At 35.6% G+C, this 115,343-nt stretch carries 115 protein-coding genes, 3 pseudogenes, 1 CRISPR repeat array and 2 other annotated features (2 of these 121 cut by a window edge); of the genes and pseudogenes, 20 read left to right on the top strand and 98 right to left on the bottom strand.

Translation table 11 applies throughout. The features are described 5' to 3' along the window. A protein-coding gene (locus tag WMO42_RS05365) for a GGDEF domain-containing protein (protein ID WP_318295645.1) crosses the window boundary here: on the top strand, nt 1–714 show its 3' portion. Its footprint begins 564 nt before the window's first position; the window shows 714 of its 1,278 coding nt (coding positions 565–1,278); the start codon falls outside the window, past its left edge; the stop codon is at nt 712–714. Nucleotides 715–869: 155 nt separating this feature from the next. Here WMO42_RS05365 and WMO42_RS05360 read toward each other — a convergent pair whose 3' ends face one another. The 7 genes from WMO42_RS05360 to WMO42_RS05330 form a co-directional block, all read right to left on the bottom strand. Beyond that, nucleotides 870–1,592, bottom strand: a complete 723-nt coding sequence (locus WMO42_RS05360) for a carbon monoxide dehydrogenase (protein ID WP_349191756.1) — start codon at nt 1,590–1,592, stop codon at nt 870–872. After that, nucleotides 1,589–1,768 (bottom strand): hypothetical protein, encoded by a 180-nt coding sequence (locus WMO42_RS05355; protein ID WP_349191755.1) that lies wholly within the window; start codon nt 1,766–1,768, stop codon nt 1,589–1,591. The genes WMO42_RS05360 and WMO42_RS05355 overlap by 4 nt, the downstream gene beginning before the upstream one ends. Then, the gene (locus tag WMO42_RS05350; protein ID WP_022501586.1) at nt 1,765–2,562 is read right to left on the bottom strand and encodes an acyl-CoA dehydratase activase; all 798 of its coding nucleotides are present in this window, start codon (nt 2,560–2,562) and stop codon (nt 1,765–1,767) included. Before WMO42_RS05350 ends, WMO42_RS05355 begins: the two co-directional genes overlap by 4 nt. 31 nt (nt 2,563–2,593) lie before the next feature. Next, entirely contained in the window at nt 2,594–4,132 is a 1,539-nt protein-coding gene (locus tag WMO42_RS05345) for a 2-hydroxyacyl-CoA dehydratase family protein (RefSeq protein ID WP_055174303.1), read from the bottom strand. A gap of 108 nt (nt 4,133–4,240) precedes the next feature. Beyond that, nucleotides 4,241–5,422, bottom strand: coding sequence for a 2-hydroxyacyl-CoA dehydratase family protein (locus tag WMO42_RS05340; protein WP_090140216.1), 1,182 nt, complete (start codon nt 5,420–5,422; stop codon nt 4,241–4,243). A 16-nt stretch (nt 5,423–5,438) separates the two neighbouring features. After that, a complete protein-coding gene (locus WMO42_RS05335; RefSeq protein WP_022501589.1) occupies nt 5,439–6,194 on the bottom strand; it encodes an AAA family ATPase in 756 nt (251 codons plus the stop codon). Nucleotides 6,195–6,254: 60 nt separating this feature from the next. Then, a complete protein-coding gene (locus WMO42_RS05330) occupies nt 6,255–8,234 on the bottom strand; it encodes a RecQ family ATP-dependent DNA helicase (protein WP_022501590.1) in 1,980 nt (659 codons plus the stop codon). A 340-nt stretch (nt 8,235–8,574) separates the two neighbouring features. Between WMO42_RS05330 and WMO42_RS05325 the strand changes: the two genes are divergently transcribed. Further along, on the top strand, nt 8,575–10,767 hold the full coding sequence (locus tag WMO42_RS05325) for a hypothetical protein (protein WP_022501591.1): 2,193 nt from the start codon (nt 8,575–8,577) through the stop codon (nt 10,765–10,767). 185 nt (nt 10,768–10,952) lie between these two features. Here WMO42_RS05325 and WMO42_RS05320 read toward each other — a convergent pair whose 3' ends face one another. The 8 genes from WMO42_RS05320 to WMO42_RS05285 all read right to left on the bottom strand — a co-directional run bounded on the left by WMO42_RS05320 (nt 10,953) and on the right by WMO42_RS05285 (nt 21,036). Then, nucleotides 10,953–12,431 (bottom strand): DUF1846 domain-containing protein, encoded by a 1,479-nt coding sequence (locus WMO42_RS05320; protein ID WP_022501593.1) that lies wholly within the window; start codon nt 12,429–12,431, stop codon nt 10,953–10,955. Nucleotides 12,432–12,527: 96 nt separating this feature from the next. Beyond that, the gene (locus WMO42_RS05315; protein ID WP_022501594.1) at nt 12,528–13,547 is read right to left on the bottom strand and encodes a metallophosphoesterase; all 1,020 of its coding nucleotides are present in this window, start codon (nt 13,545–13,547) and stop codon (nt 12,528–12,530) included. A 61-nt stretch (nt 13,548–13,608) separates the two neighbouring features. Beyond that, a complete protein-coding gene (locus tag WMO42_RS05310; RefSeq protein ID WP_055173957.1) occupies nt 13,609–14,769 on the bottom strand; it encodes an aromatic amino acid transport family protein in 1,161 nt (386 codons plus the stop codon). 146 nt (nt 14,770–14,915) lie between these two features. Beyond that, nucleotides 14,916–15,761: a hemerythrin family protein gene (locus WMO42_RS05305; protein WP_349191754.1), complete on the bottom strand. Its 846-nt coding sequence runs from the start codon at nt 15,759–15,761 to the stop codon at nt 14,916–14,918. A 115-nt stretch (nt 15,762–15,876) separates the two neighbouring features. Continuing rightward, entirely contained in the window at nt 15,877–17,796 is a 1,920-nt protein-coding gene (locus WMO42_RS05300; protein WP_349191752.1) for a hypothetical protein, read from the bottom strand. Between the two features lie 375 nt (nt 17,797–18,171). Beyond that, nucleotides 18,172–19,284, bottom strand: a complete 1,113-nt coding sequence (locus tag WMO42_RS05295; RefSeq protein ID WP_349191751.1) for a hypothetical protein — start codon at nt 19,282–19,284, stop codon at nt 18,172–18,174. Nucleotides 19,285–19,288: 4 nt separating this feature from the next. Next, nucleotides 19,289–19,864, bottom strand: coding sequence for a hypothetical protein (locus tag WMO42_RS05290; protein ID WP_349191750.1), 576 nt, complete (start codon nt 19,862–19,864; stop codon nt 19,289–19,291). After that, complete coding sequence (locus WMO42_RS05285; RefSeq protein WP_022501600.1) at nt 19,861–21,036, bottom strand: SPFH domain-containing protein; 1,176 nt, start codon at nt 21,034–21,036, stop codon at nt 19,861–19,863. The genes WMO42_RS05290 and WMO42_RS05285 overlap by 4 nt, the downstream gene beginning before the upstream one ends. 209 nt (nt 21,037–21,245) lie before the next feature. On the opposite strand from WMO42_RS05285, the gene WMO42_RS05280 reads away from it, so the two are divergent. Then, complete coding sequence (locus WMO42_RS05280) at nt 21,246–21,488, top strand: helix-turn-helix transcriptional regulator (protein WP_022204188.1); 243 nt, start codon at nt 21,246–21,248, stop codon at nt 21,486–21,488. Between the two features lie 121 nt (nt 21,489–21,609). On the opposite strand, the gene WMO42_RS05275 is transcribed toward WMO42_RS05280, so the two are convergent. The 7 genes from WMO42_RS05275 to WMO42_RS05245 form a co-directional block, all read right to left on the bottom strand. Continuing rightward, a complete protein-coding gene (locus WMO42_RS05275; RefSeq protein WP_349191749.1) occupies nt 21,610–22,206 on the bottom strand; it encodes a hypothetical protein in 597 nt (198 codons plus the stop codon). Further along, nucleotides 22,172–22,750, bottom strand: a complete 579-nt coding sequence (locus WMO42_RS05270; RefSeq protein WP_349191747.1) for a hypothetical protein — start codon at nt 22,748–22,750, stop codon at nt 22,172–22,174. The genes WMO42_RS05275 and WMO42_RS05270 overlap by 35 nt, the downstream gene beginning before the upstream one ends. Before the next feature lie 300 nt (nt 22,751–23,050). After that, nucleotides 23,051–24,457 (bottom strand): hypothetical protein, encoded by a 1,407-nt coding sequence (locus WMO42_RS05265; RefSeq protein ID WP_022501603.1) that lies wholly within the window; start codon nt 24,455–24,457, stop codon nt 23,051–23,053. A gap of 26 nt (nt 24,458–24,483) precedes the next feature. Next, a complete protein-coding gene (locus WMO42_RS05260) occupies nt 24,484–25,032 on the bottom strand; it encodes a histidine phosphatase family protein (protein ID WP_022501604.1) in 549 nt (182 codons plus the stop codon). A gap of 113 nt (nt 25,033–25,145) precedes the next feature. Next, the gene (locus WMO42_RS05255; RefSeq protein ID WP_055173951.1) at nt 25,146–26,204 is read right to left on the bottom strand and encodes an FUSC family protein; all 1,059 of its coding nucleotides are present in this window, start codon (nt 26,202–26,204) and stop codon (nt 25,146–25,148) included. Nucleotides 26,205–26,355: 151 nt separating this feature from the next. Further along, nucleotides 26,356–28,125 (bottom strand): ABC transporter ATP-binding protein, encoded by a 1,770-nt coding sequence (locus WMO42_RS05250; protein WP_349191746.1) that lies wholly within the window; start codon nt 28,123–28,125, stop codon nt 26,356–26,358. Beyond that, nucleotides 28,100–29,857 (bottom strand): ABC transporter ATP-binding protein, encoded by a 1,758-nt coding sequence (locus WMO42_RS05245; RefSeq protein ID WP_349191745.1) that lies wholly within the window; start codon nt 29,855–29,857, stop codon nt 28,100–28,102. The genes WMO42_RS05250 and WMO42_RS05245 overlap by 26 nt, the downstream gene beginning before the upstream one ends. Before the next feature lie 155 nt (nt 29,858–30,012). On the opposite strand from WMO42_RS05245, the gene WMO42_RS05240 reads away from it, so the two are divergent. Continuing rightward, complete coding sequence (locus WMO42_RS05240) at nt 30,013–30,864, top strand: AraC family transcriptional regulator (protein WP_349191744.1); 852 nt, start codon at nt 30,013–30,015, stop codon at nt 30,862–30,864. A 634-nt stretch (nt 30,865–31,498) separates the two neighbouring features. On the opposite strand, the gene WMO42_RS05235 is transcribed toward WMO42_RS05240, so the two are convergent. After that, nucleotides 31,499–33,235, bottom strand: coding sequence for a carbon starvation protein A (locus WMO42_RS05235; RefSeq protein WP_055173946.1), 1,737 nt, complete (start codon nt 33,233–33,235; stop codon nt 31,499–31,501). Nucleotides 33,236–33,391: 156 nt separating this feature from the next. Continuing rightward, nucleotides 33,392–33,643: a binding site (T-box leader), on the bottom strand. Nucleotides 33,644–34,175: 532 nt separating this feature from the next. Between WMO42_RS05235 and WMO42_RS05230 the strand changes: the two genes are divergently transcribed. Next, a complete protein-coding gene (locus WMO42_RS05230) occupies nt 34,176–35,957 on the top strand; it encodes a methyl-accepting chemotaxis protein (RefSeq protein ID WP_022501612.1) in 1,782 nt (593 codons plus the stop codon). Between the two features lie 246 nt (nt 35,958–36,203). Here the strand turns inward: WMO42_RS05230 and WMO42_RS05225 are convergent, their stop codons facing one another. The 13 genes and pseudogenes from WMO42_RS05225 to WMO42_RS05165 form a co-directional block, all read right to left on the bottom strand. Next, nucleotides 36,204–36,779, bottom strand: a complete 576-nt coding sequence (locus WMO42_RS05225) for a hypothetical protein (protein ID WP_349191743.1) — start codon at nt 36,777–36,779, stop codon at nt 36,204–36,206. Nucleotides 36,780–37,048: 269 nt separating this feature from the next. After that, nucleotides 37,049–39,950: a CRISPR direct-repeat array (repeat unit 30 nt; unit sequence ATTTCAATACATCTAATGTTACTATTCAAC). A gap of 185 nt (nt 39,951–40,135) precedes the next feature. Beyond that, nucleotides 40,136–40,426 carry a CRISPR-associated endonuclease Cas2 gene (gene cas2, locus WMO42_RS05220; RefSeq protein WP_349191742.1) on the bottom strand — a complete coding sequence of 97 codons (291 nt, stop codon included), beginning with the start codon at nt 40,424–40,426 and terminating at the stop codon, nt 40,136–40,138. Next, nucleotides 40,426–41,424: a type I-B CRISPR-associated endonuclease Cas1b gene (gene cas1b, locus WMO42_RS05215; RefSeq protein WP_022502225.1), complete on the bottom strand. Its 999-nt coding sequence runs from the start codon at nt 41,422–41,424 to the stop codon at nt 40,426–40,428. The genes cas2 and cas1b overlap by 1 nt, the downstream gene beginning before the upstream one ends. 20 nt (nt 41,425–41,444) lie before the next feature. Continuing rightward, nucleotides 41,445–41,939 carry a CRISPR-associated protein Cas4 gene (cas4, locus tag WMO42_RS05210; protein ID WP_349191741.1) on the bottom strand — a complete coding sequence of 165 codons (495 nt, stop codon included), beginning with the start codon at nt 41,937–41,939 and terminating at the stop codon, nt 41,445–41,447. 115 nt (nt 41,940–42,054) lie between these two features. Continuing rightward, entirely contained in the window at nt 42,055–44,721 is a 2,667-nt protein-coding gene (gene cas3 / locus WMO42_RS05205) for a CRISPR-associated helicase Cas3' (protein WP_349191740.1), read from the bottom strand. 115 nt (nt 44,722–44,836) lie between these two features. Continuing rightward, a complete protein-coding gene (gene cas5b / locus WMO42_RS05200; protein ID WP_349191739.1) occupies nt 44,837–45,598 on the bottom strand; it encodes a type I-B CRISPR-associated protein Cas5b in 762 nt (253 codons plus the stop codon). 3 nt (nt 45,599–45,601) lie between these two features. After that, nucleotides 45,602–46,573: a type I CRISPR-associated protein Cas7 gene (locus WMO42_RS05195; RefSeq protein WP_349191738.1), complete on the bottom strand. Its 972-nt coding sequence runs from the start codon at nt 46,571–46,573 to the stop codon at nt 45,602–45,604. 1 nt (nt 46,574) lies between these two features. Then, complete coding sequence (locus tag WMO42_RS05190) at nt 46,575–48,380, bottom strand: hypothetical protein (RefSeq protein WP_349191737.1); 1,806 nt, start codon at nt 48,378–48,380, stop codon at nt 46,575–46,577. 64 nt (nt 48,381–48,444) lie between these two features. Further along, on the bottom strand, nt 48,445–49,143 hold the full coding sequence (gene cas6 / locus WMO42_RS05185) for a CRISPR-associated endoribonuclease Cas6 (RefSeq protein WP_349191736.1): 699 nt from the start codon (nt 49,141–49,143) through the stop codon (nt 48,445–48,447). A gap of 364 nt (nt 49,144–49,507) precedes the next feature. Continuing rightward, nucleotides 49,508–49,765 carry a hypothetical protein gene (locus tag WMO42_RS05180; protein ID WP_349191735.1) on the bottom strand — a complete coding sequence of 86 codons (258 nt, stop codon included), beginning with the start codon at nt 49,763–49,765 and terminating at the stop codon, nt 49,508–49,510. 112 nt (nt 49,766–49,877) lie between these two features. Beyond that, entirely contained in the window at nt 49,878–50,051 is a 174-nt protein-coding gene (locus WMO42_RS05175) for a hypothetical protein (RefSeq protein WP_349191734.1), read from the bottom strand. 54 nt (nt 50,052–50,105) lie between these two features. Beyond that, nucleotides 50,106–50,507, bottom strand: a complete 402-nt coding sequence (locus WMO42_RS05170; RefSeq protein ID WP_349191732.1) for a (deoxy)nucleoside triphosphate pyrophosphohydrolase — start codon at nt 50,505–50,507, stop codon at nt 50,106–50,108. A gap of 145 nt (nt 50,508–50,652) precedes the next feature. Further along, nucleotides 50,653–51,045 (bottom strand): annotated as a pseudogene (locus WMO42_RS05165) (DUF3427 domain-containing protein); the annotation flags it as partial. A gap of 307 nt (nt 51,046–51,352) precedes the next feature. Between WMO42_RS05165 and WMO42_RS05160 the strand changes: the two are divergent. Beyond that, nucleotides 51,353–52,009: a transposase gene (locus WMO42_RS05160; RefSeq protein WP_349191731.1), complete on the top strand. Its 657-nt coding sequence runs from the start codon at nt 51,353–51,355 to the stop codon at nt 52,007–52,009. A gap of 110 nt (nt 52,010–52,119) precedes the next feature. Here the strand turns inward: WMO42_RS05160 and WMO42_RS05155 are convergent, their stop codons facing one another. Next, entirely contained in the window at nt 52,120–52,572 is a 453-nt protein-coding gene (locus WMO42_RS05155; protein WP_349191730.1) for an ATP-binding protein, read from the bottom strand. A 308-nt stretch (nt 52,573–52,880) separates the two neighbouring features. Beyond that, a complete protein-coding gene (locus tag WMO42_RS05150; RefSeq protein ID WP_349191729.1) occupies nt 52,881–53,723 on the bottom strand; it encodes a DUF2971 domain-containing protein in 843 nt (280 codons plus the stop codon). 433 nt (nt 53,724–54,156) lie between these two features. Between WMO42_RS05150 and WMO42_RS05145 the strand changes: the two genes are divergently transcribed. Together WMO42_RS05145 and WMO42_RS05140 are read left to right on the top strand one after the other, a co-directional pair. Next, nucleotides 54,157–54,537 (top strand): hypothetical protein, encoded by a 381-nt coding sequence (locus tag WMO42_RS05145; RefSeq protein WP_349191728.1) that lies wholly within the window; start codon nt 54,157–54,159, stop codon nt 54,535–54,537. Continuing rightward, nucleotides 54,527–54,778, top strand: coding sequence for a hypothetical protein (locus WMO42_RS05140; RefSeq protein ID WP_349191727.1), 252 nt, complete (start codon nt 54,527–54,529; stop codon nt 54,776–54,778). The genes WMO42_RS05145 and WMO42_RS05140 overlap by 11 nt, the downstream gene beginning before the upstream one ends. 45 nt (nt 54,779–54,823) lie before the next feature. On the opposite strand, the gene WMO42_RS05135 is transcribed toward WMO42_RS05140, so the two are convergent. From WMO42_RS05135 to WMO42_RS05085, 11 genes and pseudogenes are all read right to left on the bottom strand, one after another. Continuing rightward, nucleotides 54,824–55,648, bottom strand: a complete 825-nt coding sequence (locus WMO42_RS05135; protein WP_349191726.1) for a hypothetical protein — start codon at nt 55,646–55,648, stop codon at nt 54,824–54,826. Between the two features lie 38 nt (nt 55,649–55,686). Next, the gene (locus WMO42_RS05130; RefSeq protein ID WP_349191725.1) at nt 55,687–57,207 is read right to left on the bottom strand and encodes an ATP-binding protein; all 1,521 of its coding nucleotides are present in this window, start codon (nt 57,205–57,207) and stop codon (nt 55,687–55,689) included. A gap of 180 nt (nt 57,208–57,387) precedes the next feature. After that, nucleotides 57,388–59,412: an AAA family ATPase gene (locus WMO42_RS05125; RefSeq protein ID WP_349191723.1), complete on the bottom strand. Its 2,025-nt coding sequence runs from the start codon at nt 59,410–59,412 to the stop codon at nt 57,388–57,390. Nucleotides 59,413–59,459: 47 nt separating this feature from the next. Further along, on the bottom strand, nt 59,460–59,984 hold the full coding sequence (locus WMO42_RS05120; RefSeq protein WP_349191791.1) for an NUDIX domain-containing protein: 525 nt from the start codon (nt 59,982–59,984) through the stop codon (nt 59,460–59,462). Further along, a pseudogene (locus WMO42_RS05115) lies at nt 59,967–60,167 on the bottom strand (helix-turn-helix transcriptional regulator); the annotation flags it as partial. The gene WMO42_RS05120 and the pseudogene WMO42_RS05115, both read right to left, overlap by 18 nt. A gap of 11 nt (nt 60,168–60,178) precedes the next feature. Next, on the bottom strand, nt 60,179–61,240 hold the full coding sequence (locus WMO42_RS05110) for a S66 peptidase family protein (RefSeq protein WP_349191722.1): 1,062 nt from the start codon (nt 61,238–61,240) through the stop codon (nt 60,179–60,181). Between the two features lie 30 nt (nt 61,241–61,270). Further along, nucleotides 61,271–61,906 carry a histidine phosphatase family protein gene (locus tag WMO42_RS05105; protein ID WP_238297870.1) on the bottom strand — a complete coding sequence of 212 codons (636 nt, stop codon included), beginning with the start codon at nt 61,904–61,906 and terminating at the stop codon, nt 61,271–61,273. Continuing rightward, nucleotides 61,903–62,373: a GNAT family N-acetyltransferase gene (locus WMO42_RS05100; RefSeq protein ID WP_349191721.1), complete on the bottom strand. Its 471-nt coding sequence runs from the start codon at nt 62,371–62,373 to the stop codon at nt 61,903–61,905. Before WMO42_RS05100 ends, WMO42_RS05105 begins: the two co-directional genes overlap by 4 nt. A 6-nt stretch (nt 62,374–62,379) precedes the next feature. Continuing rightward, a complete protein-coding gene (gene aac(6') / locus WMO42_RS05095; RefSeq protein ID WP_117833108.1) occupies nt 62,380–62,838 on the bottom strand; it encodes an aminoglycoside 6'-N-acetyltransferase in 459 nt (152 codons plus the stop codon). Nucleotides 62,839–62,884: 46 nt separating this feature from the next. Next, entirely contained in the window at nt 62,885–63,445 is a 561-nt protein-coding gene (locus WMO42_RS05090) for a flavodoxin family protein (protein ID WP_349191720.1), read from the bottom strand. A gap of 129 nt (nt 63,446–63,574) precedes the next feature. Next, complete coding sequence (locus tag WMO42_RS05085; RefSeq protein WP_349191719.1) at nt 63,575–64,198, bottom strand: hypothetical protein; 624 nt, start codon at nt 64,196–64,198, stop codon at nt 63,575–63,577. 174 nt (nt 64,199–64,372) lie between these two features. Here WMO42_RS05085 and WMO42_RS05080 point away from each other — a divergent pair, with 174 nt between their 5' ends. Next, the gene (locus WMO42_RS05080; RefSeq protein WP_349191718.1) at nt 64,373–64,558 is read left to right on the top strand and encodes a hypothetical protein; all 186 of its coding nucleotides are present in this window, start codon (nt 64,373–64,375) and stop codon (nt 64,556–64,558) included. 533 nt (nt 64,559–65,091) lie between these two features. Here WMO42_RS05080 and WMO42_RS05075 read toward each other — a convergent pair. The 11 genes and pseudogenes from WMO42_RS05075 to WMO42_RS05025 all read right to left on the bottom strand — a co-directional run bounded on the left by WMO42_RS05075 (nt 65,092) and on the right by WMO42_RS05025 (nt 73,185). After that, on the bottom strand, nt 65,092–66,063 hold the full coding sequence (locus tag WMO42_RS05075) for a GNAT family N-acetyltransferase (protein WP_349191717.1): 972 nt from the start codon (nt 66,061–66,063) through the stop codon (nt 65,092–65,094). 297 nt (nt 66,064–66,360) lie between these two features. After that, complete coding sequence (locus tag WMO42_RS05070) at nt 66,361–66,879, bottom strand: GrpB family protein (protein ID WP_349191716.1); 519 nt, start codon at nt 66,877–66,879, stop codon at nt 66,361–66,363. Between the two features lie 16 nt (nt 66,880–66,895). Then, complete coding sequence (locus tag WMO42_RS05065) at nt 66,896–67,150, bottom strand: inorganic pyrophosphatase (protein WP_349191715.1); 255 nt, start codon at nt 67,148–67,150, stop codon at nt 66,896–66,898. Between the two features lie 66 nt (nt 67,151–67,216). Continuing rightward, nucleotides 67,217–67,696, bottom strand: a complete 480-nt coding sequence (locus tag WMO42_RS05060) for a GNAT family N-acetyltransferase (protein ID WP_349191714.1) — start codon at nt 67,694–67,696, stop codon at nt 67,217–67,219. A gap of 11 nt (nt 67,697–67,707) precedes the next feature. Further along, a complete protein-coding gene (locus tag WMO42_RS05055) occupies nt 67,708–68,190 on the bottom strand; it encodes an NUDIX domain-containing protein (RefSeq protein ID WP_349191713.1) in 483 nt (160 codons plus the stop codon). A 53-nt stretch (nt 68,191–68,243) separates the two neighbouring features. Further along, nucleotides 68,244–68,840, bottom strand: a complete 597-nt coding sequence (locus tag WMO42_RS05050) for an HD domain-containing protein (protein ID WP_055286620.1) — start codon at nt 68,838–68,840, stop codon at nt 68,244–68,246. A 578-nt stretch (nt 68,841–69,418) separates the two neighbouring features. Further along, a pseudogene (locus WMO42_RS05045) lies at nt 69,419–69,700 on the bottom strand (type II toxin-antitoxin system YafQ family toxin). Next, nucleotides 69,700–69,969, bottom strand: coding sequence for a type II toxin-antitoxin system RelB/DinJ family antitoxin (locus tag WMO42_RS05040; RefSeq protein ID WP_349191712.1), 270 nt, complete (start codon nt 69,967–69,969; stop codon nt 69,700–69,702). The pseudogene WMO42_RS05045 and the gene WMO42_RS05040 overlap by 1 nt, the downstream one beginning before the upstream one ends. A gap of 237 nt (nt 69,970–70,206) precedes the next feature. Beyond that, nucleotides 70,207–70,662, bottom strand: a complete 456-nt coding sequence (locus WMO42_RS05035; protein ID WP_349191711.1) for a hypothetical protein — start codon at nt 70,660–70,662, stop codon at nt 70,207–70,209. A gap of 141 nt (nt 70,663–70,803) precedes the next feature. Next, entirely contained in the window at nt 70,804–72,597 is a 1,794-nt protein-coding gene (locus WMO42_RS05030; protein ID WP_349191710.1) for an AIPR family protein, read from the bottom strand. A gap of 231 nt (nt 72,598–72,828) precedes the next feature. Further along, nucleotides 72,829–73,185, bottom strand: coding sequence for a helix-turn-helix transcriptional regulator (locus WMO42_RS05025; RefSeq protein WP_090141018.1), 357 nt, complete (start codon nt 73,183–73,185; stop codon nt 72,829–72,831). 129 nt (nt 73,186–73,314) lie between these two features. On the opposite strand from WMO42_RS05025, the gene WMO42_RS05020 reads away from it, so the two are divergent. The 3 genes from WMO42_RS05020 (at nt 73,315) to WMO42_RS05010 (ending at nt 74,757) form a co-directional block, all read left to right on the top strand. Next, a complete protein-coding gene (locus WMO42_RS05020; protein ID WP_090141020.1) occupies nt 73,315–73,662 on the top strand; it encodes a helix-turn-helix transcriptional regulator in 348 nt (115 codons plus the stop codon). Nucleotides 73,663–73,799: 137 nt separating this feature from the next. Next, nucleotides 73,800–74,081 (top strand): helix-turn-helix transcriptional regulator, encoded by a 282-nt coding sequence (locus WMO42_RS05015; protein ID WP_090141022.1) that lies wholly within the window; start codon nt 73,800–73,802, stop codon nt 74,079–74,081. Nucleotides 74,082–74,145: 64 nt separating this feature from the next. Next, nucleotides 74,146–74,757, top strand: coding sequence for a recombinase family protein (locus WMO42_RS05010; RefSeq protein WP_349191790.1), 612 nt, complete (start codon nt 74,146–74,148; stop codon nt 74,755–74,757). A 701-nt stretch (nt 74,758–75,458) separates the two neighbouring features. On the opposite strand, the gene WMO42_RS05005 is transcribed toward WMO42_RS05010, so the two are convergent. From WMO42_RS05005 to WMO42_RS04940, 14 genes are all read right to left on the bottom strand, one after another. Then, nucleotides 75,459–75,911 carry a hypothetical protein gene (locus WMO42_RS05005; protein WP_090141030.1) on the bottom strand — a complete coding sequence of 151 codons (453 nt, stop codon included), beginning with the start codon at nt 75,909–75,911 and terminating at the stop codon, nt 75,459–75,461. A 364-nt stretch (nt 75,912–76,275) separates the two neighbouring features. After that, nucleotides 76,276–77,067: a class I SAM-dependent methyltransferase gene (locus WMO42_RS05000; protein WP_349191709.1), complete on the bottom strand. Its 792-nt coding sequence runs from the start codon at nt 77,065–77,067 to the stop codon at nt 76,276–76,278. Between the two features lie 61 nt (nt 77,068–77,128). Further along, nucleotides 77,129–77,381: a binding site (T-box leader), on the bottom strand. 51 nt (nt 77,382–77,432) lie between these two features. Next, nucleotides 77,433–77,948, bottom strand: a complete 516-nt coding sequence (locus WMO42_RS04995) for a GrpB family protein (protein ID WP_349191708.1) — start codon at nt 77,946–77,948, stop codon at nt 77,433–77,435. 16 nt (nt 77,949–77,964) lie between these two features. Further along, the gene (locus tag WMO42_RS04990) at nt 77,965–78,219 is read right to left on the bottom strand and encodes an inorganic diphosphatase (RefSeq protein WP_201856662.1); all 255 of its coding nucleotides are present in this window, start codon (nt 78,217–78,219) and stop codon (nt 77,965–77,967) included. A 65-nt stretch (nt 78,220–78,284) separates the two neighbouring features. Beyond that, nucleotides 78,285–78,722 carry an NUDIX domain-containing protein gene (locus WMO42_RS04985; protein WP_349191707.1) on the bottom strand — a complete coding sequence of 146 codons (438 nt, stop codon included), beginning with the start codon at nt 78,720–78,722 and terminating at the stop codon, nt 78,285–78,287. Between the two features lie 292 nt (nt 78,723–79,014). Next, entirely contained in the window at nt 79,015–79,239 is a 225-nt protein-coding gene (locus WMO42_RS04980; protein ID WP_349191706.1) for an NUDIX domain-containing protein, read from the bottom strand. 26 nt (nt 79,240–79,265) lie between these two features. Continuing rightward, the gene (locus tag WMO42_RS04975; RefSeq protein ID WP_349191704.1) at nt 79,266–79,718 is read right to left on the bottom strand and encodes an 8-oxo-dGTP diphosphatase; all 453 of its coding nucleotides are present in this window, start codon (nt 79,716–79,718) and stop codon (nt 79,266–79,268) included. 11 nt (nt 79,719–79,729) lie between these two features. Beyond that, entirely contained in the window at nt 79,730–80,230 is a 501-nt protein-coding gene (locus WMO42_RS04970) for a kinase (RefSeq protein WP_186835932.1), read from the bottom strand. Between the two features lie 292 nt (nt 80,231–80,522). Next, complete coding sequence (locus WMO42_RS04965; RefSeq protein ID WP_349191702.1) at nt 80,523–81,569, bottom strand: retron St85 family RNA-directed DNA polymerase; 1,047 nt, start codon at nt 81,567–81,569, stop codon at nt 80,523–80,525. 160 nt (nt 81,570–81,729) lie between these two features. Beyond that, complete coding sequence (locus WMO42_RS04960; RefSeq protein ID WP_349191701.1) at nt 81,730–82,653, bottom strand: retron St85 family effector protein; 924 nt, start codon at nt 82,651–82,653, stop codon at nt 81,730–81,732. A 56-nt stretch (nt 82,654–82,709) separates the two neighbouring features. Further along, nucleotides 82,710–83,573, bottom strand: coding sequence for a type II restriction endonuclease (locus tag WMO42_RS04955; protein ID WP_349191700.1), 864 nt, complete (start codon nt 83,571–83,573; stop codon nt 82,710–82,712). Continuing rightward, nucleotides 83,563–84,366, bottom strand: a complete 804-nt coding sequence (locus tag WMO42_RS04950) for a site-specific DNA-methyltransferase (RefSeq protein WP_349191699.1) — start codon at nt 84,364–84,366, stop codon at nt 83,563–83,565. Before WMO42_RS04950 ends, WMO42_RS04955 begins: the two co-directional genes overlap by 11 nt. A 13-nt stretch (nt 84,367–84,379) precedes the next feature. Further along, on the bottom strand, nt 84,380–85,213 hold the full coding sequence (locus WMO42_RS04945) for a DNA adenine methylase (protein WP_349191698.1): 834 nt from the start codon (nt 85,211–85,213) through the stop codon (nt 84,380–84,382). Between the two features lie 107 nt (nt 85,214–85,320). Then, complete coding sequence (locus WMO42_RS04940) at nt 85,321–86,043, bottom strand: DNA methyltransferase (protein ID WP_349191789.1); 723 nt, start codon at nt 86,041–86,043, stop codon at nt 85,321–85,323. A 147-nt stretch (nt 86,044–86,190) separates the two neighbouring features. On the opposite strand from WMO42_RS04940, the gene WMO42_RS04935 reads away from it, so the two are divergent. From WMO42_RS04935 to WMO42_RS04920, 4 genes are read left to right on the top strand one after another with little or no spacing between them, the layout of a single operon-like run. After that, the gene (locus WMO42_RS04935) at nt 86,191–86,436 is read left to right on the top strand and encodes a helix-turn-helix transcriptional regulator (protein WP_349191696.1); all 246 of its coding nucleotides are present in this window, start codon (nt 86,191–86,193) and stop codon (nt 86,434–86,436) included. Beyond that, nucleotides 86,429–86,950, top strand: a complete 522-nt coding sequence (locus WMO42_RS04930; RefSeq protein WP_349191695.1) for a hypothetical protein — start codon at nt 86,429–86,431, stop codon at nt 86,948–86,950. Before WMO42_RS04935 ends, WMO42_RS04930 begins: the two co-directional genes overlap by 8 nt. A gap of 11 nt (nt 86,951–86,961) precedes the next feature. Next, nucleotides 86,962–87,492 carry a hypothetical protein gene (locus WMO42_RS04925; protein WP_349191694.1) on the top strand — a complete coding sequence of 177 codons (531 nt, stop codon included), beginning with the start codon at nt 86,962–86,964 and terminating at the stop codon, nt 87,490–87,492. 22 nt (nt 87,493–87,514) lie between these two features. Continuing rightward, nucleotides 87,515–87,772: a hypothetical protein gene (locus WMO42_RS04920; RefSeq protein WP_349191692.1), complete on the top strand. Its 258-nt coding sequence runs from the start codon at nt 87,515–87,517 to the stop codon at nt 87,770–87,772. A gap of 71 nt (nt 87,773–87,843) precedes the next feature. Here WMO42_RS04920 and WMO42_RS04915 read toward each other — a convergent pair whose 3' ends face one another. The 5 genes from WMO42_RS04915 to WMO42_RS04895 all read right to left on the bottom strand — a co-directional run bounded on the left by WMO42_RS04915 (nt 87,844) and on the right by WMO42_RS04895 (nt 91,482). Next, nucleotides 87,844–89,118 carry a plasmid recombination protein gene (locus WMO42_RS04915; protein ID WP_349191691.1) on the bottom strand — a complete coding sequence of 425 codons (1,275 nt, stop codon included), beginning with the start codon at nt 89,116–89,118 and terminating at the stop codon, nt 87,844–87,846. A 308-nt stretch (nt 89,119–89,426) separates the two neighbouring features. Beyond that, nucleotides 89,427–89,804 carry a TnpV protein gene (locus WMO42_RS04910; RefSeq protein WP_349191689.1) on the bottom strand — a complete coding sequence of 126 codons (378 nt, stop codon included), beginning with the start codon at nt 89,802–89,804 and terminating at the stop codon, nt 89,427–89,429. A gap of 30 nt (nt 89,805–89,834) precedes the next feature. After that, nucleotides 89,835–90,206, bottom strand: coding sequence for a hypothetical protein (locus WMO42_RS04905; RefSeq protein WP_349191688.1), 372 nt, complete (start codon nt 90,204–90,206; stop codon nt 89,835–89,837). Beyond that, entirely contained in the window at nt 90,190–91,284 is a 1,095-nt protein-coding gene (locus WMO42_RS04900; protein WP_349191687.1) for a site-specific integrase, read from the bottom strand. Before WMO42_RS04900 ends, WMO42_RS04905 begins: the two co-directional genes overlap by 17 nt. Then, on the bottom strand, nt 91,285–91,482 hold the full coding sequence (locus WMO42_RS04895; protein ID WP_349191686.1) for a DNA-binding protein: 198 nt from the start codon (nt 91,480–91,482) through the stop codon (nt 91,285–91,287). Nucleotides 91,483–91,702: 220 nt separating this feature from the next. Here WMO42_RS04895 and WMO42_RS04890 point away from each other — a divergent pair, with 220 nt between their 5' ends. From WMO42_RS04890 to WMO42_RS04880, 3 genes are read left to right on the top strand one after another with little or no spacing between them, the layout of a single operon-like run. After that, a complete protein-coding gene (locus WMO42_RS04890; protein WP_349191685.1) occupies nt 91,703–92,344 on the top strand; it encodes a helix-turn-helix transcriptional regulator in 642 nt (213 codons plus the stop codon). 51 nt (nt 92,345–92,395) lie between these two features. Beyond that, nucleotides 92,396–93,106, top strand: coding sequence for an EcsC family protein (locus tag WMO42_RS04885; protein WP_118362726.1), 711 nt, complete (start codon nt 92,396–92,398; stop codon nt 93,104–93,106). A 32-nt stretch (nt 93,107–93,138) separates the two neighbouring features. Beyond that, on the top strand, nt 93,139–94,626 hold the full coding sequence (locus tag WMO42_RS04880) for a serine/threonine-protein kinase (protein WP_118362727.1): 1,488 nt from the start codon (nt 93,139–93,141) through the stop codon (nt 94,624–94,626). A gap of 343 nt (nt 94,627–94,969) precedes the next feature. On the opposite strand, the gene WMO42_RS04875 is transcribed toward WMO42_RS04880, so the two are convergent. From WMO42_RS04875 to WMO42_RS04820, 12 genes are all read right to left on the bottom strand, one after another. Further along, a complete protein-coding gene (locus tag WMO42_RS04875) occupies nt 94,970–95,446 on the bottom strand; it encodes a methylated DNA-protein cysteine methyltransferase (protein ID WP_349191684.1) in 477 nt (158 codons plus the stop codon). 102 nt (nt 95,447–95,548) lie between these two features. After that, the gene (locus WMO42_RS04870) at nt 95,549–96,160 is read right to left on the bottom strand and encodes a hypothetical protein (RefSeq protein WP_349191683.1); all 612 of its coding nucleotides are present in this window, start codon (nt 96,158–96,160) and stop codon (nt 95,549–95,551) included. After that, nucleotides 96,129–96,368 (bottom strand): cysteine-rich KTR domain-containing protein, encoded by a 240-nt coding sequence (locus tag WMO42_RS04865; RefSeq protein WP_349191682.1) that lies wholly within the window; start codon nt 96,366–96,368, stop codon nt 96,129–96,131. The genes WMO42_RS04870 and WMO42_RS04865 overlap by 32 nt, the downstream gene beginning before the upstream one ends. Nucleotides 96,369–96,380: 12 nt before the next feature. Beyond that, on the bottom strand, nt 96,381–97,097 hold the full coding sequence (locus tag WMO42_RS04860; RefSeq protein ID WP_349191681.1) for an NAD(P)H-dependent oxidoreductase: 717 nt from the start codon (nt 97,095–97,097) through the stop codon (nt 96,381–96,383). Between the two features lie 3 nt (nt 97,098–97,100). After that, on the bottom strand, nt 97,101–97,673 hold the full coding sequence (locus WMO42_RS04855; RefSeq protein WP_349191680.1) for a TetR/AcrR family transcriptional regulator: 573 nt from the start codon (nt 97,671–97,673) through the stop codon (nt 97,101–97,103). Nucleotides 97,674–97,875: 202 nt separating this feature from the next. Continuing rightward, nucleotides 97,876–98,253: a TnpV protein gene (locus WMO42_RS04850; protein ID WP_349191679.1), complete on the bottom strand. Its 378-nt coding sequence runs from the start codon at nt 98,251–98,253 to the stop codon at nt 97,876–97,878. A 9-nt stretch (nt 98,254–98,262) separates the two neighbouring features. Continuing rightward, complete coding sequence (locus WMO42_RS04845) at nt 98,263–99,429, bottom strand: plasmid recombination protein (RefSeq protein ID WP_349191788.1); 1,167 nt, start codon at nt 99,427–99,429, stop codon at nt 98,263–98,265. A 251-nt stretch (nt 99,430–99,680) separates the two neighbouring features. Then, entirely contained in the window at nt 99,681–100,643 is a 963-nt protein-coding gene (locus WMO42_RS04840; RefSeq protein WP_349191677.1) for an AAA family ATPase, read from the bottom strand. Continuing rightward, nucleotides 100,636–100,782, bottom strand: coding sequence for a hypothetical protein (locus WMO42_RS04835; RefSeq protein ID WP_349191676.1), 147 nt, complete (start codon nt 100,780–100,782; stop codon nt 100,636–100,638). Before WMO42_RS04835 ends, WMO42_RS04840 begins: the two co-directional genes overlap by 8 nt. Then, entirely contained in the window at nt 100,775–101,107 is a 333-nt protein-coding gene (locus tag WMO42_RS04830) for a hypothetical protein (RefSeq protein WP_349191674.1), read from the bottom strand. Before WMO42_RS04830 ends, WMO42_RS04835 begins: the two co-directional genes overlap by 8 nt. After that, nucleotides 101,097–102,188 carry a site-specific integrase gene (locus WMO42_RS04825; protein WP_349191672.1) on the bottom strand — a complete coding sequence of 364 codons (1,092 nt, stop codon included), beginning with the start codon at nt 102,186–102,188 and terminating at the stop codon, nt 101,097–101,099. Before WMO42_RS04825 ends, WMO42_RS04830 begins: the two co-directional genes overlap by 11 nt. Beyond that, a complete protein-coding gene (locus tag WMO42_RS04820; RefSeq protein ID WP_242408882.1) occupies nt 102,188–102,376 on the bottom strand; it encodes a LysR family transcriptional regulator in 189 nt (62 codons plus the stop codon). Before WMO42_RS04820 ends, WMO42_RS04825 begins: the two co-directional genes overlap by 1 nt. 281 nt (nt 102,377–102,657) lie before the next feature. Here WMO42_RS04820 and WMO42_RS04815 point away from each other — a divergent pair, with 281 nt between their 5' ends. Continuing rightward, nucleotides 102,658–103,191, top strand: a complete 534-nt coding sequence (locus WMO42_RS04815; protein WP_349191671.1) for a helix-turn-helix transcriptional regulator — start codon at nt 102,658–102,660, stop codon at nt 103,189–103,191. Nucleotides 103,192–103,411: 220 nt separating this feature from the next. Here WMO42_RS04815 and guaA read toward each other — a convergent pair whose 3' ends face one another. The 7 genes from guaA to ftsX all read right to left on the bottom strand — a co-directional run. Beyond that, the gene (gene guaA, locus WMO42_RS04810; RefSeq protein WP_349191670.1) at nt 103,412–104,986 is read right to left on the bottom strand and encodes a glutamine-hydrolyzing GMP synthase; all 1,575 of its coding nucleotides are present in this window, start codon (nt 104,984–104,986) and stop codon (nt 103,412–103,414) included. 473 nt (nt 104,987–105,459) lie between these two features. Then, nucleotides 105,460–106,956 carry an HAD-IA family hydrolase gene (locus WMO42_RS04805; protein ID WP_349191669.1) on the bottom strand — a complete coding sequence of 499 codons (1,497 nt, stop codon included), beginning with the start codon at nt 106,954–106,956 and terminating at the stop codon, nt 105,460–105,462. 187 nt (nt 106,957–107,143) lie between these two features. Next, on the bottom strand, nt 107,144–109,978 hold the full coding sequence (gene uvrA / locus WMO42_RS04800) for an excinuclease ABC subunit UvrA (RefSeq protein WP_349191668.1): 2,835 nt from the start codon (nt 109,976–109,978) through the stop codon (nt 107,144–107,146). Nucleotides 109,979–110,130: 152 nt separating this feature from the next. Next, the gene (uvrB, locus tag WMO42_RS04795) at nt 110,131–112,131 is read right to left on the bottom strand and encodes an excinuclease ABC subunit UvrB (RefSeq protein ID WP_022501247.1); all 2,001 of its coding nucleotides are present in this window, start codon (nt 112,129–112,131) and stop codon (nt 110,131–110,133) included. 240 nt (nt 112,132–112,371) lie between these two features. Then, a complete protein-coding gene (locus WMO42_RS04790) occupies nt 112,372–113,808 on the bottom strand; it encodes a S41 family peptidase (protein ID WP_242858671.1) in 1,437 nt (478 codons plus the stop codon). Between the two features lie 28 nt (nt 113,809–113,836). After that, nucleotides 113,837–115,030 (bottom strand): peptidoglycan DD-metalloendopeptidase family protein, encoded by a 1,194-nt coding sequence (locus WMO42_RS04785; protein WP_318295654.1) that lies wholly within the window; start codon nt 115,028–115,030, stop codon nt 113,837–113,839. A 206-nt stretch (nt 115,031–115,236) separates the two neighbouring features. Continuing rightward, nucleotides 115,237–115,343, bottom strand: partial view of a permease-like cell division protein FtsX gene (ftsX, locus tag WMO42_RS04780; RefSeq protein ID WP_022501244.1) — the end only. It continues 802 nt past the right edge of the window; 107 of the gene's 909 nt are visible here — the last part of the coding sequence; its start codon lies off the right edge, out of view — the gene reads right to left on this strand; its stop codon occupies nt 115,237–115,239.

The raw sequence follows: 115,343 nt of genomic DNA, 5'->3' as shown, positions 1-115,343 counted from the left end.
ATAATAACATTTATACGAAACCATAATGTTATTTCAAAGCAGGAAACTGAAATATACACAGCATTTATAATAATAAGTGTATTCCTGACTATGGATATACTTAGATATTATTCTACCAGACCATCTACTGGCAGGGTCAAATATTCCATCTACGGATTGTTTATTCTGCTTATGTATTTTGCCGGCTCTATATTCATTGTTACACGCAATAACTTCGTTGAACATACACGCAACCGCATATATAAAGAGCTTGCATTTACTGATGGCATGACTAAAATTAACAACCGCTCTGCATTTGAAGTCTATATGGAAAAGGAGCGCAATAAGCCATCTTCCGGCGGCTGCATAATGATTGCCGACCTTAATAACCTTAAGCGTATTAACGATACTTACGGACACAGGCTTGGAGATGAAGCCATTATTAACACTGCTAATCTTATCAACGATAATTTTAACGACATTGGTAACTGCTACCGTATCGGCGGTGATGAATTCTGTGTCATTTCCAATATATCTGATATCAATATACTGCTTAGAAGAATTGATAATTTCCTTGATGATGTCAAAAATATTGCGGCTGACAAACATTATCCATATTCCGTTGCCACAGGTTACGGTATAATCGATGATAGTGGAATTGATCAGTGCTTTAAGGTTGTTGATTCGAAAATGTATCAGAATAAAAGGGCGAGCAAGAAAGGTCGTCTTAACTAGACAAAAAAGCACCATCCATAATTACTGTTATGAAACACCTCTAGCAGTCAGATTTCAGGTCTGGCTTTTGTGGTATTTCATACAGACTTTGTGGAGGGAACATTTTATTTTATACACCTATAATTTATTCAATTGTTATAACTTAATTCTAATTATTACAACTTATCCATATGAAACTTTCTTAAATCCTCTATTTCATCACATAACTCCCTGCTTGAACACGTTGAACAATCCATAACAAGCCCATTGAATATGTGGTTAAGTGAATCAGTTATCTGCTCACATCTGCCTGCATACTGCTTAAGCATTGTATAATCTGCACTACCTGATGTAATAAAGTATATCTTTACAGCCTCAACTTCTTCTCTTGTCTTATAAGCCCTTATAAGCTCTGAACCTATATTAGAAAAGCTTATATTACTATTTACAGCTTCCTTTGATATTCTTACCGGCTCTCTTTCTTTAACTGATGATATTCTCATCATAAATCCGTCCGGATATGTATTGTATCTTACATAATCGACAGCTCTCATAACTGCATATAATGCACCTTTTTTAGTGTCATCAAGCACATTTTCCTTAAGCCTTATAAATGTAAGTCTTGCATATGGTATATCTTTGTCAATGCTTGTCATATCATCACCTATAAGATACACTCCGTCTGTATCAACAACAGCTTTATCCGTAGTAAATGCCAATGCACTCACCGCCTCATTCATTCCGCCGCCAAGCTCGTATGCCATATCACTTCTTAGCACAAGCTTTTCTTTATCATTCATCTTCCAGTGTGCATTATTATCAAGCCTTCTGCACTCTCCATATGCCTTTATATCCTGCATTACACAGGCTATATCCTTATCATATAACTTTATACTCATTTATTCTTCTTATCTGCCTCACGTCTGTTCTTTGACCAGTTATAATATGCCGTAAGCGGCTTTATAAGCTTAGAGGCAAATTTCATATCAAGATTAAAGAAATATATAAAAAGGCTGAGTATAAACAGCACTGCAATAACAATCGCTACTATTCCAATTATCTTTAATATTATCATCTGGCCATTCCTTTCTGTCTGGCATATTCAGCCGCTCCTAAAGCACCCATAAGCTGTGGATCTATAGGAAGTTCTACCACCTTAACCTTTAACACCTTCTCTATAGCCTGCTTTAAGCCCTCATTCTTGGCACAGCCGCCTGTAAGTGTAACTGAGTCAACAACTCCTGCCTTCTTAGCCATTACAAAACATCTCTTTGCTACCGAAAGCTCAATTCCTGCGGCTATCTCCTCCATTGGCTTTCCTTCTCCTACAAGTGAGATTACCTCACTCTCTGCAAATACAGCACATTGTGCTGTTATAGGGATAACATTTTTAGCTGTTAAAGAAAGCTTGGAGAACTCATCAAGGCTCATCTCAAATGCCCTTGCCATTGACTCAAAAAATCTTCCTGTACCAGCCGCACATTTATCATTCATTGAGAAATTAAGAACTGTTCCATCTGTATCTATAGCAATACCCTTAACGTCCTGCCCACCGATATCTATTATCGCCTTTACATCTGGTGCGGCAACGTGAACACCCATAGCGTGACAGCTTATCTCTGATATGTTCTCGTCAGCAAATGGTACTTTATTACGTCCATAGCCTGTTCCAATAAGATAATCAAGTTCGTCTGCACTATTAAGCCCGTCTACTAAAGCTACAGCCTCATCTAAGCTGTCTTTAGCACTAAGCACTGGATTAATTCTGCTTCTTTTAGTGATATTTGCTGCTATTTTTCCTGTTTCATCTAATATAACGCATTTGGTGTAAGTACTTCCTGCATCACAACCGCCATAATATTTAGCCATATTATTATTCCTTTCTTATCTTTATGAATTCTTACCAGTTCTGTGAGTCGTCAAAATCTTCCAATGTAGGGTCAAGCGGCTCTTCACGGAATACAGTTCTCATATATCTGTTGATTTCTGTCCTCATATCTCTTCTGCTGCCGTCCTCAGGACACATAAGATTATGTGTTACCCATATAAGATGTACGCCGTGCTTTCTTGCTTCTTCCTCAAATAAGCCGTGATATCCTGACATTGATTTACAGCCCATATGTACATACATAATAACTATGTCTATATTAAACATCTCACAATAACGCCATAACGCTTCAACACCTGTTTCATAACCGCCATTAGAACGATTACGCATAATCATATTCTCATACAGATATGCAAGGTCAAGCATTGCCTGATGTTTATCCTCTGTATTGACCATCTCTGTTGATACCATACTTAACATATCGGTTATTGTAACTATACCCCAGCAGTTAAGCAGCCATATTGGAAGTGCTGTATAATATGCCGCCTGAACACCCCACGTCATAGCACGGTGTCGGTATTCCCTTGCCGCAAGCTCTTTCTTCTTATAGCCTTCCATAGCCATTCTTGTGAGCTTCTTATCCATATCAAGAAATGCCTGGTTTCTTCCGCCTGCCGCCTGATATACACCATATCTGTAAAGTGCAAGTGTAACACCCATAACCTGCGGATAGTCAGTCTTTGAGATTTCCATCCATTCAAGGAATTCTTCTGTCTCTGCATTGAACCTTTTCATACTTTTAAAGAAAGCATCCCAGTTAAACTTTTCTCCTGTCTGCTCCTCAATAAAATGTATTGCATTGACAACTTCTTCTGCCGCATATTCCTGCACGCTTTCCTGCCTGTGCCTTATAGGGACAGCAAGCTGGAATGTTGGAATCTTAAATGAGCGTGCCTCAATTCCATTTCCCATAAGACTTCCATCACAGGTTGTATTACACTGTACAGCACAACAGCCAATAAGCGGGAAATCGTCTGCAAGTGCAACTCCAAGCTCTGCCGCCGGCATAGGACATACATCTGTCGGAACTCCATATTCGTGTGTTACATCAACATAATAGCTAACTCCATTCTGCGACATCATTGAGCTTGTATACACGGCTGGAACTTCAACTGAAAGCCACACAAGATTAGGAAATCCACCCATAAGTGTACTCATCATATTCTCATCAAAAAGAACAATCTTCTTATTAAGTTCCTTATCATTGCCGATTGCAGGGTCTGCCCTAAATATCTGTCCAAGCATACCACATATATCTGTAACAATAAGTCCCAGTGCCTGATGTGCCATACGAAGCTGTAAGCCTCTCATTCCTTCCGTATGCCTGTCCATAAAATCAGGCAGTGCAAGATAATTAAGCATCCAGCGGTATCTGAAAAAGCCTTTTATATTATTAGGTTTTATTATAAATGTAATCAAAGTTTTCCAATATCCAAGCCACCTTACATAGTCATACCATGTATCTTTGAAACCTCTCCATTCACGTCTTTTCTTAGGTTTCTTACCAGTATAGAACTTACCAAGCGGCTCACTTCCAAGTTTACCTGACATAGCCAATCCTTTCTTAACCATATATCTGTATTTTTATTGTTAATTTCTTAAATGTATTCTTTCAGTCATACATTTACATCTTAATATTTACATCTTATTATTCATTTATTATTTTTTAAGCTTCTTAAGCTCAAGGCTCTCAACAAATGCCTGTATTCGTGTCCTTATCTGTCCCGAATTACCTGCTACATAAGGTCTGTCAATTGATAACACCGGATATCCGTATTCTTCACGCATAATATGAAATGCCGAAGCTCTCTCATATCCCCAGTAATCGCAGAACTTTATCTGCTGGTATATAAGCCCGTCTGCCTTGTATTCTTTGGCAATGCTGTCTACATATTCCTGACGTTCCTTAATCTTAGCTGTATTCATATAACGTGGACATTTGCCCCAGTGCATATACTGCCTGCATATCTGCATAAGTACATCTTCCGTGTCATTAAGAATAATCTCGCTTCTTCCCGGAAGTGAACCAAAACAGAACCTGTCAGCAACAACTAACGCACCAGCCTCCTCACAAAGCTTTATAAGTTCTGGATTATCAATCTCCGAACCTACCATAACAACCTTTGCCCTGTAATTCTTCTTATCATCTGGCTGTCTTGTGCCCAACTCCTTAAGCGTATCCTCCAGCTTTTCAATAAGTGCCTCTTTAGGACAGCAATATGTCGCAAGGCATAACACTGCGAATTCATAGCCTGTTATTCTTGGATTGTCTTCTTTTCTGTAGTCACCAATCTGTGTTATGAGCCTGCTTATCTTATTCTGCAAATCAACTGCCTTTCTTAATGCTTCATCTGATATATCAATTCCATACACCTTGTTAAGCGGCTCTAATACATGTGCCCTCATCTGCCTTACATAATGTCTTAAGGCTGTTTCATCGTCCTTCATAGGAACATCAGAATATTCCACAAAGAACTTTTCCTTGGAACATAAATTCTGTCTTTCTATATTCTCAACGCACCTGTTCATCTGTGCACACGCATCAGGTGCTATTATGCAGTCAAGAAATTCAAACCCTCCCTCGATTGCTCTTTCAAGTATGGCACGACAGCCCTCACAAAGCATACTGCTCATATAATATGTACCCATCTCTATAGAACCTGTTCTTGGTGCTCTAAGTCTTACCGAGAAACAGCCAGGAAGATTAATTAGTGGCTCTGGAATTTGAAAACAGACTGCTCCAATTGCAATACTGCCTTTATTCTGTGCTTCTCTTACAAGGTCATTATTGACCTCCTCTAATAGTTTCTCAAAATAATATAAATGCTGTAAATCCTTCAAAAATATTCCTCCAATACTATATCAAACCAATATTGCAAAGTGCCTCTGCCGCCCCTGCAACAATTCTGTCATCATCTGAAAGTGTAAGTATATTCTCGCCCTTAATATCTGCCTCTGCCAGTTTCATATCATTTTCAATTACAGATAATAATGGAAGCCCACTTATATCCATAAGTTCTATCACTTTCTTATCCGGTATGCGGTTAACTATAACTCCAGCTTTCTCATACATAACAAGCTCATCTGCAACATTTTTAATAGTCTTAACTACCTGACAGCCTTTCTTGCTTGCATCTGTTACAAGCACAAGATGTGTAACCTTTTCCATAACACGCCTGTTAATCTGCTCAATTCCAGCCTCGCCGTCTATAACTACATAATCAAACTGTTCAGAAAGAAGTGTTATCACCTCTTTAAGATATGAATTAATCCGGCAGTAACAGCCGGCTGTTTCCGGTCTTCCTATCGCTATAAATGCATAGCCGTCCTGTTCTTTAATTGCATCATATATCTCATACTTCGCCTCACCTAACAGCTCAACGGCTGACTTGGTATCGCCGTCCTCTACATTTTTAATGACTTCTTTTCTTATATCATCTATTGTCTTGTCCACTTCTATGTTAAGCACTGTAGAAAGTCCAACCGCAGGGTCAGCATCAATCGCCAGTATCTTCTTATCTGGATATTTCTCTACAAGCACTTTAACAAATGCTCCTGCAAGCGAAGTCTTTCCAACGCCGCCCTTACCTGCTACTGCTACTATCTTTGTCATAATAATCCTCTTTTCTGTGCACTATTCTATATAACCTGACTGTGCCTATGCACACTTTTTCTAATTAATTGTTGCTGCCATTCCTTTATGTTCTTTAACAAATGTATCTATCTCATTTACAAATCTCTGTCCATATTTCATCAGTTTATTCTGTCCTACACCTGATACCTCAAGCATTGCTTCTGCATTTAAAGGAAGCTTCTCACACATATCTATAAGTGTCTTATCACTAAATACAATATATGGAGGCATACCTTCTTCCCTTGCTATTATCATTCGCAATGCCTTTAAGCGTTCAAATAACTCATAACCTGCACTTGTAAGTGAATCTGTACTCTTCTTTCCTGTTGATGAACTGCTTCTTTTACCTGCTTTGCCTGTCTGCTTTCTGCCTTTCTTTCCTGAACCTGATAGAAAAGTTTCATCACCAGCCTCATAAGAACTGCCTGTGCTTCTTGTCTTACCTACAAGCTTTGCATTTTTCACTTCCTCGGACTCTTTCATACGCTTTAGATATATATGTGCATTTTCCTGCTTTAAAGGTGTTATATCTCCCATTTTAAGGACACTGTATTCGTCCTGTGTCTGTATTATATAACCGTCTGATATAAGCTGGGCTATAAGCGGTCTTAACTCAGCTTCTTTCATTCCTGCAAGCTTTCCATATGATTTATAATTAACAGCTCCAACCTCTTTAAGCCTTGCCCTGTCAGCTCCAAGCAGAGTTCCTATAACTATGCCCTGTCCAAATCTTCCCTTGGTTTCTGCTATACAGTTAATGACCCATTTTGCCTGCGCTGTCATATCAATTTCTTCATATTCACTATTGCAGTTGCCGCAATTACCACATACTCCGGTTACATTTTCTCCAAAATAATTAAGTATGTAATTTCTTAAACAGCCCGTTGTCTTGCAATACCCCTCCATTACATACAATCTATGCAGGTCACGCTGTTTAATAACGTCTATATCCTCATATTCAACGCCTTCAAATTCTTTCTTATCAAGAAGGAACTTATCTATTATCACATCCTGTGCAGAAAACAGCATTATACACTGTGAGTCCTCTCCATCTCTGCCAGCTCTTCCTGCCTCCTGATAATAATTCTCCATACTCTGTGGCATATTATAATGAATTACATATCTTACATTTGACTTATCTATTCCCATTCCAAATGCATTAGTAGCAACGACCACCAATGACCTGTCATATATGAAATCGTCCTGATTTCTTTTTCTTTCTTCATTGCTAAGTCCCGCGTGGTATCTTGTGACACTTATCCCCATACTGCTTAAGGTTTCATATAAAGTGTCCACATTTTTCCTTGTTGCGCAGTAGATAATTCCACTCTCATCAATATGCTCTTTAACATAATTGCTTATATACCTGTCCTTATTCTTGCCGCTTATATGCTCTACGCTGTAGTAAAGATTTTTCCTGTCAAAGCCAGTAATTACAACCTTAGGATTATCAAGCCTTAATATACACTCTATATCCGTCTTTACTTCATTGGTTGCTGTCGCTGTAAATGCACTGACAACCGGTCTTGCTGGAAGGCTGTTTATATAATCAACTATCTTTACATAGCTTGGTCTGAAATCCTGTCCCCACTGTGATATACAATGTGCCTCGTCAACCGTCACCATTGATATATCTGCCTGCTTGGAGAACTCACAGAACTTCGCACTTTCAAGCCTTTCTGGTGCAATATATATAATCTTGTATATGCCATTAAGTACCATATTTAATGTGCCGTCTATCTCACTTTCTGAAAGCGTGGAATTGACATATGCCGCATTAATTCCGACATCGTTAAGTGATTTCACCTGATCCTGCATAAGTGAAATCAATGGGGATATTACTACTGTAATTCCTGAAAGCATCATAGCTGGCACTTGATAACAAAGCGACTTTCCTGCTCCTGTCGGCATTATCGCAAGCACATCTTTCTTTTCTAAGATTGCATTAATAATATCTTCCTGCCCAGCCCTAAAGGAATCATATCCAAAATATTCCTTTAATACCTCTTTTGAATCCATCACATATCCCTTTCTTAATATCTATTGCAATATTATCTGCTGTCTGAATAATTACTCTATTATTCAATCCTGTGCAAAAGCCCGTAACACATTCTGACTATAACTTTAATATTAACATATAATCGCCTATTATTCTATCTTAATAATTAATTATCAATAAGCACCAGTCAATTATATCTCCAGACTTCCAATAAACATTACTATCATAATTCCATATAATGATAAATAAATCTGTTATTCATAAGTTAACAAATATCATTTTGCCATAATTTAATTATTATATGTGCTATACTTGTATTAATTAATTCGTGAGTATACAACTTACAGATACGAGGTGGCTATGAATAATACACATACATACTGCAATGCACAGCGCCCAGATGCCAGACAGGGCACTGTAACTACTAATACAGACAATAAACTTATTAACAGACTTGATATAATTGCCAGTTTTAATCCACATTTAACAGATATTAATCCCCAATCTCCACTATCAGTTGGCAATGGGCGGTTCTGCTATACTGCCGACATTACTGGTATGCAGACTTTATATGAGGAATACTCAGCCGAAACTCCACTCTGCACAATGGCTGAATGGGGCTGGCATACTAAGAAAGCTGATAACGAAAAAGGCTTCTATACTTTAGACGATGTCAGAATGACACCATACAATTACTGCAAACGAACTGTCACTTATCCACGTGTAAAATACGAGGGCAATGAAGCCGCCTACGACTGGGTAAGACAGAACCCTCATAAGTTCAATCTTGCAAAAATCGGACTTTATTTTCATAACGAACCTATTAAAGCTGGCAGCATTTATTGTATAAATCAGACATTAGATATAACAACTGGTATTCTAAAAAGCAGTTTCAGGCTTAATGTTAACAGTAATAACAATGTTCGTACACTTAATAATATTGCCGCTGATAATATAAATACCAATGCTATTATTGATAATCTCGTAACTGTATACACAGTATGCGATGATAATTCTGACACCGTTGCATTTTATATAAGCTCTGGTCTTTTGCAGTGCGGACTTAGCGTTAATATTGCCTTTCCATACGCATCCTGTGATATAACAGGTTCAGACTGGAATAACACTGACGGACACAGCAACTTTCTTAACGCTTCCCATATACACCGGCAGATAGATGATACCGCTTACTATGTCAATTTTAATATAAATGGAACTGGCACCTCACAGCATACTGCTAATAATAGTACAATTACATCTGATTCTAATGTTACTATTAATAAATGTAATAACTCTGCTGCTGCCACTATTAAATCTAACGGTATACACAGCTATAATATTACAACTACTGATGATGAACTTAATATGTCCGTTAATTTCAATAAATCAATATACACACCTGCCACATACGACACAATTGCCGGTAACAGCAGACATTTCTGGCACAACTACTGGACAACTGGAAAGTTTCTTAACTCTGATAATAAAGAGCTTATGCGCCGTGTAATATTATCGCAGTATCTTCTTGTGATTAATGACAGCGGCTATATTCCACCTGCCGAAACTGGTCTTACCTGCAATAGCTGGTATGGCAAGGCGCACCTTGAAATGCACTACTGGCATATGGCGTGGGCTCCTTTATGGGGACACCCTGAACTGCTTACACGAAGCTTTGACTGGTATATTGATATATTAGATGAAGCTAAGAAAAATGCTTCACGCAACGGCTATAAAGGTGCACGCTGGACTAAGATGGTGTCTTACACCGGTTCGGACTGCCCGTCAAAGATTGCACCACTTCTTGTCTGGCAGCAGCCACATATAATCAATATGTTACAAATAGTAATTGATAATAATACCTCTGATGATTTTGACGTTAAGGCATATATGAGCAAATACTGGATACTTGTAAAAGAAACCGCCGTGTTTATAGCTGATTATCTTGTATATGACCCGATGTCCGATATTTACAATATAGAAGCACCTGTAATTCCAGTTCAGGAACGTCATCTGCCAGAGGATACAAGAAATCCTATATTTGAACTTGCATATTTCAGATATGGTCTTTTGATTGCCGCAAAATGGGCTTATGAATTAGGTTTTACTGATGAAGCCAGCCAATGGCACAATATTGCAATGCATATAGCACCACTTCCAATTAATGACGATGTATACATTGCACATAGTAACTGCCCTGATACATTTACTAATAAAGCTATAGACCACCCTCTTATGCTTCAAATCTATGGTATGCTTGACGGCTATGGTGCAGAGGATATTGTCGATAAAGATATCTACCGCAACACCCTTATGAAGGTAATTGATGTGTGGGACTATTCTACATTATGGGGCTGGGATTTTGCTGTTATAGCAATGGCGGCTCATAAGCTTGGACTTGATTACATTGCCTTAGAACAGTTACTTATTAACTCCCCTAAAAATGATTATGTAGAAAGCGGCAACAACAGGCAGAACTCTCGCAAAGATTTACCTTTGTACCTCCCCGGTAATGGAAGCCTGCTTCTTGCCGCCGCCAGAATATTTAATATATAACTTAGAATTATATGCGGATTTTCCTGTAATACAGCCGACAGCCTACATCATTGCCAGGCACAACTGGTATATCATTGGCTATTGGCTGTTATAATACATTTGCCGCTCATAACAGACATATCTTTAGTTCCGTCTATAATCTTTCCGTTAATAAATGCTTTCTGCATAATCAATGCCCTGCCTTATTAATATAATTTAGAACTGCTTCTTACTGGTTCACTTGTAAGATTAACTCCTAATCTGTTAAAAGTCTTGGTATCTGCCTCTGATAACATTACAGATGTATGTACCTGACAGCCCTTAAGATCAGGTATCTGTTCTAATGCTTTCTTGGCATTCTCATTAGCTACAGATGTCATCGCAAGTGCAATAAGAATCTCGTCACTATGAAGTCTTGGGTTTCTGCCGCCAAGATATTTAACTTTAAGCTTCTGGATTGGCTCAATATATTCTGGCTTTATAAGCTTCTCATCGTGCTTGATTCCTGCAAGATACTTAAGTGCATTAAGTATAAGTGCTGAGGACGCTCCAAGAAAATCCGTAGTCTTAGATGTAATAACTGTACCATCATTAAGTTCGATAGCGGCACACGCAACACCAAGCTCCTCTGCTCTCTTCTTAGCTGCAACAGTAACCTTTCTGTCATCTGTTGTAATCTTAGCCTGCTTCATTAAAAGCTCAATCTTATATACTTCGCTCTCAGAAGCTTCTTCCTTTGCCACTCTGTTGACTGCATCATAATATCTTCTTATAATCTCCATTTTGGAAGCTTCACAGCAGGCTTCATCATCAATAATACAATTGCCCGCCATATTAACACCCATATCTGTAGGTGATTTATAATATGTATTCTCACCATAGATTTCCTCTAATATAGCATTAAGAACAGGATATATCTCTATATCACGATTATAATTAACTGCTGTACTTCCATATGCCTCAAGGTGGAATGGGTCAATCATATTAACATCATTAAGGTCTGCTGTAGCCGCCTCATATGCAAGATTGACAGGGTGCTTAAGTGGAATATTCCATATTGGAAATGTCTCAAATTTAGCATATCCTGCCTTAATTCCTCTCTTATTCTCGTGATATAACTGTGAAAGGCAGGTAGCCATCTTACCACTTCCCGGACCCGGTGCTGTAATTACTACCAATGGTCTTGTTGTTTCTATGTAATCGTTCTTTCCAAAACCTTCTTCACTTACAATCATAGGAATATTAGATGGATATCCGTCTATAACATAATGCTGGTATACCTTTATATTCTTCTTTTCAAGCTTTTCCTTGAACTGTACTGCCGCATTCTGTCCTGTAAATTTAGTGATAACAACACTTCCTACATATAAACCCTTCTTCTCAAATTCGCCAATTAATCTAAGCACGTCTACATCATAAGTAATACCCAAATCTCCACGGACTTTATTCTTCTCAATATCAGCTGCACTTATTACGATTACTATCTCAGCAACATCTGATAGCTGCATAAGCATCTGAAGCTTGCTGTCTGGCTGAAATCCCGGAAGCACTCTTGAAGCGTGGTAATCATCAAATAATTTGCCTCCAAATTCAAGATAAAGCTTGTCACCAAACTTACCAATTCTTTCTTTAATGTGTTCTGACTGAATTTTTAAATATTTGTCATTGTCAAATCCTGTTCTCATAAAACTCCTCATTAATTATTTTAATTATTCCTTCGTTTATTTATTAATATATTAATATTAACATACATTTCAGCACAAATACATATCAACTTTATATTATTTTACTCCGCTTACTTTAGTTGATACTACTGATGTTAAAGGAACCATTTTAACACTCACACTTCCGTCTTTCTTTCTTGTAATTAATGTTCCGCCTCTTTGTGTATACTGCTTCTCAATACCCTTGTATCCAAGGTAATCTATCGACATTCCATAAGTAAGCTGTATACCTTTATACACAAGTGATAATGTATTTAAGTGGTCGTGTCCACAAAACATCCATTTTATTACGCCATTATCAACTGCACTGTTAAAAAATATCCCCTTAAACCTGGATATTCCAAAATGGTCATTCTTCTCGCCAACACTTCCGTGCTTATATATTACATCATTATCACCAAGCTTCATACGCTCATAAGCTTCCTTAAATTCCCTGACAGGCATATGGAAAAAAGCCATTGCCTTGATATTCTCATCTTCATTTTTAAGGCTGGTTAGCTTATTCATACACCATTCAGTCTGATCCTTGTGTATACAATCAAATCCGCTGTAGAACCAGCCTCCATCACCATACATATTAGAGTCAAGCATAACAAGCGGAAGCACAGCTTTATTATTATCATCAACAAGATTAATAAAGAAATTCCCCACTCCGTAAATATATCTGTTACCTTTAGTGAATATACAATATTTTCCCTCAGCAAATATATCAGCAAGCTCGTCCTTATTACAAAATGCACCAAGCTCACAGTCGTGGTTACCAAAGCACAATGTATATGGAATTTTAAATCTGTCCATAAATGCTGTAAGAATTCTTGCCTGTCTTCCATTATTCATAGTTCCAGACTTAGGAAAAAAAGGGAATATAGAATCACCCGTAAGAACAATTAAATCCGGCCTGCTCTTTTTAATAATCTTGGTAACCGCACTAAGTGCAAGCTTATCCTTCTTTCCTGATAATATTCCAAATCCAAGATGAAGGTCTGTAAGTTGTAGAATTTTATAATCTTTATCTGTATCTATGTGAAGATTGAAAGTTTCATTATCTATCTTAGTAAAATTATGAGAATTATACATATATATGTTCCTTTCATTTTCTTAATTATTACAGTTATACATTTAACCACCGTCTTGCTCATTAACTTAATGGTATAAGTGCCCCGACAGCTGATATTATAGTCGATATTACCATAATTATCTGGAATGGGAGTGTGCCTATAACACCACATATCGGACTGCTGCCAGCCTTCTTTCTAGACTTTCCATAGGTAAGTACAAGCATTATGCTCACAAGCACAACAACACCGCTCATAATTCTTGTAAGCACTATAAAGCTGCTCACACCGAATATTGCAAATAATATACATGGAATAGTTGCTATAACCCAGCTTATTCTGTTGCCAATTCCTATCTGTTCGTGAACTACATCTCTTAATGCAAGTGTATTAGACCAGAAGGTTGTAAGCAGTGCAAAAAGTGAGAATATACCAGCAAGTATCATAGCCCACGAACCTATGCTCTCACCTAACTGCATATATGCTAATTCCTTATCAAGTGTTCCCTTAGTTCCAAGAAGCACCGTAAGCGTAACGATAAGCACAAGTATTGATGATAACGCAAAACCTATAAATATTGACTTTCTTATCTTATGTGGGTTGCCATCAAGTCCCTTAACAACCTGTATTACCGCCTGATTAGCTGATGTTGCAAATACAACCATACTATATAAAGCAAGCAGGTTATTAATATGAAATGGTGCTGTATACAAAACATTTAGTGGTCTTGTAAATGTTCCAGCTGTCATAATAACAACTATAACCATAAGAAAACTTACTGCATATTTCTGTGCGATACCTACCGCTTTCATTCCAATAAACACTACACTTCCTGCAATCAGATAATATATAAGCTGTGCCACCCACAGCGGCATATGAAACCAATTAACAAATATCTGTGCACCACCATTAATATTGCCACTGACACCTATCATTATGGCAAGTCCATATACAACAAACATTATCCAGCTGAATACTTTCTTCATTCTTCCCTTAAAAAGCTCTCCTTCAAAGCTTTTAACAAGCTGTACACCTCCATTGTTAAAAGAAAGTTCTGCTATGATAAGATGAAGAATAACATTTACTACATAAGCAAGTCCCACCATCCATACAACATCTAACATACTGTTTCTTGTTGCCAGATATGGAACAGCTATAATTCCTGTACCAATGCTGTTACCCATAATCATACTTATCGCTTCAAAAGTTGTAAGCTGAGCTTCTGAATTAATCGTCTTTGGCATATATTCACCTCTCGCAATTCTCATAATATTAATTAAAACTAAACGGGCTGCTGCACAAACCACAATTCACACAATATGCGAATAAGCAACAGCTTATAAATAACTCATACTGTATTAATTATGTCTGGTGCAACAGCCCTTTCAATCTACTTTGCTGGAATCTGCTTATCCATCTTTAATATGTGGTTCTTTAACCATTCAAGAAGGTAATCAATAAGCTCGAACAGATACTCCTGCTGTCCATCGTCAACTTCTTCCATATTAATCCCTGTAAGTCTGTCAACAAATGACTCGTGTGCAAGCTTCTGAGCTGCTAGTCCCTCGTATCCTATCTTTTCCATATACTCCTCCTCATCTTTAAAATGAAGCTTAGTATAATCTTTTAACTCATTAATTATTGAAACTATATGGTCATACTTATCGTGTAAATAATAGTCATTAATAACTTCATATGTACGCTCTATAATCTCAAATAACTTCTTATGCTCTGCATCTACAAAATCAATATCTGTCTTGTATTCATCTGTAAATTCAAACATACCCTTCTTGGCTGTGCTGACATTTTCAGATTTCTTAGAATCCTGTGTCTTATGAACAACAGGCTCTAACTTTCCAATCATAATATCACTTCCAAGGATATGGTGGTAAAGCCACTTAGCAAGGAACTTTACAAGCTCAGCTAATTCCTTCCTGCTCTCCTCATCTGTCATATTATCAAAGTCCACTGATTTAACTTTATTAGCAAAGTCTGTATGCTCCTTCTTCTGTCGCATAAGTTCAGGGTCATTAATTGACTCCATATATGCTTCCTCGTGTGCAAAATGCTCTGCGGCATAATCAACAAGATGTGCCACAATGCTCTTTACTGTCTTAACATCAACAGCCTGTTCCTCTAATAATGCCTGTGCTTCATTAATTATTTTAAAAAGCTGTTCGTGTTCTTTATCAATTGACTCAATTCCTGTCATACAGTCTTTAGTAAACTTATACATAATATTTCCTCCAATCCTGACATATTCACATAAGTAAATAACAATATGCTTATATATTTCATTCTATTATATATATTACTCAATCTCAATAGTCATTGTGCTATTTTAGCAATAATTACTTATTCTGTGTATGTCTTAATATATAATATGGTGTAAAATCATACTCCAAAGTATCAGGCTTTTCAACCTTTAACACTTCCCATTTTGATATGCAAGGGTGTGTCCTGGCATACAAGTCTTTCCTGTCAGCCTTCTCATATTTAAAGCCGTGTGTAATCATAAAGATATTCCATCTTCTATGCTCTATACGCTCAAGTTCCTCTTTATCAGAAAATGTATATGCCTTCTTGTCACACACAAGCCATTTCTTAATGTCCTGATGAAGCGACTGTGCTATGCTTGATTCACGGTCAAATATGCTCATCTTATGCCAGGCAGCATTAAGCTTTGCCTGACTGCTCTCAACCGAAAGTGCTTCCTCTGATAACACATCTTCTATCTTTAACATAAACTCATCGTTAAGAACCTTACCCTGCTTCTTATATTCATTTATAACATCATAAAGCACATTATATCTATGGTTAAACATCTTAGCTTCATCGACAATATAATGGTCTGTGAGTGACTCATATGAGAATATATCCCTATTCTGTTCAATTGTGAACAAGTTCTTCTCATCATATATCTTGGAAATGTTGTTGCTGTCCTTCATTCTTATAACTACAGGAATGTTAATGCATTTATCGCCCTTCTTATAAAGAAGCTGCTTTAATTCAATAATCGTGTTAGCCATAGAATGTGTGTCGCCCATAGCAACTACAAGATATGTAAAAGGCTTATCAGCATTACACTTCTTGAATATTTTATTAAACTGTAATGTTGTAGCATCTGTTTCCCAAAATCTTATTTTGATATGTCCGTCTATTCCAAATCTGTCATTATTCTCCTCAAATGGGAAATTTAACTCATAATATTCTGCTTTCTCACCTATAAATACATCTTCAGCTACAAGCTTTAAACCATCAAGTGCATCTACACTGAAATTCTTCATAAATGAACCGATTATCGACTTCATATCCTTATCAAATACATCTATACATATATCAGACTCCGCTGTTAACACTGCCATATTAATCCCCTGTATAAGCGTACTCTGTCCGAACTCACCAAAGCCTATAATACCAAGATGAACATCATAATCATCACCTGTATTAACCTGATATACAGGATGTTCCTTGAACATTTTATTAACTGCCATTCTGTTGACATCTATTATATTAAGGTCAAAATTCTTCTCCTCAAGTCTGTCATAATACTGCTTAATAAGCTGGCTCATTGAGTTATCACTACAGCTTAAATATATCTGCTTATATGAAGCATTATCTCCTGAGGGCTTCTGCAAGCTGTTGCATATACTTCCTATAACCTTAAGATATTCAATATTCTCCATCGCATTGTCATCACAAAGAATAATATCTGCATATTTAGTTATATCGATTGTCTTCAATATATCTTCAATAGACATATCATCATACTTCTGTCTGTAATTTACGCCTTTATTCATATATTTAAGCTTAGCTTCTTCGGTCATTGCACCTGTCTCTATCGTAGTTATACGGCATTCCTTTGCAAGTCCGCTAATAAACTGCTTCTTATATGTTCCCTCACCTATAAGAAGAATTCTTTTCTTACCACGCTGGCTTAAAAGGCTTCTTACATAGCTTGCCGGCTTGCGGACAAGTATTGCCAAAGCACCTACAGTACATAAAGGTGCTATAATAACTGCTATGCAATACACATATGTAAGGATAATGGTGAACACTCCACCACCCGCAGTCTTAACATATTCAAGTGCATCTGCCTGGTCAATATCAGGGTCAATCTTGTATGCCTTAATCGCATTCTGGATATTAAGCATTACCTTAAGAAATGGACTTTCCACACTATGGTAATAGAATATACCCTCAAGTACACATATAACAAACACTGCTATAGCTGTATACCACAAATAATCCTTATATTTATTTCGTTTCATTCTGTCCTCGTTTCTTCGCACTTTTCATTCATTATTATTAATATAGTATTAGTGCTTGGTTTGTTATATTTATTATATAATTTTGGCTGTTTTTTTACAATATTGATTTAAAAAAGAATGTGCAATGCACATTTCCTCTCCGGGTACAATTAACTGCGACAAACTACAGCTTCATACAAGTGTGCATCACTGGCACATAAAAAGCCCAGCATATTTTAAGATGTAATGTCAGCTTTCTGACTATACTGCTTAAATATACTGGACTTTTTATGTGTTAATCTAAAAATTTAATGTGTTAATTTAACAGATTGATTTTCACTCTGCCACTTTAATCTTTGCCCTAACGGATTAATCTTTACTCTGACATATCAATTTTTATTTGACTGCATCAAGTAAGTAATTATATCTTTCCATTTTACCATCTAATAAATCAAATATAAATTTCTCTGAGTTGTCTGATACCTGATCATAATCTTTCATACCATCAAACTCACCTTCAAGATAACCTTCCATAAACTTATTCTTATTCTTAAGATTATCTAATACAATATTGTAATTATCTAAATCTATGCAATAACGCATAACTGCCTGAACCTGTGATTCCATATCCTCGATTATCGGAGCAAATTGCTGTTCGGCAGCATTATCCCATTCAACGCCCTCAGCTTTAGCGTTACTAAAACTTCTTCCTATGAATTTACCACCGAATTTTAAAACAAGTACAACACCAGCAACGCCTAATACCTTGCCAAGCCAGTCTCCTGATGCAAAGAAATACCATACGCATACTGCTAAAAGTGCAAGCACAATAATAGCTGGAATAAATGCCTTCGTCTTGTCCTTCTTCTTTTCTTTCTTTACAATATCTCTCTGTGAATCTAAATCTTTTCTCATTGACTCAAAGCCTTCAAGTAATTCCTTTATGCTGTCCTCAATATCTTTTTTACCATGTTCTGCACATTTCTTAATAAATGCAGTTACATTATCAATTATTCCTGTTTTATCGGCATCAGAACAATCTAAAGCTCTGCTTATAAAACCATTTCCATAGAAAAATGACTGACTTCCCATTTCTTTATCATCATCATCAAAATAATTGCCATCACATACGAATAAAGCATACCTGTCAACAGCTTCAAAATCTCCTGTAAGAGCTCTATATAAGCCATACCAAGCCTTTGACTTATCAGGATTTTCTTGTGTTGCTTTATCATAAAGGTCACTGGCTATATCCCAGTCTTTTTTCTTTAAATGCTGTTCGGCTTTTTCAATTATTGCATCAGGATCTATATTATTGCTATTCATAAGCTTACTGATATCATCTTTTAAATCTTGATGCATACTGCTTATATGCTCATCTGTCTTTCTGAATTCCTTTGAATGATTATGTATTAAAAACACATTATCACACGCCATACAAGCATACTTTTCTTCTGTTAACTCTTTAACCTGTTCACTTCCGCAATTTGGGCATTTTATCGCCTTCATATCTTTACTGCTCCTTTGTATTCTTTATTTTTCTTATATCAAGCTGTTTAACAATCTCATTACATTTTGCTTCAAATAAAGTATTATCTGTAATATCAGCTAACTCAGCTATCAACCCTTTAATTCTTAAATTCTCCTCTATAGCCTTTGGAGAACTCACAGGATTTTCATATCTCATTCTCTCGTAAAGCTTGTCTATATTCGCTTTATTGGCTGTATCCTGTATATTAACCCTGCATATTTCCAAATCTTTAATTAATTCTTTAAAATCCTGTATAGATTGCTTCTCTTTATTGTCTACATCTTCTATATACTTATTGCTTCCCCACAAAATCATCTCAAATATTACAAATCCTAACAGTATAGCCGCCTGTATAAGATAAGAATAAATGCTGTATCTTTCTGGAAACTTTGAACAGAATTTAAAAAATACATATAACTGGACTACCATATATGCCACACTGTAATAAAGCATTGGCATCTTTAGTGCTGCTTTTTTCTTATCCTGCTTGTGATACACATACCAGCTAAATACCGGTTGTATCAGTAATGCAATAATACAAAATATATATTTCATCATACATTTCTCCTTGTTCCGCAGTTCATACAAAACTGTGCATTAGCTGGCATAACTGCTCCACATTCCTGACAATACACTTCTTTAGGAGTGACCTTCTCACCACAATTCATACAAAACTTAGCCCCCTGTGGAAGTGGGCTGTTACATTTACTGCACACCAGCGAAGCACCCTGCGTATTCATTGAATCACCCTGTACGCCCATTGTGCCACCCTGCATATTCATTGCTGAATTCTGCATTGTGTTATTGGCATTTACTGCCGCTTCCATATTTCCTTTAAGCATATCGCCCATTGAAAATGCAAGTGGAATCTGTGCCATCATATTAGCTGGATTGCCTGCAAAACCCTCATTTTCTGCAAATGCCTTGCTGACATTAAACTGCTGTTCCTGCTGCCAGTTGTAGCCTTGTATCTCTCGTGATTTAGCAAGTCCCTGTGCCTCAATAACAGCCGCATCCCTGTTACCCATAGCTTCAAAACGCTTCTGTGCCATACTATTATCCAGATTCTTTAACTCAATTAAATCATCTTCATTAATATTAACCGCTGATAAGAAAAAATTAAGAATTTGAATTCCATATTCTGCTATATCATCTCTTATAAGCCCAGCAACATTTTCAGAAATATCATTCAAATGCTGGTTAAATTCATTGTAGCTGTACCTGCTAAGTTCCACTGCTATACAATTCTTAACCCTTGTAACTATCAAATCCTTAAAATATTTCTGGATATTTGCTGTAGACATTTCCTGTTCTGTTCCAACAAGATTAATCAGAAGCTTTCGTCCATCAATTATCTTAAGCCCAAATGAACCACTTGCTCCTGCACTATAACTATAGCCATAATTAGGGTCTTTTACTGTAACCTGGCTTGGTGTTCCCCAAGGTATATCCATCATTGTTGCAAGATTAATGAAGTATACTTCTGTGTGAAATGGAGATACTCCACCTGTAACAAGATTTCTAAGCTTTGAAATTAATGGAATATTCTTAGTTTCCAATGTGTAACGTCCAGCCTTGAAACTATCTAATGCCTGTCCATCACTGAAAAAAACTGCTTCCTGTGACTCGTGTACAATAAGCTGTGATAATGTATTAAAATCCTCCGCAGGATGCTTATATATAAGAATGTCATTATCACCTTCATATTTAATAACTTCCTGTATTGCCATTTATTTTCTCCTGTAAAATACGTACTTTTTGCTAAGTATAGCACATAACTTCCATTTTGGATACTATTTTCTTCTATTTTGGATACTTTTTTCTTCCTTATTGGATACAATTTTTAATGTGTGTTAATAAATTTCCAGCCATATTAATATATGGATTTTATAAATCCACCATTATTTACCTATATTTAGTACCTGAGGATTGGAGCTATATGTCAGAACGAATTAACCAGCACTTAAATCCACTTGTTGGAAATAATATAAGAAGACTCCGCAAGGAACGTGGACTGAAAGCAACTGAGGTTATTGCCAAGCTCCAGCTTGAAAATGTCAATGTAACAACCGGCATTTTCAGTAAAGTAGAAAATGGCTACAACAACCCTACAGTTGATATGCTTGTCGCCCTTACCAAAATATTTGAGTGCGATTTCAATGAATTTTTTAAAACAGAGTGAGAACAATTCTACTATATGATTATATATGTGGATTGTTCTCACTTTTTTGTACAGTAACACTCTGCCTTAATAATGGAGCGTGCTCTGTTTCCAAGCTTTGTCTGCACTCTGTCTTCGTACCTTAATCCACGCTCTTCTGTCCTAAATCTTTCTCCTTCTTTAGATACACAACACCGGCATATATACGCTCTATTGGTCTTAACACACTTTCTATAAATTCTATATCCTCATCTATAATATCTACAAGTTCATTACTGCCATCTGATGTGCTTTCTATCTTTAGTACTACAAGATTTCCTGCAAATATTCTCTCAGGCTTTAAACTTTCCAAATCGTTATTACTTATTTTATTGTGAACTGTATTTTTAACATCTGCTGATTTTTTATCTGTTTCATTATTAACTGGAAGTCTGTAAAATGCCCTGTTAAGCGTTCTGCCCTGCACTACTGCATCTTTTTCAGCTATTAGTAACAGACTGTCATTCAACCACACAATATCAAGTTCATCTGTACCGCAGCCTTCATCAATATTTTTACTGTCAATTCTTCTATCAGCACATTTACATAAGATATATTTTCTTACATATGATAATTTATCGCCTGTCCATTCTGTGTAACCTTTGTATACAACGCCATTCTGTGCACACATATAATATGCCTTTATCATCTTAGTGAGTGTTCTCTTAGAAATCCTTCCATTCATCATCTGATAAATCATCTTGCATATCCTCGTCATATTCTCCTGAATGTGATGGCTTTCCGCCTATCAACTCCTCAGTATTATTATCTGCAGCTGGTCCACAGACACGACCCATAGTGTTGAATACGTCAGCCGTTGTCAGACAGAAATTATTACCTATGCCAGGTATAACCATATTGGTTGTTGCCTGAAAACCGTCAAGGCAATAAGGCTTGGACTTTCCCTCATCAAATACTGTATCTGCAATAATAGAAGTCTTTGGCTGATAGTCATACACTGAAATATCTACATAGCCTTTAGTAACAAGCATATCCAGAATTCTCTGCACCTCACTATACTGAAGATTTCCGACCAATACAGCATCTTCATTTACTGCAAATACCGATATATCATCATTTCTGCCATCTTTTAACTTAAACAGAATACCTGTTATATCTTCTTTGCTGCTATTTGCCTTTGCTACCATACGCAGTGCATCTCCATTAAATGTAAATCTTTTTTCAACTATTGGTTCTGCCTTTTTAATCTCTCTTACTGCTCCATTGTTTAATTTAACTATCATAATGTCCTCCATTCTTGCGCTGCTTCTAAGCGCATCTCAAGTTTGTGCGAAGCACAAATCCTGCGTGTGAAAAATCTTATTTTTCACACTATCCTCCATTCTTACCTGTTATAACAGATACTTAAATTGATTATGAGCTATACAGCCTTTATCTTGTCTTTAGGAACTCTCTTTCCTATCGACAATTGAAGCATAATAAAAAGCGGCTTGATTTTCCAAGCCGCTTTTTTTAATCTTTAAAATATGCTATTTTACTGTATCTGCAATTTCAAAAAAATTCTTCATCGCATAAATTCACTATCAGAACATTTTCCAATGGGAATTTCTTATAAATTTGTCTATAAATTCAGGCATTGTCATTTTCCTTATATGTCCGCCATCACGAAACCCAACATCGTATTTGTCCATAAATGCCCTGTCGTCTGCCTCACTGCAATCTATATCCGTTATAAACGCTATGCTCTGTGGTCTGTTTCTGTCTTTATCACGATATACATAGACATATAATGGTTTAACATTGTGCATATTGAGCATTTCCCTATATATAACTTCAAGTGTTACATCATTCTCATAGTCAGCTTCTTTGCTTGAAAGCCTGTAATAAGGGCTATTCTCATTCTGGTTCTCAACATAAGTCTTCCAAGTCATAATCCAGTTGCCACGGTAGGTCTTAAGAACCTTAAGTATATCCATCATATGAGCACCACTAAACTCAAATCTTTTATATTCCCTTATATATTTTGGCATATCTATATAAAGAAACTGCCTGTCAAATTGAAAATCAAGCCCCTGCTTAACTATGCTTGTGGAGATGCTTTCTATATTAAGATAATCAGCTTCTATAAGATGCAAATGTATTTTCTTTACATACATATCAGCAAATTTGCAGAAATCCTCTTTGCTTAATCCACATAACTGCTTTATCCTGCTTCTGGACATTTTCGTATCATCAAGATATGAAGATATATCGTCTACAACAAGCTTTCCGTCTTTATATGAATAAGTCTTCTCAAGCTTAGAATCAAGCCAGTATTCAGTCCGCAGACAATTGCACATAAAATACCTTGCCGCAAGCGTGTATTCATCATAACCTGTTGCACTCCAGTCCTGATATACACTAAACAGTGCAAGCCACTGGTTAATCTTGGATATCAGCACTTCCTTCTGCTTCTCGATACCCATCACTTCTATTGTCTTAGTAAATGCTTTGATGTGCTTGTATACTTTAACTGGTTTTTTCAATGCATTCTGAAACTGCACAAGCTGGTGATAATTCCTGCGTGCTAAAAGAACAATTCTGTTAGAATATCCATTTGCACAAAACAGCGGAACAAGTCCCATTTTGCCGAACATATCGAAAAATGTATCCGTCCTCTGGTCTGCCTGACTTATAATATAATGCAGCATTCCACGGTATATCTCATTACACTCAACCTCAGCATAATTAAGTGGTATATGCAGATTATGGTAAACCTGCTGTCTAAGCTTCATATCAGGTGAATACATATTCCAATACTTCTCCTTAAAGACGTCCTTAGGAAGCCCCAGATATTCAAGAAGCTGTGTCTGAGTATAAGTGTTATCTTTGCTCGCAAGCTGCTTACATATAATTGAATACACCTGCCTTTTCAGTTCCATTGGGAAATCCGTATAACCTGTATGTCTGCTTCTTAATTCACTTATTATATTCTTAACATCTTCGTACAAATGTATATTCACTCCTTGTGTACACACTACTTTAATTGCAGTAATTCACACTGATTAATTCCTGCATCCCAAAAATGTTCTGTGCTTAAACCCCTGACCTGGCATATTATTCCTGAATTCATTGCACCATGTCCGATTATTACAATATTCTTTCCATCCTCAAGCTGTGGTTCCACTACATTTCTAAGAAAGTCACCTGTTCTTTCAAATAACTTCTCAATGCTTTCCCCACCTTCAACTGCCTTATACTTTTCTGGTTCTTTAAATAATATATTAATCGGACAATCTAAAGCCCTTGCTGACTGTTCTGTTCCTTCATATATTCCAAAGCTCATCTCAACAAGCCTGTCATCTGTTATAATCGGAATATTGCGGTTTTTTAAAAATATCTCTGCCGTCTGTCTTGCTCTTGCCAATGGAGAACAATAGCATACATCAAGCGGCACATTTTTATAAACCGCTGCTGCCTCTTCCGCCATCTTTCTTCCAGCTGCATTGAGTGGAATATCTGTTCTCCCCTGCAGTTTATTTCTCTCATTCCAATCAGTCCTGCCGTGCCTCATTATGTATAACATTGTACTCTCTCCTTATCTTATGAAGTAGTATTTCGACGAGATGTTATTCTTATATTATAACACCTCATCTCCAGTATTAACAATGTGTTACAGCTCAATCTGAATTATGTATGTTACGCTGTTTCGACTTTCCTGCCTGTGCAGGCAGCATATATCTTATCTATCAACCTGTCACATAACAATGTATACGCCGCTCCTACTACATTTACACCTATTCTAAGTAAAACAGCATATTTAAGTCCGAACAATTCCGCCGCTATTGAAAGTGCGCCAAATGTATTAAACACTGTCTGCCACGAATAACCAGCTGAATATCCGACACCTATTCCACCTATCATACCGATATAAGGATACATCGACTTTGGAAGCACAATATACATAATTGAAAAAATCAGACATCCAACAATGTTAAATGCACCTCTCTTGCCTGCCCGTCCTTCTATATCCTTTGAAAATGGCAGGCACACTGACATGCACGCTATACCTATCCACATTGCTCTTGGCATATTAAGCAGATTCATCACAAGCATTGCACTTGATACTATAAATGTAAGCTTGATATACCATCTGTTTCTTGCCGAATTAATATTGAATTCATAGAATAAATCCTGGAATGTTCTTCGATATGGTCTGTTCTTCTGGTTCTTATAAAAGATAATCATACAAATTACCATACCACAAAGAAGTCCGATAACCCTTAACACATAGTCCTGTCCTGTAACGTCATACCCCTGTAATAACAGATAACCAAGCACAAATGTCGAATGATTATACATAATTACATTATGACAGCCCATTATCATAAGAAGCATTATACATACTATATTAATAAGAAATGCTGCAAATGGTGGCACCATATTACTAAGCCTTGGTCCTGCTATCAATATAGCATATATTCCCATAATTGACAAAAGTCCATGTGATGTCTTTATTCCAAAGTCCGCCTGTCTTAACACAAGCACTGCAAGAAGTACTGTAACACCTACCACACTGTTAGCACTGCCTAGAAGCTTACTGAATATTGTAACAACTGCTACACAGAATACCATAACAAGGTAAACCTTGAAATTATATATTAATATATGTTTTCTTTTCTCTTTAGCATCTTTTGTGTTCTTAATAAGCTGTTTAGAGCCTGCAGAACTTAACTGTAATTCCTGATAAAATGTCATAAAACCACTCTGATCCTTTCATCCCCATATATTTATTGAGTTACATTTCATATGATTTGTACTCAATAATCATCTTCTTTTTATAATTTTAATGATGATGAAATAAGATGATAGGGTGGAGTAATATAACACTATTCGTTGTTATTGTCAATTATAAACTTATAACCCTGTCTGCCATCTGTATTGTTGATGTCCTGTGTGCAATCATTATAATTGTCATTCTCCCCTTTAAGTTCTGTAATGTTTCGTTTACTGCACGCTCCGACTCATTATCAAGTGCGGAGGTTGCCTCATCCATAAGCATTATCGGAGCATTTTTAAGGATTGCCCTTGCTATGGCTATACGCTGTCTTTGACCACCTGATACAGACATCCCCTTTTCACCAACAACTGTGTCATAACCATCTGTAAATTCTATTATAAACTGGTGAGCATTAGCCATCTTTGCAGCTTTAATAATCTCAGCTTCCGTGGCATCAAGCCTTCCCATTCTTATATTATCCATTATACTCATATTAAAAAGTATTGCATCCTGTGGAACAAGTGCAAAAAAGCTTCTGCCAGCCGCCAGACTTATATCATCAAGATTATTGCCGCACACTTCAATCATTCCACTGTCCGGCTTATAAAATCCCATAAGAAGCTTAGAAAGTGTTGTCTTTCCAGAACCTGAAGCACCTGTAACTGCCACGAACTCGCCTGACTTTATTCTTTCATTATAATTATCAAGAACTACAATCGGTGCATTATTTTCATCTTTTATATATGAAAATGTTAAATCACTTATCTTAACTGAATAATCAGCATTATTTAAAATTGTATTATGACCGCAAAAGTTGTTTATTTCATTAATTACAACATCCTCATTTATATCTTTATGATTTAGAATGTCCGATTTATTCAATTTTTTACTTTTATCCTCTGTTTCCTCATCAAGAAAATCAAATATATTCTGTGCATATGTCAGATACGCAATAAGCTCCGGAATATACTTTCCCATTTGCAGGAATTGTCTTGAAAAACGTCCATACATTGTATATATCGCCGCAATAGCACCAAGTGTTGTATAGCCCTTCTGCACGAATAATATTCCAAGTGCCAGAAATACAAGATTACATATAAGGTCAAAGCCTGTATTAGCACATTCAAGCAAAGATGAAAACATATTTCTTTTATCAGACTTTACAGCATACACATCTGCCTCTTCATTATATCTGTCAACTGTTTTTCCTCCTGCCGGAAACATCCTTACCTGTATAATTCCCTGAATAAGATCTGTTATATGCTTTGTCATTATGCTGTTTGACTCAGACATTTTCTTACTTAAGCTTTTAAGCGGTCCAGTCAGAACCATCGTAACTCCTATCAGCACTGTATTCACAGCCACAAGACAAAGTGTAAGCTGCCAGCTGAGTGCAAACATAGGCACTAAGAATACAACTACCATTATAAATGGCATAACTACTCTTCTGAATCTTGAGCCAAATATATCTCCCATTCGTCCAAGGTCAAATGATACTTTTGATAACATTTCCCCGCTATGGTGATTTTCATAATATTCACAAGGCAGCTTCATTTCGTGACTTAACACCTGTTCGTACAGCTTTCCATATATTCGCTTTGCTTCCACGTTATATCTTATGCAGGCAAATCTATATCCTAACAACACTATCACACCTGTTATGACTATTATTACGACAGAACTTATAAGCCTGTCCCACTCACCTTTCTGTGCTATGTCAACAACTATCTTCATAAGAAATGCTTCCATAACTGAAAACATTGCAAATGTTATACTCATCCCTAATATTGAACCATAATACATAAAACGTCTTTTTCCCATAGTTCTCATAGTCCGTAAGAATAACTGCCATATTCCGGAATTCTTCTTATTATTATCCTTCTGCATACATTCCTGCATATACTCCTCCCATATCAAGCAACTGTTTATGAGTTCCAGTTTCAACTATCCTTCCATGCTGAAGTACAATTATTCCGTCAGCATCTTTTATTGTAGACAATCTGTGTGCGATCGTTATGCTAGTTTTCCCTTTGCACAACCTGTCAAGAGCATCCTGTATAAGCTGCTCTGTTCCCTCATCAATAGCAGATGTAGGCTCATCTAACAACAGAATTGGCGTATTTTTTAATATTGCCCTTGCTATAGCAATACGCTGCCTCTGACCACCTGAAAGCTGGCTTCCACCCTCACTTATCACAGTTTCATATCCGTCAGCAAGTCCTTCTATGAAGTCGTGAATTCTTGCATCCTTACATGCATTAACAACTTCATCGTGAGTTGCATTAATATTTCCATACCTGATATTTTCCTCAATAGTTCCTGGAAATAAAAATGTATTCTGTGAAACAAGCGCCATATTCTCTCTTGCGCTTTCAATATTCCATTCATTAATATCCATCCCGTACAGCTTATATGTTCCGGCACTGGCATGATATAAGCCGCATAACAGTCTAAAAATAGTAGTCTTTCCACCACCTGAGCTTCCGACTATTGCTATATTTTCGCCATTTTTAATCTTAAAGCTGACATCATTAAGAACATTTTCGCCCTCTTTATATGCAAACTTTATATTGTCAAATTCTATAACGTAATCTACGTCTAAGTTGCTCTTATCAGATACGCTATTAGCTATATTCGTTGCCTTGTAAGTCTTGTCCCCAAAATGCTCATCTTTAGCCGAAAGTATTCCTTCAAGCCTTCCTATACACACCATACAGCCTGTTGCATCAACTATGGCAAACGGAATTCCTATAATCGACTCAACAAACTTTTCCAGAATAACGACAAAACCAACAAGCTCTCCAACTGTAAGCTGTCCATTTCTTACAAGCCATATGCTTAAAAATGCACATAATATAGAAGGAATCCATTGTATGAGTCTTCTTATAACTATCGCCGTATTGCTTATACCTGTTCTTATCTGCTCTGTTTCCACAAGCTCCTCTGACGCCCTATGCATTCTGTTTTCAAAATACTTCTGTAATCCAAAGGCTTTTATTATCTGATACCCCATTATAGCTTCATGATCAATCCCAAGCATTGCATCAACCTTTAAACGATATACCTTTGACACATCACGCATTTTCTTCACAAGAATATTTGACAGCCATATTACAAGTGGATAACTCACAACAACTGCAACAAAAAGCACTACATTTATCCTTCGCACATAATTGGCATATATAAGTGCTGCCGTAATATTTGTTATAATTGTTGCAAAATGCTCTGTCAGAAAGTTTTCGGCTTCTGCTATATCAGAATTCACCTTATTAATTATTGTTGCTGTACCTGCATTATCATAATATGAATAATCTATCCGGTATAACTTGCAGCTTATCTGTTTTCTGTATGAATTAATAACCCTTACCGCATATTTAAGCGAAAGCCTGCTTCCTGCAAAGGAAAGTACAAAGCCTGATAATGTCAGATATATAAACTTCTCAATAATACTGCCAATATCAACAGCTTCACCTGACAGCATATAATCTATGTTGACACTTATTATCTTATTGGCACTCACAATTATCTCATTCACAACAGCATTAAGAAGCAGTGCCATAATTATCAGATACGAATACCTGAGCATATTTTTTATAAAATTATTTGTTTTAAGATTAAACTTCTGATTCATATGTTATCCACCTCTTATTATGATTTAACTATAACTTATTCTTGCACAAAATTTTATTATTTTCATTAAATATTATTGCTTTTATGACGTATAATTTATAAAATTATGCTATGTAAATTATAACTTGGTTAAACCACTCAAGAATGGAGATTACTATGCCTCTTCCACTTAAACCCGGAGAAAATATTTATATAGACCACAAAATAAAAGAAGCAAGCTACGCAATGCCAGCAATGCAGGCAGCACATGACCACTACACCATCGGTTATATGGTATCAGGTGATCGAAGATGGATTGCAACTGATAACATACGTGTATGCCACGCTGGCGATTTTGGGATTGCTAAGCCTGAGGTTTATCACAGGAACTGTCCTATATCGGATGTTACTTATGACAGATATGTAATAAAAGTTCGTACAGAAGTATTTGAACCTATTATTCAAATAATCGGACATACTCAATTAGATATTCTTTGTCGCAATTATCTACATTTTACCAAAGCTTCACAGGATGAAATACAAAAAATGTGTGATGAAATGTTATACGAATACGAACGGAATTCTGACCACTCACAACTGCTTCTTCAGGGAATGTTTTATAAACTATTCTTCTATGTATATGAGCATCACATTTCTAGTGACTCAGATAACAATACTTTATATCTGAAAAGATTCGATGACAGAATTCAGAAGGCTATGATATATGCTGAAAATAATCTTGAATATGGTGCCAGCCTGCAGAATGTGGCAGACTTTGCCTGTCTTTCTCCATCACATTTTTCAAGACTTTTCAAAGCTGTAACTGGTTCATCATATACTGAATATATAACAGCAGTCCGATTACAACACGCAAAGATTCTTTTAGAAATCGGGGAAATATCTATAAGTGAGGTTGCAAACAAAGTCGGCATATCTAATGCAAGCTACCTTAGTGCACTGCTTAAGAAGCATTATGGTATCACACCGACACAGATAAAAAGAAATTCTAATTCTGGGAATTTAACGTAATAATTTGACATAAAAATAGAAATAGAGTAATATAATATTATAAAAGATGCTACCGATAGACGGCTTAGTCTTTTCAATAATGATTAAAAAATAACCGCTTAGTTGACCAGACTGGGGCGGTTATTTTTTTGATTTATACACAGAAATGCATATAGAAACTATCGCACAAATAACTAAAGTATAGTTAAATAAATCTGAATATGTAACCATGTCTATCACCTCCCTTCTGAAGAGGTTCAAGACTAAACCGCCTACCGTTATGGCAGCACCCGAATTCTATATTAACACCAAATATCAAATTTTACAAATTATAAAATGACTGTAAGAACTATGAACTATGCTCATATTAGACCTTTTAACCTTGGTATCATTAAATAAATTTAAAATAGCTGATATCTTATAAATGTAACTATCCACATCGTCCAATCTGTAACCTGACTTTGTAAACTGTCACATCTTATATAAGATACCAGCTATTTTTAATTAAATTTCAACTATAATATTCATTTATAACACTTCTATAATTATAGTAATTTTCTTTAAATTAAATTATTTCTTCTATATTATAATGTATTAATCAGAAGTTAAAATCTATCACTTTCCAATACATCTACATTATAACACATCAACCTGCTTAAGCAGCCTTCTCTGAGTTCTTCTCACTCTTTGCATAGCTCTTAGCTGAGTTAACTACAATGATAAGACCAAGTACGATAAGAAGAATTGCTATTATAAGCTGAAGTCCATTTGCTATGAACACCTTACCCCATGTAGTAGTACCTGCTGGGATTGTAACTGATGCTGCGTTCTGGATAGCCTTAACCATAGCGATAAGTCTCTGTACAAGTGCTGTAAATGTTACACAAAGCATAATGATAAGAGGTGGGAAGAGCATCTTGTTGCTGCGTCCTGTAACCTTTAAGAATACGCAGAGTGTTATAAGAACAAGTGCACTTAATAACTGGTTAGCTGAACCAAATAATGGCCAGATGTTAGCATATCCAATCTTTGTAAGTACGAAACCACAAAGAAGTGTTACGATTGTTGAGAAATATGTATTGCAAAGTAACTTTCTCCAGCCTTCTGCATGTTCCATATCATCTACGCTGAAAAGCTCCTGGAAGCTCATACGTCCGATACGTGCAACTGCATCAAGTGATGTAAGGGCAAGTGCTGATACACACATTGTCATAAATACTGTTGCGAAATGTACTGGAACACCAAACATTTCAAAGAAACCAGCTACACCACGGCTGAATATCTGGAATGGAGTACCTGTTGCTGCTGTACCATCAGCGGCTGCGGCTGCACCTGCTACACAAAGAGCAAGAACTGCAAGTAAGCTTTCAAGTACCATAGCACCATAACCAACCTTAAGCATATCCTTCTCATTCTCTACTGTCTTAGAAGATGTACCAGATGAAACAAGGCTGTGGAAACCTGAAACAGCACCACAGGCAACTGTTACAAAAAGGATAGGGAACATTGTTCCAAGCTTTGCATTGTTAAATCCTGTGTATACAGGAAGGTTCATAGATGGATGGGCAACTACAAGACCAAGTGCTGCTCCAACTATCATAGCGATAAACATAAATGTTGTCATATAATCTCTTGGCTGCTTCATAAGCCACATTGGCATAACTGCTGCAAAGAAGATATATACGAATGTGATATAGCTCCATGCATTCTTACCTAAGATAATTGGACAGAAGTTACCAATTACAAATGAAGCAACAATAAATGCAATACCAACTACTGCTTCTTTCCAGCCTGAAAGATTAAACTTCTTCTGGATAAGACCAAATACTACTGCGAATACCATAAACATAATTGATACTGTACCAGCAGAACCATTAGTTGAAGCTGCTGGTGCTAACTGTGATGCTCCATCAACTACTGTATATGCATTAAATGTACCTGCAACCATATCAGCAAATGCTGCAATAACGATAAGTGTAAATAACCAGCAGAAAAGTAAGAAAATCTTACGTCCAAACTTACCGATATATTTCTCAATGATCATACCCATTGACTTACCTTCGTTCTTAACTGAGGCATATAAAGCACCGAAGTCTGTTACAGCACCAAAGAATACACCACCGATAAGAATCCAGAGTAATACTGGTAACCATCCAAATGCTGCTGCCTGAATAGCACCTGTTACAGGACCTGCACCAGCGATTGATGAGAACTGATGACTAAATACAGTCCATCCTTTGGTTGGAACATAATCTTTTCCATCATTGTACTTTACGGCAGGTGTTTCTGCCTTAGGGTCTATACCCCACTTGTTTGCTAACCAACGGCCATATACCATATAGGCACCAAATAATATAACAGCCGCGATTAAAACGATTACTAAAGTGTTCATAATGTCACTCTCCTATATATAATATTAGCTGAGCAAATAAATATTCCCAGCCTATTTCACTAGCCAAATACAATGAACGCAGAAAAACGGAAATTAAAAATAACTAATTCCATAATGCAAAAAACCTTCGCCTCTGCACATATCTTAACGATATCGTACAAAGACGAAGGTAAATTACATTACTTCCGCGTTACCACTTTGCTTGCCGGATAAATCCGACCTCTCTACTGCCACACATATGGCATGCCCTGTTAACGATGGGTACCGGTTCTGACTACTAAATTAATATCTTTCACCAGAACTGCTTGCAGGTGAGGGCTTATCTATTCCTTGCTGCCGTTTCTCATCAACCAACGGCTCTCTGTAGGCGGTGATATAAATAAATCATTTCCTGTTCTTCGCATTTGACTATTGAATTAAGTAATAAGATAATCTCTTCATTTTAATTTGTCAATAAAAAATTTAATTATTTTTTTGTATTTTTAATGTATTTTTAATTTGACTACATTTCTACTATATCTTTACTGTAACATTTATTATGTTCTGAATGTCTTTAAAGCATCTATTGTCTGCTGTATAAGGTCATCAACACTCAAGCCGGGCATATCTGCTCTATTTTAAATAACCTCTCTTGAACAGCCAGCAGCAAAACCTTTGCTCTTGTGATAGTTGTGAATAAAAGGAATATTTGATTTTTTTATAATCACTCTGATGTATATTATATATCATTTTGGTATGGTATATATTTATTTTATATATTAATAAATTACAAACTTTATAATTATATACATATATAAGTATATGAAAATTTAAGATTTTTTTAATATTTACAGCTGGTTTTATTGACACAATTCTTTTATAACATTATAATTATTAGATAAAGATGCGTGGAGATATATAATTTTTCACAAATTAATCTAATTTAAGGAGCGTGATTCCAATGAAAAATATTAAGGTTCGAACAAAGCTTACTATAATTCTGGCTTTAGTAATTGTCCTTGTAACTTCTGAAAGTTTTATTTCTATTAAGAATATGAACCAGTTAAAAGACAAGGCACTTGAAACTATGGACACATCATCAAGACAAAATTATGATGATTCAATTAAAGAGCAGGTTGGTGTTGTCATCTCCCTGTTATCGGAAATCAATAATGAGTATAAGTCTGGTAAATATACTCTTGATGAAGCTAAGAAAATAGCCGCTGATGAAATCCGTCAGATGCGTTATGGCGAAGCTGGATATTTCTGGGTTGACCAGTCCGATGGCAAGAATATTGTTCTGCTTGGAAGTTCAACTGAGGGTACTAATCGTATGAATACTAAAGATGCTGATGGCTACCAGATGGTCAAGGAAATAATACGTGTTGCAGTCCAGGATGGTGGTGGTTATACAGATTATGTATTTCCTAAGGAGGGAGAAACAGAACCTTCACCAAAGCGTTCTTACAGCGAATACTTCAAACCTTTTGACTGGGTTGTTGGTACTGGCAACTATACTGATTACATAGACACTGCTATTGCACAGCAGGATGAGGAATTCACCAGCTATGCTTCAAGCAAAGCTATTTCGCTTATTTTATGCAGCGTATGTATGCTTATTGTTGTTGCTATACTCGTTGCTCTCATCGCAATTGATATTACTAAATCATTAAGAAAAATAAAAGAACAATTCGAAGTAATTGCCGGTGGTAATTTTGCCACAAAAATGCAACAGCCTATGCTTAAGCGTAAGGATGATTTCGGACAGCTAGCCAATGCACTTGAAACTATGCGCGAATCTGTACGAAGCCTGTTAGCTCAGGTAAAAAACGAGGCTGCCAATATTGATAAGGTTGTAGAAACTATCGACACTAATGTATACAATCTTAATGCAGAAATTGAAGACGTATCTGCAACAACAGAAGAGCTTGCTGCAAGTTCAGAGGAAACTGCCGCCTCTGCTGAACAGATTAACGGAATGACACAGCAGATTGAAGAAGCTGCAAGGGAAATTGCCATAAGAGCACAGGATGGTGCAACTGAATCCCAGGACATCCATAAACGTGCTGTAAAGACTAAGGATGATACTGTAGAAAACCGTCAGAAAGTTAAACAGATGATGGCTGACATCAGAGTAAATCTTGAGCAGGCTCTTGAAGATGCCAAAGTAGTTGACCAGATTGGTGTGCTTGCCGACTCTATCCTGAATATTACTGCACAGACCAATCTGCTTGCCCTTAACGCTTCTATTGAAGCTGCAAGAGCTGGTGAGGCTGGTAAAGGCTTTGCGGTTGTTGCAGAGGAAATACGTGTATTAGCTGAACAGTCTAAAGATGCTGTAGCCAACATTCAGGCTGTTACAGAAAATGTAAACAAAGCTGTAGGCAACCTGACAAGCGATTCTAACCGCCTGCTTGATTTCGTTGATACTGATATTGTTGAATGTCTTAACGGATTTGAAAAGATGGCTGATGACTATAATATGGATGCTTCCAACATTAACGATCTTGTATCTGATTTCAGTGCAACATCAGAAGAGCTTGTTGCATCTATAAGCAATATCACTCAGGCGATAGATGGAATCACTTCCGCTTCTAATGACAGTGCAACTGGAACAACCAACATAGCCCAGAAGACAATCGTAATCGTAAAAGGCTCAGAAGCTGTTATGAATGGAGCTAAAACCGCAGAAGCCTCTGCTGCTGAACTTCGTAAGAATGTTAATAACTTTGTTATTGATTAATTTTATATATAGCAGGAATTATGGGTGTGGAAATGTTTGTTTCCACACCTATTTCATTCCTCTGCTTTATTCTTTTATATTTATCCTTAATATACAGATATACCCGGCTCCACAACAATATGAAGCCGGGTATGATTAATTATCTTTAGTTTCTACTTATTACTAATCTTATTATCCTCATCAATGACTTTAGATACTATCTGCCATTTGTCTGATTATAACAATAAGATAAATAACCTCTTTACTTTATACATTCTTCTTTCTTGTTACAGCAGCAATACCTGCTAATGCAATTGCCATCACACACAGAACAGCATACAATGCTATAGGTGTGCTGTCTCCTGTTGCTATGCCGCCTGTTGCTGTATTATCAGCATTATCTGTTGTTACAGCATAATCTGCTATTACAACTGCATATTCAGATGCGTGACTAAAGTTAAGAGATATGTTACCATCTGCATCTATTGCACCTGCATTCTGGAATATCATTCTGCCTGTGCTGTCATAATAATAGAGATTGCCATATTTGCCAGCATATTCACTTCCTATATTGTATGTAAGACTTGCCTTGAATCCAAAATCTCCACTATATGCAAGTGAAATCTGCTTAACTGGGTTATTGCCAGCAAGCTCCGATATAACATCATCTGGTATTGCATCAGAGTCTGTATCTACCGCAAGGTTAATATCCTTAAGATTATCAGCCTGAATATTATTTCCGTTGATAGTCCATTTATAACCATTCATATCAAGAACAATATCAACATCCTTACCCTTGGCTGCTTCTAACACATCCTTTGGTGCAACTGTTGCATCTGACATATCAACTGTATAAGTATCTCCAGCCTTGGCAGTAGTAATTGCTGCTACAGCTTCCTGTATCTTATCAGATGATAACTTAGTTCCTTCATTGTTGCCTTTGTTTCCATCAGTTGTTGTCTGATTATTGTTACCACCGGTACTACCATTGTTATCATCAGTAGGTGGAACAGAATCGTCTACTTCCGCATCTGCCTCGAAATAATAACTTCCAGTATCTGTATTAATGATATATCCATTCTTTATATGACAACAACATCTACCATAAGCTGATTTCAATACATCTAATGTTACTATTCAACAGTTGCTTGCATAGTTGCAATATGGCTGATTTGCAAATTTCAATACATCTAATGTTACTATTCAACTCAGCAGGTAAGTGCAAGTGGTACTGTCGATGAATTTCAATACATCTAATGTTACTATTCAACCTTCGCTTGTTGCTATCTCCCATACTGCTGCCATAAGATTTCAATACATCTAATGTTACTATTCAACGGATATGGGGGTAAGCGTACAGCCAGAGTTCTTTATATTTCAATACATCTAATGTTACTATTCAACCAGATTACCGCCGTCCTTAAACAAGGACGTAGAGGATTTCAATACATCTAATGTTACTATTCAACTATTACAGCAGCATTTAGAGCATATGATACTCCAGCATTTCAATACATCTAATGTTACTATTCAACTTAATGTGTATAACCCTAAAACTCGCGTAAATACATTTCAATACATCTAATGTTACTATTCAACGTGCCTTGCACCTTTCTCCCCTACTTCCATAACGATTTCAATACATCTAATGTTACTATTCAACTGCACATACACAGAAACACAGGTTAAATTAAGAGAATTTCAATACATCTAATGTTACTATTCAACAAGATTGGTATTACAATACTTACACACAAGATTTGTAATTTCAATACATCTAATGTTACTATTCAACTTTGATATAGATAACGCCAGCATTTTGCACCAATCAGATTTCAATACATCTAATGTTACTATTCAACTATAGCTTCTAATTCTGCTATCGTTGGAGATACTTTTATTTCAATACATCTAATGTTACTATTCAACAGGTGTAAAAAATGAGTTATGTGAGTACGTTAGAATAATTTCAATACATCTAATGTTACTATTCAACGGGTACAATGACGTTGGTAAAACAAATTTGTACGAATTTCAATACATCTAATGTTACTATTCAACAAACATTAATCAGCTTAAAATTACCGCTTAAAAATATTTCAATACATCTAATGTTACTATTCAACTTGATGTTATACGATTAAAAGTAAGCGAGTCGATAATTTCAATACATCTAATGTTACTATTCAACTCTGTCCTGTCTTAATCAGATAGATAATTAAAGCAAATTTCAATACATCTAATGTTACTATTCAACAAGCTTATATTCAAATATAATGCCGTCATTGTACTATTTCAATACATCTAATGTTACTATTCAACCACAGGTCTTCCATCACTTGGCTAGGAGGTAGATTAATTTCAATACATCTAATGTTACTATTCAACAATGTTATTAGGTAAAGATTACACACCTTTTACGAGATTTCAATACATCTAATGTTACTATTCAACTTCTGTTTTTATTTGTTCTGCTGTTTGGTTAATACTATTTCAATACATCTAATGTTACTATTCAACACCAGGGGAGAACCCAGAAAGATGTGAGCATACTAAATTTCAATACATCTAATGTTACTATTCAACGATGTTCCTGTTGTAGTATTTACAACGTAAATTCCATTTCAATACATCTAATGTTACTATTCAACTTATTACAAGTTATATCTTTAGCACTAATATTCTGATTTCAATACATCTAATGTTACTATTCAACCGAATATGAGAGAGTCCGCTACATGTACAAGGATAATTTCAATACATCTAATGTTACTATTCAACTTTCCTTTCTTGCCGCTTTCGTGTTATAATCCCCTATTTCAATACATCTAATGTTACTATTCAACAGTTTATTCTTTTAGTATTATTAAGAATTCTATAACATTTCAATACATCTAATGTTACTATTCAACGGAATTGCGTAAACTAAAAACCAGTTATACATTTCATTTCAATACATCTAATGTTACTATTCAACTGTTAGGAACTGCTGTTACTGTCATTTCAAGTACATTTCAATACATCTAATGTTACTATTCAACAAAGTGAATCGGATGATACTTGTTGACACGTTCATATTTCAATACATCTAATGTTACTATTCAACTGGATCGTCTGCAATGTCGTCTGTATCTTTGTGCATTTCAATACATCTAATGTTACTATTCAACGATGTTACCATTATATCCGAGAGAGCTTGCTTTAATTTCAATACATCTAATGTTACTATTCAACGGTCATACGTTGTAATTCTTCATTATCAGATAATAATTTCAATACATCTAATGTTACTATTCAACTAAAATTCACCAGGCTGAAAAACCTACAGAGCTTATATTTCAATACATCTAATGTTACTATTCAACGGTATGGATAATGTTCGTATTATACATAATGCATATTTCAATACATCTAATGTTACTATTCAACAATGTTGTCATCTGTAGCCTGCAATGATTTGAAGTAATTTCAATACATCTAATGTTACTATTCAACTTATATCAATGGACTTAATGCTTATCTTTGTAAGATATTTCAATACATCTAATGTTACTATTCAACTATCTCATCAACTCTTCAACATCTGTTATGTTTGCGGATTTCAATACATCTAATGTTACTATTCAACGAATAGGTGCGGCATTTAATAAAGATGTACACCTATTTCAATACATCTAATGTTACTATTCAACTAATACTCTTAAAATAAGATTGCAAGTAAAACCATTTCAATACATCTAATGTTACTATTCAACTAGAAGTGTAAAGAATATTAAGACAGCATAAAAACATTTCAATACATCTAATGTTACTATTCAACGTGCAAGTGGTCTGTGGAATTGGCAGACCAACACTATTTCAATACATCTAATGTTACTATTCAACCCTTTAAATTCCAAATTGTTATTATTTTCATCATATTTCAATACATCTAATGTTACTATTCAACCTTATAAGCTGTTTTGTTATAGTATTTGTTCAGAAATTTCAATACATCTAATGTTACTATTCAACCAACGATTTTAAGCCATCTATTTTACAGCCAATTCCACTATACCCACTATATTAGTACATTCTCATGAATTTTACCAGACAATTCAATAATTATTTAAAATTTTTCTTTATTATTGTCTTAAGCCCCATATTTACGAGCTTTGTTAATATCTGCACAATAAACCGGATGGTAATTTATTTAATTATTATATCATCAAATCTTCTCCTGTTGGCTCACCACCATTTCCTAACACTTCTTCCCCAAACACACTGTCATTCTTAAGCTTGACAATACAGATAAAATCCTCATCCTCATTTATAACCTTTTTTAATTCTGCCCTCAGTGATATAAACCTCGATGGTGTCATATCACCTCTGAATACTGACTTTTGATAATGTGCTAAATATTTTTTACATATCTTAAATACTTTCGGCACTCTTTTTTCGCCAACATCATAAAATAAAAATGCATAATTATAATTCAATTCTTTCTTCATTACATACCTTCTTTCAGTGAAAATGGAACAAAATCTTTTCCTTCCAAAATACTTTTAATTAGTTTATAACAATCCAGCTTTAATGCTGTTCTGTACGATACTTTTCTTTTTAGTACCGGATGTGTAAATACACTTTCCATTCTGTCTTCAAAAGCCTGCACAAATATTTTTCTTCCATCTTCATTTAAAATGCAGTAATTAACATTTTTATCAAAATGCTTTTCAACCTGTAATTTTCTATTATTAACCAAATCAAATATAGTTCTATAGACAATAACAGGCTTGAATACCTCACTAATATCAAGACTTAGTGAAAATCTTCCTTCAGACGGCTCATGCAGAAAACTTATTCTCTGGTCTAAATGTGTCTGATATATTGCTGAAATAGTTTTCGTATACAACAATGTATTTCCAAAAGAAATCAAGGCATTAATTGGATTATCCGGTGGTCTTTTTACCCTCTTATTCATTACAAAATCATCTGGCAGAAAATATCTGAAATTATCATAAAAACGCATCCACACTTCACCCTCATATGCCATCAACTCCTTCACATCTTCTGCCTGTTCAACTGATTTTAAAAAATCACTTTTTATCCAGTCTATTGTTTCCTTAACATCTTTTTTATCGTGCTTATAATAATGATAAAGAAGTTCATAAATATTAAGTCCAATACCCCTTACTATTGGTCTGGCAATACTCATTCTGTCATCGTTATATTTACCAACCTGCTTTACCAAAAGCTTTCCACTAAGATAATGGTCTCTCGGATAATATGTACCGCTATATCCTCCATAGTAATTAAAGAAATGAACTATAATATTATTTTGTGACAAAAAGTCCAACAGCTTTGTATTAATACTAACCTCATTAAAACAAAATATTTCCTTCGTATTTTCTACTGGAATATACACATTCTTGCCATTCTTGCGAAAACATAATGAATTATCTTTTCTTGTTAATTCTCCCATTGACATTATATATCTTGTACTTCCCATAACACGCCTTTCCTATTGCATCAGATATAACAATATTCATAATATGCACATTTTTTACACATGCTGCTGTTAAGTATTTCTGGTGGCTTATCACTTGCAATTAACTCCTGTATTTCATTAACATATCCATCAAGTTCATTTTCCAGTTCTTCTGTTAATTCAAGAATCATAACTTTCTTATCGCTTTTATTCTTTTCTACAAACTCAAGTTTTCCTTTTCTTACTATTCCCTTATTTTTTAATACTTTTAAATAATACAATAGTTGCCATTTTGCTGCTTCTACATCTGCATCCGACTTTTTTACTTCTGTAAGATATTCTCTTGTAAGCTTATCAAGCCTTATATTGTCTATTGCAATCTCTGAATTACTTTTATCTGCCGCTTTTTCTTCGTGAATTGCTTTTCCTATCTTAACCTGCTCACTATTATCTTCCAGATTTAACCTGTTGCCGTGCAGGTAGCATTGTCTTTTGCAATGAAAATAATAATTAATCAATGTACCATTAACCTGCATACTAAACCTCCTTTCTACGCACGTTTTTTTCGCCTATTGAATTTGTGTCAAGTGTATGCAGCCACAAATCATACATATAAAAAATCAGATATTAATCTAATTTTTCACTACCTCCTTATATGAATAAATCTTCATTATCCCTAAATAAATCTTTATTTAACACTCCATTTTCATCATAATAATCTTCGCCATTTTCAATATAAAAAATATCTCCTATCTGCTCATCCCACTCCAGATGTTCAATAACCGGTTTATCATTTTCATTGTATAATTCTATTTTAAACTGATACATAAACATATTCATTTTACTTCTGATATTATGTAGTTTAACGGTCTTTTCCTGATAAGACATATGATTATCCTGCAAAAGTTCTTTATACTCTTTCCATATCTTTTTACCCTCTATAACATTCTCAGGATTATTTTTATCAATAATATTTCTTGAAAAATATATCGAATACATCTGTCTGTTATCATCTATGAGTTTCATTTTATCTGCAACTTTATTAAAATCCAGCTTTCCTACTTCTTTTCTGATAAATTCATCTATATTATTATCGTTACATTGTCCCTGGGCATTTTTTAAAACTGGTATTACATATTTTTCATAATAATCATAAAAATCTTTAGAATTAAGTACTTCTCTTATTTCCTCATTCATTAAAGTATTATCAGTATCCACGCGGACATCTTGCCTGTATATTCCTTTAGCATCGTCCATATTAAAGAAATATACAACTCCATCTTTCCTGCACGACCTATTAATTCGTCCTATAAACTGTTCCTCGCTGTCAAGTCTTGATATATCTTTATATCCTATGTCCATATCTATATCTACACCTGCTTCAATAACCTGTGTTGCAACAAGAATGACTTCCTGCATATTTTCAATGTCAGCAATTATATCTTTACGTTCCTGTATGCTGCTATCGCCTGTTATTAACCTGACCGGACATTCTGCACTTTCACTTATATATGCATAAAATTCTTCTGCACTTGATTTTCTTATAAATTCTATAAGTATTCTCTTATTTTTATGTTGCAAAATGTGTTCTTCCAACTCAGCAATTCCTATTTTTCTGTTAAGAAGTTCATAATTAACTTTCACCCTATTGGCAAACATTCTGTGATTAAAATATTTTTCTCTGTTATTTATCAATCTGACAGCTTTGGCATTATTATTGGTAAGCAATTCAAGATTAGGCAGAGTTGCTGACATTATAATTATTTTTATATCTAATAACTGTGCATATGCCTTTAGAAAATTTATCATTGCTCCCCATTTGTTATTGTTGTAACTTTGAATTTCATCTAAAACAATAACTGAATGACATAACTGATGAAATCCAAATGTACTACCTCTAGACCTGCCAAACATTGTATCAAATAAAGTAATATGAGTTGATAGCACTATAGGATAATTTAAAAATTGTCTATCCAATAATATTTTTTGATAATCTTCTATGGCATATTTCTCATTCTTATATAGATTTATATTTAAACTATTCTTTACTTTATATGGAGTAATTGAGTTTACTACAGCTATATTTGACATAATATCCTCTTTTTGTCCAAATATTTTCTCCATAGAATTCATATTCTGTTCAACTAAAGTATTAAACGGATATACATAAAAAATCTTTTTGCAATAGTCCGATTTTTTCAATAATTGAAAACTTAAATTAAATGCGGTATTACTCTTTCCACTTCCGGTTGGAGCTTCAAGATAGAATATCTTACTGTCTATATTGTTTTTCAGATTATATTCTGTTTCAAGAAACATTTCTGTCCGCAGTACATTTATCCCCTTAATATTTCCAATAACCGTGTCTTTATTAACTTTAGCAAGCTGTTCTTCATCTAATCTTTTAATATTCTTCTCATAATTACGTATACTTTTCTGTACGTCATTATTCTCATATTCATTTATTATGTTATCAATATTATTAACATTTCCATAATCGTTATTTTCATATCCATTCATAAATTCAGATGTTGCATAATAATCTGCTGCCACTAATAAAGAATATAAAAGCCTTGTCCACGCATACAAATAAATATTCTTTTCATTACTTTGATATGCCATTCTATTAAGCCATTCATCACGTTTTCTAAGCTTTACAACCGGCTCTTTGTATAACTCCTGTTTAAACATTTCGTACCAGTCATATGCATCTTTTCCTGAATTATCACCTTCTGTATTTTTTCCAGTCAACCCACTAAAAAAATATTCCAGATTATTCATATCACTATGATGCCTTGAAATTATATAAGAATAGATATACGCAAAGTCTTTAAGCACATCAGACTCATCCCTGTTAATTCTTCCATCACCTTTTGCTGTATTAATAATATCCAGAAAATAATCAAGATAAAAAATTGCCGATACAATAGAATGTCTGCTCGATATACTTTCAGGTGCATATTCCACTTTCCAGCTATTCTTCATTTTCAGCTTTTGAAATAAAGGATTTATCTTTCCAATATCGTGTAAAGTTACAACATTAACCGACATCAACTCAAATATATGTCTGGCTTCATTGGTAATATCCCCCATATACAACTGCTCAAACTTTATAAATACTGTTTCAATATGTTTAGCTTCAACAATATTAAACCAATACTTCTGACAACGCCTTGTGTGCTCTGTTAAAGTTTCTTTTTGAGTTTCATCTTCTGATAAATGTGCATAACATTCATCTCCAAATTCCGTAATACTGTCTAACGGCAGCATTAAACTTTTTATATTAAACAACATTTTCCCATCACATTCTTTACTCATACTTGTCTATGTTTCCCCTTTCTCTCACTTACATAATTAATTAAAAATGCCACATCAGACAAAATGAACTTATAATAAATTCCTATTGCCTGATGTGACATCATTAATATAATTATTAGTAAAACTCCAAAACCTTACCTTCTGTTTTATAAAGGTCATATAACTTGTCATTATTTATATCCACTAACATATTAGTATAACAAATATCTGCATATTCATATAAGTTAGTGTATCCATTAAGAGCAACTGGCAATTTTTCAGCATATTTAAACACTTCTATATCATCTTCATCATCAGGCATAATTAAACTGCCTGTTTCCTTTAAAAACATACTAGATATAACTGTTTCTTTTAATATTGTATCCTCAACAACAACTTTTTCTACATTTGTAATATCTGCTGGATGATCGTTTTTACCAAGATAAGGAAAATAAACGCACTTTCCTTGTTGTAAAAATCCAGCCAGTTTCTCGGCTTCTTCACAATCAATCAGTACATATATATCCCACACTGGATTCTCTAACCATTGCTCTTTTATAATAAGATTACCGCCCTGTTCAGCACTTGCATAACCTACTGAATTATTAAATATCTGGACTTTCTTAGGTATATATCCACGTTCATTTTTAGGCACAACTGACACTTTTATATGTCTTAATTTTTCATAGAATTCAGGATAATCAACTTCTATAGGATGCCCCTTCTTTTCCTTTTTCCATTCTTTCTGTGCGTATCCACCATACCCTAATATTGCACCAAATATTCCTAACAAAGCAACCTTATGTATATGGCTATATGTAAAATAATAATAGGCATTAACTTTCGGTTTCTTGAAAAAGGCATTTCTGCCACTTAATGTAAATTTAACAGCCTCCATACATTACACCTCTTTTTGTGTAATAATATCATAAAGCTTCTCCCCTTTAATTCCAGATACAATCTTAGTTGTATGTGGATTAAAGTAAACTTCAACGTCCTTTATTCTATCTCCGATATTATTAAGTATTTCTGCAACTCCACTTATATCTATTGTATTAAGTTTATCACCTTTTTCAAAGCTTATGTACTCAGATAAGTTAGGAAGATATGTATCTATCTCTGTCTCTACAAATATTGCAAATTCATTCTCGCAGCCTTCTTTAGCATTAGTTGCATAAGCTGTTGCACTTACTAAAGCAGTTCTTTTAAAGTTCTCATAATCTTCCTCTGTATATCCGTCTGTAACTCCAAGACTTACCAGTTCCTTATATGCAAGTGGGTTAATTACAAATGGATAAAAATAATGTGCTTCATCGCTTGTAATTTTTGTTCCTAATGTTGAATTCTTTGCCTCTTCATTTTTCTCGCTGTCTTTACTTTCTTCCGAATTTTTCTTACTATCTTTACCTGCTTCAGTACTAAATGGTGATAATATTTGTTGAACTTCAGGATTAATATCAGAATATTTGTTGAAACCCTGTCCAAACTGAACAGCACCTGTTATTGAAAATTTATTATCAGATACTGTAAATGTTGCACCAAAGTTCTTAATATCTACCGCTGACATAAGATTCATAAGTACCTCTTTGGCTTTCTTTTTCCCTTTTAAATCGAATCCTTTAAATATTTCCTCATATCTATCTCTTAATGTTCTTGGCACAAGTGTTCCATCTTTCTTAGAAATTGTCATAGATTTAATATATAACACTTTCTTTCCTTCATCATTCCACATTTTCTTCATAGGATACTTTAAAGCTTTATCACTTCCATACACATCTCCATTCTGTGTACTCTTTGGATACCCAGAAAAATCTGCATTCCAATTAGCCATAATTGAAGAAATTCCTATAACTCCATATACTCTCTTATTCATATTAATTTTCCTCCTCTGACTTCTTTGAATCGTATATAAGATTATCACTTAAATATCCAGCTATTATATCTTCACTATTTACCTTTCCTTCTGTCATATAAGCTATAATCATTGCATAAAGCTTATTGTATCTATTATAGTTAATTTTAATTGCATAATTATATTTCTTAAATAATTGTTCCAATCTCTTTTTTAATACACCTTCATTTGCAACATAAATAAATGGATTTGCTAACGAATGGTTTTTATCTTTTGATTTATTTAATGAAATGTAATATCTAACAAGCTGACCGACTGCATAATAATATTCGCTTTCGCTTTCTATCTGACTATCTCCATCCTGATTAATCTTACTTCTAAGATTACTTCTTATATTAATATATCTGTCTTTCTCTTCTTTCATATCGTTTCCTCCAAAATACACATCTAACGATTTCATCAGATTAAACTGCTTAACTGCTTTCCCAATATAACCGTTAGTAATTGAACTCTTAATAATACTAATACTCACTAAGTGCAGAATGCTTTCTATACCTTTACTCTGCCCCTTATAAAGCCACGCAAATATAGCATCCCTTGATAAAAATATATTTTTCTTTAAAATACTATCTATATTTATTTTTTTAATTTGCTCTTCATCCGAAAAGAAATTGCCCGACAACCACTTAGAAAATAATACTTCATTAATTACAGCAAGTAATTCTTTCTTATTACCATATTTCCTATATTGTTCATCTGTAACATCATCTTCCAAAACATTAGAATATACAAATGGCTTATAAAGATTATACTTATAATCAACTATAGTATCCTGATGTTCTATTTCTATTAATATATCCCCCTTTTGGGTACATACAACAATAGTCTGCAAAAAGAAACCCGAAAAATCTCCTTCAATAAATTCTCCATTTTTCAAAGCCGTAATTCCACTTTTGTTATACTTGCTATCAAGGACTGAATTATCAAAAAACAAATTAGTATTACCTTTATTAGCTTCGTTCATAAGATAATCAAAAAACATTCTTTGGACTAACGCATTTTGTGTAGTTAGTAAATATGGTGCCATTATTTTTCTTGTCTTATGTTCCATATATGGCTTCTTCGGATTCAATGTAAGATTATCATTCGGAGGTCCTAGTATCTGTCCATCAATTTCTGTACTATAATCATTCTTGTTAAAAAGTTTAGTTATAAGATAACGTTGTTCTTCCCTGACATACAACTCTTTATCATCTTCAAAAAATATCTTAAGATAATTCTTACCTGTTAACTCTATCCCCATATCTTTAAGCTTAAATATATTCTGTTTTATCCAGTTTCTTGAATATTCCAGCTTTTCCTGATCAACATTGCCTACCTTTTCAGCTATATAATCATACATTTTCGCATCATAAATATTCTTATATTTTGCTTTGGGATTTTTTAATACATCATAATATCTGTCAATCGCCTGCATAACCAATTCCATATTATCCAGCTTGTTCCATTTTATCCAAAATGACAAATAATTATTAGAATGTATTGCTTTTTTCGGATCCTGAGGCTTATCCTTACTTACCAGTCTGCTATGATAATCATAAAACTTAATATCATCATCTAATTGACTACCGCTTATCATACCGTTTAATGTTCTTGTCTTCTTATCAAGCTTAAATGACCTGCTCTTTAACGTTCCATCCTTCTGCACAACAATATAATCGCCATCTGCCGGAATATAGCTATCTAATATAAATTTTTCCCGATTTCCAAATTGTTCTTCGGTCTTTTCAAGCTCCCTGGCAAATATTTCAATGCAATCTTTTAACAAACATATCCACCTCCATCATCTTAATATTTTGTAATATAAATATATAACTATAAATTATACACAATTATATATATTTATAATCACAATATCCAGCTCCTCTGGAATTCATTTCGCTAATTCCTGTTCCAATCAGAAAATATGCTAATTCCTGAGCCTTTTTATTATCGGCTATCTTAAGGTCAAACTTATCACCAAGAAGTGTAATGCCTTTATACCTAAACTTCACCGGCTTCTTATTAAGGAACTGTATTGATGTATATAAATCAAAATCTTCATCTAGTTTGCTATTAGTAAAAGCATTATATTTTTTAACAGCATTTATAAAAAGTCTCTGCTCATACTGCTCTACTGAGTAATTATCCTTCCAGTATCCAATATCATTCTTTTGAATTGCCGGTGTCAGGGTATATATCTCCTCAATAAATCTCTTTGAAATAATTCTTTTCTCAACTGTCAAACCTTTTAATGTTTCTGTATAATGATTAGCAAGCACCTTAGACATATAAGATGCCAGTTCATATTTAACTGTTCTTATTGTCATCGTATATATGCTGTCTTTCTTATATATTCCCGAACGCTCAAGAGGATATAAGCCATTGTACGTATACATCTTATATCCTGTGTTCTCGTGGTATGTCAACCACTCATCACTCAATGCCAGTGCTGAGTCTATGTAATCTGATTCTATTGATAACATATCGTCAACTGGTATATCTTTAAGAGTATATAATTTAATTTTTAATTCATATACTTTAATATTCATTGTATCACCTCTTTTCACTTCAACGTTATTATATATTAATTATAACTCTCCTCTATAAATAAAATTGTAACATATTTTCTAGAAAACATTCAAAAAATATCTAATTTATGTTGTTAAATAATGATAAATTTGTATATAATATAAAATATGTACTTAAATATTAAGTTATCATATTTAAACAATAACATATATTGTATTTAAATACGCTTTTTTGTATTATTTTTATAAACCCAGCATACTATGTGTGTATTTTATTTTCTATAGTATATATTTAATTTATTAATTTACTTATTATTTAATATTTTTAAAGTGATAATGCAAAACATTTTCAATATGCAAAAATTTATACATCTAATATTAATGTTCAATAAACATTTACTCTGGTCTTACCTGTTACTGAGTAAACACCTATCGATTTTATCTCAAACTTGACTGCTCCTATTCTTTCCTGTAACTCTATTTTAGCAGTTTCAAGAATATATGGTATCAACTCTAAAGGATATACTTTATTACCTTTCTTTAAATCCTCTAGTGGAACCCAACAGAAATCCAGATCAATTCTTTCATTATCCAGCTCATCATATCCATAAAACACTCCATCTAATGGAATATTATCATTCACCAGATGCACATTATAATATAAGCATATCTGATGACAGGGTCTTCCCCCATGGAAAATAAATTTTTCCGATTGCCAATAGATTATCTACCTCTATCTTTGTATGAAGCTCTTCTTAAAATTCCCGTTTAAGAGTTTCCATGCTTATCTCCATAGCTGCAACGTGTCCGCCAATAATAGCATAATCATCATTCTTTGGATGCTGTAACGAGATTTTATCATTATGTATCAATATACCGCCAACTCTGTACGAAAATACAAAATCATCATTTTTAAATAAAATATCCACTTATATCCCCGCTTTCACTCGTGTAGTGAAACTTATTATATTAGTGAAATCCTCCTACATATCCATTCTTATTTTATCAATCAAAATAACATCTGCCGGCAGCCATTCAACCTCATCAAGATGCTCCTTAGTCAGCCATTTTGCATTTTCATGTTCCTTTAACTTCAATTCTCCGCTTACTATCTCACACCAAAAACAATCCATTAAAAGATGAAAATTGGGATAATCATATTCAATTGTATCTATTAAATTTCCTATTTTAACTTTTGTATCTAATTCTTCCATAATCTCTCGTTTTAATGCTTCCTGTGGTGTCTCTCCTGCCTCTATTTTTCCTCCTGGAAATTCCCAGCCATCCTTGAATTCTCCATACCCGCGCTGCGTTGCGAATATAATAGGCTCCCCCTTATCATTAACTTCTTTTATTACTGCTGCAACTACTTTAACTGTTTTCATATAATTCTTGTGTGACAATTATAAAACTAATTATCTCACTTTCCTTCTTTCTTTTAATATCGTGATTTAATGCAATAAATTAAGTAAAAAAGTCTTTTTCTGCAAGCACAAACGACTTTTTATACTTTTGACATATACATAATATTTATGAATTTACAATATACTCATATATATCCTCACGCACAGGAACATCAAGTATCCACTCTATCTCAACTGCTGTTTTCTGTGTATTTGGCATTGTAAATTCCTTAGTATTTCCACTAGCCGTCATATGCCCAAGATAATAAAATTCCTTAGAAATCTTATCGTCCTTATTCTTTCGTACAAAAAGTTCTACTCTAATTCCTCTCTCTTTAGCCTTAAGAAAATTCTGTACATCCTCAGATTGCAGGCTCCTTCCCGATTTTGATATTGCTATCAATCGATCCCTAAATCCTGGTTCAAAATGATCCTCATATTTTGTTGTGTCACTAATATCATCCGATTTATCATAATTAATAAATACTGGAAATGTCTTTGTTTTCTTATCATATTTATAATCCTCCTTTCTGCGAAATGCACCAATACGTCATGAAACATCTTGGCTGACTTTCGCTTTTCTAATTTATATTCCTTCTGATATTATTTACCTATAAGGCTGACACACTACAGAACACGTGGATGTGAGTGGCGGGGCTGTATAGCGGCGACCTCGCATTTTTATTTGTTGTCGGTCATCCGTTAAGGCATCAATGATTGGCGCATAACGTAGCCCGTAAACTTATCCCTTCCAAAGTCGACTCGATTTTGCCGGATGACCAGTCACTGTCAGCTTTATAATAATAATTCATCAGGAGGTACTTCTATTGTCCTTTAAAATCCTCAAAAATAACTGCTGTGGTCTTGGTGTCCACAAAACATGGATTTATGCATATATCGGCATAACAGATTCCCTGAAACGTACCGAGTATAAAGAAGCCCTCTTTTCTTCCTTCACCAAAGGTCTGAATGAGCTGTGTTACTGGCTTTCTAAATACAACTGTACGGATGTCTGCATAGAATCTACCGGTAAGTACTGGATCCCTGTTTTTAATGTTCTGGACAAGAATAACATCTGGGTTACTCTTTCCCACCCCAAATATACCAAGCCTCAAAAAGGCAACAAGACTGACCGCAAAGATGCTAAATGGATTTGTGATTTATATATGTGTGGAATGGTTAAACCTTCCTTTATTCCACCTGCTGACATCCGTGAATTAAGGGATTTGGTAAGATACCGTTTCAAACTCACTTGTATGATTACCTGTGAGAAGAATCGTGCCCACAACTGCCTTACTGTTTCTAACTTAAAACTGGATGATGTCTTTTCCGATATATTTGTTAAATCTTCTCGTTCTATTACAGAACAGATTTTACAACACCCTGGTGAAACTTTTGATGTTGCACCTTTTGTAGATGGCAGATGTAAAACTCCTATCGAAGAAATACAAGCTGCTGTTGATGGTGCCATGTCCAAAGAATGATACAGACCGCTCATTTCTGGAAGATCTTCTTCTATGGTCACTAACGCTGCCAGAATATATCAGAATACAAAAAGACCGCTAAACTGCGGTCTTTCAAAAGTCAAGGTACATCAGATGGAGCGTTTACCTTCAAAGTAACGTTCTCCCTTGTCATAATTAAGCTGAAGGCGTTCTTCAAAAGTCTGTAATTTAGATTTATCACCAACTCTTAAGAATACATCATCTGCCTGATTTGCATGCACCTGTGGACTTGCGTCAATATTCATTACAAGCACATGATTCTCTCTTCCCTTTTCATTGACGCATGGAACTTTTTCTATTCTGACTTTAATAGTCGGATTGCAGAAATCAAATGGCACTCTTAGAAGTTCATTTATCTTCTTTGTTTCAAAATCAATGCCTTCAATTCTTTTTGTCTTATCGGTTATACCTATTGCAATATCTCCACCATCCGCATTAGCAAATGCAACAATCGGTATTGCTAAATCCTTAGGAGAAATATTTATACTTTTTCTATCAAATGTCTGATTTTCTTCCTTTGATAAAATTTCTTCAATCGTCATTGCATTCACCTTCCTATAACTTCCACATTTTATTGGCTTCAATCTTGAGCTAATTCTATCTTTAGTCTAAGCAGAAAAGCCGCTGTTTATCTGCATCTTTTCTTCTACTTTGGACTAATATATAATTATTTGATCTATTTAATCCAAATAAATTTTAATCAATTATCTTAAGAATCACCTTAAGTATCATCTTGAGTATTATTTCAGTATCATCTTGGGTATCACTTATCTGTCATCTTTCGGTATTCATTAATTAAAATTCTTATTTATCATATGCCCCCCCAATTTTTCTTTTACCTATACCTTTCTCATCGATACGTCGTGCTTGATTTTTTGATAGCAATTGGTTGCTGCGAATTATATCCTCCCTCTATACCATCATAATATCCATAAAAACTCAAGAGATTAACTATATCTTCAATTTCCACTTCTGATTTAGGGCCAATAAATATTTCCTTGATAATACTTTTTTTAACTCTTTCAAAGTTCATTTCTATGTATGGTATCAATTTATTATTTGCTGTTCTATATTTAACCTTAGAAAAAAGAATATTTTTTGAACTTGGTATGTTATAGTGTCCTATTGGAGAACATACTACTGCTCTCCATTCTTTCTCCTCTTTAAAACCCGGATTTTTTACAAATGGAAACTGCATTCTATAATTTTGACTTAACTCAAGTGCAACATGTCCCACCCCCTTATATTCCAATTTTTTTATATTGTCTGCAATTATACCCTGAACATATTCCTGTAGGTTATCATAAATCACTTTTCCAAAAGCAGTATGAAATTCACTTATCTGATTTAGTTCTTCAAAAATTGCCTTATCAAAACCAATTGCTATTCCTTTCCCATCCTGCGCATAACCTCTCCATTGACTTAATTTATCTTTACTTTCAGAAAAGCAAACACAAAATGTTTTCATTGAAAAATCAATATGTACCCCCTCCTCATACCAAACACTCCATGCTTTTAATGCTTCAACATCATCTCTCAGATATTCTTCCATCCCCTTATTTACAAATTCTCTGCATCTTATACACTCTTGATAATCGTTTGATTTTGCAATATCAGAAAGCCATATACTTGAATTTTTGATAATATTAAAAAATGTATCAACACTACAATAGTGATATACTACTTCATTCATACTTTTACACATATTTCCTTTCTAAATCTATTTAGTCATAGTTCTCATTTTTTTATATTTTATACTTTCTCATGACAACAAAAGAATTACAATCAATAAAATTTGAAACATAACAGGAAATCGTAAAGACTACCCTCCATATCAAATAATATATGTAATTCCGTACTATTCTAACTCTTCCCAAAGGAAGTATCATCAAATCAAAAATGCTGATTTGATGCGACATTTCACCAAATCTATTTCATCAAATGTTACTCTTTTCATATCGTTTTCAAAAACTTTAGCAGCAAATTAGTTGCAATACTTCCCTATTGCTCCTATGAAATCCATTGCAGATATAATCTACTTTTACTACTAAAAACAAATAATCAAATGTGTCTTGAGGGTACTTCACTGTGCCTGCTGCCACACCCACTATGAAAGGAGCTTTTCTATGAGCAATCAACACAAACATCCAACTATAAGTTTTAGAATAAGCGATGCTGAACGCAAGCAAATCGAATCCCGCATTCTTGCCAGTGGCATGATGAAGAAAGATTACTTTGTCCGTTCCTGCATCTATAACCGCATCTGCGTTGTCGGCAAGAAAGAAACTATATATCCTCTTGTGCAGACTATTAATGCTCTGTATCTACAATTACTTGAAATGCAGAAATCATTTATTGAATGCTGTGAACATCAAGCTTTAAACAGTCTTCCTACAAACGATGAAATCAAAGAACTACAGACCGATTATAACAATCTGCTTACAGCCATCATTGACCTGCTTGATGGTGCTAAGTATCTGTGGGAAGGAGAGTCCCATGAACAATAATCTTGATTATCAATTTGGTATGTATGCGCCTGCCACAGACTCCATCATTATCAATACCGGCGAGAATTCTGTTCTTATTATCCGTTGTAAAGAATGTAATTCCTCCGTTACTTTTGACGACCCGAACGATGTTGTGTATCTTTACCGGCTAGCAAAGGAAACACCTCTGCTGTATGCCGAGCTTGCAATGAAGGAAAATGGATTGCAGGATTATGTTGATGCTATGAATGAATTTAATTAATACCTATACCAATCCCTCCATACACACTTGTTGGGACTGGTTATTTTATTCACAGATTACTTTCTCATATTTATGATATGTAATTGAAACTCCTGTCATCTCCTCCAAACTATATGTTCCTTTTTTTAAAACAATCGTTTCCCCTTGTATTTCGCAGTCCATAACCACAAATTTGCCATTATAATTCGATACTATAGCTCTATTCTGTTCAATAACCTCATATGATTTCTTGTCACTAATTTCATAGTCCATTTTTATTGCAATTCCTGTTGCTACATTCATAACATATAGCAGCAGCGCTATTGATAATACTATCTTTTCAACTTTATTATATTTTCTATTTTTCCAAAAGAAATTCCTGATTATTATAAAATATGCTATCATTACGTCCACAATTAAAAACACTATAATTGTCACATAATTATCTACAATTTTTCTCAACCATGTCCAAGGAATAATTTCTATCAAGTTAATTGTATATAATATATTTTGAACAAACAAAACACACACCGTAAAAAGGAACATCAGTATCACATATATCTTGCTGTTAATTTTTTCACTTATATACGAAAATATGAAGGGATAAGCAAACATAAGAAATGCACATAGAACAAAAATCAATTTATTTTCAAACATTTCTGTTCCACTAAAATACTTTCCATCTATCCCATAAAAACTTGAGCATGAAACAGAAAAGCTCTTTGAAATTACCAAATTCATTGTTCCTACTAAAGTAATAAACGCAGCTAAACCAGTGCCCAAAATATTCCATACATTATCTTTCAAAAATTGCTTGACCTTACTATCTCGTGTACTTTTATAAGTATTTCCTTGACTGTCTACAATCTCTTTACCTTGTTTGTCTTGCATATCTTCATCCTTCCTGTAAAACCTAAATTTAATTAGTATTATAATACACAATACACTTTATTCTTTGTCTTCCCCTCTCCTTTAAGAATCTCTAGTTTTTCTGCTTTTGACAACAAACGACTTGCTGTCTTTACCTCAACGCCCAACAATTCTGCCGCAATAACACTGTTTATTTTTTTATTTCCATTCAAATACCCTAAAACAACCTGCATTCTGGCTCTTTCCAATTCGGACATTAATTCGGACATTGATTCGGACATTGATTCGGACATTGCCACTTTATTTTCAAATCCATCCCTAATATGAATAATCGTATTCAAATAGGTTCTGTCTTCATCCATCTCAAATTCCGGCTCTGGTGAACCATTTTGTCTTAATTCTCTTAATATCGTTGGAATACCCGTGCCTTTCTTCTCAGATAAATCAATTTCCTTAAACAATTCACCAATTCTTCTATTACGATACTTTCTTCCCTTTACCTTACCTGCTGCAAAACGTTCTATATTAATCCATTTTGCAAGTCCCGGATAATTTAGTATTTGAATACTATCTACATATATACGAATTTCTACCGGTTCAGCTTCCCGATATGATTTGTGAAAAACTGCATTTACAAGAGCTTCTTCCAAAGCATTATATGGGTAGTTAAAATATCTTATCGCTTCCGATTGTCCTTGCACTTTTATAACCTTTTGTTCAAGAATTGTTGCTTTTATATACTCTAAAGCATCCTGAACCTGTTTCCATATCGGACCCGTAAATGTTTTTTCCGTGAAATCATCAGACGCCTCTGCTTCTTTTGTATTGAATCTAATCAATTCAATGTATGCCCCAGGAATTAATTTTTCCGGATGTTCTGTAAACATCAATACGCCAATATTTCTAATATCTAATTCCGTATCTGTCTCATTTGCGACTTCCTGTGCAAGTAATAAATCTTCTAATGAACTATTATTAAGTTCCTCCACCAAACTACTATTACTTTTGCGAATAAAATCCTCAAGATAACCTCTTCTGATATTATCAATTGTTGCTCTTCTATTTACCCTATCGTCAAACGGAACCGAATTGAATTTATCAAACAATTCTGATATTTCATCCTGTTTTGCATAGGTTGTAAGAGAGGCTGGTCTAATCCAGTATTTCATTGTCTTATCTGCCTTTTGCCCCTTTTCAACATACACAGACTTCGGTGCCTGATAAGGACCACTATCACCTGCCGAACACCATAAATATATTAAAAAGTTTCCTTGTTTCTTGTAATCAACCACTTCTATTTTTGGAATATATCGTGGGACAATCTGATTACAATACTGAAATATTTCCTGTTGGATAGTATCCAATTCTTCCTTTGGAACACCCATCAGCGGAAATACTGGCATTCCTTTTTCCTCTTCTACACCAATCACAATATAACCACCATTAGTATTATCATAATCATTGGCAAAGGCACATATGGAATGAATAATATCATTTGGATTCCAACCTGTTTTATATTCTACACGATCGTGCTCGACAACACGACCTTCTAATAATGTTTCTATTTTTAATGGTATCATTCAATGCCTCTCTTTTATAGACATGATTGTCTTATGACTTTATTTCATCATTTTTTGATAATGTTCCGGATATCCTTCTATTTCAAAAACCAATTTGAATGCATCTCTAAAGCTATCATAATCAAACTCTTTAATATCAAATATATTTTGTCCCTTTGAATGTGATTCTCTATTCATATATCAATTAAATGCAAGGAATCTTATATCCTGTAATTCTGGTTTTTGAAAGACCTGTGGAAAATCAAGCTTTTCGACAAAATTAAAAAAATACTCAATTATGTTTCTCATGCAATTTGCTATTAACGCAGGTGCTTGTGCCCTATCTTTTACAATTTGCCAGTATGCTTGATAATCATTTTGAATTTCTTCATATTTCATGGATACAAAAGAACTTCCGTCTGCATTTTTACATAGTCTAATTAATTTTTGCGTTTCCTCACGTTCTTTATGATTTGTATTAGTCAATTCATAGAAAAAATACAAACTATGTGTAAGAACAAATATTTGTTCATACTTTTTTGTCCGTAAAAATTCATTATGGATTAATCTACCAATATTAAATACATATATATGAGACAAACTCGAAATCGGATCATCAATTACAACAATTTTCCCTGTTGTAGAAGATTCGATCGTTGTTTCACCCTTACACAATTCCATGAAGTAGAGGAAACTAATAACCATCTTTTCTCCTTCACTGAGCGTTTTAAAAACATTTCCTCTACCATCTTCTCTTTTTAATCGGTATAGAGCATTTTCCTCTGAATACTTTTCTATAGTAAAATCTGTAATTCCGATATCTACTAAGCCTTGTTTTATATTCTCTACCGCCTCGTCTATATTAACGGTTTCCTTCTGCTTTTCAGCAATAATCGCCTGCTGTAGATTAACATCTTTTACAATTTGCTCAAATTTCTTTTTATACTCTTCTTTGTCTTTCATATAGGTATTCTTAACAGTTTCATATAATGTAAACACAGAAAAATATTGTTTCTTCATCAATTTCCAGAATTTACTCTTAATTATTTTTAAACTTTCCTGAACATTATCAATTTTTTCGTTGTATATTTTAATTTTATCATTTGCTTTTTCAATAATAGCATTTATTTCTTTTTCACATTCATTCAATGAGGATATACTAACCACCAAACTAGGTGTTTTAATCTTCTCTTTTAATAAGCTAATATTTTCAGTTGTTACCTTTACAATTTTGGATAAACAAATCTCCGTTTCTTTCGTATACTCCTCTATAAATCGATTGTTTCTTAGTTCCTCTATTTGAGTAATTCCTTTCTCTATTCTTTTCTGATAATTACTCAAAAGAGTTTCAATACTTCTTATATCATTCTGATAACTCTCGTCAAAATAGCCTTTTATTTGTGACAACAACTCTTTTGAAATCGTATCTTGTTGACAAAACGGACACGGTGCAATTTCATCTTCATCATGCACATATTCTAAACCTTCACTTACCCAGGCTGAATTTCCAAGCTTTTCAATCAATGTGGCAACCGAACTATTTTTATTTCCAACTATGATTTTTTCTAACAAAGAAGACTTTTCCATTTCTTCAACCATAAAGGAAATTTTCTTTATCAATATTTCTTTTTTCAGATCACCTTTTAACTCTTGTGCCTCTTTCTTTAACTCATCTACAGAATAGTTAATGTCCTCATCCAAAGATATACCTACCAGATAATTAAACAATGTTTCTTGCTTACCTTTTAATCCTTCAAGACAATACTCCAAGACACGGTCTCCACCAGTATATTCAGTTTTTATTTTCCAAACTTCTTTATAGAAATCCAACAATTGCTTTTGATACTTATCCCCAAGTTCCTCCCTTTCCTTTTCAATCATGCTTTGATTTTCTATCAGAGTTTTTAATTTAATTTTAGCTTCATCCACAATTTTCTTTACTTCTTTATTCTTTTTGGATAATGTAAAAATACCTTGTATTTCCTCTGTCTCATAAAAATTATCAGCTATAAATTTCTGATTATACACCAATACTTTATCTGTATTACCCAAGCCTTCAACCCTACATTCTCTGTATGGTTCACCTGTCATATCATACAAATAACTAGACAATGTACTTTTACCCGTCCCATTTAAACCATATATCAAATTAACTTTTTTATCCGTTTCCAGAACTGTTTCCGCCTTATAACTGGCAACATTTTTCATTACAATCTTATTTATCATAAGTCCTCCTGCTATATTCCTCTACCTAAATTTCCATATACAAACATCTATTTATCCACATCTGTAAAGAAGTATTCCAACGCCTCCACAAACATATTATGTTCAAACAGTTCCTTAATTTGCTCCCGATGCATCCACGCAACCTGCGCCACTTCATCTGTTGTAGCATTACTCAAATCAACCTCTCCATCATATTCAAATAGCCAAACATCCATAATATCATTAAAGATTTTACCCTCTATGATTTTTCGTGTCTTTGTAAAAAGAACTTGTCCATTTTCCGGATTCAAATCAACACCAACTTCTTCTTTTGCTTCTCTGATTGCTCCTAACAGGCTATCCTCGCCTTTCACAACCGAGCCACCTACACATTCCCACATCAGCGGAAATGTTGGTCTGTTTGCCGAGCGCTGCGAAATCAGATACTCTCCCTTTGAATTGCGAATCCATACATGCACCACCAGATGGTATCCGTCTATCGGTAACTGCTCACCTCTAACATGGTCCTTCCCAAGAAGTTCCCTATTTTCATCATACAAATCCCAAATTTCCGCATCCGGTACATATTCCACAATATCGCCAAAATCTGCATTTAGAGTCTTACATATCTTACTTAAGATTGTAAGACTTACTTCTTCATCACGACGTAATTTTGTCATCGTGTTAGGAGCAATTTCTGCCTTTTTACGCAAATCAGATTTGCTCATTTTTTTATCCACTAATAATTTCCATAATTTGTTATATGATACAGCCATAATATTCGTTCCTACCTATTCACATAAATCTTTTTCTGCTTCATATCTACCTTTGCAACAGCACCATACTGTAACGCACATCGTGGCATAGCATGTCCGAAATTCACATTATAAACAATCGGAAGTTTCTCATTATCTATCACTCTAATAAGAATATCTTTATATTCCTGATAATAAGCTTCATCCTGTGGTTTTCCAACTAATACACCATTTACCACGTCGAATACTCCCTTTTCTTTCAGTAATAACACTTCTCTTTCAAACAATTCAGGAGTCGGTTTTTCTTCGCAGGTTTCTATAAATAGAATTTTCCCAATCCACTCTTCCTTATTTGGAAACAGATCATATCTTTCACAAACTTCCTTTTCATCTTCATATCTGCTATTGGTCAATACATCATAAAGGCTTTCCAAACATCCACCTAATAATCCTCCTTGGAAAATTTCACTTCCCTGGAGAAGTTCAAACCCACGTTCTTCCTTATGAGCTTTTCTTTTTGTTCCTATTGCAGCTCTTGAAAAATCTTCTCTTTCTTCATACCAAGTATCACTGGATATAATTTCATCAGATTCATTACCTTCCAAATAACTCTCAAATGCCCTTTTGGTATATGGTAACATTTCATCTGCAATTTCTCCCAAATCACAAATAAAGTTTGGTCCGTAATAAGTAGACAAGCCCAGTTTATAAAACATCAAATGATTGATCGTAGTATCTGAGAATCCTGTAAATAATTTTGGATGCTCCTCTACCGCCTTTATAAACTTTTCATCTTCCATTAGATACGGCAAAAGTCTGTATGTATCATCACCACCAATTGCACAAATAATCCCTGCAATAGAATTATCCAGAAATGCATCTTTTAGGTCTTTCGCCCTTGCTTGCGGGTGAGTTTGCAAATATTCAATACCCTTCAAAGCATTTGGCATAAATACCGGCTCCAAACCATATTCTTTTAATCTCTTTACGCCAATCTCAATATTATGACTGCAGAATTCTTCACCAAGCATTCCACTTGACAAGCTTACAATCGCTACTTTGTCACCTTTTCTTAATTTTCTTGCATATTGCATAACTACAATCCTTCCTTAGATAAAACAATATTACTTTTTATCCGCACGCTGCTTCCCCTTAAATTCCTTCTCTATATAACAATGTTCCTGTTTGGCAATCAACTTAAAACTGTAAATTGGACATTCAGATTCCATTTCGTTACAGCTGCTTTCAAAGTCCAGTTCGATAATATATGGCATCCAATCTATAATTCGCAGAAAATCTTCACAGCCAAAATTACTATCATAAAAATTCAATATCGTACTAAGGGCAGTACCATGGGTTCCTATAACAATATCTTTATCCGTATTATCTGATAAAATCTCATTCAGTGCCTCTATGTTACGTTTTTGCACCATAGCAATGGACTCTCCACCTTCTTCATGATAATTATGATCAGCCCATCGTTTCTGGAACATTCCGTGATTGTTTCCATCAGGTCCTTTTTCGCGCTCCCTCAATCTCTCATCTGTTATAATCTCTTTTGTGAAAAAATCTGCTGCCTCTGCAATGGTATCCATACTACGTTTATACGGACTACAATAAAACGCATCTATTTTCTTATCCTTCAAAAATTCCAGCACAATTGCAGAATCTTTCTTACCCTCTTCCGTCAAAGGTCTTGTCCTGTCTTCTTCCCATTCGTGTTCCGGCTGTGCGTGACGCACGAAATAAACTCTTGTCATTTGATCAGCTCCATTTCATCTTCCATTTTTACGAATCCATATTTTTCATACACTGGTCGTCCCATCTCTGTCGCCTCTAAAGTAATCTGTGATACGCCCTGTTTCCTTATATCCTTTACCAGTAAATCTAATGTATGAAATGCAATCCCCTGTCTCCGATATGCCGGTGCCGTATACATATTCATAATATAAGCCTTTTTACCTGTTGGATTATAATATGTCGGCATAACATGATAAAAACTGACACCACCAGCGCCAATAAAGGTTTCGTTATCATACACCAGATATGCAATATGCTCACCAGTTTCTAATGCGTTCTTATAATACTCATAGGATTCTTTTTCCACCAATGACATATCCACATCATTCGATAGTTTATTGGCAGTACGAAGGACGATAATTCTAATCCTTACAAGTTCATCAATGTCTGCTATGGTTGCTTTTTTATATTCATAGTTTTTCGCCATCACATACTACTCCTCTAAATCTGTTAATCTTTTCGTAAAACAAATAATTCTATTTGCTTCCGCAAACCCCATTTTCAAATGAAACTTAAGACTATCTTCATTATCCAACTCACAGTCACTCGCAAACTCAAGGCACCCCTGATCCTTTGCCCAATTCTGACATTCTCCTAACAATTCTTTCGCATAACCTCTTTTTTTATATTCTTCTAAAACAAAAATGCCTTCCAAATATCCTACCGGACTAGAATCAGTTCCCTCTACATAGTCAAACCTTAATCCGCATTGTGCAAATCCAACTATATGTTCCTCTGATATAGCAAGAAAAATAATATTTTTTCCTTTTCTTATATGTTCGCAAAAAATCTTTGTTAAATCTTCAACTGTGTGTGATTTCCACATTTGAATTGCCAAGCTCACAAGTTGGGGAACATCCTCTAAAGTAGCTTTTCGAATCAATTTTACCACCTATCCTTAACTCTTTCTGAAATATTTGTAAGATACAATAAACCACTTACTCTATCTGGTTACAAAATTCTATAATTTCTTCTTTCCTACAGTCCAAATCTTCCTTATATTCCACTGAGCATAAACCAAGACTGTCACAACACTCAATTTCCATATGTCCATAGAAATGTTCTATGCTTGCGATAATCCTCTCACATTCCCTCATGCCCGGTCCAGTTCTTAATGCGATAACATATCCCTTCTTACCACTACTTATCTTGGCATGCGGTTCATGTGTGTTACACCACGGAGTGCATCTATCAATAAAAACTTTAAATTGTCCCGGTATATCTGCCCAGTATGATGGAGACACAGATATAACTATATCAGCCCATTCATATTGCTCAATTATCCTATCAACATCGTCATTCTGAACACATTTTGCTGTATTATGACAAGTTCTACATCCTTTGCAAAATTTTATCTCATAATCATCAATACATATGTTTTTAACATCATGTTTCTTTTCCAGACGAGCAGTAACTATATTAACAATTTCTGCTGTTGCTCCATTTCTTACAGGACTACAATTCATTACCAATACTTTCATTTTGACCTCCGCTTTCATGCCCCATGTTTTTATATGATATCACAGAATCACCACATCATCAATAACAATCGCAATATCTTGCGATTGTTTCCTAGTTTTCAATATATAATTCGGCTGTGTAAAGTGAACCGGGGATATGCAGAGGAATTATCTTCCTCTGCCCCTATTCCTTATCTTATCTCTTACCTTTTCTTTATCAGCATCTCTATTGATACTCTCATCATAAATCCTCTGAAACTCCTCATAAAGCTCATCTCCATCAAGCTTTATCCCCAGCCGTTTCATCACATCAGAGAACAGTCTTATGCTTCCACTAATATCAGCAATATCAAATCCGAATATATCAGCCTTAACAGAATCACTAATATTCTCATAACCACCAAGCTCTGATATTCTCCTGACAATCCAGCCAGCTTTGTCCACTGATTCAGTTTCTCTAGTTTCCACAAATTCACTTTTACCTTTTACATCAGTTATACTTTCGCCAACTCTTGCCATATTCACATCAGACAAATTAAGAATCTCTGGTATTCCTATGCCATCTAAATCAGTCTGTTGTTTTCTCGCACTATCTGTTTGCTCTTTCTGTATACCTATTTCATTCTGATTATTGTCTGGATACATTACCACAACATTCGTCTCCGGCTCAACAGCCACATCTTCCTCAAACACAGCCTCCTCTTCCATCCCCGGTATCTCAACATCCCTGTCAGCAACAATCTCCTCATTCTCCGACACCGCATAATATGCCGTATACAAATCTTCTTTCACAATGCTGATTTTGATATAGAAACAGTTTCTGATGTATTATCATTACTGTTTAAACTAGACGACCAGATCGATATGAAATTTGAGGCAGATAAGGACGATTAGGGCAATTTCAAACCTGCTACTGTTAAGCTGTCCTTTAAGAACAATCTCATCAATAAAAAACTTTGTACCTATATGAAAGCTTTGGAAATTCGTGAAAAAATGCTAAATGCTAAAGATGAATATTCAGAAGAAGAGTATGCTGACAGTTTGCAGCATATCAATGAAAATATCGAAGAAATCAAGCAACATCTGCTTGATGACAATATGGTTGTCAAAAAAGGGACTGACCGCCTTACTGTAAAAAATTATCCAAATTAGTGAAACCTCTTGAATTATCAGACATAAGATGATAATATCTAATTAAACAGAAAGCACCCACTCCAAAGGTGGATGCTCCGAGTTTAGGTTAATGAATGTCCTTAAGGACACCGCCTATCCTGTGGATCAGACAGGATAGGCATTTTTATTTTCGCATGCTCTTCCTCGAAGAGCTTTCCTCTTTATCGAGAAAGGCAAGCAACGCTACAATCAAGCTACCAAATGACATCAGCAATGCTAATATCCCAATGAAAATCGAAATGATCTCATAAGCCGTCATCGGCGCCACGTCTACACTCTGTTTCGGTCGGTGCTAAGCAGGTGCCACTGGCACCTAGCACCCCTTCCTATGTATTCCGGTTGCCCGGTATCATAAAACTCGGGAGGCTACCTCTACGCTCCGCTCCGGTCGGCGCTAAACAAGCGTCCCCCGGACGCTTAACGCCCTGTCATGGGTACTTTCCTTAGATAGTATCCTAATATAAGAACTAATGCTTCTGCAAGGATAAATAAAAATAATTGATTATCTGTTGTTATTTCAACCCTGCCTCCTTAAACTTTTCCAATCTGTAATGATGCTCATTATCCAATTCCTTAACACCATTTTTGTAATCATATCCAAATTTTCTATAAAACTCCGTTGCTGTAATGGATGCCGGTATCTCAATTCTGCTTGCTCTTACATAAAATTCATCCGTTTCTAATGTATTTATGATTTTTCTTCCGACACCCTTTCCATGAAACTCCGGAAGAACAAAAATGGACAAAAGTATACTTTCTGTTTTACTTCCCCAAAAACTTGATATAGAACCTGTTCCAATTATTTTTCCATCAAATTCAAATACATACATATGCGCATAACTTGCCACATTCAGAACCTTTTCCGCATCGTAAGTCTTTGCAAGTTTCTCCATTGCTGATATGCCATAATCTTTACTGTTAACCTCTAAGAAATTCCTGACAATAAGATTTCTGACCTCTTGGGCATCCTCTTCCTTAAATCTCCTTACCTCAATATAGCTCTTTACATAAAAAACTAATGTCATATTTTCGTTTACAACTATTTCATCTCCAGTTCGAACAAATCCATATTTTTCATACAAATGGCAATTTTTCTCTTCTTGCTTAATAGTAGATAACCACCATTCTATTGTATTCGGATAAATATCAAATAATTGTTTGATTACGTTACTGGCAATTCCTTTATTTTGAAACTTTGGAATAATAAAAATAGGAGATATCCAATTTACATTCTTGTGTACTTTTTGCCCTTTATGCCATTTAACTCTTACAGCTCCAGCTTTCTCACCATTAAACAAAATAAAATAGAAATCCGAATTATCATCAACTATCTTCTTTGTTATTGTTTCAAGGCTTTCTTTCGCCGGACTTGTAGCATCATCATGATATTTTTCATATAAGGGCATAAACGCTTCTATCTGCAGTTTATGCAGACATTCAGCATCTTTTCTTGTTATCAGTTTAAGTTCAATTAAATCATTCATTTTCTGCACCTCTTTCTTGTAAACATAAAAAATCGCACCAAACATTTAATGTCCAGTGCGATAACTCCAATTTAATAAGATGCAATGTATGTAAAATCTTCTCTTATATTCTGGTTTTATGCACTAGACTAAAAGACCTACACGCTATAACCTAATGCACTAACCTTGCATGTTTATAGCCGTGTACGTCCGTAATACATGTACATATAATGTCTTGAATATAAGTTCTGATTCATGTGTATGTTCTCCTTGTTTTTGTTGAATAATATACCAGTCTTGGCAATTCATGTCAACAATCTATTTGCCATTCAGAATAATATCTATCATTTCTTGCTTTCCATTAGTATATGCCACCCTATCATCTGCATACTTACTTTCCAGTTCTTCCTTCACCCTCTCATACTGCAAAGCTATATTCTTATTAGCATTTAGACAATCTCTAAAATGAATATAATTCTTCCACTCAGTCCCATTCCACTTCACAACATGAATATGGTGTGTCCTGATATCCTTTTCCATATCACCCATTACATAAAGAATCTGATATTCCACATCCGAGCCACGATAAAAGATTCCTTCCTTCTGTAACTGCTCATTATGTAACATTATTCTCTCAAAATCGGTTACCTCAACGACGATATCAATAATCGGTTTCGCTTTAATTGCCGGTATTGCTGTGCTCCCAATATGCTGTATATCAATAGCATCATCACCTAATATGGATTTAAGTGTCTTGATTGTTTGAATGGCAGTCTCGTCCCACTGTTTATCATGTGGTTCAAGTTGCACTGTTCCTCTTTTTAATCCTAATGACATAGCAATCTCCTTAATATTACATCACAATTTCACTGTCGAAATATTGTTCCTGAAAATGAATCTGTCTCCTGATTTCTTCCTTTGAAAAAGTTACTCCGTCAGGCACAACTACCCACTTTTCTTCTATATCATCTTTTCTATAAACAATGGCAATAATTTTACCTGTAAACTTCTTTACTGGTTCATTTACACCTAATATATATGCATCCTGCTCTTCTCCATCTGGTGCCATAACTCCTTCAATGTAACCATAATTTATTGGATAATACATATCCTTATATTCAGGATGATAACTTCCTAATGGTCTATCGACCGTGACAGTTACTGTTGTATCAATTTATACATTATCAGCACTTTTGTTGGCATGCAGCACAAATCTTTGATTAGGATACCCAAATTCTTCAATCAACTCATCCTCTTCAAAGCCAAATTTCTTATATAAATTTCTAGGTGCAATTCCTTTAACATCGTTCTCTCTAAATGTGAACACAGTTATATCTTTATCTCGGTCAAGTTTATCAAGTGCCTCACTCAAAAGCATCGAAGCAATTCCCTTTTTTCGATAAGCTGGATCAACAGCCAAACAACATATCATATTATGCTTCCTTGAATATAAAAGTATGCCAACAATATCTTCTTCATTCTTCACGCACAAAGCACGCTTGTCATTCATAAATTTCAAAACTATTATTTTGTGTTCATCTATACTCTGCTCTGTCTCTAATCCTGGAAAATTCCAACCTACTTTTCTAACTAATCGCATCCATGAATCAATATCTGATGTTCTGCCAAATTCTACCTTCATATTTTTTATCATTGACTATCTCCTCAAATCTGCTTTGAAACAAAATGTACAATTTCTTTCCCCGGCTCAAGAATATATGGTATCAACTCCAAAGGATATACCTTAGTACCTTTCTTTAAATCCTCTAGCGGAACCCAGCAGAAATCCAAATCAATTCTTTCATTATCCAGCTCATCATATCCATGAAACACACCATCTAATGGAATATTATCATCTATCAGATGTACATTATAATATAAGCATATCTGATGACAGGGTCTTTTTCCCCATAGAAAATAAATTTCTCCGATTGCTAACAGATTATCTACCTCTATCTTAGCATGAAGCTCTTCTTCAAATTCCCGTTTAAGAGTTTCCATACTTGTCTCCATAGCCGCAACATGTCCACCAATAATGGCATAATCATCATTCTTCGGACGCTGTAACAAGATTTTACCATTATGTTTCAATATACCGCCAACTCTGTATGAAAATACAAAATCATCATTTTTAAATAAAATATCCACTTAACCACCTCCAACCTGTTCATAAAACTTGTAGTAAAAATATATTTATAAGATCATAAATCTCCTGGTGCAAATGTATCTTTCTCACATATAAGGTAAATATCTTTATTCATTTTCCCCTCAAAATATTGCTTCAAATTCATATTGGAATTCCACTTGTCCTGCGGATAAAAGCCATACCTTTTCTTTACGTCATTCATCCTATTTTCTATATCAAGAACTCCTTCCGCTCCTGCCAAACAATCGCACAATTGAATTAACCGGTCATATTCATCATATATGGTCTTTGCTAATTCAGTTTTTATAATTGTCAATTCTTCATCTGTAACATCAAATTTTCCGATGTATTCATCTATCGTATGATTATTAAAAGAATGGGTTAAACAGATCTTTGCTACTTCATCATATCCCAATGATTTCATATATACGTATCCATCATAAACATGTCCAAGATGTCTTACACCAAATTTTCTTCCTATATCATGTAGTAAACCTAATATATATGCTTTCTCAACATCCATATCACCACATGCACTTGCTATTTTTTCTGCACAGTGTGCTGCTGTTAAACAATGTTTTCCCCAAGGTCCCGGATTAAATAATAACCCATCACGAATTAACTTCAGTGCTTCTTCTCTTGTTGGCAACATAGCTTGTACCTTCTTCCTTTTTTATTTACCTTTTCAAAACTGATAACTCCATTACTCTCCCCACAAATAGAGTCAGACCAGAGCTATTTGATAAAACAAATGCCGGAAACCCGCATAAATACAGGCTTTCGGCATTTCTGTCCGTTATTCAAACTCGGCAAGTTCTGGCGAATTAAACTCTATTTCCCGTTATTTTTTCTAACCTTTTAAGTTAGAAAACTCATTATTTCTTTTTATTCACACCCTGTTTTGAAACTTTTTAGTACCAAATTAGTACCAACAGCCATTTTATCATTCTTTGGGTGTCAAGTGGCTTACATTTGATTTAGTATCACGAAGATTAAATGTTATTAATTATCCAATCTTCAGCCATATTATACATCTGAAACTGCCACTTTTCAATTTCTTTTTTCTCTGGTACTACAATTTTAGTACCAGTAAAAACAGGTTCTATCCCAGTATCCATCGGCATTTCAGCAAATGTATCAATTTTTTACATTATCCATTACTCAAATTTTTATGAGGTCTTATAGATTTTCCATCACTCAAACCACTATAAAATACATTTGCATATTTTGCTACAAATTGAACAAATCCGCATGTGTTCCAGTATCAACTAAAGTCAATGTTAGAACATCATTTTCCTTCAGATAAATTAATAACCAATCTGGCTGAATGTGACATTCCTTGAACCCCTGGTATTTCCCTTTTAGTTCATGGTCACGATATTTCTCTTCGAGAGGAATATCATTCTGCAGCATAGTAATAACTTTATCTAAAAGTTTCAAATCCAAGCCTCATTTCTTTGCCAACTTGAGACTTTTCTTAAATTTCCCGGTTAGTATTAATTCATATTGCATTAATCAATATCTTCCAAAGCCTCTGAAAAGCTGCTGTATCTCTTTGTATTAGGAGCTTTGCTGATTCTCTTTGCTTCTTCCATTGCCTCTAATACTTCCGGCTTATACTGTGGCAGTTCAACACTAAAAGGAAGTCCGCCTCTTAATACACACTGTTTTAAGAATATATTCATTGCACCAGACATATCCATTCCTAACTGTGAGAAAAGTTCACTTGCCTGTTTCTTTAAATTTTCATCTATTCTTACTTGTGTAGGTACTGTAGCCATAAAATCGCCTCCATCTCAAAATACAATAATAATATTATATGCACCTCTTATAATTATAATGTATCGTTTTGATTTACATTGTCAATCATTTGTATTATTTCTCTTAAAATATCATTTACGTGTGGATTTCTCCAAATAACTCTCCTACAAATTTCCCATTACAGTCCTTGTAGTTTACTCTTGTGTCTTTGCAGTTTAATTCCTTAATGTGATTTATGAAACTATTAACCACATTTCCTATCTCCATCCAAATTCATCTAACTTAGGACATTCTATTTCATAATGATGTATATTCCCCAGTTCAAAAAGTTCCTCCGCAGTTTCTCTTGCAAGTTGCTCCGTACTGTACACCCCATAAAGAATTGCCTCATAATTACCATTCCCACACACATCATCATAGCCAATAACAACATATAGTTCCTTGTCTGCGTATGTTGCAAGCTTTTCATCCGGCACATCTGTCTCTACAGGTAATGCCATTTCTTTTGCCTCACTGACAATCTCATATTCATAATCATTAATCCACATTTCCTCATCCGCATACACACATTCATGAATATGATCAACTGCCAAAGCACATTTGTTTCCCATTGGATGCAACTTATACCCCTTTGGAACAATCATAAGTGCATCAATCATATCTTCAACCATTTCTATATCATTGCTTAGAATTTCATACATAGGTTTCTCCATTTTACTGATGCCTCTTTCCATAAAAATAAGCTACTACCAGAAGAATTATTCTCCCAATAATAACTTATCAAATACATACGCACCTATCATTGTATAGTTTAAAGTTGTGTCCTTGTGATTTAATATAAATGTCTCCGTGTTTTACTGTCCATCTATATATCTTTTTAATTCAGCAGATTTATTCAACAACAAATCTGTAGTCTCTTTTCTCTCAAATGTTTTTCTATCATTAAAATCAATTTCATCTTGAGCAACAATAAACTCAATTATTTTCATAAATATCGACTTGCATTTTTCCTCATCAAATAACGTATCAATGATCTTGTTACAATATTCTTCCATTTTATTTTCGTTAAAACGAGGAACCTTTTTTCCGGATACATATATTCGAAACAGCATCATCGCATGATAACGTGATTTATTGTATTTTTTATCAATCACACCCTCAGAAATCAGTCTCTCAACTTTATACTGTGCTATAGAACTGGTATAATATAATATTTTCTGATCATTCGCATTAAAAATCTTATTTCCAACTGCTTTAACAATAGTACCATAATTACCAGAGACACCATGTGGATTATTCAAAAACATCGCTGTTACCGACTTAATCTGTTGGGGAATATTAACTATTCTAGTCTTTGGAATAGCCTCTAATCGATACTGTCCAGTTCTTCTTTCATAATATAATCTTCGTTCATCTTCAAAAGTGCTATAATATGTTTCCAAATTTTTTTGAAAATCTGATAAAGCCTCTAACTGTTCTGGTTTTATTGATGTCTGACTATTTGTTGCCTTAGTAATACTATTACGTGTAATATCATCTTTTGTTCCTATTACTTTAATTGGGATTAAAAGCTCCTCAATTCCATCTAAATTCCTATTCTCATACAGAACATGGCTTGTCTGACATCCGTTCACTATCTGATAATCTGTAAGTACCGCAGTTGTTCCTGTTATTTGTACATTTTCAGCTATTATTGTGATCCCATTATTCAACATGCAAAATGAATTTTTATCCATTAATTGCAATGTAGTTGTTATGGCTTTATTAACCGGATTTCTATTTCCTAAAAAATCTCGAATATTATCATCAAAAACAGGCTTTAACGAATCACCATCACCCATAATAATTTTTTTATATTCGCTAAACGGGATTACTCCACTATATCCTATGCTATCACTATCTTCATCTCCAAACATAACAATATATTTTTCAAATTTAAACTCCGCTGTCAACATATTTTTTGTTCCACGATATAGTGACTGAATCTCTGTTGCTCCACAAGGAACAAACTTTATTTCCGAAAAAATATTTAAGTTTTGTAATTCTTTCTCATTTCTATTCTTTACCTTAACAAGAGTTTTATCATCAACCCATTTTCCAGTAGTAACGTAATACATTGACAATTTTGGATTACTCTCTGTCATGTATTCTGCATTATTATAAATAAACTCTTTCATTTCAAAGAAGTTTTGAATTTCAGATGTCGTAAATTCGCTACCATCTCCTTCAAAAAACGATTTTGTAAACTCAAAAAAATTTAACATTAATGTATTATCAAATGATGAAGAAGTCTTAGCTTGAATAAATACAAAATTCACATCCAGCATTCTAGAATTCTGAATCTGAAATTCTATTTCTGAAATAGAAGTCACCAACTTATGATTTACAATAATAGCAATTCCATCAATTCCCTGCGCATTCTTCCCTGTTGATATTTCTTCAAGTTTAATATCAACAATTCCATTTTCCTTATTAACGCAGCAATAATTACAAAAATGTTCAAATGCTGTATCTGTCTTTTTTTCATCTATTTCAAATAATTTGCAAAATTCACCTAAAAATTTTTGAGTAATTGGATCCACAAAAATTCCTCCTATGTTTATTCTATGATTATCATACCAGAATCTATGCCTTTTTTCAATATTCATCGACATTATCACCTCCTTGTATAATAATATGACCACCCTTCAACTATCATACTCACTTATCCGTTTACTTTAATTTATTACGGTCCTATCAATAATCATACCATTGCTCGTTTACGATTCCGGAGATATCGCTAACAATCCGCCCTGCCATATATAATATTTATATAAACTATGTTTCTCTTTTCTCCATAACATTATTTGACTTAGCTGTCATTGTCCTTGTAGTTTAAACTATTTCTCTTTATCAATAAGTGGAAGATTTCTTCTGATACGTTTCTTTGCATTCACTAATATTTCACCTATGACATTCTTCTCATATTCGTTACAGTCATCAAAAATCAGTTTCAGCTCCTCCTGATAGTCCACAGTTTTGTCAACTACATTTCCAAATAGTACATCTGCCGTAGTGCCTAGTGCATACGTAATCCTATGTACAGTTTCAAGACTTGGTGTCCTGACTCCATTTTCTATCCTGCATAAATGCTGCGTAGAAATGTCTGCTACATTTGCCAGTTCTTCCTGCGTAATGCCTCTTTTCTTCCTTGCTTTTCTAATGTTAGTTCCGATTTCGCTGTAATCAAACTCCATTAGAACACACCTCCTAAAAATTTTGTTTGGTCTACAGACTAATTATTATCCTATTGGCTATTTCAAAAATAGTCTATAGACTATATCATAGTATCATAATATCGTCTATAAGCCAAGAGGTGAAATAAAATGAATGATAATTTGAAAGAAATCGGATTAAGAATTGCACAAGCAAGAAAGAAAAAAAGTATGAGCCAAGCTGATTTAGCCGAAAAAGCTCAAGTTTCTATTTCTCACATAAGCGACATTGAAAATGGAAAGAAACAAATTGGGATTGAAATATTTATAAGAATAACCGAAGCTCTTAATGTTTCTGCTGATTGGCTGCTCCGTGCATCAAACAATGAAGTTAAGCAGATTCAAAGGAATGAGTTTGACGAACTGCTTTCTGACTGTACTGCTGCTGAACGAAAATCTTTGCTCAGGATAATGCAGGATGTTAAGGAAGCCTTATTCAAATACAAAGATTCTATCTGATTTTACACAACTCAACCTTAATACTATCTCAAAATATGACCTGAATGCTTTGTAAAGCTTAGCCTTCAGGCCTTTATTTTTTTACCTTATTTCCACTATAGTATATTAATAACGTGGGCAAAAATGAACTAATTACTATGAAGAAATTTATCTCAATAGATATGCAGGCAACCGGGAAACAGATAAAAAAGATAATGTTACAGCAGGGTTACACCATTAACGATATCAAAGAATACCTTTATTTGAAAAATCCCCAAGCCATCTATAAATGGTTTCGAGGAGAATCCATTCCAAAGATAGATGTATTATTTGCCCTAAGTAAACTATTCAATGTTCCTATAGATGATTTGATAATTGGTGAATCGCTTATTATAGATAATCAGAACGAAACAAATAAAGGAGCAAATGCAAATGAATGAAGTGGAAAAGCATACTTTGTCTGTCGAAGACCAAAAAACCAAGATTCGTTAACGATACAAAGGAATTGATACTGACCTGATTGACATAATTCCATGTATTACTCAAGAAGATTTTTACAATGATACAAGTGAAAAAAGAGTAGCTGTTTACGCACGAGTATCCACAGATGGAATTAATCAGACATCATCATATGAGCTTCAAAGAAATCACTATGAAGATATGATCAACAAAAGACCTGGCTGGACTCTTGTTGATATTTATGCTGATGAAGGTATTTCGGGAACTTCCTTGCAACACAGAGATGCATTCAAACGACTTATGCGTGACTGTGATGCGAGAAAAGTAGATATGATTATTACTAAAAGCGTATCCAGATTTGCCCGTAATATTGTCGATTGTATTGATAATGCCAGACATTTGCGTGCCCTCAATCCACCCATTGGCATATTCTTTGAAACGGAAAGTATTTATACCCTTAAGGAAGATTATGAAATGAGTCTTGCCTTAGTCTCAACTATGGCACAAGAAGAAAGTCACACTAAATCAAAAACAATGGAGCGTTCCATTGATATGCGATTTGGAAGAGGCTTATTTTTAACTCCTGTTCTTCTTGGTTATGACCACGATGAAGATGGAAATCTTATCATTAACGAAGAGGAAGCCAAGACAGTTTGATTAATCTTTTTTATGTACCTGTATGGCTATTCTACAGGGCAAATTGCTGAACAGTTAAATATATTGCAAAGACCTACCAAGCTGAATAATACAAATTGGACTGCATTCCCGCCTTGCAATTTTCTTCCCCGCTTCAACTTTCTTAAATTTTTGCTTTCTTATCTGCATACCAGCCTCTCTTATTAGCCCAGATGACATCCTTGCTCCCCTAATAACCGGACTTGAAATTGCAACAGCTACTCCTACAGCTTCATTAACCTCTTTTCCGCCTTCGACTTGATTTGCAACTACCCCGGCACCTGCAACACCTGCAACTTTAAGCCTCTGAGACTTAATTTTGATTGAACTGTTCGCCTCATTTATCCTGTTTCTAAAAAATCTTTTACCCTTAGTTGTTGCATTTTCATTGATATTTACAACATTCTTAGCAGAATCTTTTATGTCTTTTGTATATAAGACCTTTTATCTGGTTCCTTTGTATGAAACTCCATCTTTTTCTTGGTGTGAATAACCATTGGCTTATCATCCACTTTCTTGATATTCATCTTAATCTCACCTCCTCTCCGGGCATAGAAAAAGCCATTAAGAAAGTGTGCTGCCTTCCTAATGGCTATGTATAAATTATGTTAAAAACAACCTCAAAATATCTAATAGCAGTATATAATACACGAGATAGTTCTACTATTCTATACTAATAATTATTATGATTGATGAGATTGATTATTCTCTAATATTGAATTTCTCTCTTCCATTTTTTTGATTGAATTATCGCGTTCTCTTTCAATCTGAGAAAAATAGTCTGGTATCAAACATCCCAAAAAGATAAATTCATAAGAAGTAATAATCTGAATCAACAATTCCCAATTAAAACTATTAAAATCAACTAATGCTATACACGATGCAAACCAGAAAAACGAGAAAATACCAATTTTTTTAATGTAATTTTTCCCATTCTTATCAGTAAGAAGAATAACAGCACAAATTGCAGCAATTATTATGATTCCGATTAACTGTAAAAATTGAATCCAGCCTTTCGTCGGAAAGAATTCCTGAATAATATTTAAAGCAAATGCCACTACAACTAATCCAAATACGATTGGGAATTTTATAAGCCCTTTTATAACCTCTAAAAATGATATAAATTTCTCTTTCATTAATACCTCCATATAAAATTTACTAATTATTCCAACAATGTTTTTTCGTTTTGAAAAACATGAGTAATATCATTTGAGCAATATGCAATTTTATCAATTACTACATCGTAATGAGTACCACTTAATGCCTCTCGTACACTTTCTTCATTAGTCCTTTCCAGAAATATCCTTTTAATATCCCAATGAAAATCGAAAGGATCTCATAAGCCGTCATCGGCGCCACGTCTACACTCCGCTCCGGTCGGCGCTAAACAAGCGTCCCCCGGACGCTTAACGCCCTGTCATGGGTACTTTCCTTAGATAGTATCCTAACACAGGAACTCATGTTAATGCAAAGATAAATGTTATATCTTTCAAAATCTTATCATTTTCTCCCAATTATAATAACATGATTACTTGCTCCTAAAACCGACTGTTCACGGCATACACTATAATGATAGTCGCACCAAGTTTTGAACTGATTTTCATCCCATTTGTCAACCTTTTGTGATAAAAGAGGAGCTAAACCATCTTGGGCGAAATGGTCTACAATTTTTAATCTATATCTTTGGTAAATTGATTCCATTTCTTCTTTTGATGAGTAATAAGTATCTGTCCAAAAGCATTTCTCATCATCATGCTTCAGCACACCAGTTTCAATAAGTTGCTTCGCCAAGTGTTCATCCAAATATTTTTCATTGCTCGTAGCAATATATTGAAAAACATAGTATCTTGGAATGTACGCAGTAACCAAAAGCCCGCCTTTCCTTAACACTCTTAGACATTCCTTCATGCATTTTTCTCTCTGCTCTTCTGTAATCAAATGATAAAATGGTCCCATATTGAGAACAATATCAAATGAATCATCTGCGAAACAGGACATATCTGTAGCATCCAAAACAGAAGTATTCATATGATAATTTTTATTGGTAAGAGTTCGATTAATAATGTCTATATGCCTTGGCGTAATATCTGTAGCAGTTACATCATGCCCCTTATCTGCAAACCAGAAAGCATAAATTCCTGTTCCTGCTGCACAATCTAATATTTTACTCTTGGTGCCGATAATCTCATCCAAAACTCTTGTAGTTGTTACAAATTCAATTCTTCTTGCATTATTTGTAGTCAAACGATTTTCCTCTTTGTAATTCTCGTAACTGTCAACAACATAATTCATCACTAATTCCTCCGATTCTATTATTTTTATGTATTAAAAAAGCTACCCTCCTTAAATTTACTTTAAGGACGATAGCTGATAGCTTCGTGTTACCACCTTAATTCATCTATATCTCGCAATATAGACCTTAGCAAGTACGGAAATCTCTTTCGATACTCTGACGCTATAATGGGCGTTCCCAGTGTAGCCTAATAAATATCTCACTCGGTACACGGCTCCAAGACTGGTTCAATATTTCTTCAATAGAGTTTTCCACCAAGCAACTCCTCTCTGTAATTTCCAAAATATTTACTATCTCTCTTCATCGCTTTTTAACATAGTAGATTCATAATTATTTTTTGTCAAGACATACAAAATAAAAATTATTAATTATTGAGAATAATATCTATTATATCTTTCTTTCCTTTAGTGTACAATCCCCTATTATCTGCATACTTACTTTCCAGTTCTTCCTTCACCCTCTCATACTGCAAAGCTATATTCTCATTAGCATTTAGACAATCTCTGAAATGAATATAATTTTCCCACTCAGTTCCATTCCATTTCACAATATGAATATGGTGCGTTCTTGTATCATTTTCCATATCGCCCATTACATAAAGAAGCTGACGTTCCACATCTGAACCGCGATAAAATATTCCCACTTGTCGTAATTGCTCATTATGTGACATTACTTTATCAAAATCAGTTACCCCAACGACAATATCAATAATCGGTTTTGCTTTAATTGCCGGTATTGCTGTACTTCCAATATGCTGTATATCAATAGCATCATCTCCTAATATAGATTTAAGTTTTTTGATTGTTTGAATGGCAGCCTCATCCCACTGTTTATCATGTGGTTCAAGCTGCACTGTTCCTCTTTTTAATCCTAATGACATAGCAATCTCCTTAATATTACATCACAATTTCACTGTCGAAATATTGTTCCTGAAAATGAATCTGTCTTCTGATTTCTTCCTTTGAAAAAGTTACTCCGTCTGGCACAACTACCCACTTTTCTTCTATATCATCTTTTCTCCGAACAATGGCAATAATTTTACCTGTAAACTTCTTTACTGGTTCATTTACACCTAATATATAAGCATCCTGCTCTTCTCCATCTGGTGCCATAACTCCTTCAATATAACCATAATTTATTGGATAATACATATCCTTATATTCAGGATGATAACTTCCTAATGGTCTATCGACTGTGACAGTTACTGTTGCTCCAATTATAGAATTATTTTTACCTGTAAATACTTCTCTATCAATTTCGGCTGTATCAACGGATATGTCCAGTTCTCAGGCAACTCATCCATAAGCACAACTTTCTCCATTTCGCTATGTAATTCTTTCGCAAACTCTGTTATCTCTGCAAAGCAAAGCAGTCCAAATGTTTCTTCACCAGTATCATTTACTCTAGTCTTACCTGTCACCGAATATACGCATATTGGTTTTATCTCAAATTTGATAGCCCCAGTCTCTTCCTGCAACTCCCTTTTAGCTGTTTCTAAAATATCCTCTCCAGCTTCTCTATGCCCTCCCGGCACTTCATAGGTATCTCTTTCTTTATGCTTACAAAACACCCACTTGCCGTTGCTCTGTGAAATTATTACTGCAAACTTCAGTAATGAATCATCTACTGTATCATAAAATTTAACTTCTAACATATTTCTTCTCCATCGACACCTATAATCTCATCTTCTAAATTTGCTTTGAAACAAAATGTACAATTTCCTTCTTTGGTTCAAGAATATAAGGTACCAACTCCTGCGGATATACCTTTACATCATTCTTTAAATCCTCAAGTGGAACCCAGCAAAAATCTAAATCAATCCTTTTGTCATCCAGACCATCATAACCATGAAATACTCCATCTAAAGGAATATCATAATTAACGAGATGTACATTATAATATAAACATATCTGATGACATGGTCTTTTACCCCATGGAAAATATATTTAACCAATCGCCAGCAGATTATCTACCTCTATTTTAGTGTGAAGTTCTTCTTCAAATTCCCGCTTCAAAGTTTCTATACTTGTTTCCATTGCTGCTACATGTCCACCTATAATGGAATAATCATCATTCTTAGGACGCTGTAATAGAATTTTTCCATTGCGTATCAATATTCCACCAACTCTGTATGAAAATACAAAATCATCATTCTTAAATAAAATATCCACTTCAAACTCCTTTGCATTTATTTAAACTATTTCAACTCTTCTATCCATTTTCCATTTTCTTCAAAAAAGAAATATTCACTAATATTGTCATTTAAAAATACTTCCAACATCTTATCCATTCCATAAGCAAGTTTTCTCTGCTTCATTTCATCTAATGTCAGCCAGAATACATCCCCTTCTTCAGACGAAGTAACTATTCCTTCAAACTTATCTGTCTTATATAATAACACTATATATCTTGTTTCCTCATCCTTCATCCAGTCTTTTATCCCACAAAGTTTTGGTTCTGAAATTTTCAATCCAGTTTCTTCCCACACTTCGCGTATCACAGCATCTGTAAATGATTCTCCTCTTTCCACATGTCCTCCCGGAAATGTTATTCCAGAGTAATCATCATCCGTCTTATCTTGGACAAGTATCCCATTTTCACTAAACACCATACACATATTAGTCATTATCACTTTTTCTGTTCTTGCCATTCGTAATACCCTTATCCTTCATTTGCTGAATCCATATATATCATTTCAACAATACTGTCTGCATCAATATCAGATGTAATAATTTTTTCATTAAAAACTGATGAAAAATCCTTTTCTCTCCACCATCTACGCATATCTTCTTCACCAAATTCCTGTTTTTTATCTCTTGTATTATGCCGCCTGACCGTCTCTTCAAATGGTATATCAAAATAGTACGCATATATATCCATTCCATACAATTCATTTGCCGTTTTGAACAAAGGACTATACCACTCATCATACATGATGCCCTCTAAAATAACCACATCACAATGCTCATACCCATATTTCATAAGTTCTATCATAAGTGGTAATGCCTTAGTATCAACGCCATCTTTAACCCACAAGATATTTCTCCTAATCTCATCTTGTGAAATCATCATTGTATTGTATCCAAATTTCTTTTGCAACGCTCTAGCTACTGTTGTTTTTCCACTTCCAGAGTTACCTCTTAATATGATTATCTTTTTCATAATTTCTCCTTAATCTTGCTATTGCTCTCCCCACAAATAGAGCCAAACCAGAGCCATTTGATAAAACAAATGCCGGAAACCCGCATAAATACAGGCTTTCGGCATTTAAATCCGTTATTCAAACTCCTCTTTGCAAAATTGTTGTGTAGTGTTTTTCGTTGGTTTTGGTAGAAGCGACCATGGAGTTTTGTCTGATTTCTACCTGTTGTATAGATTTTTAGGGGATTGTATTGTCATTTTAATGTCAGTGAGAACACCAATCACTCATTTATATTTACAATCAGCAACCGACCTACCTATAATCTTCCTCACTAAAAAAAGGAAAATCACTTGCTTGTACAAATATCATATCCGGCAACTCAGAAAACAACTTATTCTCGTTGAACGCATCAACTATAGTTTGGTCTCTTGCAAGTTCTGGTTTTGCAATAGTATCTGTTATATACTTTAACATTTTATTTCTAAAACCATCTTCTATTGAATTCACATATGCAATCTTACCCAATATCTGACTATTATTTCCGTAATTCTTTAATTTTATCGATTGATATATTTGTGAGCGTAAATCCTTTTTAAATTTTTTATCTACATGAATACTATCATCATTTATAGTAATACCAGTCACCGTTTTCTTAACATCATTAGAAAGATATCTCGTCTTTTTTTCATTAATCACGAACCCCTCATCTCCAACTATATACTTAATAAACTTTTCAACCTTGTTTAAAAGCATTCTATTATTTGATGAAAAAGTTAAATCATCTGCGTAACGTGTATATACTATATCTTTTCTACTACAATAACCATTAATTCTTGCATCCATATGATAGCAAACTAAATTTGCAATATAGGGAGACGTAACTGCTCCTTGCGGTAAATAATCATTATATGTACACAAATTGGCTAAAATACCTGCGACTTTGCTATTGTAACCTATATTACAAAACAATCTATACACTTGTTGCTCTGTTATTGTCCCAAAGAAATTCGTAATATCCATTTCCAGCAAGAAAATATTCTTTTTATGTCGTTCAGCATTTTCCTTGAGACCGTTTTTATGCGGAACAAATGCCATCGACTGCTCTGACACAAAAATCTTCTCTAGAATCTCCTTTAATATCCATCTTTGTACCACTTTCAAAGATAAATTAGGCACATGTAATTTTCTTTCAGTTTTGTCTTTTTTAGGAATTACTACCTCATCATAACAATACTCATTCTTATATGTTAAAAAGTACAACAACTGCTCTGTTATCGAAAGTTGTTCACATAAGTGCTCAAATGAATTAATTATTGGAACTCCTAAAGTATTTAAAACCACACTATTTCCAATATTCAAATAAATCACCTCATTCTTACTCAATATATTTTCGGGTAAAACAACGGGGGAGTTTCACTATTGTGGAAGTTCACCGTTGTTTTAGCTGAGTTCATGTAATTATCATTCTCTCGAGGTCGAAACAACCCCTAGTTGCTATGTATGCATCTTAACAACAATTCTAAGAATGAGGCGATTTATAGAATTCATTATGCATCAACTCAATTCTTATTTTATCACATAATCCAGCTCTTGTGCAATCAGTTATCATTAATTTCATCGTTTTAAAACCAATATCAGTTAACTTATATGAAGAATAAGGATTGCCAGTCGTTTTAACAATTTTTTTATCTTGAAAAAGCAATTTTAATGCCGCATTAAAAAGGACTTTAAAGTCATCATATACTATGTCTTCTTTTTCCGAAATACACTCTATTATCTCTACTAGTTCTTTAGAATTTAAGGATTTAAAATAATAAAGTACCACTTGTATAAAATAATGCATTCCAACAATAGTCGTTAAATCAATCATACTATTATTACTTCCGCTAACTCTATTCTTTTCCCTTATATCCTTTGACAGTCTTTTAGCAAATTCTACATCATCTTGTCCATATTCAACAACATTAAATTTGCTTCTTTTTCTTAGATACTTTATCGGACCAAGCATAATAAAACTTTTATCCTTCACTCGTCTCTTATCAACAGCTGCCACCACTTTATCAACAGTATACTCATTATTTGTAAAAGCCCCTAATTCAACTAATGAACCTGCACTCTCACAAATAATCACAATCATATGCGAATTATTTGCTAAAAATTGCTCATAACTTAATAGGTCAGCTTCTTTTGTTTTATTTAAAACTTCTATCAACAAATCCTCTGGATAGAATATTTTGTATGGTTTATTCCAAAATGTCTTTTTTTCATTTTCAAGTAAAACCCTTACCCTATCTCGTAGCGATTTATGTTTACTTGTACTTGCACCGCCGCATAAAAATATAACTATATATTGTTCTCTAAATTTACAATATATTTCATCATATATTTCTTTGACTATTTTTACTGTTCCTTCATTCAATTTAGTTTTTTGTTCTTCAACCAATTGTGCAACCTCATCTCGTAACAATATAATATCTTTAAAACTCTATTACAAATTACTTACCTAAACAAATCCTTCATTACCCCATTCTCCATATCATCAATACTATAAATCGTATCCATGACATCGAATGTCTCTCTCAAATTACCTCTTGCACTCTTCCAGCCAATTCCATCAGTAAACCACACAAATGTAAATCCCTCAATAGTATCTGCTTCTTGTGAAAGCATTTTATAACTTCTTGCTGTCTCATTCAGTTTAGAACCGCCACCTCCGTAGAAGTTTGTTTCAATACCATAAATCATCTTATCCGTCTTGATTACAAAATCAAATCTCTTAGCAGCTTTGCCTTGATTGGAAAGTGCAGATAAATCAATATTCCACTTTTCTTCAATATCCCTAAGGTACATTTCCTTGAAGTAATTTACAGCCTTTTCAAATCCTGCTGCCGCAATGTACTTTTCAACCAAATCTTCCATCTGGTGCCCACCACGATTCTTACGACCATTAGAGTCCAATCCGGTTTCAATACCCAGAGCATAATCCACAAGATTGTTTACCAAATGATTTGCAATCATATCAAATAACCCGGTCTTACGCATAAATACCTTGTACTGTTCCACACTATAATTCATTTTCTTGAAATTATATTGGAAAGCTCCTTCTTCATCCTGTGCATATATTTCATTGCCTCTCACTGCAAGAAGTAACGGAACACATTGCAATGTTTCCGGATACTTTGTCACTATCTTCTCAAATTCTTCTTCAATATTTTTAGAACCAATCAAGGAATTTAAGATGTTTAATTCCACCTTGATTTCATCCACATTTCTTACGACCTTTGCAAAGTCGATATAGTAGTCATAACTTGATATACTCGGTCTGAACTTACTCAACCATTCATCAAAATTTCTATTTGTCATTTGCTACCTTCTCCAATCTTCTCTTGGATATCTCCAAGTATTCTTCGCTTACATCTATCCCAATAAATTTTCGTCCAAATCGTACAGCCTCTACTCCGGTAGTTCCTGAACCACAAAATGGATCCAAGATAACTTGTCCTTCTTCCGTAGATGCCAGTACAATTTTTTCAAGCAAATATTCCGGTTTCTGCGTAGGGTGCTTACCTTCTGTTTTCTCCGAAGGTTTCGTCAGTGCACCTGTCCACACATCCTTCATCTGCTTTCCACCATTCATTTCTTTCATCTTCTGATAATCAAAAAAATGCCGAGACTTCTTATCATTCTTCTTTGCCCACAAAATGGTTTCCGTAGAATGCGTGAAGCATCGACATGCTAAGTTTGGTGGTGGATTTGTTTTCTGCCATATTATGTTGTTTATTATCTTGAAGCCTTCTTGCTCCAATGCCATACCAATCGAATAAATATTGTGTAATGTTCCTGATATCCATATTGTGCCATTCGGCTTGAGTACTTTCTTACATAACCTAATCCACTTTCTGTTAAACTTATGTTTCTCTTCGACGCTGGTTCCACTTTCTGAAAGCTTATCCCATGAGCCTTTATTTACCGAAACCATCTTACCACCCTGACAGGTAATCCCGTCATTACTTAAAAAATAAGGTGGATCTGCAAATATCATATCAACAGATTCTGGTTCCATTTTTGTTAGAATTTTAAAGGAATCACCTAATATCAGTTGTGATTCTTCTGTCTCGTAGTATAATGGCACTTTCTTTGTAAATAAGTTTTCCATTATCTCGACTCCTCTAATAATTGCATATAATCACTTCTTCACCAACTCTATTGGATGCATCTGAATTAATCATACGCTTTACACTTACAACATCTATTTTATACCCTTTGTTACCATATAATTCATTTATCAAATCTGTATTGTGATTTGTAAGCATACAGTAACAACCTCTGGCTGTTAATTCATCAAAAAGTTTTGCTAAACGCTTATGGCTTTCTATATCAAATCCCTCTTTTGTGTATGATTCAAAAGAAGTAGGATTCAATGGTGCATATGGGCTGTCTATAAATACAAAATCACCCTTCTTTGCACCCTTGCAAGCTTCCTCAAAATCTCCATCGATGATAGTCACACCCTGAAGATATTTAGAAATCTCCATAATGACATCTTCATCAACAGAAGTTCTCCGGCTGTTGTTATATGGAACATTAAATAATCCTTTGCCATTTACCCGATACAAACCATTAAAGCAATGCTTGTTGATAAATACAAACAACGCTGCCAACTCCACATCATACTCCGCTTTCATCAGCTTGTCATTGTAATGCTCTCTTAGAGAATAATAATATTCTTTACCATCCTCCCACATTTCCGTATCAAGCTTGCTCACAGCCTTTAGGAAAGCTTCCGGTGCGTTACATATCTGCTTGTATGCATTTATCAATGCTTTGTTTATATCATTTATCAGAGCATTTGCAGGTAGCAATTCGAATGTGACTGCACCGCCACCCACAAATGGCTCATAATAATTATTATACTTTTCAGGCATCCTCTCCTTTATCTGCGGAATTAACTGACGCTTACCGCCAGCCCATTTCACAAATGGAGCTACACTTGAATTACTCATTTTGATTCCTCTTCTCTATGTCCGCAAAAGGACAATCTTTTACATATCTATTATACTTGCAAACATACAAAATAACAACCACAAACTTTCACTCTTTGTGAATTAATTCACTTCTGAAATACAAATATGTACTCATGCGCCAGCAGGAGAAAATTATTCTTCTGCTTTTCCCAATAATCTGTAGAACGGCAATTATGTTGCTCTTTAATAATAATCTCTTTATTCGTAAATCCCACCTGTAAAAAGCACTCCATCATACGAAATCCTAACGGAATAACCTCCCCATATTTTCTTACATCTCCTATCATCACTGCACACATTTTTCCCTCTTTCAACACACGATATGATTCCTCTGCCACCTTCTGCATTTCTGCCAAAAAATCTTCCACACCAATCAATGAAATATCCCCTTCTATCCCTTTGCTATATTTGATGATATTGGCATATGGCGGATGCGTACAGATAAAGTCAATACGACTGTCTTTGATAAAATGCAAATCTGTAGCATTTCCATTTCGTGTAAAGATTTTTGAATTAGTTTCACATTGGAATTGTAAATTCGTTTCAGAGATTGAAACAGATTGCGGATTGATGTCAACACCTACCGCATGACGATTGAGTAGCTTTGCCTCTACTAAGGTTGTTCCACTACCCATAAATTGATCTAAGACCCAATCACCGGGATTAGAATAACGAAGTATCAGATTTCTTGGTACATATGGTGACCAATTTCCTCGATACTTTCCTGAATGCGTTGCCCAACTGCCTCTGTCCGGAAACGACCAGACTGTTGTTGGTTCAAGCCTAAAATTATTTGGTTGTAAACTTATAAGACATACCTCCTTCTTTTATTTTTATTTATCTATTGTAACTCAATTTTTCTGGAAAATCCATACTGATTTCCTTTCACTATAAGTGAATTTATCTATTATACATCTCATGAGATAATATTCACAAATAGTGAAAGAGGCAAATCTATGTATTTCGAAAACGATACTGACCTATATCGTGTTATAGGTGCAAATATAAAAAATTACAGAGAACAAGCAAAATTAACACAGGTACAACTTGCCGAACAGGCTAAAATCAGCATCAGCTATCTCTCCAAAATCGAAGCTGCCGGATGTGATAAGAGTCTTTCTATTTCTGTGTTGAATCAGATCGCAAATGTACTTGGTGTTGAGATTTGTGAATTTTTTAAGGAGGTAAACAAATATGGCTAGAACTCCCAATATACACGGTGGTGGTGCTCGAACAAATGCTAACGGCCTACGCTTCGAGCAAACCACATCTCTAGAGGATGCTCTCGAAAACGCAAGATACAAGGTATATGGCACAGAAGTCTATAACGGCAAAAAATTAATAGGTTTATCTGTTCCCAAAAACAAAATTTATACTTGCTTTCTAGAGCCAAATGGAATCGATTATACCTACTATAATTCTAAAAAATGGTTACCAGATGAATGCTTTATACATTTAGAAAATAAAGTTGCCTACATAATCGAAAAGAAATTTCAAAACTGTGAAGGTTCTGTTGACGAAAAACTTCCTGGATGTCACTTCAAAAAACTAGAATATGAAAAGTTATTCGCACCTTTGAACTTTCAAGTTGAATATTTATATGTCTTTAATGATTGGTTTTTGAAAGACAAATACAAAGACACATTAGAATACATTGAAATGATGGATTGTCGATTTTTCTTTAATGAGATCCCTCTTAATTTCTTGGGATTATAGGAGTATACGAAATGGAAAGACAATATATAGAAAAATGGTTTTCAAATAGAGGTTCAAGAAATGATGTAAGGAAACGTATAATAACTTGTTTTATGGAAGAAGAACCGGGAATGGGGGCCGGGAATGATTCTTCTAAATATACTTATTATGTCGAAACACTAGCCGATGGAAATAGAGTATATTTAACTCGTCCAGCATTTCTTAATAAGGGATTTGATTTTGTAATAAGAGTTGAAAATGCGGACTATGGTCATAAAGGTTCATATAAAAATGTACCAACACACAAAGATATTAGTGTTGATCTAGAAGCAAAGAAAAAAGAAAATCCAGAAATGTATAAAAAATTGTATGAGCTACTCAAAAAAGTATTCGAATGCCAAGATATAAAAGAAATCGAGTATTCCGAATTGCATTTTGAATTTGGATTATCACCTGAACATATACTAAAAGTAATTAAATGGTTATTTATTGAACAAGATATTGCCTACTGGAACTATTCTGGTAGAAATATGACATGGGGACTAGTTCCCGATAAAAATTAAAACATCGAAAGGAGAACATCATATGATTTACAAATTACCTGTCAGATTAGAAGACGGTCAAACCTTTACCTCTTTACCACCAACGAACCTATCTTTTCCCAAAACAAGCGGATACGATGGTGATAATTTACGTGTTACTAATATCGTTGGTATTCAGAATGGTGATTTTTTAAAAGAATGCCCTAAATGTGGAAGAGCAAAATGTTCAGAACAATTTGGTCTTAGAACAACTGTAAATCGTGACCAAAGCGAATGCACTGATTGTAGAGGTGAATACTAATTAAGCGAGACTGGCATATAGAATTTCTTATATGCCGGTCTCGCAAATATTTATATCCCAAAATCATGCCATCAATATCTGCCTCTATTATCCTTGACCTTCTCTCCAATCCACTCCATAAACTTCTCTAACAGATTAATTCCTCCAATTACAAACTGTTTCATAAACTCATACGCCTTTTCCAGCTTGTCCTTTAGGCTGCGATTTTCCTCACGAAGAATATGGTTCTGATACCTCAGCTCTATCACCTGCTCCTTCAGATAATCATCTCCATCGACCTCACCAAGCAGTTCCTTCTTAAGCCTTTCCGCCTCTTCCAGTTCAAATTCAGCTCGTTCAGTCTGTAATTTTGCAGTATTCGATATCATCATCCACTTGTCAGTCTCTTTTCGTGCCGCCTCAATTTTCTTCTTTTTATCTGTGAGCTTATCAACATTCTCATAATATTCCAGCCGTAATTTCGAATTCTTTAAACGTAAATCCATTGTTTCCGACTGCAATTTCCGATTTTCGGCTATGGTATCATCCAGCCTCTTTTGAGCGTCAGACTGTTCTATTTTAAAACAGTCCCGCTTACTTTCAATTTCTTTTTCCAAAGATTCTATCCGTTCCTCATTTAATTTCAGAACAACCTGTGCGCCATCCAACTCCTCCTCAAGTGCAGCCACTTCTTTTGCCCGTTCCTGCTTTTTATAATCCAATACGGATAAATGCTTATTGTGCGTATCTTCCTTCTTCCAGTCAATTCCGTACCGGCTCATAATCAGAGCAAGATCATCTTTCTCTGCCTCCGCCCACTGCTTCCATTCGGTGTTCCCTTTGCCTTCACTTACAAATCCTCTTGTAGCAAGTGCCGCCTTAAGACTTGTCTTTGTCTCCAATCCTCTCGTGCAACCGGATACCCAAGGGATAAAATTAAGATGCAAATGTGGTGTTTCCTCATCCAGATGAATATAAGCACCAATCACATAAAGCTGTGGATTGCGAAGTTGGAACTTTTTCACATAATCCTTCAGCACCCATGTTACAACCTCTGCAGAAGAACTACCTACTCCGGTATCATCCCTATTGCCTATCTGAACGATAACCTCATAAAATAATTTTTCCTGCTTGCTTCGGGAAATCTTATCATAATAACTTTTAATCTGCCTGTCCTTACGTTTCTGTTTTGCATTGTATTCCTTAAGCGCCTTATCAAACAGTTTATGATATGCCTGTTTAATATCCTCATTGATAAGAGTGATATTATTTGGAGTGCGGCTGGCATCTACATTGTCAGCTATAAATCTTCTCGTGTTGTGTCCAATAGAACCTTCCCCATTCATAAAACTAATCGTTCTTTCCATTGTCAAAATCCTCCTCTTTTTGTATGTATACAGGCACATCCTTCTTATCCGTAATGAGTGCCGGATACGGCACGAAACAGTAGTTTTCCCTGGGAAGGTTTTGTTACTTTTGTCAAAAGTAACGCAAAAGCACTTTTGACAGCTTCGCCATCAAAAATGCAGACCCGCAAGCGGGTTTTGCGCTCCTCGCCGGAGTGGCTGTACGGCTCTTCAAGCCGGGTAAAACTCCCTTACGGGAGTTTGTGAGCCGCGGATACGCGGCATATCATTTACCATTCACAACTCCGATAAATCCTATGCTAGCTCCCCTAATGAAAACAGTTCACCGCATCATGCAGAACTACTTCTTCTGCAATCATTCTTGCCTGAGTTCGTAGCTGATACATTTCCACAAAAGAATTCGCATGCTTTGATTTATGTTTACGCAACCACTCATTTTCAATATCCTCCAGCAATTCATAAGCCACTTCATTTACCTCGGTTGCTTTATCATGTAATTCACCAAATCGTACCAGACTTCTGTATCGCTGCGGATATTCCTTCTGTATGTAATCCATCCACATACGACCATATTTGCCAACATCTGTACTGTTCTCCTCTCCACCTAATGTAATCAACGGATAAAAAATCCCATCTTTTTCTATGTATTTCACACCTAATTTTTCAAATAATGTTTCTTCGCTCATAGCAGTCACTTCCTTTATACAAAATATCTGTTATTCCTCATTTGGTACTGTAAGTTGTTTCATATCTGCCAATGTTCCCGGTTGTTCCTTGAAGCCTTCCAATATTTCCAGCATGGAGCGGATGGGAGTAAGTAACTCCCCATCCATATCCGATGCCTTTTCAATCCTTTCAAGCTCACGCTCAATCCTTTGCAGGTTCTGCCGGAATTGCACCAACATCATCGGATTGCCTGTAGCAACCACCTTTTGATGAAGGACACTCTGGATTATATAATCCTGCTTGGTACGAAATCCGCTGAGTTTCACTCTGTTATTCAGTTCTTCATTTTCCTCTGACGACATGCGAAATGCTATTGTCACATTCCGCCACCTGTTTTTATCATCTCTATTCTTTTCTGACATTGACCAACGCCTCCCTTTCCGTTTCCAGTTGTGCTGCCATATCCGTCTGCACCGTTGGAAATAAATGTGCATAATGATATGTGATATCTACTGCCTCATGCCCGACTCTTTCCCCTATTGCTAATGCAGAAAATCCCAAATTGATTAGCAATGAAATGTGCGAGTGTCGTAATCCATGAATCCGTATTCTCTTCACTCCTGCAAGCTTTGCACCTCTATCCATCTCGTGATGCAGATAACTTTTTGAAATAGTGAAAATTCTGTCATCATCCTTTATTCCATAAAGGCTGCTTATAAAATTCTCCATCTCAACAGCAAGAAAATCCGGCATGACAATGGTTCTGTTACTCTTTGGTGTTTTCGGGTCCGTAATCACATCTTTGCCCTCCAGCCTCTGATATGACTTATTTATCCGAAGAGTTTTCTTTTCAAAATTGAAATCAGCCGGTGTCAGGGCAAGCAACTCACCTTCACGAATGCCCGTCCAATAAAGCATTTCAAATGCATAATAGGAAATAGGCTTATCTGCCACACAATCTAAAAATGCCTGAAATTCCTCCTGTGTCCAGAACTCCATTTCCTTATTTTCTTCCTTTCCCATAGTTCCGGCTTTTCGTGCCACATTATCCTTCAGACCATACATATTTACCTCATGATTTAATATGGCACTGAGCTGATTATGAATGGTTTTCAGATAGGTAGGGGAGAATAACTCCCCATTATCCTTTTTCAGCTTCATAATCTTATTTTGCCACTGGATGACATCAGATGTCCGAATATCATCCAGTTTTCGTTTCCCGAAATAAGGCAGAATTTTTGTCTCAATAATGTACTTCTTTGTCAAGAAAGTATTGCGCTTTATTCTTGGTTCTAAATCCGTCAGATAAATATCCACAAAACTTTTGAAGCTCATGCTGATACTCTGATCCTCTTTCAGTTTGAAATTACGTTCCCATTCAAGGACTTCGCTCTTCTTGGCAAAGCCCCTCTTGGTTTTCTGTTTTCTTGCTCCGGTCAAATCCTTATAATAGGTTCTCACCTCCCACATTCCGGTCTTATTATTTTTGATAACCGCCATCTATCCCACCTCCTTATTCGTAGATAGCCCGTAGATTCGCTTCATAAAATACTGTGTACTGACACGCCCTTTTATTGTCACGAATCCATCAGCCTCAAGTTCTGCATTCAATCTTCGTATCAGTTTATAGGAATACGATAGTGATACTCCCAGCATTTCCATGACATCCTGTGCTGTCAAAAATCTCTTGTTCTCCATAAGCTAATGCCTCCTCTCTTTCGTTTTTATTATTCAGTTCATTTCTGAACGGTTATGATGTGTATTATATTAACAGTTCATTTTTGTACTGTCAATACATTTTGTTGAAAAACATTTCATTTTTGCACTGTTAATGATATAATGTACACAGATGCATGATTTGTACCTCGTGTCGTCGTGCATGCTACAACCCTCATTAACCTTATAAGGAGCAGTAAAAATGGGCGAGAAATTCACCAGCCGAGTAGGCTATTTGATTCGAAATTTCAGAATTGCATCTGACATGACGCAAAAGGAATTAGCAGATAAATGTGGATTAAACGAATCCACCATCAGAAACTATGAACTTGGAAACAGATATCCCGATGAAGCAACTTTATTAAATATTGCAAACAATCTGAGGGTCAGCTTTTATGCATTATCTGACCCTGATGTGGCAAATATTTTCAGTGCACTTCATGTACTGTTTGACATTGAATGGGCATATGGATTACGACCTACTATGAAAGATGGTGAAGTATGTTTCAAATTTAAGGAGAGACTTCCAAGTGCCGGTCCTCGTCCACAGGAAGACCTTGATAGCTTCCGAAAAATGGTTGAGTATTGGGCATGTTTACGAGACAAGCTAGAGGATGGAGAAATATCAGAAACGGAATATTATCTCAAAGAGGTAAAATACCCAATGAACCCAACAGACCCGAATAAAGAGTATACTGTTTCGTTGAATCCTGATGATGACGACCAGTTACTTATTCAGAATATGAATGAGGATGACGATGCAGAAGAAACTGCTGAATTGTTAAAAGACTTGTTTCCAGATTTCTCTTATGTGAAGAGGAAACGAAAACCGAAGAAGGAATAACTTTCGCTAAATTTACATTGTCTCTAAAAAAGATAAAGGAGAATTCGACATATGGAAATGAATCAAAATCAAATAATGGAACTATTGGATGCATTATATGAAAAATCCATAAACGGCATCCCTAAACTAAGTCAACCTATTGATGTTTTAGCAAACGATTACTTATCAAAAAATAATTCAACAGAAAAAGCAGCAAGACAATTTGTAAATTATCAAGTTGCCAAGTGTACAACTTCAGGATTTGTAACCGGATTAGGCGGACTTATTACATTACCAGTCGCCATTCCTGCAAATGTCAGCAGTGTAATGTATGTTCAAATGCGTATGATTGCTTGCCTTGCATATATGGGTGGTTATGATACTAGCAGCGATCAGGTACAAACATTAGTTTATGCTTGTCTTGCAGGCATTTCTATTGATCAAATAATCAAACAAGCCGGCATAAAATTTGGAACTAAATTTACAACTGCTATGGTAAAAAAGATTCCCAGTACTGTTTTAACAAAAATCAATCAGAAGGTAGGATTTAGATTCTTAACCAAATTTGGAGAAAAGGGAATTATCAATATTGCTAAATTAGTCCCCGTTGTTGGCGGCGTCATTGGTGGGGGATTTGATTTAGTAGAAACCAAAGTTATTGCAAACAGAGCATACAAAATGTTTATTAAAGGTGATTTAAGTGCATTAGACGATAAAGACAATGAAAAAATTATAGATACAGCGGCAGATATTATTAAATCACAAGACGAAAGCGATAATTAACATGCAAAATCTATACAAGGAGGAAATATATCATGTATACTGCCGAAGAATTTCGACAAGATGTTATTGCAAACATAAAAGGAAATAGTGAGTTTTCCCCACTCGTAGAATCAATACTACAAAATTCAAAATTTCAATTCAATGATACCAGTTACTTTACCAGAGTTATTTGGAACACATATGAACGTAATCTCGTGATTTTTTGTGCACCTGAGGACCGTATTGAACTAGAAAAATACAAAGATCCTTTATACTCTTTATGCTCTAAGATTCATGGTAACCAAGATGATTATCTTATTATGTCCTTAGAAATCATTGCAAAGAACCATATCTCCCCTGTAACTAATGCAACCTCTATGACAGATGATAAAATTACTATAACAACAAGCATTGAAATTGATCGTTCTTCAACCAACAATATAGGTCATGGTGGTTTTGGTACTGTTTACAAATATTATGATGAAGAAAAAGAAGAACTAATTGCGGTAAAAATATATGAGCCAAGTATCTTTCAAAATAGTAGCCCAGAGATCATGAAAAAAAGATTTTTACGAGAAGGGAAAAAATTATTGAGTTACTCCCACCCTAATGTGGTTAAGGCATTTGATTATGGCTTTCTTGGTGACGAAAGTGCATACATAAAGATGGAATATATTTCTGGAGATAGACTATCCGATTTTGTACTTTCAAACAAACCTCTTAACCCGGCTTTAATAGATACTCTTTGCTATCAATATATTGATGCAATGTCATATATTCATTCACAAACAGATATGCATCGTGATATAAGTTATTCAAATGTTATGGTAACCAAAGCAAACGAGATTAAAGTTCTCGACTTTGGTTTTGCCCGAAATGCTGATGATACAAACTACGATACCGAATACAAAGACATACAACGTAAATTTGTCATTCCAAATGAAAAATACACTTTTCGCACTGAAGTCTATTGTATTGGTGCTATTCTATATACACTTATTACCGGAAATACTTTTGATGACTATAATCCAGATTCAATAGACGAATCTGAGTGTAACTTCAAATTAAAGGAAGCTGTGAAAATCTGTTTATCACTCAAGCCAGAAAAAAGATTCTCAGATGCTGTAGAACTCAAAAAATTTGTTCAGAAGAGTGACACTGTTATTATTCCACATAACTTTTCCCTTGACTTTTTCAAAAAAATGCTCAGCGAAAGTGTTATATTACATTTCTATCCAAAAAATTTGCCAACAAAGGAAATCATAGCAGAATGGTTAGATAACAAATATAGAGAACATATTAAAAGTTCTGCCTTCCAAAGTACAGTAAACTTATTATCACTATTGAATCACATTTCCGGAGTAACTAAGATTACATTTTATAAAAATGTCAAATATGATTTAGATAAGACACCATTTATCGAATTGCTAAACTTTTATGATACATTATCCGATGAAATGAAAGAGCTATTTATTCGGAACATACTTCTTATCATACTTGAGGTTTCTAAAGACGATGACTTAGATTTACCATTTTGTTAAGATAAATACTAATTTCAAAAATTATTGTCATTTGATTGTCACACAACCAAAAACGAGCCAAGAAACGCCGTAAACTCGGCATTTCTTGGCTCATGTACATTACTCAAACTCGACAAAGCCTAATCAATTTTGTTTAGCGATTATTCTCTGCCGTGTTCTTAGTTCTTTTGATTATTTGATATATCCATATTATCCTGCCTATATGAGCTAATGTTATCAATTTGTTATCGGTGTTGATAACACTTGCTCTGTAACTGCGGATAATAGCAATATGTTTTCATACTCAAATTGTAAGCGATTTTGCTTAGAAAATCAAGATATTAAAATCGCTTTCCGAAAACACCTATAACGCAAACAGGGCATTTTCATAGTCTTTAACATAGTATCTGATATTCTTCCTTCCTTTTTGGACAATCGTATGTCCTTCCGTTTCCAACTTCTCTTTCTGCGCCTCAACGCCGCCGGGATATTTTGCATTTAATTCTCCATTCGCCTTTAATGTACGCCAATAAGGTGTTTCATCTTCAGAACGCTGATAACTCGCCCACGCAACAATCGAAACAAATATTCCTGCTGTAATCGGCTCCGTAAAATCGGCTCCACTTTGTTTTGCAAAATAATCTCTGATTGTACCTACTGTAAGCAACTTCCCATAAGGCACAAGCCGCATTATTTTGTCATATTCAATCGGCGGTGCAAAATACATTTTATCTCCGCCATACTTTTCTATGCTTTTTTCATCCGTAATCGTCTGAAATTTTGGCATATCCTTGCTATCGTGTAACATTGCATTAAAATCTTTTTTATCTTCATTTGCCATTATCAACACCTCCTGTACTCAAGTATAAGTCAAAGAAAAATCCTATGCAATGAGACGGTTTTAAAATTTCCGATTACACATTAAACTTTATGATTTGCTATCTCAAAGCCCGATTGTTTCTTCCCTTTTATGTACAAATCTATTCAGAGCAAAAAGGCTCAAACTCAACAGATACATAAAAGCGTAAGTGATAATAGCTGCTACGATTACCCAAGCAAATGTAAATTCTTCATTTTCAATAAAGCCATAGACAAACTCGCCCGTAAGTCGATAGCGCACATAGTCAAATAATAAGTACACCATCGTCATTGTCGGTGCTATCAAAACACATCGCATTTTACGACCTTGCTCATTGACAAAAATCATATAGAAACACACAAAAATAATTGGATTGATAATATGTAAAAAGAAAAACGCACCGCTAAAATTAAAATTATATGAGCCCAAAAGACTTCCTACACAAATAAGAAATACTATAAATATGCTTGCTGTGACATTCAAATAAAGAGAGTTAGAACAAATCTTCTTTTTTATAATGCCAAGTATTCCATCTGCAAACAAAAGCACTCCGCCAAGCGTATTTGATATACAGGTCAGTTCAATCAAATACTCTGGTTGAGGCATATAGCCAATTAAAACAGACACAATCATCAGTAATCCTGCCATAACCTTAATTATATTTTTAATCATCCATTTTCCTTTCTTCAACTCCAAATCTGTCGCTCTGTTCGTCAACTCGACGCTTTAGATTCAAATTTTTGATAACTGTTACCTGCAAATTTTTTACGCTAATCAAACTTTCCTTCTTGCATTTCGGACAGTAAAGAGGAAAATTTATCAATTCGGTATCTTTTCGTATCATTGTCCGAGTCTTGTTGCCGCAGATAGGGCAGCGTACCCATTCAGAATATGATTTTTCCATTTTATTCCCCCATTATTTCCACGGTCTACCGCTGTCGAGCCACCCCTGTTCCTCCCAATACTTCCCGTCAAGGTATTCAGGGTCTGATTTATGTATGGATTTCTGCATCATACGGCAGAAGAAAACCTTGAATTTCGTAATCAAATTTGTGTGTGCAGGCTTTGTATAATCTATATGAGCAAACTTTCGGGATAGCTTTTGAATCTTTCTCGTAAGCTCAGCTTGTTTCTTTCGGGAAAGTTTTTCCCAAACAATATCGCTCATCAGAGCACCAGTAAATATCTCGATTTTAGAAATTCCCCACCAAGATAAACTATGCTTAATATCTTTCGCCGCAGATTTTGCTCCTCCGCCTAAGCATTGCGTTATGATAACTGCACGCTTTCTAAACATTTCAGGAGCAGGGCGATGTGGTATCCAACGGTAAGCGAAATGGTCAAGAAATACCTTCATTGCTCCCGTGGCGTGATACACATAAGCAGGGGATGTCATCACAATCAAGTCTGCTTTTAAAAGCGATTTATCAATTTTCCCAATATATTCTGCGTCTTTACAAGTGTTTTCGCCTTTTAATGTACAATTCAAGCAACCTGTGCAGAAACTCGGACAATCCTTTGGAAGATAATATTCTGTAATATTCGCTTTATCCCTAAATTCTGCTAAAAACATCTCTTTTAAACGGTAGGTAACGCCGTGTTTTTCTGTTCCATTTATTACTGTTATATTCACTCTTTATACCTCCAAAATATCGTGTAAGACTTGTGTATGAAAGCTCTTGCGGTTTTCTTTCTGTCTAAGGTCAATCCCCAATGTTTGCGATATGATTTCGTATCTTAGGAACATTTGCTGCATAACAGTAATTAAATACAGCGTCTTTCGCTTTATTGCTGCTTCATCAAGGTCAGGACGGCAGGCTGCAACAAGCGGAAGATATGCCGCATAAGTTCTGTAAGTGTTGTCGTTTTCTTTCGGTAACTGCATATCGGTAAGAACGGAAATTTTGGAAATGGCATAATGTTCAAACAGAAAATCAAGCGTCATATTGCCGAGATACTCCAACTTCTCAAAAGGAGTAAGACCGTCTGTTTTCTCTCGTATATTCTGAAAATGCTCAACTGTTCCGTTTATCATACGTTCAATGCATTGCTCGATGAGTTTATCCTTGTTTCCAAAATGATAATTTACAAGTCCTAATGAAGCTCCTGCTCTTTTGCATATCTCACGGACTGTTACTTCTTCTAAATGTTCCCCTTTTTCCTCAATGAGTTTAATCGTTGCCTGTATGATTGCTTCTTTATTATCCACTTTACACCTCCTGTTGAACATTGTTCAAACACATTATACTAAACACAGTTCAAAAAATCAAGAGATTGCGACAAACAAGTGAAATATATAACGATTTTCGGTGTCAAAACGCCCTGTTTAAGCGGCTAAGAGAGCAAAAAATGGCGGGCAAGGAGTTTATCCCTACCCACCACAATTTTACGGTTATATACGTTACAACTCTTTAATTGTAGATGATTTCCTCATTGACAATCTCCGTCGCTCTATTACGAATACTGTTCATTGTCTGTACCCACAGCATTGGATTTTCTGCCTTTAGCTGTTCGGTTAAGCCCTCTCGCTCCGCTATCTGTTTTACCAGCCGAAGAAACATATCTTCCGCCTGCTCGTCAATATCCACAAGATAGCTGTTCAGCTTGCCGCTTGTAAGCAGGTTGGTATAAAGCACCTTGCGGTGCTGTTTGAGATAGCGCAAATGCCGCTGCCCCCATACGCCGATAGGCTTGGTTTCTTTTTCGGCGGGTAAGGATAGACAGGGGAAAAGATAATCTCCTTGTCGTACATAAGCGCCGCCCAGTTCTTCAAAAATCGTTTTTGCCATTGTTTTTTCCTACCTTTCGTTTTGAATATTTCTAAAGCGTTTCTCACGCTGTTTAGACCTTGCTTGCTCCAACAAATCATCAATCCGTTTATTGCCGAACACTTTGCGAATCAGCTTGTAATCTCGATTTTCAATACGCAGATTTTCATTTTCATCGGTCAATTTGCTATTGCTTTTCTTCAAATGCTCGTTTTCTCGATAGAGATTTGCGTTCGTCACATTCAGTCGGTGATAATCGTCAATCGCTTGAAAACACCTTACCACCAGCGTTTTAATGAGAGATTTCAGCCGCTTAATTAAAGGTTCAACGATCTTGCTTTTGTAGCTTTTGGCGGTCATCAATCCTTGTGGTTCGGGCAACTGATACTCTGGAGAAGTATTAAGTGCTGTTTCCATTTCTTTCAGCGTTTCCGCCGCCTTATCATAATTTCTCACTCTGTCAGACAAGGATTTATACTCATCTGTTTTCTCGGCAAGCTTAATATCCAACTGTTCGATTTCTTTTGTGCGTTCCTGTTTTTTGTAATCGAGTACAGACAAATGCTTTTCGTGTGTGCCTTTCTGCTCCCACTCAATTTCGTAACGCTCCATCACTTTTGCAAGCTGTTCTTTTTCGGAAAATACCCATTGATTCCACTCTGTATTTCCACGAGAGCCACCCTTGAAGCCCTGTGCTGCAAGCGCCTGTTTAAGCGACACTCTCGTATCAAGTCCACGCTTGCTGCCGGTAGTACACGGGACAAAATCAATGTGCAAATGCGGTGTGGCTTCGTCCATATGAAGATGAGCCGAAAACACTTTTAGCTGTGGATTTCTCTCCTGAAACCCTTTATAATACTCGTCCAATACCTGTTTAGCGAGCAGTCCGTTTTCACTTTCTGCACTCATATTTTCTTTGTCGCCAATCTGTAAAATCAGTTCGTGAAACGGTTTTTCCTGCTTAGAATTGCGGATTTTTTCATAATAGTTTTCTATTCTTCGGTCTGCTCTTGTCTGCTTGACATTGTACCTTTCAAGCGCTTCATCAAACAATTCGTGATAGACCTTTTTAATGTTCTCGTTACAATAATCTATATTGAGGTGGGTGCGCTCGCTGTCAACATTCTCCGCTTTGAATTTGCGGCTGTTATGGTTGACTGAGCCTTTCCCAACCATTGCGCTTATCGTTCTTTGCATTTTATCACTCCCTTTCTTTTCGGCAGGTGGTTCTGTTACTCTTGCCAAGAGTAACGCAAAAGCACTTTTGACAGGCAAGCCTATCAAAAATGCGACCTGCAAGCAGGTTTTGCGCTCTCCGAGGGACAAGGGCTGTCCTTTGAAAAGGACACCCTTGCAACCCCGTCCAAACTTTATCACTTTCCGAAAAAGGAACATTGCAAGATTGCAGATGTGCCTGCCTTTGCAATGTTGCAACCTTGAAAGGCTGCTCACTCTATTTCTTCGGGAAGCTCCCAATACCACTGACTGCCCTCTTTGAGAGATCGGACATTCAATACTTTCTTTGCTTCATCCAGCACACGCTTGGAGATACCCGCCGCCTGTGCTTTCTTTAGCAATGCCTGCTGCGGATACTTACCCTGTGAAAGATATTCAAGGATAAGATTTTCCGCCTGCTCGGATTTCTTTTCTTTTGGAATACCACTTAATAGATCGTCAACCGATATATCATAATGCCCGAGCCATCGAAATCCGTTTTCCTTGTCCAGCTCAAAAGCAATCGGCTCGCCCTCAGGAGCAAGGGAGGACTTGTCCTGCGCCATCACTCGTATCTGCGGATTATCTTTAATTCTGCCGACAATCAAAACACTTCTTGCCGAAGCCTGAAAGTCAATCGAGCCGAGTCCACGATAGGACGATTTATTTCCTGTGCCTTTGTTCATATGACCGACCAACAGAATAGCGCAGTCATATTTTTCCGCCACTCGTCCAAGCTGTGCCATCACGCTGCGCACTTCGTTAGCGTTGTTCATATTGATATCAGCGCCGACATATGCCTGAATCGGATCAAGGATTACCACTCTTGCACCGACTTCTATAATTGCTTTTTCAATTCTTTCATCCAGCATACTGAGTGCAGCTTCCGATTCGTCTATGACTTTGATTTGCGAGCAATCCGCTTCTGCCGCCTCTAACCTCGGCTTAATGGTATCTTCCAGTCCGTCTTCGGCGGTTTGGTAAATCACTCTGACCGGCTCGCGCTCGGTATCGTCATAGGGCAGCGGCTCTCCTTTTGAGAGAAGCGCCACCAGTCTTAAAGCCAAAGTCGTTTTGCCCTCGCCGGGATCACCCTGAACAATTGTGATTTTCCCGTATGGAATATACGGATACCAAAGCCAGTTCACTTGTTTGCTTTGGACTTCGTCCATACTGATAATTTTCAGTTCAGCCATTCATACCACCGCCTTTCAAAACAAAACTGTTGATTTTTAAGTGATATGCGGTTATACTATTAGCAGATACATTGAGTGACTGCCTTTCATCTGCGCCAACAGATGATTTATAGGCGGTCATTTCTTTTTTGTTATCCATTCGCATTCTCTCCTTTCAAACCACCGAGAATGACGGAAATCAGTTCAATGACATCGAGCAGTTCATCATCTACACCGTTTCCCGCTTCAATCCTCTGTAACTCCGTAAGGACAGCGGCAAGCTCCTGTTTCAGAGCCTTATATACCCTCGGATTACCCTGCACGACCACATCCTGATTCAGACAGCGGCGGTAGCAGTATTCCTGCTTCGGCAATCCCGATAAGGCAACCGCCTTGTTAATGCGTTCGTTTTCTTCGGGCGATACTCGAAATCCCACAGTGATATTCCTCCAACGGTTTTTGTTATCTCTGTTCTTAGCTGACATTTTCAAAATCTCCTTTCCCTAAATCGTCTAATCGCTTCGCCATTTCCGTCTGTTTGGACGGGAACAGATGAGCGTACTGATAGGTGATTTCAATGCTCTCGTGCCCTACACGGTCAGCAATCGCCACCGCTGAGAATCCCATATCAATCAGCAAACTGATATGGCTGTGTCTCAAATCGTGAATGCGGATACGCTTTACGCCTGCGGCTTTCGCCCCTCTGTCCATCTCGTGATGAAGATAGCTTTTTGTCACCGTGAAAATACGGTCTTTCTTTTTGAGACCGTAGAGCATACCGAGATACTCCTGCATTTCCTCACAGAGAAAATGCGGCATTTTAATGGTGCGGTTGCTTTTCTTTGTTTTCGGCGAGGTAATCACATCTTCCCCGTGCAGACGCTGATAGGACTTGTTGATCGTGACCGTTTCCTTGTCAAAATCGAAGTCCGCAGGAGTCAGCGCCAACAACTCGCCTTCACGGATACCGCACCAGTAGAGCATTTCAAAGGCGTAAAAGGAAACCGGTTTGTCCATCATCTCAAAAGAAAACTTCTTGTACTCCTCTTTCGTCCAGAACAGCATTTCCCTGTGTTCTTCACTACCCATATTCCTCACCTTTGCGGCTGGATTAGAGCGCAGTTCATAATAGCGCACAGCGTGGTTAAAGATAGCGGAAAGCTGGTTGTGCAGCGTTTTCAGATAAGTCTGCGAATAAGGCTTTTTCCTCTCGTCACGATAGGCAAGCATTTCGTTCTGCCAAGTGATGATTTCTTTTGTAGAAATCTCGCTGATTTTCAGCTTGCCGAAAAAGGGCAGTATTTTTGTGCGGATAATATGCTCCTTCGTCAGCCAAGTGTTTTCCTTCAAGCGGTTTTTCACATCTCGGATATACAGCTCCGTGAAAGCTTCAAAACTCATATCAAGGTCAGAGGAATTCTGCAACTGGAACATTCGCTCCCATTCCTGTGCTTCTTTCTTTGTGGCAAAGCCACGCTTGCATTTCTGCTTGCGCTCGCCTTTCCAGTTCACATACCTTGCCATCACATACCAAGTACCGTTGTCCTCATTTTTGAATACCGGCATTATTCCTTCTCCTTTCCGGCTCCGTAGAGCCTTTCATAAAAATACTGGCGGTTGACACGCCCTGCAATCGTAATAAATCCCTTCGCTTTCAGTTCCTCATTCAGTTTCCTGATGAGCTTATAGGCATAGGGCTTCGATACATTTAGTTCCTGCGCCACATCATCGGCACGGATAAATCTATTTCCCATAAAAATCATCTTCCCTTCTGTTTTCAATTTCATTTATTTCGTGTCGGAATACTTTCTGACCGCCTTCCGATTCGCCCGGGCGGATGTGCCATTACCGTGACACACGACGGATATTTTTATTAAGCATATATGCTTAATTTCCTCTCATTATACTAAGCATATTTGCTTGTGTCAAGCGGTTTTGAGAAAAATATTAAACTTTTTTGTTTCGTTTTCTCTTGACAATCCCTAAACATATCTGCTATACTGGTTGCAGTACATAAGCAAGGAGTGTAAACACTATGGCTATTGGCGAAAGAATACATTTTTTCAGGCTTTTGCGTGGTATGACGCAAAAATATCTTGGTACGGCTGTCGGCTTTCCCGAACGGAGCGCAGATGTGCGTCTGGCACAGTACGAAACTGGCTCCCGTAAACCAAAAGCAGACTTAACGGCTGCATTAGCGCAGGTACTTGATGTTTCCCCGCAGGCTCTTGATGTTCCCGATATTGACAGCTACATCGGTCTTATGCACACCTTATTTACCCTTGAAGATATTTACGGTCTTACCGTCAGCGAAGTAGACGGAGAAGTCTGCCTGAAAGTCAACAAGGACAAAGGCAAGGACGCTGCCGAGCTTTCAAAAATGCTCTGTGCTTGGAAAGAGCAGGCGGACAAGCTATCTTCCGAGGAAATCAGCAGGGAAGAATACGACAACTGGCGTTATTACTATCCGAAATTCGACACCACACAAATCTGGGCGAAAGTTCCCTCAAAGGAGCTTAGTGACGCATTAGTCGAAGCATTCAAAGACCGACTTAAACCCGATAAATAAAAACGACAAAAAGCCCTTAGCCATGAGTTACTACCCACAGCTAAGGGCTTTCTAATATGGATTTATTTGTTGCACAGCCGCCTGTCAATCATTCTGTAACTCTAAAACCACTGGATTACAAGAATAATGGCTCTTATACAACCGTTATCAAATTGTTATCAAAAGACCTATTGAAACGCCGCAAACCCGCATAAACACTGGATTTTTACGACCTCTCAATTTATTCAAACTCAATCGTTCCCGGTGGCTTACTAGTCAGGTCATAGAATACCCTATTAACCCCACGCACCTCGTTTATAATTCTACTCATAACTGTCTGGAGTACCTCAAATGGTATCTCGGCACTTTCGGCTGTCATAAAGTCAATTGTATTGACTGCACGAAGTGCAACTGCGTAGTCATAAGTTCTTTCATCACCCATAACACCAACTGAACGCATATTAGTGAGGGCTGCAAAGTACTGGTTTGGCATCCAGGCTGGTACCTTGCCATTTTCTTTCTTGTAGGCTTCTACTGCCTTGTCTACTTCTTCACGGTAGATGTAATCGGCATCCTGTACAATACGAACCTTGTCGCCTGTTACTTCGCCGATAATTCTTATTCCAAGTCCTGGACCTGGGAATGGCTGACGGAACACAAGATGTTCCGGTATGCCAAGTTCAAGACCAGCCTTACGTACTTCATCCTTGAATAAGTCGCGGAGTGGCTCAATAATCTCCTTGAAATCAACGAAATCTGGAAGACCACCTACATTGTGATGTGACTTGATTACCGCTGATTCACCGCCAAGTCCACTCTCTACAACGTCTGGATATATAGTTCCCTGTGCAAGGAAGTCAACTGCACCAATCTTCTTGGCTTCTTCCTCAAACACACGGATGAACTCTTCACCGATTATCTTTCTCTTAGCTTCTGGTTCAGTAACACCTGCAAGTTTAGAGTAATATCTTTCCTGTGCATTTACCCTTATAAAGTTAAGGTCAAACTGTCCTTCTGGACCGAATACACTTTCAACCTCATCGCCCTCGTTCTTACGAAGAAGACCATGGTCTACGAATACGCATGTAAGCTGCTTTCCAATAGCTCTTGAAAGAAGACCTGCAGCCACTGATGAATCAACTCCACCAGAAAGTGCAAGTAATACCTTACCATCGCCAACCTTTTCACGTATTTCCTTAATAGTATTCTCTACAAATGCATCCATTTTCCAGGTTCCAGCACATCCGCATACTCCACGCACAAAGTTGTGAAGCATCTTTGTACCTTCCTGTGTATGAAGAACTTCTGGATGGAACTGGATTGCATAGAGGTTCTTTTCTGAACACTCTGCTGCTGCCACTGGACAGTCTGCTGTATGTGCAATTATCTTAAATCCTGGAGCAACCTGTGAAATGTAGTCAAAATGGCTCATCCACACGATAGTCTTTTCTGAAACATCTCCAAATAAAGCACTGCTCTTATCAACAAATGTCTCTGTCTTTCCATACTCTCTTACTGGAGCTTTCTCAACCTTGCCGCCAAGAACGTGCTGCATAAGCTGAGCACCATAACATAATCCAAGCACTGGAACACCAAGTTCAAAAAGCTCTTTAGTACAAGTAGGTGAACCTTCTTCATAGCAGCTATTCGGACCACCTGTAAGGATAATTCCTTTAGGGTTCATCGCCTTAATCTGCTCAAGAGGTGTTTTGTAAGAATATATCTCACAATATACGTTACATTCACGGACACGACGTGCAACTAACTGATTGTACTGTCCGCCAAAGTCAATAACTATAACCTTTTCCTGATTCATATTGTCCCTTTCCTAATCATAAGTTTGCGTTGAAGATATATTTTATATGCATTTCTATACTTTAATCAGCCAATCATAAAAAATATCCTGACACAATGTGCATATATAAATAATATGCACATATATAACATACACATATATAACATATACATATACATATACATATACATATACATATACATATATAATATTATAATATATACATATAACACACATATATTAATTGGATATTTTACATAACAATTTATGTACAGCAATTTACTGCTTTTATTGTCTTATATTTTCTCCTATTACTTTCAAAGTATATATCAGTATATATAACACATCTACAACTCATATATACATTTATTATAGTAAACAAGCGGTATAATGACAAGCATATTCTTCAATCTTTATTACAATCCCATACAACACAACCTCCTATTATTAATCTGTTGTATGCTTATACCGCTTAATTTCAGATTTATACAGCTTTATATTTCCATAAGGAACTCGTCTACATATTTCCTCATATCGTCAAATTCTGCATTAACCTCAGGTACATCAGACTTAAAATCCAGCAGTTTATATACATAACCTTGTTCCTTGGCCTGTCTATAACTTTCTTTATACACAAGTTCAAAAAGCAGTGATATATGCCCTACTATATGGTCAACTGCACTCCTTCTTACACTTTTAAGTACTGTTTCCTTCTTATAAAAGCTCTCAAGTACCTCTTTGGTTATAATTCCATTCTTAAGTTCCTCTGTTGTTACATCATATATAATCTCCATAGGAATATCTGCATTCACCTTAAATATGTCAACCTTATCCGCATCACGCAGTATATCACAAAACATACGCTGTCTTTCGGTAAGGTCTTCTTTTACACGATACTTATTATGCTGTCTTATTGCCATTTCAAGAAGTCCTGTATCTTTATTATGGTGCTCATTATTTTTTATTATCTGCTCATCTTCTTGATTTTCAGGCTCCGCAAGCTCACATTCTTCATAATACCCTTCTGCAAACTTCCTTATAAGGCCTTCCTTAAACAGCAGGTCTGCCCCAAATTCTGCGTGGTCTACTGACTGGGCATCATTAAATGTACCGAAACGCCTTATCTGCTCAAATCTTCCTATATCGTGTAACATTCCAAGAAGCCATGCAATATCTACATCCGGTTCACTTAAGCCTAATGATTCTGCAATTCTTTGACACAGTCCTGCTACTCTGTAGGTATGATCTATCTTAAGCTTTATCTTTTCATCTGATGGGTCGTAATTTCTTACATACTCTGCAAATGCATTGATAACATTTTTCCTGTTAATAACTGGTTTGTTAATACTTTCCACAACATCAATAAGTCCATTAAGGTCATCACATACCATATATGTAAGCTTCCTGATATCATCATCTATTGCTATTGTATCAGGAATATGGACAACTCTCATACCTGCCGCATATCCAGCCTTAATTCCATTGATACTATCCTCAACTACTACTGCCTCTGACGGATTTACGCCTATTGCCTTAGCAGCACGAAGAAATATATCCGGTTCTGGCTTTCCACGTTCGACTTCATCTCCATATACAACCGCATCAAGATAATCCCACACTCCTATTTCGTGAAGTGTTTTCTCAGCACTTTCACGCCTTGTTGATGTAGCAACTGCACACTTTAATCCATTATTTCTTATATATTCAAATATGTCCTTTACGCCCTTTTTAACAGGAATACCTTCTGTTTCCCTTATCTTGTATACATGCTGTGTTCTAAGCTCCTTCGCTTCCCAATAATCTATCACACCCTTGTAATAATCATCAAAGAACTTGCAGCAAAGCTCTGCCGGAGCACCCTTAAAGCTGTCTATAAGCCACATTGGCATATCCACTCCAAGCTGCCCTGCCGCCCATAGCCATCCCTCATTAGACTGTCTTTCTGAATCTATAAGAACGCCATCCATATCAAATATAATGCCTGATACCATTTTTCTTCTCCTAGCAATCAAATATCGTATTTTTACACTTTATATTATTCAAAATAACTATAAAAGATATGTTTTTTTAATTTATAACACTGACCAGCACCTGCAATTTTCAAATTTGCCAATTTAGAGATTTTAAACATCTTCTATCATTGAACTTTCATCCACAATGCCGTCATCTGCACCATCCTTATAAATACTTCTTAACATACTGTCCCGTATAAGACTTCTTAACCTTGGCAACCTCTTCTGGTGTACCCTTTGCAATAACTGTACCACCTCTGTCGCCGCCTTCTGGTCCCATATCTATAATATAATCGGCTGTTTTGATAACATCAAGATTATGCTCAATAACAACAACAGTGTTACCGCCCTCCGCAAGCTTATGAAGTATATCAACAAGCTTGTGGACATCGGCAAAATGAAGTCCTGTTGTAGGCTCATCAAGAATGTATATAGTCTTTCCTGTACTTCTTTTTGAAAGCTCTGTAGCAAGCTTTATTCTCTGTGCCTCTCCACCTGAAAGCTCTGTAGATGGCTGTCCTAACTTAATGTATGAAAGTCCAACGTCATTAAGAGTTTCTATTTTTCTTCTGACTGATGGCACATTTTCAAAGAAATCAACTGCATCCTCAACTGTCATATCAAGCACATCATATATGCTCTTTCCCTTATACTTGACTTCAAGTGTTTCCCTGTTATAACGCTTTCCGTCACACACTTCACAAGGAACATATACATCAGGCAGGAAATGCATTTCTATCTTGATAATACCATCTCCGGAACAAGCCTCACAACGTCCTCCCTTTACATTAAAGCTGAAACGTCCTTTGTTATAACCTCTTTCCTTAGCATCTGTTGTTGAAGCAAAAAGATCCCTTATCATATCAAATACACCCGTATATGTCGCAGGATTAGAACGTGGAGTTCTTCCTATTGGCGACTGGTCAATATCTATAACCTTATCAAGCTGCTCGATTCCTGTAATATCATCATGGTCACCAGCGATACATCTTGCACGGTTTAAAGACTTAGCAAGGTGCTTATACAGAATTTCATTCACTAGGGAACTCTTTCCTGAACCCGATACACCTGTTACACATGTAAATACTCCAAGTGGTATATCAACATCAATATTTTTAAGATTATTCTCCCTTGCACCCTTAACAGTTATCCAGCCTGTCGGCTTTCTTCTCTTAGCCGGCACTGGAATCTTGATTCTTCCGCTAAGATATGCACCTGTAAGCGAATCCTTGCATGCCATAATATCAGCTGCTGTTCCTGTCGCAACAACTTCTCCACCATTACGTCCGGCACCCGGTCCTATATCAACAATATAATCTGCGGCACGCATAGTATCTTCATCGTGTTCAACCACAATAACTGAGTTACCAAGGTCACGCAAATGTATAAGTGTCCCAAGCAGCTTGTCGTTATCTCTCTGATGAAGTCCGATACTTGGCTCATCAAGTATATAAGCCACACCAACAAGTCCTGAACCTATCTGTGTCGCAAGTCTTATTCTCTGTGCCTCTCCTCCTGAAAGCGTACCTGTAGCTCTTGATAATGAAAGATAATCAAGTCCTACATCCATAAGAAACTGTATTCTTGCCTTAATCTCCTTAAGTATATCTGCACCGATAAACTTCTGTCTGTCTGTAAGCTCAAGCTCATCTAAGAACTTCTTTAACTTAACAATAGACATATCCGTTATCTGATATATATTCTTATCTGCTATAGTAACAGCAAGAGATGATGGCTTTAATCTCTGTCCGTGGCAGGACTTACAAGGTCTTATGCGCATAAATTCCTCATACTGCTGCTTTGCACTGTCTGAGTAAGTTTCCCTGTATCTTTTCTCCATATTATGGATAAGACCTTCAAATGCTATATCATACTCTCCAACGCCTCTCTGGCCTTTGTAATGCACTTTAACACTCCTGCCATTAGTGCCATTTATAATCATATCCTTAATATCATCTGGATAATCCTTAAATGGCGTTGATAAACTGAAGTTATATTCCTTTGCAAGTGCACTCATAATAGCCCTTGAAAAGCTGCCCTCATCCTTTACAGACTGCCATCCCATACCAACTATAGCTCCCTCATCGATGCTTAATGAATCATCTGGTATAAGAAGCTCTGCATCAAAATTCATTGTATAACCAAGTCCGTAACAATCAGGACACGCACCAAATGGATTGTTGAACGAAAAGCTTCTTGGCTCTATCTCATCTATGCTTATGCCACAATCCGGACACGAAAAGCTCTGTGAAAAGTTAATCGGCTCACCATCTATAACATCAACTGTCATAAGTCCCTCTGCAAGCTTAAGTGCTGTTTCTATTGAGTCTGTAAGTCTTTTGTTAATTCCATCTTTAACTACAAGACGGTCAACAACAATTTCTATATTATGCTTCTTGTTCTTATCAAGATTTATCTCATCTGTAAGCTCATACATATTGCCATCAGCAATAACTCTTACATAACCACTCTTTTTAGCCTGTTCAAAAAGCTTCTTATGTTCACCTTTTCTTCCTCTTACAACTGGAGCTAATATCTGTATCTTTGTTCTTTCTGGAAGCTCCATAATAGTATCAACCATCTGGTCTACAGTCTGCTTGTTGATTACTTTGCCACACTTAGGACAATGTGGTGTACCTATTCTTGCATATAATAATCTGAAATAATCATATATCTCTGTAACAGTTCCAACTGTTGAACGTGGATTTCTGTTAGTTGACTTCTGGTCTATGGAAATAGCTGGTGAAAGTCCTTCTATACTCTCTACCGCCGGCTTTTCCATCTGTCCTAAGAATTGCCTTGCATATGAAGATAATGACTCCATATATCTTCTCTGGCCTTCTGCATATATAGTATCAAAGGCAAGGCTTGACTTACCAGAACCAGACAGACCTGTAAGTACTACAAGACTGTCCCTTGGTATATCTACATCAATATTTTTAAGATTATGCTCACTTGCACCTCTTATTCTTATATAATTCCTGTAATCGCCTTTTTCCATATTCTATTTTCTCCGTTATTTCTTCTTTCTTAATCCTTAATCGTCTCAGGTACATAAAGCTTTTTCTGTAATCAGCAACTGCTTTTTATAATTCTGACTGCGTAATATTGCTTTTGAACTTATAGCCTCACCTGGTATAATAGCTATTAATTCTATCTGCCTGACTTCTTATCCTCATAAATATACTTATTAATCTCGATCATCTTATCACGAAGCATAGCCGCCTGTTCAAAGTCAAGCTCTGCTGCAGCCTTACGCATATTTTTCTCAATCTGCTTCTTAACCTTTTCAAGATCTTTAATGCTCATAGATTCATAATCTACATCAAGCCTTCCATTTGAATTATCTGCTTCTGCTGCCTTAGATATACTTATAAGATCTCTTACTGCCTTCTTTATAGTCTGAGGGGTTATTCCGTGTACCTCATTGTACTCCTGCTGTATCTTTCTACGTCTTTCCGTCTCAGATATAGCCTTTTCCATAGACTCTGTTATAGTATCTGCATACATAATAACGTGTCCCTCTGCATTTCTGGCAGCTCGTCCTATCGTCTGGATAAGTGAAGTCTCTGTTCTTAAGAATCCCTCTTTATCAGCATCAAGAATAGCCACAAGACTTATCTCTGGAATATCAAGTCCCTCTCTAAGCAGATTGATACCAACAAGCACATCGAATCCGTCAAGTCGCATATCCCTTATAATCTTCTGTCGCTCTAGTGTATCAATATCAGCATGAAGATACTTGACTCTTATGCCGACTTCCTTAAGATAATCTGTGAGATCCTCTGCCATACGCTTGGTAAGTGTAGTTACAAGTATCTTATTCTTTTTCTCAACTTCCTTATTAATCTCACTTATAAGATCATCTATCTGACCCTCTATTGGTCTAACTGTTATCTCTGGATCAAGAAGTCCTGTAGGCCTTATAATCTGCTCTGCCCTCATAAGTTCGTGTTCTTCCTCATACCTGCTAGGCGTAGCAGATACAAAAAGCATCTGTGATATCTTGCTCTCAAACTCCTGAAAATTAAGCGGTCTGTTATCCTTCGCTGAAGGAAGCCTGAAGCCATAGTCTACAAGTGTCGTCTTTCTTGCCTGATCGCCTGCATACATTCCCCTTATCTGTGGAATAGTAATATGTGACTCATCAACAATTATCATAAAATCATCTGGAAAATAGTCCATAAGCGTATATGGTGGACACCCTGCCGGAAGCCCTGCTAAATGTCTTGAATAATTCTCAATACCTGAACAGAAGCCTGTTTCCTGCATCATCTCTATATCAAAGTTCGTTCGTTCTTCTATTCTCTGTGCCTCAAGAAGCTTATCCTCACTCTTAAAATACTCTATTCTCTCTGCAAGCTCTTTCTTTATATTCTCAATCGCCTTTTCCATCTTCTCTTTTTCAACAACATAATGTGAATTAGGAAATATAGCAACATGGTCAAGGTTACATTTAACCTCACCGGTAAGAGAATCAATCTCGCTTATCCTGTCTATCTCATCACCAAAAAACTCTACTCTCACAGCATCTCCACTGGAAGCTGACGGATATATCTCTACAACATCTCCCCTTACCCTGAATGTTCCTCGCTTAAAATCCTGGTCATTGCGCATATACTGTATATCTATAAGCTTTCTTATCATTTCATCCCTGTCTTTTTCCATACCTGGACGAAGTGAGATAACCATATTCTTATAATCAATAGGTGCACCTAATCCATATATACATGAAACTGAAGCAACTATGATTACATCATTTCTTTCAGACAGTGCCGCTGTTGCTGAATGTCTTAACTTATCTATCTCGTCATTAATCGAAGAATCCTTGGCTATATAAGTATCGCTCTGTGGCACATAAGCCTCTGGCTGATAATAATCATAATAGGAGACAAAGTACTCTACTGCATTCTCAGGAAAGAATTCTTTCATCTCGCTATATAACTGTGCCGCCAATGTCTTATTATGACTGATAATAAGTGTTGGCTTCTGCACATGCTGTATTATGTTCGCCATAGTAAATGTCTTACCAGAGCCTGTAACACCGACAAGTGTCTCGAACTGATTACCCTCTTCAAATCCCTGCACAAGCTTCTCTATTGCACGGGGCTGATCTCCTGTCGGTTTATAAGGAGCGTGTAACTTGAATTCCATAACAATTCTCCCTTCGTTAATCTATAGTAAAATAGTCAACAACAATATTATTTAATAGTATTTACCTTATATATTGATTTTACTACAAATAAATGCCTTTGTCTATTAAAACAGAACATTTGTTTTATTTTATAACAAAAATCACCTGACTGCTGATACACAACAGATTTCAACTAACTGCCAATCTGCATATCAGCCATCAGGCTTACTGTAATTTATATATTTTCCATTTGCATATATTTAATTAATCTGTGCTTCCACATTCTTAATTGCCGCATCAAGCTGGGTGTCAACATCTGCATCAGTGTCATATTCCACTACCATATCTGGAGTAACACCTTTTCCGTGTATATCCTGACCCTTTGGTGTAAAATACTTGGCAATTGTGAACTTTATTGCACTTCCATCTGTAAGTGGTTTAACTGTCTGCACAATTCCTTTGCCATATGTCTGGGTTCCAATTATCGTTCCTTTGCCATAATCCTGTATAGCACCTGCAAATATCTCTGAGGCACTGGCACTATTGCCATTTACAATGACTGCCAGTGGCAGATTGAACTCATCATTATCCTGACCTTTATACTCTTTTCTATTGCCCTGCTTATCCTCTGTATACACAATAAGTCCGTCAGGAAGCATATATTTAAGCATACCTACAACCGTATCAAGCAATCCGCCTGGATTGTTTCTTATATCAATTACAAGTCCTTTCATACCCTGTGACTGCAAATCTTCAACAGCCGCCTTGAACTGCTTTGTTGTTACCTCCTCAAACTGTGATATCGAAAGATAACCTATATTATTATCAAGAAGTGTATATGACACTGTCTTTGCTTCAACAGCATCTCTTACCGCAGAAAATGTCAGTCGCTCAGTTCCACGAATGACCTCCAGCGTGACAGATGTACCCTTGTCGCCTTTAATAAGTGCAACGGCTGATGAAAGCTCCATACCTGTTATGTCCCTGCCATCAACATTTACAACCCTGTCGCCACTCCTGAGTCCAGCCTGATAACCTGCCCCATTATCATATACATCTACAAGAAGAACACCACCTTCACCGCTAAGCTGGCAGACTGCTCCTATGCCATAGAACTTGCCATTTGTTGACTCCTTTAAGGCTTTATATTCATCCGCTGTATAATACATGGTATACTTGTCACCATATGAACTAAGATACGCCTTGTAAATGTTATCTTTGGCGGTTTCATCATCTACATCACCAAAATAAAAGGATTCAAGCACAGAATCAATTGCATTAAGCTTGCCTTCTACCTCACTTCCAATTCCGTCTGAATCTGTGACTGCATCAGATTGTATATATACATCTCCATTAACACCTATATGAATGTAGCCTTTAGCTATACACACTGCTGCCACACTTAATATTAGAAGTATAACAGCCATAAATGCTGATACAGCACCGATAATCATTCCACTTGCAAAGCCTTGTGATTTCTTCTTTCTTGGCGGCTGTGCATTTCTTCTTAAATCATTCATTCCATACAAATCACCAATATTTCCACGATTATCCGAAGCACTATTATTAATTCTGTTACTGGCATTGTTGTCATTATCTGCATTAACATTATTACTTGCATTGATATTATCACCAGCATTAAAATCGTCACTATTGACATTATCATTTGAATAAATGTTGTTATTTTGATTGTCCATACCTATATGCCTCTGCATTTATTAATATTTATTTGCTTAAGTAGTTCCAAGGTGAAACATAACTTCCGTTATATCTTACATCAAAATGTAGATGAACTCCGTCAGAATCACCAGTTGTTCCCATAAGTGCTATCTTCTGTCCCTTAGTTACATGTGTTCCTGCACTGACAAGAAGCTTTGAAGCATGCAGATATCTTGTATACAATCCACCACCGTGATTAATCATAATATAATTCCCCGCTGATGAACTAAATGTCGCAATTACCACGTCACCATCATACGCCGCATATATAGCATCACCCGCAACGCCTCTGTTAAGTGCACCGATATCAATTCCCTTATGCGGAGAACTTCTGCCCTCTGTATCACCATAAGGTGAGGTTATCCTTGTTGACTCTGTAGGCCACTTGAACTTTCCACCATCATATTTTACAACATTGGCACTTCCACTATTCTCCTTGGCCTTAATCTCTGCCTCTATCTTAGCAATATATTCGTCCTGAGCCTTTATATCAGCTTCTATCTTAGCTTTATAATCCTCCTGCTGCTGCTTATTCTTCTGCAATGAAGCCATTTCACTTTTCTTGGTTGACTCAAGCAGTGAAAGTGAAGCTCTCTTATCTTCAAGCTCCTCCTGCTTGGTTACAAGTGTCTCCCTGTCTGTTTCTAACTGTGCTTTGGCGACAGTTATATAAGTAACAGTAGCATTATATTTTTCAAGCATTTCCCTGTCATACTGTGAGATTTTTGTAATATATTCCGCCTTATTAAGCATATCACCCATACTCTGGGAATTCATAAGCAATGCAAAATATGTTTCATCATTATGTTCATACATAAACTGAATTCTAAGCTTCATTGAACTATACTGTTCTTCTGCCTCTATCTCTGCCTGTGCAAGCTTTTCTTCCGTATCCGCTATCTCAGCCTCTATCTGCTCAACCTGCTCATTAACCTCATTAAGCTCGCCATCAACACTGGACATCTGTGCATCAAGCTGGGCAATATAAGCTATCATATCATCGTTCTGTGCCTTTAAGTCTTCAATTATTTTCTCTGTCTGTTCATACTGGCTCTGCAAATCTTTTTTCTTGCTGTTAGCATCATTGAGATTCTGCTTATCATCTCCATATACATCATAATATGACACTGCAAAATATGGTATTACAAGCACAAGTACCATCAACAATGGAATAAGCCTTTTTGCTAATGCTCTCCTCATACAACTCCTCCATTCAGTCAGACCATTTATAAAATGCATACAAACAGCCGCTTAACAATAGCATAACAATCTATACTGTCGGATACCATTTTTATTTTTAAATAGGACTTCCACATATCATATACAATCACATAATATAATCTTCATATATAATACATAATCATATAATTCAATGCAGCAGTCCTATGTCTGGCTAATATTATCTGCTATACATTAGCATGCTTTCTTACAGCAAAGAAGCTTCCTAATGCACCTATTCCGATACCAAGAAGAATTCCTACTGGAACCAGTATTCTGAATACATCATTAACCG

Source organism: Lachnospira sp. CLA-JM-H23, assembly GCF_040096425.1.
In the GTDB taxonomy this organism is placed as follows: domain Bacteria; phylum Bacillota; class Clostridia; order Lachnospirales; family Lachnospiraceae; genus Lachnospira; species Lachnospira rogosae.
Note: the sequence above shows the minus strand (reverse complement) of the source record. Positions and strands in the feature narration are given on the sequence as shown.

Bases quoted from the DNA above. Each gene is read 5' to 3' on its own strand.
- WMO42_RS04850 (WP_349191679.1), bottom strand. From the start codon at position 98,253: ATGGCAAAAACGATTTTTGAAGAACTGGGCGGCGCTTATGTACGACAA.
- WMO42_RS04835 (WP_349191676.1), bottom strand. From the start codon at position 100,782: ATGGATAACAAAAAAGAAATGACCGCCTATAAATCATCTGTTGGCGCA.
- cas5b (WP_349191739.1), bottom strand. From the start codon at position 45,598: ATGGAGGCTGTTAAATTTACATTAAGTGGCAGAAATGCCTTTTTCAAG.
- WMO42_RS05035 (WP_349191711.1), bottom strand. From the start codon at position 70,662: ATGGAGAAACCTATGTATGAAATTCTAAGCAATGATATAGAAATGGTT.
- WMO42_RS04885 (WP_118362726.1), top strand. From the start codon at position 92,396: ATGGAAATGAATCAAAATCAAATAATGGAACTATTGGATGCATTATAT.
- WMO42_RS05350 (WP_022501586.1), bottom strand. From the start codon at position 2,562: ATGGCTAAATATTATGGCGGTTGTGATGCAGGAAGTACTTACACCAAA.
- WMO42_RS04880 (WP_118362727.1), top strand. From the start codon at position 93,139: ATGTATACTGCCGAAGAATTTCGACAAGATGTTATTGCAAACATAAAA.
- WMO42_RS04925 (WP_349191694.1), top strand. From the start codon at position 86,962: ATGGAAAGACAATATATAGAAAAATGGTTTTCAAATAGAGGTTCAAGA.
- WMO42_RS04825 (WP_349191672.1), bottom strand. From the start codon at position 102,188: ATGCCGGTATTCAAAAATGAGGACAACGGTACTTGGTATGTGATGGCA.
- WMO42_RS05195 (WP_349191738.1), bottom strand. From the start codon at position 46,573: ATGAATAAGAGAGTATATGGAGTTATAGGAATTTCTTCAATTATGGCT.
- WMO42_RS05150 (WP_349191729.1), bottom strand. From the start codon at position 53,723: ATGAATGAAGTAGTATATCACTATTGTAGTGTTGATACATTTTTTAAT.
- WMO42_RS05005 (WP_090141030.1), bottom strand. From the start codon at position 75,911: ATGAAAGAGAAATTTATATCATTTTTAGAGGTTATAAAAGGGCTTATA.
- WMO42_RS05145 (WP_349191728.1), top strand. From the start codon at position 54,157: ATGAGCAATCAACACAAACATCCAACTATAAGTTTTAGAATAAGCGAT.
- WMO42_RS05135 (WP_349191726.1), bottom strand. From the start codon at position 55,648: ATGCAAGACAAACAAGGTAAAGAGATTGTAGACAGTCAAGGAAATACT.
- WMO42_RS05335 (WP_022501589.1), bottom strand. From the start codon at position 6,194: ATGACAAAGATAGTAGCAGTAGCAGGTAAGGGCGGCGTTGGAAAGACT.
- WMO42_RS05155 (WP_349191730.1), bottom strand. From the start codon at position 52,572: ATGACGATTGAAGAAATTTTATCAAAGGAAGAAAATCAGACATTTGAT.
- WMO42_RS04930 (WP_349191695.1), top strand. From the start codon at position 86,429: ATGGCTAGAACTCCCAATATACACGGTGGTGGTGCTCGAACAAATGCT.
- WMO42_RS05125 (WP_349191723.1), bottom strand. From the start codon at position 59,412: ATGATAAATAAGATTGTAATGAAAAATGTTGCCAGTTATAAGGCGGAA.
- WMO42_RS04955 (WP_349191700.1), bottom strand. From the start codon at position 83,573: ATGACAAATAGAAATTTTGATGAATGGTTGAGTAAGTTCAGACCGAGT.
- WMO42_RS04890 (WP_349191685.1), top strand. From the start codon at position 91,703: ATGGGCGAGAAATTCACCAGCCGAGTAGGCTATTTGATTCGAAATTTC.
- WMO42_RS04815 (WP_349191671.1), top strand. From the start codon at position 102,658: ATGGCTATTGGCGAAAGAATACATTTTTTCAGGCTTTTGCGTGGTATG.
- WMO42_RS05015 (WP_090141022.1), top strand. From the start codon at position 73,800: ATGAAGAAATTTATCTCAATAGATATGCAGGCAACCGGGAAACAGATA.
- WMO42_RS05030 (WP_349191710.1), bottom strand. From the start codon at position 72,597: ATGAATATTGAAAAAAGGCATAGATTCTGGTATGATAATCATAGAATA.
- WMO42_RS05330 (WP_022501590.1), bottom strand. From the start codon at position 8,234: ATGGATTCAAAAGAGGTATTAAAGGAATATTTTGGATATGATTCCTTT.
- WMO42_RS05075 (WP_349191717.1), bottom strand. From the start codon at position 66,063: ATGAATGATTTAATTGAACTTAAACTGATAACAAGAAAAGATGCTGAA.
- WMO42_RS04950 (WP_349191699.1), bottom strand. From the start codon at position 84,366: ATGGAAAACTTATTTACAAAGAAAGTGCCATTATACTACGAGACAGAA.
- WMO42_RS05275 (WP_349191749.1), bottom strand. From the start codon at position 22,206: ATGATTTATCAGATGATGAATGGAAGGATTTCTAAGAGAACACTCACT.
- WMO42_RS04970 (WP_186835932.1), bottom strand. From the start codon at position 80,230: ATGAAAAAGATAATCATATTAAGAGGTAACTCTGGAAGTGGAAAAACA.
- WMO42_RS05065 (WP_349191715.1), bottom strand. From the start codon at position 67,150: ATGTATTATCCAATAAATTATGGTTACATTGAAGGAGTTATGGCACCA.
- WMO42_RS05235 (WP_055173946.1), bottom strand. From the start codon at position 33,235: ATGAACACTTTAGTAATCGTTTTAATCGCGGCTGTTATATTATTTGGT.
- WMO42_RS04790 (WP_242858671.1), bottom strand. From the start codon at position 113,808: ATGGACAATCAAAATAACAACATTTATTCAAATGATAATGTCAATAGT.
- WMO42_RS04935 (WP_349191696.1), top strand. From the start codon at position 86,191: ATGTATTTCGAAAACGATACTGACCTATATCGTGTTATAGGTGCAAAT.
- WMO42_RS04905 (WP_349191688.1), bottom strand. From the start codon at position 90,206: ATGTCAGAAAAGAATAGAGATGATAAAAACAGGTGGCGGAATGTGACA.
- WMO42_RS05000 (WP_349191709.1), bottom strand. From the start codon at position 77,067: ATGAATTATGTTGTTGACAGTTACGAGAATTACAAAGAGGAAAATCGT.
- WMO42_RS05240 (WP_349191744.1), top strand. From the start codon at position 30,013: ATGCCTCTTCCACTTAAACCCGGAGAAAATATTTATATAGACCACAAA.
- WMO42_RS05060 (WP_349191714.1), bottom strand. From the start codon at position 67,696: ATGATAAAAAATATGAAGGTAGAATTTGGCAGAACATCAGATATTGAT.
- WMO42_RS05295 (WP_349191751.1), bottom strand. From the start codon at position 19,284: ATGAAGGCGATAAAATGCCCAAATTGCGGAAGTGAACAGGTTAAAGAG.
- WMO42_RS04820 (WP_242408882.1), bottom strand. From the start codon at position 102,376: ATGGGAAATAGATTTATCCGTGCCGATGATGTGGCGCAGGAACTAAAT.
- WMO42_RS05070 (WP_349191716.1), bottom strand. From the start codon at position 66,879: ATGTCATTAGGATTAAAAAGAGGAACAGTGCAACTTGAACCACATGAT.
- cas6 (WP_349191736.1), bottom strand. From the start codon at position 49,143: ATGAATATTAAAGTATATGAATTAAAAATTAAATTATATACTCTTAAA.
- WMO42_RS04975 (WP_349191704.1), bottom strand. From the start codon at position 79,718: ATGGCAAGAACAGAAAAAGTGATAATGACTAATATGTGTATGGTGTTT.
- WMO42_RS05345 (WP_055174303.1), bottom strand. From the start codon at position 4,132: ATGTCAGGTAAACTTGGAAGTGAGCCGCTTGGTAAGTTCTATACTGGT.
- WMO42_RS04945 (WP_349191698.1), bottom strand. From the start codon at position 85,213: ATGAGTAATTCAAGTGTAGCTCCATTTGTGAAATGGGCTGGCGGTAAG.
- WMO42_RS04805 (WP_349191669.1), bottom strand. From the start codon at position 106,956: ATGGTATCAGGCATTATATTTGATATGGATGGCGTTCTTATAGATTCA.
- WMO42_RS05025 (WP_090141018.1), bottom strand. From the start codon at position 73,185: ATGGAGTTTGATTACAGCGAAATCGGAACTAACATTAGAAAAGCAAGG.
- WMO42_RS04910 (WP_349191689.1), bottom strand. From the start codon at position 89,804: ATGAGCGAAGAAACATTATTTGAAAAATTAGGTGTGAAATACATAGAA.
- WMO42_RS05255 (WP_055173951.1), bottom strand. From the start codon at position 26,204: ATGACATTTTATCAGGAATTACAGTTAAGTTCTGCAGGCTCTAAACAG.
- WMO42_RS05230 (WP_022501612.1), top strand. From the start codon at position 34,176: ATGAAAAATATTAAGGTTCGAACAAAGCTTACTATAATTCTGGCTTTA.
- WMO42_RS05020 (WP_090141020.1), top strand. From the start codon at position 73,315: ATGAATGATAATTTGAAAGAAATCGGATTAAGAATTGCACAAGCAAGA.
- WMO42_RS04915 (WP_349191691.1), bottom strand. From the start codon at position 89,118: ATGGAAAGAACGATTAGTTTTATGAATGGGGAAGGTTCTATTGGACAC.
- WMO42_RS05245 (WP_349191745.1), bottom strand. From the start codon at position 29,857: ATGAATCAGAAGTTTAATCTTAAAACAAATAATTTTATAAAAAATATG.
- cas1b (WP_022502225.1), bottom strand. From the start codon at position 41,424: ATGGGAAGTACAAGATATATAATGTCAATGGGAGAATTAACAAGAAAA.
- WMO42_RS05285 (WP_022501600.1), bottom strand. From the start codon at position 21,036: ATGGCAATACAGGAAGTTATTAAATATGAAGGTGATAATGACATTCTT.
- WMO42_RS05130 (WP_349191725.1), bottom strand. From the start codon at position 57,207: ATGATACCATTAAAAATAGAAACATTATTAGAAGGTCGTGTTGTCGAG.
- uvrA (WP_349191668.1), bottom strand. From the start codon at position 109,978: ATGGAAAAAGGCGATTACAGGAATTATATAAGAATAAGAGGTGCAAGT.
- cas4 (WP_349191741.1), bottom strand. From the start codon at position 41,939: ATGCAGGTTAATGGTACATTGATTAATTATTATTTTCATTGCAAAAGA.
- WMO42_RS05050 (WP_055286620.1), bottom strand. From the start codon at position 68,840: ATGTTGCCAACAAGAGAAGAAGCACTGAAGTTAATTCGTGATGGGTTA.
- guaA (WP_349191670.1), bottom strand. From the start codon at position 104,986: ATGAATCAGGAAAAGGTTATAGTTATTGACTTTGGCGGACAGTACAAT.
- WMO42_RS05040 (WP_349191712.1), bottom strand. From the start codon at position 69,969: ATGGCTACAGTACCTACACAAGTAAGAATAGATGAAAATTTAAAGAAA.
- WMO42_RS05305 (WP_349191754.1), bottom strand. From the start codon at position 15,761: ATGTATAAGTTTACTAAAGACTGTATGACAGGAATTGAGTCAATTGAT.
- WMO42_RS05320 (WP_022501593.1), bottom strand. From the start codon at position 12,431: ATGAGAACAGGATTTGACAATGACAAATATTTAAAAATTCAGTCAGAA.
- WMO42_RS05325 (WP_022501591.1), top strand. From the start codon at position 8,575: ATGAATAATACACATACATACTGCAATGCACAGCGCCCAGATGCCAGA.
- cas2 (WP_349191742.1), bottom strand. From the start codon at position 40,426: ATGAAGAAAGAATTGAATTATAATTATGCATTTTTATTTTATGATGTT.
- WMO42_RS04845 (WP_349191788.1), bottom strand. From the start codon at position 99,429: ATGCAAAGAACGATAAGCGCAATGGTTGGGAAAGGCTCAGTCAACCAT.
- WMO42_RS05290 (WP_349191750.1), bottom strand. From the start codon at position 19,864: ATGATGAAATATATATTTTGTATTATTGCATTACTGATACAACCGGTA.
- WMO42_RS05110 (WP_349191722.1), bottom strand. From the start codon at position 61,240: ATGCAATATGCAAGAAAATTAAGAAAAGGTGACAAAGTAGCGATTGTA.
- WMO42_RS05270 (WP_349191747.1), bottom strand. From the start codon at position 22,750: ATGATAGTTAAATTAAACAATGGAGCAGTAAGAGAGATTAAAAAGGCA.
- WMO42_RS04840 (WP_349191677.1), bottom strand. From the start codon at position 100,643: ATGGCTGAACTGAAAATTATCAGTATGGACGAAGTCCAAAGCAAACAA.
- WMO42_RS04895 (WP_349191686.1), bottom strand. From the start codon at position 91,482: ATGGAGAACAAGAGATTTTTGACAGCACAGGATGTCATGGAAATGCTG.
- WMO42_RS04985 (WP_349191707.1), bottom strand. From the start codon at position 78,722: ATGTTAGAAGTTAAATTTTATGATACAGTAGATGATTCATTACTGAAG.
- WMO42_RS05300 (WP_349191752.1), bottom strand. From the start codon at position 17,796: ATGAAACGAAATAAATATAAGGATTATTTGTGGTATACAGCTATAGCA.
- uvrB (WP_022501247.1), bottom strand. From the start codon at position 112,131: ATGGAATTCAAGTTACACGCTCCTTATAAACCGACAGGAGATCAGCCC.
- WMO42_RS05080 (WP_349191718.1), top strand. From the start codon at position 64,373: ATGAAAGCTTTGGAAATTCGTGAAAAAATGCTAAATGCTAAAGATGAA.
- WMO42_RS05225 (WP_349191743.1), bottom strand. From the start codon at position 36,779: ATGTCAGATGCAACAGTTGCACCAAAGGATGTGTTAGAAGCAGCCAAG.
- WMO42_RS05315 (WP_022501594.1), bottom strand. From the start codon at position 13,547: ATGTATAATTCTCATAATTTTACTAAGATAGATAATGAAACTTTCAAT.
- WMO42_RS04900 (WP_349191687.1), bottom strand. From the start codon at position 91,284: ATGGCGGTTATCAAAAATAATAAGACCGGAATGTGGGAGGTGAGAACC.
- WMO42_RS05310 (WP_055173957.1), bottom strand. From the start codon at position 14,769: ATGCCAAAGACGATTAATTCAGAAGCTCAGCTTACAACTTTTGAAGCG.
- WMO42_RS05355 (WP_349191755.1), bottom strand. From the start codon at position 1,768: ATGATAATATTAAAGATAATTGGAATAGTAGCGATTGTTATTGCAGTG.
- WMO42_RS05090 (WP_349191720.1), bottom strand. From the start codon at position 63,445: ATGAAAGCGGAGGTCAAAATGAAAGTATTGGTAATGAATTGTAGTCCT.
- WMO42_RS05260 (WP_022501604.1), bottom strand. From the start codon at position 25,032: ATGTTATACATAATGAGGCACGGCAGGACTGATTGGAATGAGAGAAAT.
- WMO42_RS05360 (WP_349191756.1), bottom strand. From the start codon at position 1,592: ATGAGTATAAAGTTATATGATAAGGATATAGCCTGTGTAATGCAGGAT.
- WMO42_RS04865 (WP_349191682.1), bottom strand. From the start codon at position 96,368: ATGGAAAAATCATATTCTGAATGGGTACGCTGCCCTATCTGCGGCAAC.
- WMO42_RS05280 (WP_022204188.1), top strand. From the start codon at position 21,246: ATGTCAGAACGAATTAACCAGCACTTAAATCCACTTGTTGGAAATAAT.
- WMO42_RS04920 (WP_349191692.1), top strand. From the start codon at position 87,515: ATGATTTACAAATTACCTGTCAGATTAGAAGACGGTCAAACCTTTACC.
- WMO42_RS04830 (WP_349191674.1), bottom strand. From the start codon at position 101,107: ATGTCAGCTAAGAACAGAGATAACAAAAACCGTTGGAGGAATATCACT.
- WMO42_RS05170 (WP_349191732.1), bottom strand. From the start codon at position 50,507: ATGAAAACAGTTAAAGTAGTTGCAGCAGTAATAAAAGAAGTTAATGAT.
- WMO42_RS04785 (WP_318295654.1), bottom strand. From the start codon at position 115,030: ATGAGGAGAGCATTAGCAAAAAGGCTTATTCCATTGTTGATGGTACTT.
- WMO42_RS04990 (WP_201856662.1), bottom strand. From the start codon at position 78,219: ATGTATTATCCAATAAATTATGGTTATATTGAAGGAGTTATGGCACCA.
- cas3 (WP_349191740.1), bottom strand. From the start codon at position 44,721: ATGAGTAAAGAATGTGATGGGAAAATGTTGTTTAATATAAAAAGTTTA.
- WMO42_RS04995 (WP_349191708.1), bottom strand. From the start codon at position 77,948: ATGTCATTAGGATTAAAAAGAGGAACAGTGCAGCTTGAACCACATGAT.
- WMO42_RS05140 (WP_349191727.1), top strand. From the start codon at position 54,527: ATGAACAATAATCTTGATTATCAATTTGGTATGTATGCGCCTGCCACA.
- WMO42_RS04875 (WP_349191684.1), bottom strand. From the start codon at position 95,446: ATGGCAAATGAAGATAAAAAAGATTTTAATGCAATGTTACACGATAGC.
- WMO42_RS05100 (WP_349191721.1), bottom strand. From the start codon at position 62,373: ATGGCGAAAAACTATGAATATAAAAAAGCAACCATAGCAGACATTGAT.
- WMO42_RS05250 (WP_349191746.1), bottom strand. From the start codon at position 28,125: ATGCAGGAATGTATGCAGAAGGATAATAATAAGAAGAATTCCGGAATA.
- WMO42_RS05105 (WP_238297870.1), bottom strand. From the start codon at position 61,906: ATGACAAGAGTTTATTTCGTGCGTCACGCACAGCCGGAACACGAATGG.